The following is a 115,010-nucleotide window of genomic DNA, read 5'->3' on the forward strand; positions in this document are numbered from 1 at the left end:
TGGGCTGATTGACCAGGGTGATCGCGGGCGAGAGGTTGTCGCCGAACTGGACACCGCCGCACTGACCTGGACGACCATGGGTGACCTGCCCAGTGTGTTTGCCCCCCTGGCATCGCAGACCCAGGTGCGTGGCGACAATCTCTGGTTGGGCCAGAACACCCTTCTGATCAACACGACCAGCGACCACCATCCACCGCGCTGGCTCTACTGGTGGTCGGACGCAAACATCTCCGCCGATGGGGTGTTCTATTCCAAGGATTGGGGGCGCTCCTGGCAGCACCTCGCCATCGACGGTTACCTGGGCATTCTTGGTTTCCAACCGGCGCAGGACCGGGTGTTCTGGGCCAATGGCAACTGGTACGACAACAATGACGGCCGTATCTATTCCTATGGGTTGCGCTGAGCACTGTGGGAACGATCGGGGTGCGGCGACGGTGGAAGATCGTTCTCACGCTCCGCGTGGGAATGCCGCCAGGGACGCTCCGCGTTCCGCTTCTGGAAGGTGACGCAGAGCGTCACGGGATGCATCCCACGCGGAGCGTGGGAACGATCAACACCTTTGGGGCAAGGCTTAAGTTTTTCCCAAGTTGATTTCAATCAAGGGCCGAAGAAGGGGCCGGCCCCTACCATGATCGCCAAGATCCTGTCTTTAAGCCCTGGCGTCCATGACCCCTCACTTTGTGATGCTGCACCTATCCCGCTTCTGGCTCCACGGGCTGTTCGTTCTCCTGCTGTTGTTCACGGGCCTGGCCCAGGCCAAGGACTACGGTGACGTCCCGCAACAGCGCATCCACCATGTCCTGAATCAGACCGACTCGATCTCCGAGCCCGAAGGGCGGTTCAAGGTGCGCAAGCTGTCCGCTGCCGGCAAGGTTGTGGGCTATGTGTTCCAGAGCCTGGACGTGGTGGACATTCCCGCCTATTCCGGCAAGCCGATCAACGTCCAGGTCATTCTCGATCCGGCCGGTGTGATTCTCGATGCCTATGTGCTCGAACACCATGAGCCGATCCTGCTGATCGGCATCGCCGAAGAAAAACTCCACGCGTTCAGCGCGCGCTACAGCGGCATCAAGGTCAACCAACGGGTGGTGGTGGGGCATTCCAGCGATCCGAATGCCGTGACCGTGGATGCCATCGCCGGGGCTACTGTGACGGCGATGGTGGTCAACGAAGTCATCATGCGTGCCGCCCACGATGTCGCGGTGTCCCTGGGCCTGGTCAAGGGTGATGCGGGGTTGGCCGTGGCGCCGGCGCGTGTGCGTGAGGACATCTACGAGCCCGCCGACTGGAAGACCCTGACCGGTAACGGCGCTATCCGCCGTCTGCTCCTGACCCGTGGCCAGGTTGACGCTTCCTTCAAAGGCACTGAGGCCGAACAGGTCGAAACCGCCAGCGGCGAGCAGGTGAACGACACCTTCATCGACCTCTATGCCACCCACCTCAACCCGCCCACCATCGGTCGCAACCTGCTGGGTGAGGCGCAATACCGCACACTGATGGCCGAGCTCAAGCCGGGCGAGCAGGCCATCGCGGTGATGGGCAGCGGTCGTTATTCCTTCAAGGGTTCGGGATACGTGCGTGGCGGCATCTTCGACCGGGTGCAACTGCGTCAGTCCGGCGACACCATCAGCTTTCGCGACTTGGATTTTCAGCGCCTGAATGATGTGGCCCTCGACGACATGCCGGACTTCGATGAAATGGCGATTTTCATCATCCGTGCCTCCCACCGTTTCGACCCTGGTTCACCCTGGACCCTGGAACTGCTGGTGCGCCGCCAGACCGGACCGGTCAGCGGCACCTTCAGCAGTTTCGAGTTGGCCTATCAACTGCCCGAACCTTACCTGGAACGGCCATTGCCTACCGCCGAGCAACTGGCGGCCGCCGAAGAAGCCAGCCGGCCGATGTGGCTGACGCTCTGGTATCAGAAAAGTGTCGAAATCAGCGTGCTTGGCGTAGCCCTGCTGGTGCTGACGGCGATCCTGTTTTTCCAGGACTCACTGGCCCGGCGGCCGACGCTGTTGCATTGGCTGCGCCGCGGTTATCTGGTCTTCACCGTGGTGTTTCTCGGCGGCTACGCCTTGGCCCAGTTGTCGGTGGTCAACGTGCTGACCTTCGTCCACGCCTTGTTCGAAGGCTTTCGCTGGGAGCTGTTCCTCACCGATCCGCTGATATTCATTCTCTGGGTGTTCACCGCCGGCAGCATTCTGCTGTGGGGGCGTGGGGTGTTCTGCGGCTGGCTGTGTCCGTTCGGCGCGTTGCAGGAGTTGATCAACGAACTGGCGCGCAAGCTCAAGGTTCCCCAATACGAGTTGCCGTTCGCCGTGCATGAGCGGCTCTGGGCGATCAAGTACATCATTTTGCTGGTGCTGTTCGGCGTTTCGCTGGAGTCGATGGCCACCGCCGAACGGCTGGCCGAAGTGGAACCCTTCAAGACCGCCATCACCCTCAGGTTCGACCGCCAGTGGTGGTTCGTGGCGTACGCAGTGGGCCTGCTGGTAATCAACCTGTTTACCCGCAAGGTCTATTGCCGCTACGTCTGCCCGCTGGGCGCGGCCCTGGCGATGCCGACCCGGCTGCGGCTGTTCGACTGGCTCAAGCGCCGCAAGGAGTGTGGGAACCCCTGCCAACTGTGCGCCAAGGAATGCGAGATCCAGGCGATTCATCCCGATGGCCGGATCAATGCCAACGAATGCCATTACTGCCTCGACTGCCAGATGACCTGGCACAACGAAAACAAATGCCCGCCGCTGATCAACAAGCGCAAGAAGCGCGGCAAGGCGACCGTGAGCGATCCGCAACTGATTCCCGTGGTGCAGGTGAACCCGGCGCCTTGAGGCACCCCAATGGCCTGTCCCTTGACCCTTTCATTCTTCATGGAGCACACAGCATGAGCGATAAAAAAAACCAAACCCCGGGCTCGGTGGAAGAACCCAGGGGTGTCAGCCGGCGCAGTTTTCTCGGCACTGGCGCGGTAACCGGTGCCGTACTGGCCGGCGCGACGGCGCTGGGGGCCGGGACGTTCACCCGTGAGTCCTGGGCTGCGGCGGCCAAGGAGGCCAAATCCAAGATCCACGTCGGGCCCGGGGAGCTGGACGAATACTACGGTTTCTGGAGCGGCGGCCACCAGGGCGAGGTGCGGGTGCTGGGCGTGCCGTCGATGCGTGAGCTGATGCGCATCCCGGTGTTCAACGTCGATTCGGCCACTGGCTGGGGCCTGACCAACGAAAGCAAGCGCATCCTGGGTGACAGCGCCAAGTACCAGAACGGCGATTGCCACCACCCGCACATCTCCATGACCGACGGCAAGTACGACGGCAAATACCTGTTCATCAACGACAAGGCCAACTCGCGGGTCGCGCGCATTCGCCTGGACATCATGAAGTGCGACAAGATCCTCACCGTGCCCAACGTGCAAGCCATCCACGGCCTGCGCCTGCAAAAGGTGCCGTACACCAAGTACGTGTTCGCCAACGCTGAGTTCGTGATCCCGCACCCCAACGACGGCCACACCTTCGACCTGCAGGACAAAAACAGCTTCACGATGTTCAACGCCATCGATGCCGAGAAAATGGAAATGGCCTTCCAGGTGATCGTCGATGGCAACCTGGACAACTCCGATGCCGACTACACCGGCAAATACGCCGCCAGCACCTGCTACAACTCCGAGAAGGCCTACGACCTGGGCGGCATGATGCGCAACGAGCGCGACTGGGTGGTGGTGTTCAACATCCCGCGTATCGAGGCGGCGATCAAGGCCGGCAAGTTCATCAACCTGGACGGCTCCAAGGTGCCGGTGGTCGATGGCCGCAAGACCGATGGCAAGGACTCCGAATTCACTCGCTACATTCCCGTGCCGAAGAACCCCCACGGGCTCAACACTTCGTCGGACGGCAAATACTTCATCGCCAACGGCAAGCTGTCGCCCACGGTTTCGATGATCGCCATCGACCGCCTGGACGATTTGTTCGCCGACCGCTTCAAGGACCCACGCGAAGTGATTGTCGCCGAGCCGGAACTGGGGCTTGGGCCGCTGCACACCACGTTCGACGGGCGCGGCAATGCCTATACGACCTTGTTCATCGACAGCCAGGTGGTGAAGTGGAACATGGACGAGGCCATCCGCGCCTACAAGGGCGAGAAGGTCAATTACATCAAGCAGAAACTCGACGTCCAGTACCAGCCCGGCCACAACCATGCGTCCCTCACCGAAACCAGCGAGGCGGACGGCAAGTGGCTGGTGGTGTTGTGCAAATTCTCCAAGGACCGCTTCCTGCCCACCGGCCCATTGCACCCGGAGAACGATCAGTTGATCGACATTTCCGGTGAAGAAATGAAGCTGGTCCACGACGGCCCGGCCTTCGCCGAACCCCATGACTGCATTCTAGCCCGGCGCGACCAGATCAAGACCCAGAAAATCTGGAACCGCAACGATCCGTTTTTCGCCGACACCGTGGCCCGGGCGAAGAAGGACGGCATCAACCTGGAAACCGACAACAAGGTCATCCGCGACGGCAACAAGGTGCGGGTGTACATGACGTCGATGGCGCCGGCCTATGGCCTGACGGAATTCACCGTCAAGCAAGGCAACGAGGTGACGGTGACTATCACCAACATCGACCAGATCGAAGACGTCACCCATGGTTTTGTCATGACCAACCACGGCGCGAGCATGGAGATCAGCCCGCAACAGACCTCATCGATCACTTTCACCGCCGACAAGGCCGGCTTGCATTGGTACTACTGCAGCTGGTTCTGCCACGCTCTGCACATGGAAATGGTCGGGCGCATGCTGGTTGAAAAGGCCTGAGACGGCTCGTCAAGGAGACAGCTTCAATGACCGGGAAAACGCCACAACCTGCGGGTTACGCTCGCCAACCGGTCATTGCGCTGGTGCTTTGCCTGTTATCGGGCGGCGCGCTCGGCGCGCCGCAGCCGATCACCAATTTGCCTTTGCAGGCCGAGGGCGACCAGCAATGGCGCCTGCCTGCGGGCCAGTACCGGGGCTCGTTCAGCATTGACCAGCCCATGACCCTCACCTGTGCGCCCGAGGCGGTATTCCAGGGCCAGGGCGAGGGCAATGGCGTGATCATTCGCGCCCCGAACGTGCGGATCCAGGGGTGTACGTTCCTGGACTGGGGCCACGACCTGACGGCCATGAACGCCGCCGTGTTCATCCAACCGGTCGCCCAAGGGGCCGTGGTGCGTCGCAACCGGATGCAGGGCCAGGGCTTCGGTATCTGGGTCGATGGCACGCGGGACGTCAGCCTGATCGACAACCGCATCCAGGGCGACCCCAGCCTGCGCTCCCAGGACCGTGGCAATGGCATCCATTTGTATGCCGTACACGGCGCCCGGGTCATCGGTAACCAGGTACACGAAACCCGCGACGGCATCTACATTGACACCTCCAGCGGCAACCTGCTCCAGGGCAATGTCCTGGAGGACCTGCGCTACGGCGTGCATTACATGTTCGCCAACGATAACCGCCTGCTGGATAACGTTACCCGGCGCACCCGCACCGGTTATGCCCTGATGCAAAGCCGCCAGCTGACGGTCACCGGCAATCGCTCCGAACAGGATCAGAACTACGGGATCCTGATGAACTACATCACCTATTCGACCCTGCGCGACAACTTCGTCACCGACGTGCGCGACGGGTCCACCGGCGACACCATGATCACCGGCGCCGAGGGCAAGGCCCTGTTCATCTACAACTCATTGTTCAACCGCATCGAAGGCAACCATTTCGAGCGCAGCGCCGTGGGCATCCACCTGACGGCCGGCTCGGAGGATAACCGCATCGCCGGCAATGCCTTCGTCCACAACCAGCGCCAGGTCAAGTACGTTGCCACCCGATTGCAGGAATGGTCGGCGGACGGTCGCGGCAATTACTGGAGCGACTACCTGGGCTGGGATCGCAACGGCGATGGCTTGGGCGATGTCGCCTATGAGCCCAACGACAACGTCGATCGCCTGCTGTGGCTGTATCCCCAGGTGCGCTTGTTGATGAACAGCCCGGGAATCGAACTGCTGCGTTGGGTGCAGCGAGCTTTCCCGGTGATGAAATCCCCCGGGGTGATGGACAGTCATCCGCTGATGGAAACGCCTGTCCAGCCCCCGCCACGCAACAGTGCCCAGGAGGACGCGTCTTGAACGTCGTCGAGATCGAAGGCGTCAGCCAGTACTATGGCGATGTCGCCGTGCTGCGCGGGTTGGACTTGAATCTGGCCCAGGGCGAAGTGCTCGGCCTGTTCGGGCATAACGGTGCGGGCAAGACCACCACCATGAAGCTGATCCTCGGTTTGCTGCGGGCCAGCGAGGGGCAGGTGCGTGTCTTCGGCCGAGCGCCCAGCGACCCGAGCGTGCGGCAGATGCTCGGTTATCTGCCCGAGAACGTGATGTTCTATCCGCAGTTGAGCGGGCTGGAAACCTTGCGCCATTTTGCCCGGCTCAAAGGTGCTGCACCGGAGCAAGTGCAGCGTTTGCTGGAAGAGGTCGGGCTGGCGGGTGCCGCGACACGGCGGGTGAAAACGTATTCCAAGGGCATGCGCCAGCGTCTTGGTCTGGCCCAGGCGCTGCTCGGCCAACCGCGCCTGTTATTGCTGGATGAACCGACCGTGGGCCTGGACCCTATTGCCACCCAGGACCTCTATCAGTTGCTCGACCGCCTGCGTTGGCAGGGCACCAGCATCATTCTCTGTTCTCACGTCCTGCCTGGCGTGGAAGCTCACATCAACCGCGCCGCGATTCTCACCAGAGGGCGCCTGTTGGCCTTGGGCAGCCTGGCCCGGCTGCGGGAGGACGCCGGGCTGCCGACGCTGATCCGCGCCTCGGGCCTGTCGCGGGCCGACTGGCTTCGCCAGCATTGGCGCAGCGAGGGGCACGCCACCCAAGGCTGGGGCGCAGAAGGGGTGCAAGTGTCCGCGCCGGATGGCAGCAAACTTAAATTGCTGCGCCAGTTACTGGCCCAGGATGACCCGTCGGATGTCGAGATCAAGCCGCCGTCGCTGGAGGACTTGTACCGTCATTACATGGTCCGTGCCGCAGCCGAGGAGACCAGCCTATGAATCCGGTCTGGAACATGGCCCGCAAGGAATTCAGCGATGGCCTGCGCAATCGCTGGTTGTTGGCGATCAGCCTGTTGTTCGCGGTGCTGGCGATCGGCATCGCCTGGCTCGGCGCGGCGGCGTCCGGTCAACTGGGGTTCACCTCGGTACCGGCCACGGTGGCGAGCCTGTCCAGCCTGGCGACCTTCCTGATGCCGCTGATTGCCTTGCTGCTGGCCTATGACGCGATTGTCGGCGAGGACGAGAGCGGCACCTTGCTGCTGTTGCTGACCTACCCGTTGGGCCGCGGCCAATTGCTGCTGGGCAAGTTTGTCGGCCATGGTTTGATCCTGGCCCTGGCCACTTTCATCGGTTTTGGCTGCGCGATGCTTGCCATCGCCCTGTTGGTGGACGATGTCCAGTTGAGCCTGCTGCTCTGGGCCTTCGGTCGGTTCATGGTGTCCAGCACGCTGCTGGGCTGGGTGTTCCTCGGGCTCGCCTATGTGCTGAGCAGCTTGTCGGCAGAAAAATCCACCGCGGCCGGATTGGCGCTGGGGGTGTGGTTTTTCTTCGTGCTGGTGTTCGACCTTGCCTTGCTGGCGTTGCTGGTGCTGAGCGAGGGGCGCTTCAGCCCGGAACTGTTGCCCTGGCTGCTGCTGTTCAACCCTACCGACGTGTATCGGCTGATCAACCTGTCCGGGTTCGATGCGGCGTCCAGCGGCGCCGCGGTGCTGACCTTGGGCAGCGACCTGCCGGTGTCGGCGCCTTTGCTCTGGCTGTGCCTGGGCTTGTGGATGGCGGTTCCGTTGTGGCTGGCCTATCGGTTGTTCAATCGCCGGTGCCCGTGAATTTCAATCTTGATAAGGGAGCATGCAACGATGAACAAGGTGTACCTCAAGGGGGGCCGCCTCTTGGCCGGGGTGTTGATGTGCCTGGCACTGGCGGCCTGCGGCAAGGCCGAGCCACCTGCGACCAGCGAGGCGGCGCTGGCGTTTCATCCCAGTGACGAGTGCCATGTGTGCGGCATGGTCATCACTGACTTCCCCGGGCCCAAGGGCGCGGCGGTCGGGGCAGGGGGCGTGAAGAAATTCTGCTCGCCGGCGGAGATGCTGGGCTGGTGGTTGCAGCCGGAAAACCATCGGGCCGACGTCAAGCTGTATGTCCACGACATGGGCCGCAGCCATTGGGATACACCGGATGACGCCCACCTGATCGACGCCCGGACCGCCTACTTCGTCATCGGCAGTGGGCTTAAAGGCGCCATGGGCGTTGTCCTGGCCTCGTTCTCCGACCCCCAGGCGGCACAAAAGCTCGCCAGCGACACCGGCGGCCGGGTGCTGCGGCTGGAAGACATCGACCAGAAACTGCTGGGGCAGGCGACTGCCATGGCGCCGATGAGTCATTGATATTGCTTGTTCGGCAAACCACGCTTGTGGCAGGGGCGCTTGTGGGAGCAAAGCTTGCTCGCGAAACAGGCGCCTCGATTCTGCCAGACCGCATCGCCTCCATCGCGGGCAAGCCTTGCTCCCACATAAGGGAGCAATCTCATCCCATGGAAGCGTCCACCCGCTACCCAAGTAGCATTCGTCGACTCGACGCGGCTTCGTACACTCAGGGCTCCTATCACGCACCCGTCGGAGGCGAAGATGCAGCAGGCCCAGAGCGAAGGTGTGGTGAGCGCCATGTCCCAGGCGACGGATGTCCAGCAGGTGGCCCAGGAGCTGGCGCGGCAGTTGTTGCACCCGCACCTGGGCTTCGTGCTGTTTTTCTGTTCCGCCGAATACGACCTGCCGGCCCTGGGCCAGGCGTTGTCCCAGAGTTTCGGCGGGATTCGCCTGGTGGGCTGTACCAGCGCCGGTGAAATCACCGCCCAAGGTTATGGTCGCAACTGCGTGACGGCGGTGGGGTTCGATCACCGGCACTTTTCCATCGCCGCCGAACTGATCGGTGAAATGGAGCGCTTCAGCCTGATCGACGCCCAGCAAATGGTCGAGCGCCTGGCGAGCGGCTGTCGCAGCAACGCCTTGGCCCCGATCAAGGGTCACAGTTTCGCCTTGACCCTGCTCGATGGCCTGTCCAGCCGCGAGGAAATGGTGCTGGCGGCCTTGAGTGCCGCGCTGGGGGACATCCCGCATTTCGGCGGGTCGGCTGGCGATGACAACTACCTGACCCACACCCATGTGTACTTCGAAGGCCAGTTCCACAGTGGCGCGGCCGTGGTGGTGTTGATCAATACCTGGCTGGAATTCGAAGTCTTCACCACCCATCACATCCTGCCTCGCCAAGAGAAGCTGGTGGTGACCGGTGCCGACAGCGCCTCGCGGCGGGTCTATGAGCTCAACGCCGAACCCGCCGCAGAAGAATACGCCCGGCACATCGGCGTGCCGGTGAGCGCCCTCGACTATCGGGTCTTCGCCGCCCATCCACTGGCGGTGCGCATCAACGATCAGTACTACGTGCGGGCGATCCAGCAGGTGCACCCGGACCTGAGCCTGAGTTTCTACTGCGCGGTGGAGAACGGCATCGTTCTCACCGCCATGACCCCCGGTCCCTTGCTGCAAAACCTGCAAACGCTGTTCGACGGTTTGCAGGCCCGTCTCGGTGATCTGCTGCTGACCATCGGCTGCGATTGCTTTCTCCGGCGCCTGGAGCTGGAAGATCGCGGCGGCCTGGAGCAGATCGGCCAGTTCCTGCGCGAACAACGGGTGATGGGGTTCAACACCTATGGAGAACAGTTCAATGGCATGCATATCAACCAGACGTTCACCGGAGTTGCCATTGCCCGACATCGCGTCCCCGGCCATCGTTGAGCTGCAGGCCCAGCTCGCTGCCCTGCAGCACGAAAACCGCAAGTTGCGGCGCATCAACGAGGCGCTGATCGAACGGGTGGAGTCTGGCGTAACCCGGGGCAACGATCCGTATGCAGCGTTCCAGCACTCGGTGGTGCTGGCCGAGCAGGTGCGCGAGCGCACCGATGCGCTGAACCAGGCCATGGCTGAACTCAAGGCCGGCAATCACTTGCTGGGCGAGGCGCGGCTGCGGGCGGAAACCGCCCACCGGCACCTGATCGACGCCATCGAAAGCATCTCCGATGCGTTTGTGCTGTTCGATGAGCAGCAACGCATTGTCCTGTTCAACAGCCGCTTCAAGGCCTTCTGGGCCAACAGCCGGGTGCGCATCATCGCCGGAATGCGTCTCTCCGAGGTCAAGCGCTTGATGACCGCCAACGGACTGTTCAGCGAAGAGCCCCGGGGCCAGGCCGACGAGCACGTGCTGTACCGGCTGCAGAACGGACGTTGGCTGCAAGTCAGCGAGCGACCGACCCAGGAGGGCGGCCGGGTAATCCTGTTCACCGATATCACCGACGTCAAGCTCAGCGAAACGGTGCGCCGCGAGCAGGCTATCGCGCAGAAATCCCACCTGTTGCAGCGGGCGGTGGACAACCTGTCCCAGGGCGTGGCGATGGTCAATGCCCAAGGCGTGCTGGAGCTGTGGAACCGGCGTTTCCTCGAACTCAGCGGCCTGGCACCGGTAGCGGCGCACCGGCCATTCAATGAAGTGATTGCCGACAGTGAGCTGCAACTGCTGACCCCGGCCAGTCGCGACAGCAACGGCCGGCTGATCCACGAATCCGAGCAGCGCCTGTCCGATGGCCGGGTCCTGGAGATCCGTACGCATCCCTTGCCCACTGGCGGCTACGTCAACACCTTCACCGACATCACCGAACGCTACCAGCACGCCGAGGCGCTGAGCGAAAGCGAACGCTGGATTCGCCTGATCACCGACCATGTGCCGGCGCTGATCGCCTACCTCAACGCCGACCTGGTCTACGAATTCACCAACAAGGTCTACGAGCAGTGGTATTGCTGGCCCCGTGGCGTGATGCTCGGCCAGAGCCTGCGCGAAGCCCATAGCGAGCAGCATTACCAGCGCCTGGAGGCCTACGTGGCGCGGGCGTTGGCGGGTGAGAGCGTGACGTTCGAGTTCGCCGAGACCAATATCAACAACCAGGAGCGCTACATGCTGCGCTCCTATGTACCCAACCGCCTGGCCAACGGCGAAGTGGTGGGGATTTTCGTGCTGATCCGCGACATCACCGAACGCCGGCGCACTGCTGAAGCGCTGCACCAGGCCTACCAGAACCTGGAACAGCGGGTCCAGGAGCGCACGGCCGAACTGACCACCCTCAACGAGCAGTTGCTGCGCGAAATCGATGAGCGCAGCCGGGTGGAATTGCGCCTGCGGGAGGCCAAGCGCGAGGCCGAGCAGGCCAACCTGTCGAAGACCAAATTTCTCGCAGCGGTCAGCCATGATCTGCTGCAACCGCTCAACGCCGCCCGGCTGTTCACCAGCGCCTTGCTGGAGCGCCGCGAGCCGGTTGCCAACGCGCAACTGGTGCGTAACGTCAGCAATTCACTGCAGGACGTGGAGAACCTGTTGGGCACCCTGGTGGATATATCCAAACTGGACGCCGGGGTGATCAAGGCCGATGTCGCGCCGTTCGGCCTCAGCGAGCTGCTCGACAACCTGGCCGCCGAATACGCCCAGATCGCCCGCAGCGAAGGGCTGGAGTTGCACTTTGTCGGCTGTTCGGTGCTGGTGCGCAGCGACATGCAATTGCTCGCGCGAATCCTGCGCAATCTGCTGAGCAACGCTATTCGCTACACCCCCAGCGGCCGGGTGGTGCTGGGTTGTCGGCGCCACCGCCAGCGCGTGTCGATCCAGGTCTGGGACAGCGGCATCGGCATTGCCGAGAACCGCCTGGAGGAAATATTCCAGGAGTTCAAGCGCGGCGACGTGCAGCGCCCGAATCAGGACCGTGGGTTGGGCCTGGGCCTGGCGATTGTCGAGAAAATCGCCGGGATCCTCGGGCACCGGATCCAGGTGCGCTCCTGGCCGGGCAAGGGCTCGATGTTCTCTATCGACGTGCCGCTGAGCGCCACCGCGCCCAAGCCGCTGCCGTGCCTGGACATGAGCGAGCCGATGCTCGAACGACTGCGTGGGGCGCGGGTCTGGGTACTGGATAACGATGCGGCGATCTGTGCCGGCATGCGTACGTTGCTGGAGGGCTGGGGTTGCCAGGTAGTGACCGCGTTGTCAGAACAGGACCTGGCCCGCCAGGTGGACAACTACCATGCCGAGGCTGACCTGTTGATCGCCGATTATCACCTGGACAACGATCAGAACGGCGTCGATGCGGTGGCCCGGATCAACGCCCGCCGGGCCTCACCGATCCCGGCCATGATGATCACCGCCAACTACAGCAACGAACTCAAGCAGCAGATCCGCGAACGCGGGCACACCCTGATGCACAAGCCGGTGCGGCCGATGAAGCTCAAGATTGCGATGAGTCATCTGTTGGGCCAGGCCCTGAGCCATTAAGTCGAACGCTGTTGTGGCGGGGGAGCAAGCTTCCTCGCCACAGGGGTATCCACCCTATCTCAGCAGTGTCCAGCGGTTCAACGCCGCAGATAAGCCCCGAAATCAATATCCCCGGCACTGAGGATCGCCTGCACCCGGTTGTGCACGTTGAGTTTGCGCAGGATCGCCGAGACGTGAGCCTTGACTGTGGTTTCGGCGATGTCCAGGGTGTAGGCGATCTGTTTGTTCGACTCGCCCTTGGTCATGCGTTCGAGCACCAGCAATTGCTTGCGGGTCAAGGCCTGGAGCAGTTCCGGCGGGAAGCTCGGGTTTTCGTTCAGGCGCCGCCCCATCGGGCTTTTTTGCGTACGAATGATGTCCGGCGGCAGGTACACGTTGCCGTTGAGGATCTGCTCGATGGCGTCGGTCATCTGCGAGCGTGGCGAGGATTTGGTGATGAAACCCACCGCGCCATAGGTGATGGCCTGCAGCACCACCTGTTTGTCCTGCTCGGCGGAGACAATCACCACGGGGATGGTCGGTGCCTCGTTGCGCAGGTTGATCAGGCCATTGAGCCCGTGCATGCCGGGCATGTTCAAGTCCAGCAGGATCAGGTCCAGGTCGTCGTGCTCGGCAGTCAAGGCCAGGGCACTGTCCAGGTCGGCGGTCTCCATGACCTCGCTGCCAGGAAAACCGTCGCTGATGACGTTGTGGATGGCTTCGCGAAACAGTGGGTGATCGTCGGCTATCAGGATTTTATACATGGCCATTCACCTCGTTATTGTCGTGTGGGGCAGAGCAGTTGCACGCACTTCTTGCAAGATCAGGGAAAGGGTTCGGGCCGGGCCGCTTGCAGGGGCAGGTTGGCCGCCTCCCAGGCATCGAGGCCATCGCGATACCAGTACAGATGGTTATAGCCCATGGCAGCGGCGCGTTTTACCGCGTTCCAGCTCAGCCAGCAATCTGCGCGGCAATAAAAGACCAATGGCGAATCCAACCGCCCGCCGGTGGCCGCGCGCAGGTGATGGCTGAAGTAGTCCTGCCAGGTCGGGTCGAGGTCGCCGTCACCGGTATTGGCCAGCCACAGGCTGCCGGGGAGATTGGCGTGGGGTTCGTTGTCGATGAAACGCCCTTGGACCCACGGCCTACGATAGACGTCGATCAGCACTGGGGGCGAGGCTTGGCCGAGCAGCTGTTGCAGGGCCTGGGTGTCGAGGGTCTGGGCGCCGTCGACAGTGGCGGGCGTCGGGCTGCGGTATTGGCCGATGCGATAACCCTGCGCTGAAAACAGCGCGGTATCGGCCTGCGCAACATTCAGCGCCAGGCCCAGCAGGAGGATCGCCAGCAAACGGGGCATAGGATTTATCCTTTTTGTTATGCGCCCATTACATGCCAGGGTCGAGGTCTTGTGAATGCGACCATGGACAGGAAAACCAGTACTAAAGTAGTAATTTGAGTGTTAAAGACCCGCGCGACATGGAGAACATGCACCGAACCCTGTGGGAGCAAAGCTTGCTCGCGATAACGGTGTGCCAGTCAGCATCAATTCTGGATGAGCCGCCGCCATCGCGAGCAAGCTTTGCTCCCACAGATTTTGTCTGTGCAATTAAGGGTTAGCTGCCGGCCTTGCGCAACGCCGCATGCTGCGGATTGAACGTCCACACCGCCAACAGCGCGAACACCAGGGTCAACCCCACGCACACCGCCATCGCCAGCAGGTTGAACTGCTCGTACAGCGCAAAACGCACCAACTCCACGCCGTGGGTGAACGGGCTGACCGAGCAGAGCCAGTACAGCCAAGGGCTGGCTTCCTGCATTTTCCATAGCGGGTACAGTGCCGAAGACAGGAAGAACATCGGGAAAATCACGAAATTCATCACCCCGGCGAAGTTTTCCAGTTGCCGGATGGCATTGGACAGCAACAAGCCCAGGGCGCTGAGCATCAGGGCCACCAGCAACAGGGCCGGCAGGGCCAGCAGCAGGCCCATGGTCGGTGGCTGGATACCGTACAACCAGGCGATGGCGAGAAAGGCGTAGACCTGCAATAGCGAGATCAGCGACGTCGCCAACAACTTGCTCGCCAGCAGGAAAGCCCGGGGCAGGGGACTGGTCAGCAGCACGCGCATGCTGCCCATTTCCCGGTCGTAGACCATCGACAGCGAGCCCTGCATGCCGTTGAACAACAGGATCATGCAGGCCAGCCCGGGCACGATGTACACCTCGTAGGGGATGTAGGTGTCGTAGGGCGCGATGATGGCGATGCCCAGTGCCGCGCGAAAACCGGCGGCGAACACCAGCAGCCACAGCAGGGGCCGGACCAGGGCGCTGAGCAGCCGGGTGCGTTGCAGTACGAAGCGCAGCCATTCGCGCGTCACGATGCCGCTGAAACATTGCCAGTACGCATTCATGGCCGGACTCCCGAGGCGGTCAAGCGAGTGAAGGCCGAGCCGAGGGTGCCGCCGTGTTCCAGGCTCACCGCGTCGGCCTGCCCGCTGGCGACCAGGCGGCCCTGATGCACGATCAACAGATCGTCGCTGGGCTGCACTTCGTCGAGCAAGTGAGTGGTCCAGAGCACGCTGATACCTTGCTCGCTGCACAGTTGCCGGATGTGCAGGCCCAGGGCTAGGCGGCTGGCCGGATCAAGGCCGACGCTGGGTTCGTCGAGCAGCAACAGGCGCGGTTCGTGGAGCAGGGCGCGGGCGATCTCGACCCGGCGACGATGGCCACCGTTGAGGTCGCGTACCCGCTCGTGGCGGCGCTCCGTCAGGTGCTGGCGGGTCAGTTCAGCGTCGATGCGGGCGCTGCCCTGGCGCCGCGAAAACCCGTGCAGCGCCAGGTGATAGCGCAGGTTCTGTTCGATGCTCAGGTCCAGGTCCAGGGTGCTCTGTTGGAACACCACGCCCAACTGGCGCAGGGCCGATCTTGGTGATTTTTGCAGGGAATGACCGCCGATGCGGATCTCGCCACGTTGCAGGTCGTACAAACGCGTGAGCAGGGCGATCAGCGTCGACTTGCCGGCACCGTTGGGCCCCAGCAGCGCAGCGAAACGCCCGGCGGGAAGGCTGAAATTCATCTGCTTGAGGGCTTCGCGCGTGCCATAGGCAAAGCTCAGGTCGCTGACCTCCAGGGCGTTCATGGCGTGACCACCACGCCCCAAGGGTAGCGCCCGACTTTCACCGACTTCAGGACCTTGCGGCTCTCAACATCGATCACCGAGACATCGCCGCTGACGCCGTTGGTCGCCAGCAGCTGCTTCTGGTCCGGGGTGAACGCCAGTTGCCAGACCCGTCGGCCCACCAGCAGATAATCCAGCACTTCGAAGGTCTTGGCGTCGATCACTGCCACATGGTTCGCCGGGCCCAAGGCGACGAACGCCAGCTTGCCGTCGGCGCTGAGCTTGATGCCCACCGGTTGGACCTTGTCCGGGTGCACACCCTTGATCTGGAACGTCAGGGTCTTGAGGATCTTGCGCGTCGCCACGTCAAGCACGGTCAACGTGCCGCCGATCTCCGCCGAGGCCCAGAGCTGCGTGCCGTCGCGATTGAACTCGACGAAACGTGGCCGCTGATCCACCAGGGTGTTGTCGGCCAGGGTCTGGGTGCTGGTATCGATCCAGTGCAGCATGTTCGTGGTTTCGCTGGTGTTGACCGCCCACTTGCCGTCAGGGCTGACGGCCATGCCTTCGGGTTCGACACCCACGCCGATCTGGCCGAGCACTTCGGAGGTCTGGGTGTCGATCACCGTGACCAGGGCATCGTCTTCGTTGGAGACATACAGCCAGCGGTCGTTGGGGTGCAGGGCGAACTGCTCCGGGTCCTTGCCGGAGGGCAGTTCCTTGATGATCTTGCGGGTGGCGACGTCCATCACCTGGACCCGGTCCGAGTCGCTGGCGCAGATGTACAGCAGGCGATTGTCGTGGGACAGCAGCAGGCCCCGGGGGCGCTGGCCGACCGGCAGGGTCTCGATGACTTCCAGGCTCTGCATGTCGATCAGGCTCAGGCTGTTGTCTTTCTCGTTGGAAACCCAGGCGATGCTGGCGGCGGCGGGACCGGCGGCGAGCAACGCGGCGCCCAGGGCGAGGGCTTTGCATAGCCGGGTCGGGCAGAGCCGGGCCGGGTGAATCAGGGAGCGGCGCATGGCGGTTTTCCTTATTGTTGTTATCGATCAGGGGTAACGGCAGCTCACTTCGGGCTGGTCATAGCCCAGGCTGTCCATTTCATTGGAAGGGTGGAGAAAACCGTCCTGGGGCGAGGTGCTGACCAGTGCCCGAGGCTGGACCAGCGCAATTGGTTGGCGCAACTGGCCGTTCCAGGGCCGGTAGCTGAGCTTGCGACCCTTGAAGCCGTCCAGGGGCAACTGGTCGCTGAGGGCCAGATGGCGGATGGCGAGCGGGTCGTCCTGGCGCAGTTTGCTCACGGCGCTGGCGATGCTGCGCACGGCAATCCAGGCGGCGAAATCACGGTCGTTCATCCAGCGTCCGGCCAGGGCTTCGAAGCGTTTTTGCAACTGCGCTGCGCCGTAGGTTTCCACGGTCTTGTGCCAACCGGTGGGCGTCAGCCCTTGGGTGCCGGCCACCGGGCGTGGGTACCAGGTCTGGTAGGGCAGGTATTCGCCGAAGTCGCCGCGCTCGTCGGCCACCAGTACCACGTCGTACTCGGCGGTCTGGGTGAACAGTGGCATGTCGGCCTGGGCGCTGCGACGCTGGTCGTTGTCGAACTGCCAGGCCTTCTCGGCGACGATCTTCATGCCGAAGCGTTTCATGGCCCGGCGCAATGCGGCGGCATAGGCCTGGTCCTCGGGCGTCTGGCCGACGATCAGCAAGGCCCGCTGCCATTTACGCACGACGCTGAACTGCACCAGGGCATCGGCGAGCATGGCGCGGTCGGGCAGGCTGTGCAGCACGTTACCGAGGCAGTCGGTGGTGCGCAGGCTGTCGTCGGGGCTACCGGCGTTGAACAGCAGGCTGTCGGGCAGGGCGGCGCTGAGTTGGCGCAGGCTGGCGGCCGGTGCGTTGACCACGAACAGCCGCAGACCCTGGTCGTGTTGGGCCCGGGCGGCCTGGAGCAGCGCTTCGGGAGTGTCGACGCTGGCGCTTTCCAGGCGGTAGTCGTGCTTGAGAAAACGTCCGGTGCTGTTGCTGTCGACGATCGCCAGTTCAGCGCCGCGCAACCCGGCATCGGCCGGTTCGGCAATGACGTTGGACAGCAACGGGCCCGGATCGGGACGATAACCCAGGTAGCCGATGCGCACTTGCAGCGGCGTGATATCGCCCGCGTGAGCGGTTGCCGCTGCCAGCAGAGAAACCAGGGCGTAACTGACGAGCCGGCGCATGACATCCTCCATTGCAGGTAGCGCCAGCATAGGAAGCCCAGGGTCATGGGGAAATATGCAGAAAGTACCGCCGGTGCAGTACCAAGGTAGTAACTCACCTTGGAGGCCGGGGTTTTAGCATGCTAGGCATCGTCATTGACCAGGAGGGGACAGACCATGCGGATTCTCAAAGCGTTGCTGCTGCCGTTTCTGCTGATCCTGAGTTTGATCGGGGTTGATCGTCCCAGAACCTGGAAACCTCCAAGCCCCTCTGTGGGAGCGAGCTTGCTCGCGATAGCGGTGGTTCAGTCGACTTCAGTACCGGATGTGCCGCCGTCATCGCGAGCAAGCTCGCTCCCACAGGGGGTGGGCGTCAATGTCAATTCAAGGTTGGAGCGCTAACCATGTCAGCCCTCTGGCGCATCAACCTCTGGGTTTGTGCCTTTTTCGCCCTGGTCACCCTGGCCTGTGCAGTCCTGTTGTTGCACCAGGCCACGGCCGATGTGAAACGCGAGCTGCAATCGGCCGAGTCGGTGGTGCATTACCTGCGCGAAACCGCCGAGCGCGATCCGGCCAGTCTCCAGCCGCGGTTGACCGGCAGCCTGCGGCATGTGCGGGTCCGTTGGCTGGCCCCTGGGGAACTGTTCCCGGCGGATGAAGACGGGATGAAGGCCTGGCTTGGCCGCCGGTTACTGGATGACGGCCCTGCGGCCCAGGTGGTGGATTTGCCGGACGGTCGGCGGGCCTGGATTGCCGTCGACCCGCGCGATGAAATCGACGAGATTCTCGATTCCTTGGTGCAACTGTTGTACGTCTGCGCCCTGGCGCTGTCGCTCAGCCTGTTGGTGATTCGCTGGGGGGTACGCCGGGGCATGCGTTTGCTCGATGAGTTGCTGCATGCGTTGCGTCAGGTGTCAGCGGGGAACCTGCAGGTGCGCCTGGGCACTGAGGGTATCCCGGAGGCGCAGCATCTGGCGGGGCATTTCAATCGCATGACCGCCGCCCTGGCCGAGGCCCAGGCCGATAACGCCCGGCTTACCCAGGCTTTGCTGGCCGTGCAGGAGCAGGAGCGCACCCAGCTGGCCCAGACCCTGCACGACGACCTGGGCCAATACGTGGCCGGTATTCGGGCCCGCGCCTGCCTGCTGCGGCTGGTGATGGATCAACCCCTGGCGCTGGAGCAGACCGTCAGCCAGCTCGAAGAGCATTGCGAGCATTTGCAATTGGGTTTCCGGGCGCTGGTGCATGACTTGTACCCCGTGGTGTTGCAGCACCTGCCGTTGTGCGAGGCCATCAGGCTATTGGCCGGGCAATGGCAGGCCAACCAGGGTATCGCCTGTCAGGTGTGGATCGACAAAACGCTGCCGCCCTTGTCCGGGCCGGACAAGACCCATTTGTATCGTTTGTTGCAGGAAGCGTTGACCAACATTGCCCGGCATGCCGGCGCCACGCAGGTGCGGATTCGCCTGCAACACCGCGCCGGGCGCCTGCGGTTGCTGGTGCGCGACAACGGTTGCGGAGCGACGCAACCATCGCGCGCCGGTGTTGGCTTGCACTCGATGTCCGAGCGGGCGCGCAGCCTGGGCGGTGAGCTGCGCATCGTCAGCCAGCCTGGCGCCGGTTGGGCGCTGGCCTTGAATATTGCCTTGGAGGCGTGATGAACATTTTGTTGGTGGACGACCATGCGGTGGTTCGGCAGGGCTATGCCAGCCTTTTGCGGGTGTTGATGCCGGACCTGCAGGTCCGCGAAGCAGCCACCGGCGAGGAGGCGTTGAGCCAGGTCCAGGAGCAGGTGCCGCATCTGGTGATCATGGACTTCGGCCTGCCCGGTATCAGTGGCTTGGAAACCACCCGCCGGCTACGCCAGCGCTTGCCACAACTGCGGGTGTTGTTCTTCAGCATGCACGATGAATTGCCCTTGGTGCGCCAGGCATTGGACGCCGGTGCCGCGGGCTACCTGACCAAGAATTCGGCACCCCAGGTGCTGGTGGAAGCGGTACGCCGGGTGCTGGCCGGGCATGTCTACATCGAGCAATCCCTGGCCACGCAACTGGCCTGCACCAGCTCGCGCCAGGATGTCGACCCGCGCCTGCAATGCATGACCCAACGTGAGTTGGAGATTTTCGTCATGCTCGCCAAGGGCACCCCCGCCCGCACCATTGCCGAACAGCTGTGCATCAGCGCCAAGACCGTGTCCAACCACCTGACGCTGCTCAAGAGCAAGTTGCAGGTCAGTTCCCATGCCGAGTTGGTGCACCTGGGGATCGATATGGGGGTGGTGCGGGTGGCTGGCTGAAATGATCAGAGCCGAACGCGGAGCGTCCGTTGAGGCATTCCCACACGGAGCGTAGGAGCGATCAGGTCTTCACTGATCCCAAGACGTCGGGCACCCGGTACAGCCTTGCATATTGGCATCCTGGAAATTCCCGTAATGCTGGCGAGAACCGCTCAGGTTGGCCTGTTCCAGGTTGCTTTCACCGAGCTTGGCTTCCTGCAGGTTGGCGTCGCGCAGGTCGGCGCCCTTGAGGTCGGCCTTGCTCAGCCAGGCCATTTCCAGGTCCGCCGCCTGCAGGTTCGCCTCGTGCAAGCGGGCGCCGGACAAGCGGGCGAATTGCAGGTAGGCCGCCGTCAGGTCGGCACGCTGGAATTGCGCGCCCTGGGCGAACAGGCCCCAACCCTGGATCGCCTTGAGTGTGGCGCCGCTGAAGTCCGCCAGGCGCAGGTTGCTTTGTTGCAGGCTGGCACGGGTCAGGTTGGCGCCCTGCAGCTGGGCTTTCTCAAGATTGGCCAGGTCCAGTCGCGCGTGCCGCAGATCGGCGTCGCGCAGATCGGCACCGCTGAGGTTCATCTTGCGCAGGTCCTGGTTCGCCAGTTTTGCACCGCGAAGGTTGGCGCCGGGGCATTGGCTGGATTCGGCGATGAGGCAGCCGTTGATCGTCAGGGGGGTGTCAGGGTCGTCGGCATGGGCAAGGGCGCCGATGAACAGAAGCAGCAATGGCAATGATTTCATGGCAGGAACTCGGGCAAGTGTGGGAGCGGGCTTGCTCGCGAAGACGTAGGCACAGTCAAAATCCCTATCAACTGAACCACCGCTTTCGCGAGCAAGCCCGCTCCCACAGGGGATTGTGGTGAGGGTCAGGTTATTTCTGCGCCGTCGCCTTATCCCAGCTCGGAATCTTGAACACCCAGAACGACCCACCCTGGGCCACCGGCTTGGTCAGTTCGGCCATGTCGCCGCCCCACAACGGTACGGCGCCACCGTAGCCGACGGTCACGCCGATGAATTGCTCGCCGTCCTGCTCCCACGTGATGGGCGGGGAGACGATGCCGCTGCCGGTCTGGAATTTCCACAGTTCCTGGCCGGTCTTGGCGTTGAAGGCCTTGAAGAAGCCGTCGCCGGTGCCGGTGAACACCAGGTTGCCCTTGGTCGCCAGCACACCAGCCCATAGTGGCAGAGGTTCCTTGTGTTCCCAGACCACCTTGCCGGTGGTGGGGTTCATCGCCCGCAGGCTGCCGACGTGATCGTCGTACATGCGCTTGATGCGAAAGCCCATGCCCAGGTAGGCCGAGCCTTTCTTGTAGTTCACTTCCTCGGTCCAGTATTCCTCTTTCCACTGGTTGCCGGGGACGTAGAACAGGCCGGTGTCCTGGCTGTAGGCCATGGGGTTCCAGTTCTTGCCACCGAGGAAGGGCGGCGAGACTTCCACCGGCTTGCCCTTGGTTTCACCCGGTAATGGCTTGGCCGGACGCTGGCCGGGATTCTCCACTGGGCGACCGGTCTTGAGGTCGATGTGGCTGGCCCAGGTGATGTTGTCGACGAACGGGAAGGCGTTCTGCAGCTTGCCGTTGTTGCGGTCCACCACGTAGAAGAAACCGTTGCGGTCGGCGTGGGCGGTGGCCTTGACCACCTTGCCGTCCTTATCCTTGTAGTCGAACAGCACCAGCTCGTTGTTGCCGGAGAAGTCCCAGGCGTCGTTGGGCGTGTGTTGGTAGAACCACTTCACTTCGCCAGTGCTTGGGTCGACCCCGACCTGGCCGGAGGTATAGAGGCTGTCGAAGTCGTGAGGGTTGCCGTCCTTGGCCGTGCGCGCCCAGGTGTTCCACGGGCCGGGGTTGCCCGCGCCGACGATGATGGTGTTGGTCTCGGCGTCGAAACTGGCACTCTGCCAAGGTGCGCCGCCGCCGTGGCTCCAGGCTTCGACCTTGCCGGTTTCAGTGGTCTTGTCGTCGGGCCAGGAGGGCGCCTTGACGTCGCCGGTCGGCGTGCTGTCCTTGCCGTTGAGGCGGCCCATGTGGCCTTCGACAAACGGGCGCATCCAGACTTCGTCGCCGGTGTCCGGGTCGCGGGCGAACAGTTGCCCGACCACACCGAACTCGTCGCCGGAACTGCCATGGATCAGCAGGACCTTGCCACTGGTCTTGTCCTTGATCAGCACCGGGGCGCCGGTCATGGTGTAGCCGCCGGCGTGGTCGCCGAACTTCTTGTTCCACACCACTTTGCCGGTGTTTTTATCCAGGGCGACGACTCGCGCGTCCAGGGTGCCGAAGTAGATCTTGTCGCCGTAGATGGCCGCGCCGCGGTTGACCACGTCGCAGCACGGGCGAATGTTGTCCGGCAGCCGGTGGTTGTAGGTCCACAGGCGCTTGCCGGTCTTGGCGTCGAGGGCGAATACCCGCGAGTACGAGCCGGTGACGTACACCACGCCGTCGCTGACGATGGCCTGGGACTCCTGGCCGCGCTGCTTCTCGTCGCCGAATGAGTAGGACCAGGCCGGGGTCAGCTTGAACACGTTCTTGTCGTTGACCTGGGCCAGCGGGCTCCAGCGCTGGGCGTTGGTGCCCATGCCGTATTGCAGCACGTCCTTGGTGGTCAGGTGGTCGTTGGCGATGTCTTCCCAGGTGACGGCAGCGTGCGCCGAGGGACTCGACGACAGACTGCCGGCCAGCAGCAAGGCAACGGTCAGGGAGGAGAGGGCGGGTAGCGTTTTTATTCTCATGGTGGCAGTTCCCAGTGAAAGGTTTTGGCCTGACTAGGGTGAGTCGCGCCACGACGTTGCCGATACGGAAAAAGTCCCGCCCTTGCCGGGAAGACTTCCCGAACCGCCTGTCTTTACGACCTGCGTCGGATGGCTTGCTACCAAGGAACTAGACCCCGGCCACCAAAGCAGCATTCGGCTGGGGCAAGGGGGTTCCTAAGATGACGGCACGGCTTCTTCACAGAGGTCTTGCGTGCAATCCAGAGGGCATAACAATGACAACAAAACGCAACGCCATCATCGCTACCGCATTACTGATGGGGCTGACCGGCGCAGGCTCCGCATGGGCCCATGGCAACGTAGTGCCCCAGGCAGTGGAAACCAAGGGTCTGACCCCGATCAAGGACACCGGTGTCGCACTGGACGGTGACGGCTGGGCCACGGTGAACCCTTATCGCGCCTCACCTGAACACGACCGGGCACTGGAAATCGGCTCATCTGCCTACAACCAGAACTGCGCGGCCTGCCATGGCCTGGAAGCCAAATCGGGCGGCATCGCCCCGGACCTGCGCATGCTCGACGCCGCCGACGCCGGTGATGAGTGGTTTGTCGAGCGCGTACGTCACGGTGCGGTGCGCGACGGCCGGGTCTACATGCCAAAAATGGCCGACTACCTGAGCCAGGAAGCCTTGTGGGCGGTGCGCACCTATCTCGACAGCGTGCACGTCGAGGAGTGATCACCATGCGCCTGTTCGCGTGGGTAATGTGCAGCCTGCTCCTGTGGGGCCAGGCGGTGCAGGCGCAGGTGCGCAGCTACGACCAGATGATCGCGGCCGGTGAGTTGAAGGTCGCGGTCTACAAGGACTTCGCGCCCTACAGTTTCGAAGACCACGGCCAACCCAGGGGCGTGGACGTGGAACTGGCCCAGGCCCTGGCCAAGGCGCTTGGCGTGCGCCTGCAACTGATGTGGGCACCGCCGGGCGAAAAACTCGATGACGATCTGCGCGATTACATCTGGCGCAGCAGTCCGCTGCACGATCGACAACTCGCCGACCTGATGATGCGTGTCCCGTACGATCATGACTACGTGCAAAGGCGCAACGACATCGGCGAACTGGCAAACGCCCAGGTGGTGATGTTCGGCCCTTATCAGCAGGAATGCTGGCAGGTGGCATTTGACCGCCGCCGACTGGATTCGGTGGGCAGTGTCGCGGTGTTCCAGCAGCACCCCATTGGCGTTGAAGTCGACAGCGTGCCGTCGTTCTACCTGACGTCGGTGTTCAACGGCATGCTCAGCGCCAAGACCCACCATTACCCCGGTGTCAGCCAGGCCTTCAAGGCCATGCAGGCCGGGGAGGTGGACGCTGTCATGGCCATGCGCGGTGAGGTCGATTGGCAAGTGCACGAGGCGGCCGATCCGCAACTGGCGCTGGCGGAGAATGCCTACCCGAACATGGGCAAGCAACGTTGGGAAATCGGCATGGCGGTGCATGAAAGCAACCGTCAGCTGGCCTATGCGGTGGAAGAGGCGCTGGAAGGCTTGATCCGCGACGGCAGCGTCAAGACCGTCTATGCCCATTACGGCCTGCGTTACGAAGTGCCGGAGATGTATCAATAGGAGCGCCGGGATGAAATGGGTCATGTGGTGCCTGCTGTGGTGCGGCCTGCCAATGACCGCCTGGGCGGCGGTCGAGCCAGGGAAGGACCCGGTGCCATCGGTGATGTGGGCCTTTTATCACAAGCAATTGCTGGGGGACGCGCCGTTCGTGTTCGATGACCGGGTGCGCCTGCTGGCGCCACCCTTTGCCGAAGACGCCCGCCAGGTGCCACTGGAAATAGATGCCCGGGCCTTCACCGGCGACGTCGTGCGGGTGCTGGCCTGGGCCGAACTGAACCCGTTGCCGAAAATCGTCGACTTCCAACCGGGGGAGCGAGTGCTGCCCTGGCTGTCGATCCGCATTCGCATCGAGCAAGCCACGCCGTTGCGCGCCGCCGTGCAGACCCGCGATGGCTTGTGGCACGTCGGCTCGACGCTGATCGACGCGGCCGGTGGCGGCTGCACCGCGCCCAGCGTGGTGCGCACCCAGCCAGGTTGGGAGGAACACTTGGGCGAGGTACTGGGCGCCCGCTATCCCCGGGGCGATTCGAGCCGCCTGCGCCTGCAGGTGGCTCATCCGATGGATAACGGCCTGGTGAGCGGCATCCCGGAATTTTTCCTCAACCAGGCGCAACTGCTGGACGCCGACGGCCAGGTGCTGGCGCGCCTGGAGCTGTTCCCGGCGGTAAGCGAAAACCCCAACCTGGGCTTCGACATCCGAGGCCCGGGCCAGACCCGCCTGCTGCTGCGCGACAACAGCGGCAATACGTTCGAGGCGGCGATCCCCTGACCACAAGGAGCGCGCCATGCGCTGGTTGTTGCTGATGTTCCTGAGCCTGTGCTGGCCGACGTGGGCCGGGACGGGCTACGCACTCAAGCCCCGGCAGATCGCCGAAGGCACCTGGCTGCTGGAAGGCAGCACCGAGAATTTTGCCAAGGCCAACGGCGGCAACATCGTCAACACCGCGTTCATCGTTACCGATGCCGGCGTGGTGGTGATCGATACCGGGCCGTCGAAGCGCTACGGCGAGGCGCTGCGCCAGGCCATTGCCGCGACCACCGACAAACCGGTGATCCAGGTCCTGCTGACCCATCACCACCCCGACCATGTATTGGGCAACCAAGCCTTCAGCGACGTGCCCATTGGCGCCTTGGCGGGCACCACCGACCTGCTGCGGCAACAGGGTGATGCGCTGGCCGAAAACATGTACCGGCTGGTGGGCGACTGGATGCGCGGCACCGAGGTGGTGCTGCCGACTCGAGAGCTGGCTGCGGGGTCGCTGAGGGTGGGTGACCATTCGTTGCGCTTGCTGCAACTGGCCGGGCACACCGGGGCCGACCTGGCGATCCTCGACGAAACCACCGGCGTGCTGTTTGCCGGCGACCTGGTGTTTTACGAGCGCGCCCTGACCACCCCCAACAGCCCGGGACTCGAGGTCTGGCTCCGGGACCTGGACACCTTGCAGGCCCTGCCCTGGAAGCAGATCGTGCCCGGCCACGGCCCGGTCGCGACCGACGCCCGGCCCTTTGCACAGATGCGCGACTACCTGGGCTGGCTCGACCAACTGATGCGCGATGGCGCGGCGCGGGGCGACGACATGGCCGAGATGATCCGCAGCCCCATCCCCGAGCGCTTTGCCGGGATCAGCCTGAGTCGCTATGAGTTGATTCGCAGCGTCAGTCATCTCTATCCGCGCTATGAGCGGGCGGGGATGAAGCGGGTGGATGCCCACGACCCTGACTGAACGCACTCCTCCATGTGTACCAAGGAACTAGAAAACTCAACACAGCGGGCAATTGTTGGCAACGGCTCCGAGCCCAAGAATCTGTGGCAGACCGGGAAAAATTCCCGGGTATAACAATAACCGCAGAGGTAGCCGTCATGAGTCATCCCGCACGTCGCCAACCCTTCGCCGTGAGCCTGCTGCTCAGTGCCATGCTGCTGTCCGGTTCGGCCCTTGCAGCCGTGACCGATCAGGAAATTCTCCAGGACCCGAAAAACCCGCAACAGATCGTGACCAACGGCCTGGGTGTCCAGGGCCAGCGCTACAGCCCGCTCGATACCCTCAATGTCGATAACGTCAAGGACCTGCGACCGGTCTGGGCGTTCTCCTTCGGCGGTGAAAAGCAGCGTGGCCAGCAAGCCCAGCCGATGATCAAGGACGGGGTGATGTACCTCACCGGTTCCTACTCTCGGGTATTCGCAGTGGATGCGCGCACCGGCAAGAAGCTGTGGCAATACGATGCGCGCCTGCCCGATGACATCCGTCCTTGCTGCGACGTGATCAACCGTGGCGTAGCGTTGTACGGCGACCTGGTGTTCTTCGGCACCCTCGACGCCAAGCTGGTGGCCTTGAACAAGGACACCGGCAAAGTGGTGTGGAGCAAGAAGGTGGCCGACCACAAGGAAGGCTACTCCATCAGCGCCGCGCCGCTGGTCATCAACGGCAAGCTGATCACCGGCGTGGCCGGGGGCGAGTTCGGCGTGGTGGGCCAGATCAGCGCCTACGACCCGAAGAACGGTGACCTGCTGTGGACCCGCCCAACCGTGGAAGGCCACATGGGCTACGTCTACAAGGACGGCAAAGCCATCGAGAATGGTATTTCCGGCGGCGAGGCGGGCAAGACCTGGCCGGGTGATCTCTGGAAAACCGGCGGTGCCGCGCCTTGGCTGGGCGGCTACTACGACCCGGAAACCAACCTGTTGCTGTTCGGCACCGGCAACCCGGCGCCCTGGAACTCCCACCTGCGTCCTGGCGACAACCTCTATTCGTCGTCGCGCCTGGCCCTGAACCCGGACGATGGCAGCATCAAATGGCACTTCCAGAGCACGCCTCACGACGGCTGGGATTATGACGGCGTCAATGAACTGATCTCGTTCAACTACAAGGAAGGCGGCAAGGACATCAAGGCGGCGGCGACCGCGGACCGTAACGGCTTCTTCTACGTGCTCGACCGCACCAACGGCAAGTTCATCCGCGGCTTCCCGTTTGTCGACAAGATCACCTGGGCCACTGGCCTGGACAAGGATGGGCGGCCGATCTACAACGAGGCCAGCCGTCCGGGCGCGCCGGGCAGCGAAGCCAAAGGCAGTTCGGTGTTTGTCGCACCGGCCTTCCTCGGCGCAAAAAACTGGATGCCGATGGCGTATAACCAGGACACCGGGCTGTTCTACGTGCCGTCCAACGAGTGGGGCATGGACATCTGGAACGAAGGCATCGCCTACAAGAAAGGCGCGGCGTTCCTCGGAGCCGGTTTCACCATCAAGCCGCTGAACGAGGATTACATCGGCGTGCTGCGGGCCATCGACCCCAAGACCGGCAAGGAAGTCTGGCGCCACAAGAACTACGCGCCGCTGTGGGGCGGGGTCCTGACCACCAAGGGCAACCTGGTGTTCACCGGTACGCCTGAAGGGTTCCTGCAGGCATTCAACGCCAAGACCGGGGAAAAGGTCTGGGAATTCCAGACCGGCTCCGGCGTGCTCGGCTCGCCCATCACCTGGGAAATGGACGGCGAGCAATACGTCTCCGTGGTCTCCGGCTGGGGCGGCGCGGTGCCGCTGTGGGGCGGCGAGGTGGCCAAGCGCGTGAAGGACTTCAACCAGGGCGGCATGCTCTGGACCTTCAAGTTGCCGAAGGACTTGGTGGTCAAGCGCTGAGCCAACTCTGGCAAATGCAGAACCTGTGGAAAATGTAGCACCTGTGGGAGCGAGCTTGCTCGCGATAGCGGTCGATCAGTCACCCTCCATGCTGGATGTGCCGACCTCATCGCGAGCAAGCTCGCTCCCACAAAAAAGCCCGGGTCAACCTCAGATCGCGGCAAAACCTACGACCAAATAACGAGAGTCCCCCCTGCCAACGACGCATTCGTCCGGCAGGCGGGGCTCTCTACCATCGGCCTATCGCCTGTCCTGTGACAGGCATCGACCAGGCAGAGGCCCCATCATGATCTATGCACAACCCGGAACCCCAGGCGCCGTCGTTTCCTTCAAGCCGCGCTATGGCAACTTCATCGGCGGCGAATTCGTCGCGCCGGTCAACGGCGAATACTTCACGAACACGTCCCCGGTCAATGGCGAAGTCATTGCCGAATTCCCACGCTCCAGCGCCGCCGACATCGACAAGGCCCTGGATGCCGCCCATGCCGCAGCCGATGCCTGGGGCAAGACCTCGGTGCAGGACCGTTCCCTGGTGCTGTTGAAAATCGCCGACCGTATCGAGCAGAACCTGGAAATCCTCGCCGTCAGCGAAACCTGGGACAACGGCAAGGCCGTGCGCGAAACCCTCAATGCCGACGTGCCGCTGGCGGCCGACCATTTCCGTTATTTCGCCGGCTGCATCCGCGCCCAAGAGGGTGGGGCGGCCGAGATCAACGAACTGACCACGGCCTATCATTTCCACGAGCCGCTGGGCGTGGTCGGGCAGATCATCCCGTGGAACTTCCCGCTGCTGATGGCCGCCTGGAAACTCGCCCCGGCCCTGGCTGCCGGTAACTGCGTCGTGCTCAAGCCGGCTGAACAGACGCCGCTGTCGATCATGGTCTTCATCGAGCTGGTCGCTGACCTGCTGCCGCCAGGGGTGTTGAACATCGTCCATGGTTTCGGTCGCGAAGCCGGTGAAGCCCTGGCCACCAGCAAGCGCATCGCCAAGATCGCCTTCACCGGTTCCACCCCGGTGGGCTCGCACATCATGAAATGCGCCGCCGAGAACATCATCCCGTCCACCGTGGAACTGGGTGGCAAGTCGCCGAACATCTTCTTCGAAGACATCATGCAGGCCGAGCCGGCCTTCATCGAGAAAGCCGCCGAAGGCCTGGTGCTGGCGTTCTTCAACCAGGGCGAAGTCTGCACCTGCCCGTCCCGGGCGCTGGTGCAGGAGTCGATCTACGAATCGTTCATGGCCGTAGTCATGAAGAAGATCGCCAAGATCAAGCGCGGCGACCCGCTGGACACCGAGACCATGGTTGGCGCCCAGGCCTCCGAGCAGCAGTACGACAAGATCCTCTCGTACCTTGAAATTGCCCAGCAAGAGGGCGCCGAGCTGCTCACCGGCGGTGCTGCCGAGCGACTCGAGGGGGATCTGTCGAGCGGCTATTACATCCAGCCGACCCTGCTCAAGGGCCACAACAAAATGCGTGTGTTCCAGGAAGAAATCTTCGGCCCGGTAGTGGGTGTGACCACCTTCAAGGACGAAGCCGAAGCCCTGGCCATTGCCAACGACACCGAGTTCGGCCTCGGCGCCGGCCTGTGGACTCGCGACATCAACCGCGCCTACCGCATGGGCCGGGCGATCAAGGCCGGTCGCGTGTGGACCAACTGCTACCACCTGTACCCGGCGCACGCCGCGTTCGGTGGCTACAAGAAGTCCGGCGTGGGGCGTGAAACCCACAAAATGATGCTCGACCACTACCAGCAGACCAAGAACCTGCTGGTGAGCTACGACATCAATCCGTTGGGGTTCTTCTAACCCGATAACACAGCACGACACCCTGTGGGAGCGAGCTTGCTGTGGGAGCAAGGCTTGCCCGCGATACAGGCGACTCGGTCTCCGGTCAGGCCGAGGCGACTAATCGCGAGCAAGCTTTGCTCCCACAGTAAGCCTTGCTCTCACAATGGGTTTTGTCGCTCTCCTGAATTGCTACCAACGCACCCCACCTACCGCTTCGAAAGTAGCATTCGAGCCTCGGGCGCGGCGTGCATTAATGACCTTGCCGGAATCGCCCGGTACAAGAAGAGGAAAGACCCATGTGGACTAAACCCGCGTACACCGACCTGCGTATTGGCTTTGAAGTGACGATGTACTTCGCCAACCGATGAGTGCCGGCCCGGCCTGACGCGTTCAGGCCGGGCTCACCATTTGGTCTGATTGCAATCACGGTGGGATGCTTTAGGCTCAGGGTATCCCAATACAATAAGAACAGGCTTACCGATGAGCCACGTACCTGAAAAGATGAGTCTCAGCCCGCTGCGCAAGTTCGTTTCACCTGAAATCATGTTCGGCGCCGGTTGTCGGCACAATGTTGGCAACTATGCCAAGACGTTCGGCGCACGCAAGGTGCTGATCGTCACCGATCCCGGCGTGATCGCTGCCGGGTGGGTGGCCGATGTCGAAGCCAGCCTCCAGGCCCAGGCCATTGATTACTGTCTCTACAGCGCCGTCTCACCCAACCCCCGGGTCGAGGAAGTGATGCTCGGTGCCGATGTGTACCGGGAAAACCATTGCGACGTCATCGTTGCGATTGGCGGCGGCAGCCCGATGGACTGCGGCAAGGCCATCGGCATTGTCGTCGCCCATGGTCGCAGCATCCTCGAATTCGAGGGTGTCGACATGCTGAACATGCCCAGCCCGCCCTTGATCTTGATTCCCACCACTGCCGGCACCTCGGCCGATGTGTCGCAGTTCGTGATCATTTCCAACCAGCAAGAACGCATGAAGTTTTCCATCGTCAGCAAGGCGGCGGTACCGGACGTGTCGCTGATCGACCCGGAAACCACCCTGAGCATGGACCCGTTCCTGTCGGCCTGTACCGGCATCGACGCCCTGGTTCACGCCATCGAGGCGTTTGTGTCCACCGGTCATGGCCCGTTGACCGACCCCCATGCGCTGGAAGCGATGCGCCTGATCAACGGCAACCTGGTGCAGATGATCGCCAACCCGGCGGACATCGCCCTGCGGGAAAAAATCATGCTGGGCAGCATGCAGGCCGGGCTGGCATTCTCCAACGCAATCCTCGGCGCGGTGCACGCGATGTCCCACAGCCTGGGCGGCTTCCTCGATTTGCCCCATGGCTTGTGCAACGCGGTGCTGGTGGAGCACGTGGTGGCGTTCAACTACAACTCGGCGCCGGACCGTTTCAAGGTGATTGCCGAGACGCTGGGCATCGACTGCCGGGGGCTCAACCACCGCCAGATCCGCACTCGGCTGGTGGAACACCTGATTGCCCTCAAGCACACCATCGGTTTCCACGAGACCCTGGGCCTGCACGGTGTGAGCACCTCGGACATTCCGTTCCTGTCGCAGCATGCGATGCACGACCCGTGCATCCTCACCAATCCTCGGGAGTCGAGCCAACGGGATGTCGAGGTCGTTTATGGCGAAGCCCTCTGACGAGCAGCAGAAAGCCCTGGAAGGGCTTCTGGGGCTGGGCAATCACTCGACGCGCAAGAGCCACTACCCAGAACTGGCGGCGCGTCTGGATGAGCTGGAGTTGGCCCGGCAATACTTGCAACAGCTCAACAACCAGTTGGAGCAGCGGGTGTCCGAGCGCACCGATGCGCTGCTGGAGGCCAACCGTAACCTGCAACAACAGATCGCCCAGCGAGAGCTGATTGAGCAGCAGTTGCGCGACGCGCGCGACGCCGCACAGGCGGCCAACCGCAGCAAAGATAAATACCTGGCAGCGGCCAGTCACGACTTGTTGCAACCGCTCAACGCCGCCCGCCTGTTGATTTCCACGTTGCGCGAACGCCAACTGCCCACCGCCGAACATGTGCTGGTTGAGCGTACCCACCAGGCCCTGGAAGGCGCGGAAGATCTGCTCACAGACCTGCTGGACATTTCCCGTTTGGACCAGGCGGAGGTCAGGCCCGACCTGGCTCCGTATCGACTGGATGAGTTACTGGCGCCGCTGGTGTCGGAATTCCAATCGGTGGCAGGCGCTGTCGGGCTGGAGCTGCGGGTGCGGTTTGGCGATGAAGCCGTGCTGACTGACCTGCGATTGATGACCCGCATTCTGCGCAACCTGCTCAGCAACGCCTGCCGCTACACCGACAAGGGCGGTGTTCTCTTGGCTGCACGGCGTCGGGGCGAGCGGTTGAGCCTGGAAGTCTGGGACACCGGTCGCGGCATTGCCGCCGACTGCTTGGAGTCGATATTCCTGGAGTTCAATCAACTGGACGTCGGGCGGGCGGCGGACCGCAAAGGCGTGGGCCTGGGGCTGGCGATTGTCGAACGTATCGCCCGTATCCTTGGCTACCGGGTCCAAGTGCGTTCCCGTCCGGGGCGTGGCTCGGTGTTCAGCATCGAGGTGCCACTGTCAGCCGAAAAACCGCTGCCCATTGCTCAAATGCCCATACAGGCGGTCGCCGGCAACCCGCTGCCGGGGCGGCGTTTGTTGGTGATCGACAATGAACTGAGCATCTTGCAAAGCATGGCGGCGTTGTTGGGGCAGTGGGGCTGCGAAGTCCTGACCGCCACCGACGAAGCGGGCGCCCTTGATGTGCTGCAAGGGCGTGCGCCGGAGCTGATCCTGGCGGATTTCCACCTGGATCACGGGGTCGTGGGGTGTGAAGTGGTCAAGCACCTGCGCGAGCATTTCCACCAGGCGATCCCGGCGGTGATCATCACCGCCGACCGCAGCGACCAGTGCCGCCGCGCCTTGCGCAAGCTGGATGCGCCGCTGCTCAACAAGCCGGTCAAGCCTGGCAAGTTGCGGGCGGTGTTGAGTCAGATGCTTGGATAGGTCAATCGGTCCCGAGAGCCAGCAAAATGCCGTCATTTGGTCGGCGTTTTTGCCAGGAATGTAAAAAGACGCTTCGGTCTGTTTATTTCCTTATGTAAACTCCCCCCCGCTGCGACAATCGGGCACGGCCACGTCTGGCCCGATGAACACCGTTTGCAGCGTCCCTCACCCCAGCTGAAGCCAAGACCTACAAGAAGTCAGCGCCGGAGAGACATAAACGAGAGGCCGACGTATTGCTCGGCCCTGTAGGTCCATCCTCCGGTCCTTCTCGATAGCCGCCCTGCTGGCGTTGCCGGCCATGGACGTGGTCTATCCTTGATCAGGACAGGTGGACGGAATGGCGTTCATCCTAGGGATACACACATGTTGAAGAAAACACACACGGCGCTACTGGGCCTGGCGATGGCGATGGGTCTTGCGACCACGCACGCCGCCGAGCCAAAAAAAGTGGATGTCTTGCTCATTGGTGGGGGCATCATGAGCTCGACACTCGGCGTCTGGCTCAATGAGCTGGAGCCGGGCTGGACCATGGAAATGGTCGAGCGCCTGGACGGTGTTGCCGAAGAGAGCTCCAACGGCTGGAACAATGCCGGTACCGGTCACTCTGCGCTGGCCGAGCTGAACTACACGCCGGAAGACAAGAACGGCAAGGTCGATATCTCCAAGGCCATCGAAATCAACGAAGCCTTCCAGATTTCCCGTCAGTTCTGGTCCTGGCAGGTCAAGAACGGCGTGTTGAAGAACCCGCGTTCGTTCATCAACTCCACGCCGCACATGAGCTTTTTGTGGGGCGACGAGAACATCGCGTTCCTGAAGAAGCGCTACGAAGCCCTCCAGGCCAGCCCGTTGTTCGCCGGCATGCAGTATTCCGAAGATCGCGAGCAGATCAGCAAGTGGGTGCCGCTGATGATGCAAGGGCGTGACCCGAGCCAGAAAGTCGCGGCCACCTGGAGTCCACTGGGCACCGACGTGAATTTCGGCGAAATCACACGCCAATTCGCGGCTTATCTGCAAACCAAGCCGAACTTCTCCCTCAAGCTGTCCAGCGAAGTGGAAGACATCACCCGCAACGAAGACGGCACCTGGCGCGTTTCGTACAAGAACCTGAAAGACGGTACCGAAACCGAGACCGACGCCAAGTTCGTGTTCATCGGCGCAGGCGGTGGTGCCCTGCACCTGCTGCAGAAGTCCGACATCCCGGAAGCGCGTGAATACGCAGGTTTCCCGGTGGGTGGTTCGTTCCTGGTCACCGAAAACCCGACCGTCGCCCAACTGCACCTGGCCAAGGCCTACGGCAAGGCTTCGGTGGGCGCACCGCCGATGTCGGTTCCGCATCTGGACACCCGCGTGCTTGATGGCAAGCGCGTGATCCTGTTTGGCCCGTTCGCAACCTTCTCCACCAAGTTCCTGAAGAACGGTTCGTACTTCGACCTGCTGACCAGCACCACCACTCACAACGTGTGGCCGATGACCAAGGTTGGTATCGAACAGTACCCACTGGTCGAGTACCTGGCCGGTCAACTGATGCTGTCGGATGAAGATCGCTTCAACGCCCTGAAAGAGTACTTCCCGGAGGCCAAGCAGGAAGACTGGCGCCTGTGGCAGGCTGGCCAGCGCGTGCAGATCATCAAGCGTGACGAAGAGAAGGGCGGCGTGCTGAAACTCGGCACCGAAGTGGTCGCGTCCCAGGACGGCAGCATCGCCGGCCTGCTGGGTGCCTCGCCAGGCGCCTCGACTGCCGCACCGATCATGCTGACCGTGCTTGAGAAGGTCTTCAAGGACAAGGTCGCCAGCCCGGCCTGGCAGGAAAAACTGCACCAGATCGTGCCGAGCTACGGCACCAAGCTCAACGATAGCCCTGAGCGTGTAGCCCAGGAATGGGCTTACACCAGCGACGTCCTGCAACTGGACCCGCCACCGGCAATCGGCAAGCCAGGCGCCACCGCGGCACCGGCCAAGCCGGCGGCTCCCCGTGAGGCCAACCCAGCGGCTGACATGGCGCTGTAAGCCGGACGCTGTCTGGTGAGGTACAAGAACGCTGCGCATTGAGCGTAATGCTGTTCACTTAAGGATACGGCGCTTTTTCCGAGGTAGGGGAAGGCGCCGTTTTCTTTTGGATTGGATTGGGTACATATCCGTTGCTGCGGTAACGGCGGCTTAGGGTTCCGCCCTTACGGCGGGTCACTTTTGAGAAGCCCGGAAGCCGGCCCAGTCAAAAGTAACCAAAACGCTTCAGCCCCACCACTTGGCACCTCGCCTAGGCTCGGTGTGCCCTCACTCCGGCATTGCTCCGTGGGCCCGCCGCGAAGGGCCATCCATGGCCCAGCGCGGCTATCCCGGCATCCATGCCGGGATGCCCACTCCACAATGCCTGCGTTCGGCCATCGTGGTTAACGGGGCGCCCGAGATCAACGTCCTCCCCGAGGCGGCCTAACAGCCGACCTGGTTCTGGGTGATCGCATTTCTCCTGTGGGAACTTCTCCTGTGGGAGCGAGCTTGCTCGCGATTGCAATTCATCATTCAATTCAAATATTGACTGACACACTGCTATCGCGAGCAAGATCGCTCCCACAATAAGATCGGGTACGGCCGGAGAGATAGGCCGGCTGCCAGGCCGCCTCGCGAGCAAGCTTTGCTCCCACGGAGCAATGCCGGAGTGAGGGCACACCGAGCCTAGGCGAGGTGCCAAGTGGTGGGGCTGAAGCGTTTTGGTTACTTTTGACTGGGCCGGCTTCCGGGCTTTTCGAAAGTGACCCGCCGTCAGGGCGGAACCCTAAGCCGCCACGACCGCAACAACGGATATACACACCGCCCCAAGGACAATCGCCTCCAAACGCTTGAGGCAGCAGTGCCTGGCCCTCATCAAACGCATCCGTCAGCACCGCATTCACCGCCTGCTCAAACCTGTACCGCTCCAGTCATCACGGCGAAGCCGAGCATCACCAGGCTGACGCCCCAGGCCCAGAAGAACGTATAGGCGATGTGCTTGCGAAGCTCTACGCCGGACAACGCCAGCGCGAGGTACACGCTGGGCACCACCGGGCTGATGGAGAATCCAGTGTTCTCACCGATCAGCATGGCCCGGGCCACGGCCTCGAGGGGGACACCCGCGGCAGCGGCCACGTCCCTGATCACCGGCAGCAGGGCGAAATAGTAGGCGTCCGGTGAGAAGATCATCCCCAGGGGGACGCCGAAGAAACCGACGATCACATGCAGGTATTGGGCAGAACCGGCTGGCATGATATCGATCAGTGCCAATGCCATGCCGTCGGACATCTTCGCGCCGGAGAGCACGCCCAACAGGACGGCGGCGGCCATCATCACCAGGACCATTTGCAGCGCATCGGCCGCATGGGCCTTGAGGCGTTCGGCCTGGGCGTCCAGGGACGGGAAGTTCAAGGGCAGGGCGATGCCCAATCCCACCATGAAACACGCATACAAGGGAAAAATGCCGGTGAACAGGCACGCCAGGATCCCACCGGTCAGCGCCACGTTCAGCCAGTAACGCAGCTCCCGGGGGAGAGGGCGAATTCACGGTCCTGGGGTTGCAGGCTGTCCATGTCACAGGTTGCAGCCGCTCCCAGCGACATCGGTTGGCGACGCTGGGCGCGCAAGCCCAACACTGTCGCGACAACGAGCATGCACGTCAGGCCCACCATCTGCACCGGCAGCAAGCCTAGCCACAGTTGGGTGGCATCCAGCCCCGACACTGCGGCAGCGCGTGCGGTCGTTCCGCCCCAAGGGACCATATTGATCACGCCGGCCGTGGTGCCAACCAGGCACAGCAACATCGCCGGGCTCATGTTCAGGCGCTTATACAAGGGCAGCAGGGCCGGGATGGTCAGCAAGAACGTGGCGGCGCCGACGCCGTCGAGATGGACCACTGACGTCACCAAAACCGTCACCAGTGCCACGGCCAGCGGCTTGCCGCCTGTGCTGCGGATCAGCAGGTTGACCAATGGATCGAACAAGCCCCGGTCACGCATGATGCCGAAAAACAGGATGGCAAACAGAAACAGTGCTGCGGTCGGGGCCACCGTGATCAGGCCGGCCTTGATGAATTCGCCGATCTGGCCGAGATTGAAGCCGGCCAGCAGGCAAACGATCACGGGAAGGGTAGTGAACGCCACCACCGGACTGATCCTGCGCAGCAATATCAATCCGATGATGGCGAGCATCATCAGGAAACCCAGGGTTGTAATCATGTTGCAGCCTCTCTTTTTTATTGTTGTCGAAGGTTCGCGGGCGGTGAGTCGATCAGCCTTGCGGTCCGGGCAGGCGCAAGGCCAGAAGCAGGTAACTCAGGCTCTTGCCATGGCGATCCAGACCGCAACTGCGATTCACACCGCCCTCCAGGGCGTCCTCGAGCACGAAATTCAGTGCATTCAGGTTCGGCAGTTCATAGCGATGCACCTTGGAGGGTTGTCGCGTCGCGAATTGCTCGGCCACTCGGGCGCAGGTCAATTCCCGTAGCAGCCACGGATAGTGGGCCGGATCGTGGGGAAACAGGGCGATGCTGAGAATGTTGCCCTTGTCGCCAGCACGGGCATGGGCATAGTCGGCGAGGGTGACCAGGTTCATCAGTACCACTCCAGGGTTGTATGGATTTCATCTCGCGGCAGCAGGAAACTGCGGGTGGTAACGGTCTCGGCGAGGTGTCGCCGGACGCCACCGCCGCCCGCCGGCCCGTTGGTGTAGAGCGACTCGACCTCTGCCAGCAGGGCCTCCACCAGCCGTCGGTCGGTGTGAGTCAGGCCGATGCGCACGCGCACATCCTCCAGGGCGGGCGCCTGGGTCAGTTGCTGTTGCAGATATCGACCGCCCTGGTCGTTGAAGAGGCTGGCGACCCCGGACAGGTCGATCCAGGGCTGGACCCCGGGTGCCAATTGGTCGAAGCGCTGCAGCAGGATTTCCCGCGCCAGCGCGGCACGCGCCACGGCGCCGGGGCCCGCGTAGGATATTTCCGCCTCGCCGAACCAGAGGCCGCGCACACCCGCCAGACCCTTGAGCGTGTCGGGACGCGGGTGACCCAGCAGGCCACTGATTTCAACACGGTCATCACCCAAGTCCTGTACACGGGCCTGGCCCAGGTCCAGCACCACGTCCGGCGTCAGATAGCGTCGAGGGTCGTGTACTTCGTAAAGGAGTTGTTCCTTGACGGTCTGTTCGCTGACCCGTCCGCCGCAGTTGCGGGTTTTGCCGATGATCAGGCGGCCATCCTGATGGATCTCAGCAATGGGGCAGCCGAGATTGGCCGGGTCCGGAACGTCTTTCATCCCAGGATGAGCAAAATAGCCGCCGGTGACCTGGGTGCAGCACTCCAGCAGATGGCCTGCGGTGGTGGCGACGGCCATTTTCTGCCAATCGTCAGCCGACCAACCCAACCCATGGCGGATCGCCCCCACGGCCAGCGACGGATCCGCGACCCGGCCACACAGCACGATGCCAGCGCCCTCGGCCAACGCCTGGGCGATACCGTCGGCTCCGGTATAGACGTTCACCGACACGGGGTGCTCCAAGGGCTCCGAGGACAGCCACCGTTCGTAACGGGGCGGTGTTTCTTCCAACAGGTCATCACCCAGCACACAGGCGATTTTCAGTGCAGGGAAGCGGCCCGCCAGCGTCTGGCGCAACCGTTGCGCGGCCGCCCTGGGATTGGCGGCGCCGCCATTGGTGATGATCGGGATGCCGGCCTCGATGCACACGTCCAGCATGGGCTCGAGGAAATCGAACAGACGCGCGGAGTATCCCGCCTGCGGGTCCAGGCGCTTGCGTAGCTGCGCCTCGGCCAGGGTCCGTTCAGCCAGCAGTTCCAGCATGATGTAGCGCTTGCCGCTGCGTTGTGCCAGGTCCTGTGCCAGGCGCAGGGCGGCGTCGGGTCGATCATTGGCGAAACCGGCACCGCAGCCGACGAGAATTGTTTTTGTCATGTCGCTTTCCACTGAGGGGTGGCCCCATAGTGGAGAGACTGGATTATTCTGTGAATTTTAAAGATAGAATCAATTGATTCATTAATTTTATGAGTGGGTCATGAACGTTTCTTTTCGTCAGCTTCGTGCCTTCATCCTTATTGCCGAGACTTCGAGCTTTACCCGCACGGCCGAACAGTTGCACCTGTCCCAGCCGGCGCTGAGCTATAGCATCCGCAAATTGGAAGAGAGCATGGGGCTGCAGTTGCTCGCGCGTAATACCCGCAGCGTCGAGCTGACTCCGGCCGGTGAGCATTTTCTACCCCAGGCCCGGCGCATGCTCCGGGACATGAACGACGCCGTGCGCGATGCTCGTGACACTCTGAGCCTGAGCCGTGGCACGCTCCGGCTGGCGGCCTTGCCCACCGCTGCGGCGTCATTCCTGCCCATTGCCATTGCTTCTTTCCAGCATGAAAACCCCGGCGTGACGGTGAGTTTGTTAGACGGCCGCGCCGGGGAAGTCATGGGCTGGGTGCAGCGAGGAGAGGTGGACGCCGGCATCAGTTCGTTGCCTGACGATCTGTCCGGACTGAGCTTTGTGCGCCTGTTGGATGACAACCTGGTGTTGCTGAGCCAAAAGGACCCGCAGCGTGACGGCCAGGACGACTGGAAGCGGCAACCCTATATTGCCCTCACGCCTGACACCAGCATCCGGCCCCTGGCTGACGCTGCGTTGCGCTATTTGAACGTTGACCCTGTGCCGGCCTGGGAAGTGGCGCACATGAGCACGGCCACGGCCCTGGTGCGCGAAGGATTGGGATTTTCTCTGTTGCCGGCCAGTTGCACGGCGGTGTTCAACATCGGTGAGCAGTGTGCTGTCACCGCCATCGACCAGCCGGCGAAGCGCTCGATCGGCCTGTTGCAGCGCAAGCCGGTGGCCCAATCACCTTCATTGAGCCAGTTCATGCAGCATTTGCGACAGGTGCTGCTCAGCCACGGACACTGAGGTTGATCGAGCAATGGCTATCGCGAGCAAGCTCGCTCCCACATTGGCTGGTGGTGGAACTTGATTGCACGGCCACCACAACGCCCCCTGTGGGCGCGAGCTTGCTCGCGATGGTGTCAGTACTACTGGGTACCAAACATCGCCGTCCAATAGATCCCTGCATCGCTTTTCGGATCGGTCGCATACCCGGCGCCCAATTCGCGGAACTGTGGGTTCATCAGGTTGGCGCAGTGCCCTGGGCTGGCCAGCCAGCCGTCCACCACCTTGAGCGCGGTGTCTTGTCCGGCGGCGATGTTTTCGCCGATCAACTGGCCCAGATAACCAGCCAGTTCGGCGCGGTCGCCCGGCATGCGGTTGTCGCGGTCCTTGTGGTCGAAGAAATTGTTGTTGGCCATGGCCCGGGTGTGGGTCACAGCGGCCAGGGCCAAGGTGGCGTTCCAGGCCAGCGGTGTGGTGGCGGCGAAGGTTTCGGTGCCACAGCGACGCGGCTGGGTGCGGGCACTGTTGATCAGTTTCAGCAGCTTCTGGCCCTCGGCTTGCCAGTCACCCAGGCGCGCCGACAACAGTGGGCGCGCCAGCACAATGCGCCATTCGCGGTCCAGGCGGCTGACGCCGATGTCGACGAACTGCGGGTCGAGTACTACCTGGCAGAAGCTTTCCTGGACGGCTTTCATGGCCGATTGCGCATCGCGCGGCCCGGACAGGCTGATGGCCTGCACGTTGACCATTGGATAGGCCGCCCGCGCCAGCGCCTGCTGCAGGTCGCCGATGCCATTGGCCGACAGGATCAGCCGGGAATCCATCGCCAGCGGTGGCAACTCCAGCGAGGCCTGGCCGGCACAGCTTTGGGACTGGCTGCGGTAAAGGTTGATGGACTCGACCAGTTGCGTCTCTTCGGTGGCCGTGGCACTGGCGGCGAAAACCAGGCCCAGCGACAGCACGACAAGACCCATGACGGATGAAATGGCACGCATGTAAATCTCCCTTGAGCGGACGGCGCCTATGATGCGCAATTTTTGCCCCGCTGGGGCAACGGTATTCACGCTCTTTTGAAATCCCTTGGAACGGCACAGTTGGGTAGCGTTCGGGATAATCCTCAAATAGTGGGATCAACTTTCAGGCGAATAAGTCCATTTCCGTCGTTTCAAGGCCATAAAATCGCAGATTATCAGCTCATCCAGTTCCCCCCATCGACGTTATAGGTCTGCGCCACCACGTACTCGCTTTCCGCCGAGGCGAGGAAAATCGCCATCCCGGTGAGGTCCTCCGCAGTCCCCATCCGGCCATAGGGCACCTGTTGCCCGACCTGGCGCTTCTTTTCCCCCAGGGGCAGGTTTTCGTGGCGGGCGAACAGCGCATCCACGCCATCCCAATGCTCGCCATCCACCACGCCGGGGGCGATGGCGTTGACGTTGATCCGATGCTTGATCAGATCCAGTCCGGCGGACTGGGTCAGGCTGATCACCGCTGCCTTGGTGGCGCAATAGACACCGACCAGCGCTTCGCCACGCCGACCGGCCTGGCTGGCCATGTTGATGATCCGGCCGCCATGGCCCTGGCGGATCATCTGCCGCGCCGCCGCCTGCAGGGTGAACAGCGTGCCGGCGACGTTGATGGAAAACAGCCGCTCGTAGCTCTGGCGGGTGATTTCCACGATGGGTGCCAGGTCGAACAGCGCGGCGTTGTTGATCAGGATATCCAGCTTGCCCACCTGGGCCACCACGGCCTCGATGGCCTGATCGATCGAAGCCTGGTCCGTCACGTCCATTTTGACCGCGTAGGCACTATCACCCAGTTCGGCGGCGGTAGCCTGGGCCCGCTCCAGGTCGATATCGGCGATCGCCACTGTGGCGCCCTCGTAGATATAGGCCTGGGCGAACGTCCTGCCGATGCCACGGGCGGCACCGGTCACCAGGGCACTTTTTCCTTCCAGTCGTTTCATGGGGTTGTCCTTTTCGAAGTACAAAAAAAAACTGTGGGAGCAAGGCTTGCCCGCGATGAAGCAAATGCGGTCTCTCAGAAATCGAGGTGCCTGTATCGCGAGCAAGCTTTGCTCCCACAGCGGGGCAAACCTTCTAGCCTCGGGGCGGGTACCAATCGTTATTTCTTGGGATACCCGGCCCGCTTCATCTCCCGCTCGGTACTCGATTGCGCCGAGGCCAATGCCTGTTCCACCGTGATCTGCCCGGTGAGGGCGGCGGTAAACAGCTTGCCGACGGAAGTGCCGATGGCCTGGAACTCTGGAATCGTCACGTACTGGATGCCCACGTACGGCACCGGTTCGGCGGTGGGGTGGGCCGGGTCGGCGTTCTGCATCATTTTCAAGGTGATCCGGGCGAACGGAGCGGCGTTCAGGTAGGCGTCGCTGTAGGTGGACATGCGCGTGCCGGGCGGAACATTGCTGATGCCGTCCTGCCTGGCGACCAACTGGATGTAGTCCTTGGACGTGGCCCAGGCCACGAACGCCTTGGCGGCGTCCTTGTGCCGGGAGCTGGTGGGAATCGCCAGTGACCAGGCATACAACCAGGAAGCACCTTTATGGGTCACTTCGATGGGGGCGGCAGCGAAACCCACACGGTCGGCGACCTTGCTTTGGCTGGTGTCGGTGATGAAGGAGCCCGCGACGCTGGCATCGACCCAGATCGCACATTTACCGCTGTTGAACAGCGCCAGGGTTTCGTTGAACCCGTTGCTGGTCAGGCCCGGCGGGCCGTACTTCTTCAGCGTATCGACGTAGAACTGCGCGGCGGCCTTCCATTGCGGGCTGTCGAACTGCGGTTTCCATTGTTCATCGAACCAACGGGCGCCGAAGGTGTTGGCCAGGGTGCTGAGCAGCGCCATGTTCTCGCCCCAACCGGCCTTGCCCCGCAGACACAGGCCGTACTGGCCCTGGTCAGGTTGGTGCAACTTGGCAGCGAATTCACCGAGCTGGCTCCAGGTCGGTTGCTCGGGCATGCTCAGGCCGGCCTGTTTGAACAGGTCCGTGCGGTAATAGGTGACGGTGCTTTCGCCGTAAAAGGGCAGGGCGTAAAGCGTGTCATTGACCGAGAGGCCTTGGCGAACGGCAGGAAAAATGTCCTCCAGGTCATACTCTGCGGGCAGGTTGGTCATCGGTTCGAGCCAGTGCTTGGCCCCCACAGCGGGGTTTCGTAGGTGCCGATGGTCAGCACGTCGAACTGCCCGCCCTGGGTTGCGATGTCAGTGGTCAGGCGCTGGCGCAGGACATTCTCTTCGAGTACCACCCAGTTCAACTTGATGTCCGGGTGCTCGCTCTCGAAGGTTTTCGAGAGTTTTTGCATGCGGATCATGTCGGCGTTGTTCACCGTGGCGATGGTGAGGGTCTCGGCGGCCTGTCCGGCCAGGGCAAAAGACAATCCCGCGAACATGACAAGCACCTTGGGCACTGTTTTCATGAGCTTCTCCAGAGCTGCGCCTGGGCGCAGAATTATTATTGTTGTGGGGGCCGTGGCGTCGGGCTGAGCGGTTCGTCGCCAATGGCAAGCCGATTACAGCAGCGCCTGTGGAGGCCGACAAACGCAGGGAGGATCGTGCGCTGATACTTTTTTAACGCCCTTGAGCGCGACAGGGCCGGGTTAAAAAAGTATCAGTGGGCGGTCAGACCGAGGCTGGCGAACCGCTGCGCACTCGGCGTAAGGTGCCCGCTATAACGATAAAAGAGGCGCGACATGCCTGATCACCGAACGCCGCTGTTCGAGCAGCGACCAGCCGAACTGGAAGTCATCCTGCCTGAGCCCGAACACAGTTTTCGCTGGTACGAGCATGACTACCCGTACCCGATGGCGCGTTGGAACCATCACCCTGAATTTGAAATCCACCTGATCCGCCAGGGCAGCGGCAAACTGCTGGCGGGCGACTACATCGGCCCGTTTGGCCCAGGCCATGTGGCGATGATTGGCCCGGACTTGCCCCACGACTGGATGGGCGATCTGGCGCCGGGCGAGCACCTGCCTGGGCGTGACGTGGTCTTGCAATTCGACGGTGCCACGCTGCTGACCTTGCGCCGAACCCTGCCCGAACTGGGCGATCTGCAGGGCCTGTTCGAACGCGCCCGCCGTGGCCTGACCTTCGACGGCAACACCGCGCGGCGGGCCGCGCACCTGCTGGAAGCCATCGGCCCGGCCCAGGGACTGGCGCGGTTGGCGCTGTTCCTGGAACTGCTGCACACCCTCAACCAAGCCCCTGGCGACGAGGCCTTGAGCCTGGCGAGCCCTTGCTACGCGCCGACCCTCGATGCGCGCAGCTCCGAGCGCATCCATAGAGCCTTCGAATACCTGCAAGCCGAACTCACTGGCGACCTGCGCCTGTCGGTGATCGCTCGTCAATTGGACATGAGCGAGCCGGGCTTCTCACGGTTCTTCAAGCGCATCACCGGGCACGGCTTCATTGACCTGATGCGCAAGCTGCGGGTCCAGCGCGCCTGTCGCTTGCTGTTGCAGAGCGAAATGCCCGTGACCGATATCTGTTTTGAAGTGGGCTACAACAACTTGTCCAACTTCAACCGGCACTTTCGGATAGAGATGAACCAGACCCCCAGCGAGTACCGGCGGGGCGCTTTTCCCCTCGCTTGATGGAGACTGTCATGTTGCGCATCGTGGAACAGCAAGCCAGCGCATCCCTGCGCCAGCGGATGGAAAAGGCCGGTTGTGCCTTCGATTTCCTGGTGCTTGTGCCCGAGGCGAGTGATGCCGCTGATGAGGTGCTTCATCGTCAGGCTGTGGACCTGTTGTTCCAGCACCTCAAGGCTCAATGGCTGGAGCGTCATCGCCAACTGACTCTGGACCCGCGCTATACCGAGGCTGCGCCCCCCACCATGGATTGGGATTTGAGCAAGGCCGTCGCCAAGCCGCTGAACCGGGACGAACGGGCTCGACTCATGCGGATCGACCAAGATGATCAGCACACTTATGCCTTGTACGCGGCCTTCTGCGACCCGCCCTATGGCACCCGTTTCAGCGACGACACCCCGCAGGCGCTGTTCAGCGAATGGCTCGACCTGCTTGGGCTCGAGGACGGTACCGATGGGGTGGTGTTGAGCTGGGTCGATAACTTCAACCTCAACTGGACGGCCAGCGACGAGTACGATCCGGCACGGGCCCCCTGGAGCGATTATTTCGACGATGGCCTGGAGTGGTGGGGCGTCTGGTGCCTGAGCATCTGGAACCCCAAGCGCCGAACGCTTGCCGTACTGGCGGCGAGCACGACGGATTGAGTTGCAGAGCTTGCAGCTCCGCAGAAACCAATGTGGGAGCGAGCTTGCTCGCGATGGCGTCAGCCCAGCCAGCATCAATGTCAGCTGACCCACCGCCATCGCGAGCAAGCTCGCTCCCACAGGGGAATTATGGTGATCCCAGGTTCGGGGTTTAGTCCGGGACTCCTCGTTGATGCTTCTTCAACCGATAGGCGAACTGTGCCCGGCTCAGTCCCAATGAGCGTGCGGCCGCTGCCAGGTTGCCGCTGCTCAGTTGCAGGGCTTCGTTGATCAGCCGTGATTCCAGGCCGTCAATGGAGAAGTCCGAGTCCAGTTGGCTGAGGGACTGGAGCAGGGCCGGTTTTTCCGCGGCGTCGTTGGCGGCCAGGCCCATCGGTGAGAGACCGCCGTGCAGGTCCACGGAATACGCATCCACCGGCAGTTGTTCATTGCGAAACAGATGGACCAGGTCAATCGCCTGGCCTTCTTCGCTGGCGATCAGGCCGCGCTCGATGAGGTTCTGCAATTCCCGCACGTTGCCCGGGAAGTCATAGCGCAACAGCACCTTCAAGGCACGCATGGTCAGGCCCATCGGGGTGCGGCCGTACTCCTGGCAAAAGCGCTTGAGGAAAGCATTGATCAGCAACGGGATGTCATCGCGACGCTCGCGCAAGGGAGGCAGGGCGATGGGGTAGACGTTGAGCCGGTAGAATAGGTCTTCACGGAACGCGCCTTCCGCCACGGCCTTGCGCAGGTCGATGTTGGTGGCCGCCACGACCCGCACATCGACCTTGATGCCGTGGCCACCACCGATCCGTTCGATCTCCCGCTCCTGCAAGGCGCGTAGCAACTTGCTTTGCCCGGCCAGGCTCAGGCAGGTGATCTCATCCAGAAACAACGTGCCGCCATGGGCTCGCTCGAAACGACCGGGGCGTGAATGAGTGGCCCCGGTATAGGCACCGCGTTCGACGCCAAACAGTTCGGCCTCGATCAGGTTGTCGGGGATGGCCGCGCAGTTGAGGGCGATGAACGGACCATCGCGTCGACGACTAAGTTGGTGCAACTGGCGGGCGAACATCTCCTTGCCGACGCCGGATTCGCCGCTGACCAGCACGGTGGCGGGGGTCAAGGCCACCCGTTGCAAGGCTTGGGTCGCGGCGTTGAAGGCGGCGCTGGCACCGATCAGCGGCTGTTCGCTGTCCGGCAGCGGGGCGGTGCCGGCAACACTGTCGGACTGGCTGTCGGTGCGCGCGACGACCGCTGGCGGTGAGGCGTTGAGGTAATTGAGGTCCTGCTCGACATCGCCCCATTGCTCGGCGGTCTTGCCGACGACTCGGCAGCGTTCGTGCCCCATGCCTCGGCATTCCACTTCGCGGAAGATCACCAGTTGCCCGAACAGCCCGCTGACGAAACCGATGGCGTAGCCCAGTTCGGTCCAGCACACCGGATCCTGCCCGGTGCCATAGGCGGCGACATGCTCGTCGGCCTCACAGGAGTGATGCCAGAGAAATTCCCCTTCATAGAACCCCGAATCGGCATCGAACTTGAAATGCAGCGGCTCGACCTTGGTCATGCCTTCAAGGGTGTGCAGATGCGTGCCTGCACGAAACACCGCCGCGGCATCGGCGTGGGGCCAGCGTTCGCGAATCAGCCGGGCGTCCCGGGCGCCGGAGGAATAGCCGGTGCGGGTGAGCATGCCACGGGCCTGTTCCAGCCCCTGGCGTTCGATGATTTCCCGGCGCAACGCACCGAAGGATGAACTGTGCAGCAGCAACATGCGCTGGTCGTTGAGCCAGATACGGCCATCGTCGGGGGAGAAAAACAGACACGCGGTGAGTTCTGCCGTCGTAGGCGAACTGCTGTCGGTCAGCTCGTTGCTGTCACCCCGTGGACGGAAGTGCTCGGTGGCGATCCGGTGATCCGGCAACTGGCAGTGGGGATTATTCATTGTTATGCCCCTGATGGCGGGTGATCGAAATGATCATCTGGCGAGATAGTTATTAAGCATAACTTTATCAAATGAACAAGCGGCAGCTGGCCAACGGCCACGTCGGCAGGTGCGTCATCAGTCCTGCACTCGATGCAGACCATTGATCCAGAGCCCTGCGCCAGGTTTATCAAGGTCTGCGGGCAAAACCGGCACAGCGCTTGCTCAAGCACTAGCACGGCGTTTGCGTCGATACCTTCCAGGTGCGGCAAACGATGACAACAACAAAGAGCCGGGAGTGTTAAATGTCTGCATCCAAAAGCCACCTGTTGTCCCAGGTGATCGAGTCGGAATGTGTCTTCAACGGTGACTGGGTGCCTGCGTCGGGTCTGCTGCAATGGATCATTGAACCGGCCACCGGTGAGCGGTTGATGCGCTGTGCCACGGCCGACTCCGCCGACATCGCCAAGGCCAGTCGCGACGCAGCCCTGGCGCAGCCGGGGTGGGCGGCGCTGGGCCCGCGGCAACGCGCGGCGATCTTCCGCAAGGCCGCCGACGTGGCCGAGCAGTCCTTCGAAGAACTGGCGCTGTACGTGGCTCGGGAGACCGGCGCCGCGCTGTTCAAGGGCCAACACGAAGTACGCGAAGCCATCGTGCTGTTGCATCAGGCCGCCGGCCTGCTGTCCCAGGCCCATGGGGTGGTCCTGCCCAGCGAGGCGGGGCGCCTGTCCTATGCGCGACGCCAGCCCCATGGCGTGGTCGGGGTGATTTCGCCCTTCAACTTTCCCCTGGTGTTGTCCATGCGCTCCGTTGCGCCTGCCCTGGCGGCGGGCAATGCGGTGGTGCTCAAGCCGGATCCACAGACCCCGGTGAGCGGCGGTTTCCTTATCGCCCGGTTGTTCGAGGTAGCGGGGCTGCCCAAGGGCTTGCTGCAAGTGTTGCCCGGTGCGGCGGATGCCGGTGAGGCGCTGTGCCGCGACCCTAACGTGCGCATGATCGCGTTTACCGGTTCCACCGGCGCCGGTCGCAAGGTCGCGGAAGTGGCCGGGCGCAACCTGAAGAAGGTTGCGCTGGAGTTGGGTGGCAAGAACCCGCTGATCATTCTTGAAGACGCCGATCTCGACCTCGCCGCTCGCAACGCGGCCTGGGGCGCCTGGCTGCATCAAGGGCAGATTTGCATGGCCACCGGGTTGATCCTCGCCCATGAATCCATCGCCGAAGAACTGACCCGCAAACTGGTGGAAAAGGCCCGGGCCTTGACCGTCGGTAACGCCGCCCAGGGCGAAGCCGCGTTGGGGCCGCTGATCAATCAGCGCCAACTGAAACGGGTGCACGACATCGTCAGCGACTCCGTGCGTGCCGGCGCCCGGCTGGAGGCAGGCGGCGAGCACGATCGACTGTTTTACCAGGCCACCGTGCTCAGCGGCGTGAAACCGGGCATGCGGGCCTTCGACGAGGAGGTCTTCGGGCCCGTGGCAACGGTGGTCAGCTTCGCCACCGATGATGAAGCCGTCGAGTTGGCCAACCGCACCGAGTACGGTTTGGCGGCGGCGATCATTTCTCCGTCGGTAGGCCGGGCCATGGCCATCGGTGAGCGGTTGCAGTGCGGCATGTTGCACATCAATGACCAGACCGTCGCCGATGAGTGCATCAACCCGTTCGGCGGGCGCGGCGCCTCGGGCAATGGCGGCAGCGTCGGCGGCCCGGCGGACTGGGACGAATACACGCAATGGCAGTGGGTGACGGTCAAGGACCAGGCGCCGGTCTACCCCTTCTGACAGGCAGGTTTACAGGGCCCGATGAGCTGAGGGCCCTGCGAGTACACAAAAATAATAAGAGGACTCAACATGAAACTCGACAACAAGATTGTGCTGGTCACCGGTGTCTCGTCAGGCATTGGTGCTGCCACGGCAAGCCTGCTGCGCACTCATGGCGCCCAAGTGATTGGCGTCGACCTCAAGGCGCCGCACATGACCCTGGACGGTTTTGTGCAGGGCGACTTGAGTAGCGCCGAAAACATCGAACGGCTGCTGCCGCAGCTGCCCGCACGGCTCGACAGCCTGTGCAACATCGCCGGGGTGCCGGGCACCGCCAACCCGCAACTGCTGGCGCGGGTCAACTACCTCGGGTTGCGCCACTTGAGCCGTGCGCTGTTGCCGCGCATCAACGCTGGCGGCAGCATCGTCAATATCGCCTCGATCCTCGGCGCCGAATGGCCGTTGCGCCTGGAACAGCACAAGGCGCTGGCGCGCATCGAAGATTTTACCGCCGCGCAAGCCTGGCTGGCCGACCACCGGGTGCCGGACCAGACCTGCTACCAGTACTTCAAGGAAGCCTTGATCGTCTGGACCTACCTGCAGGCCCAACCCTGGTTTCTTGAGCATTCGGTGCGCATGAACAGTGTTGCACCGGGCCCGGTGTTCACGCCCATCCTCGACGACTTCGTGAGCATGCTCGGCGAGGCCCGGACCCAGGCCGATGCCCATCGCATGAAACGTCCCGCTTACGCCGATGAGGTGGCGGCGGTGATCGCTTTCCTGTGTGCCGATGAGTCGCGCTGGATCAACGGCGTCAACCTGCCGGTCGATGGTGGATTGGCCTCCACCTACATCTGAATGCGCATCCGTACAACGCGGTGCAAGCCGCTACCCGAGCGTGTTGGCTGCAAAGCCATGCCAAAAAATAACAATAATGAGAAGCGTCCATGGATAACCTCAAAGATTGCTTTGGTTTCAAGTATTGCGCCCTGTTCCTGGCGTTGTGCAGCACCGGTGTGATGGTCGAAAGGGTCCAGGCCATGCAAATGGACATGGGTGACTCCGACTGGAAACTGCGCTGGGACAACACCATCAAGTACAGCCAAGCCTGGCGCCTGCATGGACAGGACAGCCGCTTGGTCAACGCGCCAACCGCCAACGGCCTGTATCCCTCGATCCAGAGCCAGGGCGACAAGAATTTCAGCAGTGGCCTGGTCTCCAACCGCCTGGACCTGTTTTCCGAAATGGACCTGAGCCGGCAAAACTATGGGCTGCGCGTGAGCGGCGCAGCCTGGTACGACGATATCTACAATCAGGACACCGACAGCAGCGAGCAAAAGCATTTCCTCAGTGAAACCCGCAAGCTCCATGGTCGCGACGCGGAAATCCTCGACGCCTTCGTGTTCTTGCGCGGGGATCTGGGTGAAGACTCCCAGGGCGTGGCGCGCCTGGGCCGACACAGCCTGATCTATGGGGAAAGCCTGTTCTACGGTGGCAACGGCATTGCCAATGCCCAGGGCCCGACCGATGTCGTCAAGTTGCTCAGCGTGCCGGGGACTCAGTTCAAGGAGATCCTGCGCCCGGTCAATCAGATCTCCGGGCAGTTGCAGATCAACCCGCAACTGTCGGTGGGCGCTTACTATCAGTTTGAGTGGGAACGTTCCAATCTGCCCGGCGCCGGCAGCTACCTGAGCGATGTCGATGCCATCGGCTACGGCAGTGGCCCTCTGCGCGAAGTGTTCGGCAACGACACGGTCAATGGCGGCGATTTGAAACCGCGCAATTCGGGGCAGGGCGGCATGCAGATCCGCTTCAAGCCGACCGGCACCGAGCTGGAGCTGGGTTTCTACGCGGCCCAGTATCACGACAAAGCGCCAATCGGGTTGTACGCGTACCTGGACGGTGCGGCGTCTGCGGCCACTGGGTTGCCCATCCTGGGTTCCTATCGCCAGGTCTACGCCGAAGACATCAAGACCGCTGGCGTCAGCTTCTCCACTGCCTACGGTCCGTTCAACTTTGCCGGTGAAACGTCGGTGCGCTGGAACGCGCCGCTAGTGAGTAATCTGCAAGTAGTGACCCCCGGCATGGCGGCCGATGGTGGCGACAATGAGTTGTTCGCCAGGGGCAAGACCGCCCACGCCAACCTGTCGGCGATCTACCTGTTATCGCCCACCGCGTTCTGGGATGGCGGATCGGCCCTGGCCGAACTGGCCTGGAACCGCACCCTGAGCGTGACCAAGAACGCTGCCGCGCTGGACTCCAACACCACCCGCGATGCCACCGCGCTGCGGGTATTGATCGAGCCGGCGTACTTCCAGATCGTCGACGGAATCGACCTGACCGTGCCGATCGGCATGGGTGTGGTACTCGATGGGCGCTCATCGGCGGTCAACAAATCCGGCTTCGGCAACACCCACTCCGGCGACTGGAGTGTCGGGCTCAAAGCCACCTACCTGCAACGCTGGGATGTCGGCCTCAACTACGTGAACTTCTTCGGCGCACCGAAAGCCGGGCTGCGCGAGGACGGCAATTTCAGTTACGGACAGTCGTTGGCCGATCGCGACTTCGTCTCGCTCTACGTGAAAACCTCATTCTAATAAGGTGGATTCGCCATGCAGAACACAGCATTCCTGAACACATGCGTCCTGACCCTGGCCCTTGCTGGCATGGGGCTGGCGCAGGCGGCGGTGTCGCCTGAACAGGCCGCGCGCCTGAAAACCGATCTGACTCCCTTGGGTGGCGAGCGTGCCGGCAACGCCGATGGCAGTATCCCGGCTTGGCAGGGCGGCTATACCCAGGCCACGCCTGGCTACAAACCGGGTGACAAACGCCCCGATCCATTCGCCGGCGAGAAGCCGCTGTATTCGATCAAAGCCTCGAACATGGAGCAGTACGCCAGCGAATTGGCCGAAGGGACCAAGCTGCTGCTGAAGAAATACCCGGGCTATCGCCTGGACGTGTACCCGACCCATCGCTCGGCCGCCGCTCCGCAATGGGTGTATGACAACACCAGCAAGAACGCCACACGCGCCACGCTGGACGTGGACAGCGAGAAGGTCGCCAACGCCTACGGTGGCATTCCGTTCCCGATCCCGGAAAACGGTGCCCAAGTGCTGTGGAATTATCGGTTGTCCTGGCAGGGCGGCGACACCATCAGCGCGCCTTTCGATACCTGGCTGATGACCGCCGGTGGCAAGAAAGTCCAGGCGACCCGGGCCCAATTCTCCTATCAGTTTCCCTACTACTTCGAAGGCGGCAGCCTGGAAAACTATGCGGGCAAGTACCAGGTGGGCAAGCTGTTGACTGAGTTGCCGTCATCCAAGGCCGGCGAAGGCCTGATGACCCATTGGGACATGGACCCGGCCAATCGGGCGGCCTGGCAATATCTGGTCGGCCAGCGCCGGGTTCGCCGGGCGCCAAACATTGCCTATGACACGCCGGACTTCGTGACCTCCGGCGTCGGCCTGTTCGACGAAGCGTTCATGCTGTTCGGGCCTACCGATCGCTATGACCTCAAGCTGGTGGGCAAGAAAGAGCTGATCGTCGGCTACAACAATAACCGCGCCGCGCTGGCCAAGAGTGACGACCTGGTCAAGGAAAACTTCCTCAATCCTGATCTGGTGCGTTGGGAGAAGCACCGGGTCTGGGTGGTCGAGGCCACGCTCAAATCCGGCAAGCGCCATGTCGTGCCGCGTCGGACCTACTACGTCGACGAAGACTCCTGGCAGATCCTGATGGCCGACGGTTATGACGCCCAGGGCAAGCTCGGTCGGCAGATGTATTCGCTGACGCTGCTGGCGCCGGACATGCCGGTCCTCACCGCACAGGTCATGTGGGGCAGCTACAACCTCGACACCGGAGCCTACTTCCTCAACGCATCGAGCAATGACCTGGCGGTTCAGTACCAGAAGATCGCGAGACCTTCGGCGTCCTATTTCACGCCGGATGCCATGGCCAACGAAAACATGCGTTGAACCTGTGGCGGCCGTGGCGAGGAGGAGGTTCGCCGCGGTCGCTTACGATTTTCCAGGGGGAATAACGATATGAACGTTGAAAAATTTTTTGCGAGTCGCGGTCCGCTATGGGGCGTTTGCGCCTTGGTGGGGAGCCTGTTGGTGAGCGTGCCCTTGGTTGCACAGGCCACGACATTGGCCGTGCTGCAACAGCCGGCATTGCCGACCGCCAAGGCCCAGCGCTCGGTGTTGCTCGGGCTGGCCCGGGCCGGCGAGCGTCTGGTGGCGGTCGGTGAGCGCGGGATCGTGCTGCTCTGCGATGACGCTGGAGTCAATTGGCGCCAGGCCAAGGTGCCGGTCAGTGTCAGCCTGACGGCGGTGCAATTCGTCGATGCCGAGCAGGGCTGGGCGGTCGGTCATCTGGGCGTGGTGCTGCACACCCAGGACGGCGGAGAAACCTGGCAAAAGCAACTCGACGGTCAGCGTGCCATCGCCTTGGCGGTACAGTTCGCTGAGCGCGATGTCAATCAACCCGACGGTGCCAGCCACTTGGCGCAGGCACGGCGAATGCTCGATGACGGACCGGATAAACCGTTTCTCGACCTGTACTTCAGTGACCGCCTGCACGGCTACGTCGTGGGCGCCTACAACCAGATCTACCGTACCGACGATGGCGGGCGAAGCTGGCAGCCGTGGATGCGGCATGTGGACAATCCGCAGGGCTTGAACCTGTATGGCATCCGCGCCTTGGGCAACGATCTGTGGTTGGTGGGGGAGCGCGGTTTGCTGTTGCGTTCCACCGATGCTGGGCAGTCATTCCAGGCCTTGAAGTCACCGTATGAGGGCAGCTTCTTCGGTCTGCTCGGCACCCGCGACGGGGCCTTGGTGGTCTATGGCTTGCGCGGAAACGCCTGGTGGTCCGGGGATCGTGGCAACAGTTGGCGCCGCCTTGACACCGGTATCGAATCGACACTGGCGAGCGCTCTCCAACTGCGCGACGGCGGCCTGTTGTTGGCCAGCCAGAGTGGTGAACTTCTATTCAGTCATGACCAGGGGCGAAGCTTTGACAAGCGTCAGAGCCGCAGCGGCGGGACGCTCGCTGCCGTGCAACAGGCGGTCGACGGCAGCCTGGCCAGCGTCGGCTTGACCGGCGTGGCCGCTGACCAGGATCCGCGGGCCGCAGGTCAACCTTGAAACTTCACGGTGTAGCGCTATCGGGCCACGGCTCGTGCAACAGGAGTCAAACTTGAAAGACGACAGAACCCAAACCGTGATCGGCCGCCAGGAAGACTTTGACCGGGCGTCGGGCAACTTCGCTGAGCGGGCGATCTTCAACCATCGACCGCTGGTGGTCCTGCTGTGTCTGTTGGTGACGTTGGTGCTCGGTTGGCAAGCCACGCACATCGGCATCAATGCCAGCTACGAAAAGACCATCCCCACGGGGCATCCCTACGTCGCCAATTTCCTGGAGAATCGCAAGGAACTGAGCGGCCTGGGCAACTCGCTGCGCATCGCCGTGGAGGTCAAGCAGGGGAGCATTTTCACCAAGGACTACCTCGACACCCTGGCCAGGCTCAACGACGAGCTCTATCTGCTGCCGGGCGTCGACCGCCCCTACATGAAATCGTTATGGACCCCGACCACGCGCTGGACTGCCGTGACCGAAGACGGGCTCGACGGCGGCACGGTGATCCCCGACGATTACGATGGCTCGGCCACCAGCCTCGAGCAGGTGCGGACCAACGTGGCCCGCTCCGGGGAAGTCGGGCAATTGGTCGCCGGCAACTTCAAATCCAGCGTGATCTTCGTGCCGTTGCTGGAAATCAATCCGCAGACGGGCAAGGCGCTGGACTATGGCGAGTTCTCCCGGCAACTGGAGGCGCTGCGAGACAAGTACCAGACCGATGACCTGCGGATTCATATCACCGGCTTTACCAAGATCGTCGGCGACCTGATCGAGGGCATGACCCAGGTATTGCTGTTCTTCGTGGTGGCGGTACTGGTGACGGTCTTGGTGCTGTTTGGCTACACCCGTTGCGCGCGAAGCACCTTGGTGGTGGTGATCTGTTCACTGGCGGCGGTGCTTTGGCAACTGGGGCTGCTAGCGCTGCTCGGCTATGAGCTGGACCCTTACTCGGCCTTGGTGCCGTTCCTGGTGTTCGCCATTGGCATGAGCCATGGCGCGCAGAAGATGAACGGCATCATGCAGGACATCGGCCGCGGTACTCACCGGGTGGTTGCCGCGCGCTATACCTTCCGTCGACTGTTCGCCGCCGGCATCACCGCTTTGCTCTGTGATGCGGTGGGCTTCGCGGTGCTGCTGCTGATCAACATTCGGGTGATCCAGGACCTGGCGATCACCGCCAGCCTCGGGGTGGCAGTGCTGATTTTCACCAACCTGATCCTGCTGCCGATCCTGCTCAGCTATATCGGCGTCAGCCCGGCGGCGGCGCAACGCAGCCTGAGTGCGGAAACCACAGAGCAACAGGCGCAGATCAAGCATCCCCTGTGGCGTGTGCTCGATTTGTTCACCCAACGGCGCTGGGCCACGGGCGCCATGTTGGCTGGCTTGCTGTTGGCCGCGTTTGGTTTTGCCGTGAGCCTGCACCTGAAAATCGGCGATCTGGACCCCGGCGCTCCAGAGTTGCGTGCCGACTCGCGCTACAACCGCGATGCGTTGTTCATGACCCAGAACTATGCGGCCAGCTCGGATATTTTCGTGGTCATGATCAAGACCCCCGAGGATCAATGCACCCGTTACGCCAGCCTGTCTGCGGTAGACGCGCTGGCCTGGCAACTGGAGCAATTGCCCGGCGTGGAATCGACCACCTCGATGGCAGCGCTGAGCAAGATCGCCACGGCCGGGTATAACGAAGGCAACTTCAAATGGTATGAACTGATCCCCAATGACGGCGCACTGGGTGCCGTGCAAACCCGCGCCCCGCGAGAGCTGTTCAATCAGGGCTGCTCGATGCTGTCGCTGTACGTCTACCTGGCCGATCACAAGGCTGATACCTTGAACCGGGTGGTGGAGGCCAGTGAGCAGTTTATCGCCGGGCATCAGATGCCAGAGGTCAAGTTCATGCTCGCGGCCGGCAGTGCGGGGATCGAAGCGGCGACCAATATCGTGGTGAAGAAGTCCATGCGCGAGATGCTGTTCTGGGTCTATGGCGCAGTCAGTCTGCTGTGTCTGGTGACCTTCCGCAGCTGGCGCGCAACCCTGTGCGCGATGCTGCCGCTGATGCTCACCTCGATCCTGTGCGAGGCGCTGATGGTGGGGCTGGGCATGGGGGTGAAAGTCGCGACACTGCCGGTAATCGCACTGGGCGTGGGCATCGGGGTCGATTATGCGCTCTATGTGTTGAGCGTGATCCTGGCGCGGATGCGGGCCGGTGACACCTTGGCCCAGGCGTATTACCAGGCGCTGCTGTTCACCGGCAAAGTGGTGTTGTTGACGGGCATGACATTGGCTGTGGCGGTGTCGACCTGGGCGTTCTCGCCGATCAAGTTTCAGGCTGATATGGGGATTTTGCTGGCCTTCATGTTTTTGGTGAACATGCTGGGGGCCTTGATCTTGCTGCCGGCGTTGGCTTGGTTGCTGTTGCCGCAGAGGGTGTTTTTAAAAAAGCCTGAGTTGAGTCGGCAGGGGGGGTGGGTTCGGGGCTGACGGCTTTTGGGGGGTATATCCGTTATTTAGGTAACGGCGGCTTATGGTTCCGCCCTTACGGCGGGTCACTTTCGAAAAGCGCGAAAGTAACCAAAGCGCTTTTGCCCCACCACTCGGTGCCTCGCCTAGGCTCGGCATGCCTGAACGAAGGCATTGCTCCGAGGGCCGCCGCGAAGGGCCATCCATGGCCCAGCGCGGCTAACCCGGCATCCATGCCGGGTTGCCCACTGCGCAATACCTTCGTTCAGCCAGCGTGGTTAACGGGGCGCCGAGATCAACATCCACCGCGAGGCGGCCTTATAGCCGACCTAGTTCTTGGTGGGACCGCGTTTCCCCTGTGGGAGCGAGCTTGCTCGCGATGGCGGTATGTCATTCTTTGGTGATGTTGAATGTGCCGGCCTCATCGCGAGCAAGCTCGCACTTACAGGGTGTTGTGAGCACATCACCATCCCCAGAACTGCAGCCACCAGCCATAACCCACCAGGCTGCTGGCCATGACCAGGCATGCCATGGCTGGCGATCGTTGGATCGCTGGAGTCTGCGTCTGCTGCAGGCGTTTCCAGCCCAGCCATAAACTCCAGGCTATCGCCGCTACCAGCAACCCGGCCCGTGCCGGTTGTACCCATTCCAGCAGCAGTCCTTCATAGCGCAGCAGTTTGACCGTGGTGGCCGACAAGCCGAGGAACAACCCAGCACCGCCGAGGGGCGTCAGGGTGATGGCTAAGGGCGGATATTGTGTGTTGTCACCCGAGAGGCGTGCCGCCAGGCGCATCAGCAGCATCAGTGAAGTGCCTATCAGCAGTGCACTCATGCCCAGGTACGCGACGATGCAAAAACCGTCGAGCCAACTGAAACTGTCATTGAGTTGCGGATAGTGCGTCAACAGCCACCACGGCGCGTTGTCCTGGAGTGCCCAGAGCCAATCATGACTGACCAGCCATTGGGCCAGGCTTTGCTTGAGGTCGATGAACCATGGGCTGACAGTCCACTGGAAGGCGCCCGTGGCCAGGCCGATGACACCGAACAACAGCAAGCGAACATCCCATGGCGAGAGGGTGTTAGCCGTCGAGTGCAGGATTTCTTCGCTGCTGGAGCGGGCAATCAGGCGCACCGCATCGCGCTGGCCGCTGCAGCGACCACAGGCGTGGCAATCGGCGGCGCCACGCATGCGGCGGATGTCCAGCAAGGGCGCGCAGTTGGGAGGAGGGCGACGCGGTGCGGGGTTTTCCAGCCAGCGTTGTTCGTCCACCTGAAAGTGCACCGGCGCCAAGCGAGCAAGCAGGGAAAAGACGCCGCTGACCGGGCACAGGTAACGGCACCACACCCGCTTGCCCCGGGCGAACAACAGGCCGACGATCACCGCGGCGACGGTCGAGCCGCCCAGGATCAGCAATGCAGCCTGGGCGTAGTCGTAGACGCTGATCAATTGACCGTAGAGTGTGGTCAGGCAGAACGCCAAGGTGGGCCAGCCAGCCCAGCGCAATCCGCGCGGCACCCCGAAGCCCTTGCCGTACTGGCTGGCCCATTCACTCAGGGCGCCTTCCGGGCACAGCACGCCACACCAGAGCCGCCCGAACAACACGATCGACAGCAACACGAACGGCCACCACAGGCCCCAGAACAGAAACTGTGCCAGCAGTGTGAGATTGTCGAACAGGTGTGCCTGGCTGTTGGGCAATGGCAGCAGGGTCGGCACCACCAGCAGCACCGCGTAGAACAGCACCACCGCCCATTGCACGGTACGAATGGTTGCACCGTGGCGCCGCATGCCGTCGCCCAGGCGTTGGAGCCAGGGGTTCAGGTCGGGCATGGCAGGTTTTCCGCCTTGCGCGGCCGCAGCCAGCCCGCGACGACGCCCCAATAGCCCAGCCACACCAGCAGCGTCATCGCACTCGGGCTGGCCCGATACCCGGTGAAGTCCGCCAGGAACCCGCCGAAGCCATGGCCGTCGTCGAGTATCGCGCTACTGTCCCACAGCGCGTCGCCAATGCCGCGATACACCGCCTCAGGCCAATCCATCGCGAGCAGTTGCCCGCCGACCCGCTCGATACCGCTGACCAGCAACGCTGCCCCCAACAGCAGCAGGATCGCTTCGCTGATGGCAAAGAAACGCGGCCATGAGATGAACCGGCGACTGCTGTGCAGCAAGGAGACGGTCAGCAGCGACAGCACCAGCCCGGCCAGCGCACCGACGGCGAACAAGCCCAGTTGCGGCCCTTGCAGGCGCGCACCGGCGCCATACAGGAACACCACGGTTTCACTGCCTTCGCGGCTGACCGCCAGCAGCGCCAGCACCAACAGCCCCAGGCCGCCCTGACGGCTCAGGCGCTGGTCGGCGTGGCGCGTCAGGTCATGCTTGAGCGTCCTCGCGTTTCGGTGCATCCAGCCGACCATCTGCACGATCAGCAGGCTGGCGACCAGAGCCAGCGACGCCTGGAACCATTCATTGGCCGTCCCGCTCATGGCCTCGCCGGCCAGCAGGATCAGGCCGGCCAGCACGCCCGAAAGCAACAGGCCCAGCGCGACGCCGGTCCATACATAGCGCAACAGCTGGCTGGCCTGGTGTTGTCGGCTGACCCAGGCCTGGAGAATCCCGATCACTAACAACGCCTCGACGCTTTCGCGCCAGACAATAAACATCGATTGAGTCATGCAAACGCCTCCTGCTGACCGATTACTCGGCGAGAATCCCGCCCTCGGGCAGTTGCGGATTGAATTCGTCGAAAAACGGATAGTGCCCGGGGCGCAGCGGGTGGATGACCACGAAGGTCGTGACGCCGGGCGAGAGCACTTTCTCGACGCGCAAAGGCGTGCTTTCGAACTCCGCCGGGCCCTGGCCGATGTTCTTCAGCACGATCTTGAAGCGTTGCCCGGCCGGCACTTCCAGTTGCGACGGCGTGAAATGCCCGTCGCGTATGCTCAGCTCATAGGTCGGCAGTTCGGCTTGGGCGATCGAGGGCAGCAGCACACCGGCCAGCGTCAACCAGGCCAGGCGTCGATGAGTCGTGACGTGCCGTGGGCAGGATGAGCGGCTCATGCTCAGTACCCGCCTTTTTTACCGATCCCGGCGTAGACGAATTCATAATGCAGTTCGCAGCGTTCGAACCATGGCGCCACGCCGGTTTCCTTGTCGGTATGACGACCGAGGGAGCCATGGCCGCCAGGCGGCAGGACAGTGAATGTCAGTTGATATTTGCCAGGGCCGAGCAGCTTGACGTTGTCGCCATAGTGCGGCCCGTCGTTGGCGACCATGGCGTGGAAATCACCCTTGAGTTCGGTGTCGTTGCCTTGTTTCTTCAGTTGGAATGACACATTGAGGTAGGGCACGAAACTGCCTTCCTGGAAGCCCTGCTTATTGTCCGCCGTGGCGCGGATGTCGGCTTCCAGGTGCACGTCGGAATCGGCCGTGGCCCGCATCATCCCGGCCGGGGCCATTTCAATCGGCTGCAAATACACCGCACCGACCTCCAGTCCTGGGCACAGTTGCGGTTCGCCGATGGGGTATTCCTTGGCCTGGGCCAGCGGTGCGAGAAACAGCAAGGCCAGAGGCAGAGTTGCAAGTGTGCGCATGATGACTTCCTGGTTGGCTAAACGATGGCGCCGAGTCTAGGAAGCTTTGCTGCGAATAATAATGATTCTTGTCAATTTTTAGCGCGAATTTTCCAACGACGAATGCCGACTGGTTCCTGCGCGGTTGTTCTTGATCGGGATCAAGGGGCACTGCGCCCCGACGCGGTAGGGTGCGGGTACACCCATCAGTTATACGGGGTCGTCATGGCAAAGCCCTTTCCCATCAGTCCCAAACATCCCGAGCGCATTTGCTGGGGTTGTGATCGTTACTGTCCGACCAGTGCGCTGGCCTGCGGCAACGGCGCCGATCGAACGATGCACCCGGCCGAGATGATCGGGGAGGATTGGTACCTGCACGGGGATTGGGGGCTGGAGCTGGTCGACATTACCGCCAAGGTCATCGATCCAAGCGCCACTCACCCGAAGGAATGAATAAACCTGTGGCCAGGGATTGCTCCCGCTGGGCCGTAGGAGCTGGCGAAGCCTGCGATCTTTTGATCCTTTGATCTTTCGCTTGAGATTCAAGTGTCAGGGGAAAGATCGCAGCCTCGTTGCACTCGACAGCTCCTACACAGTTCCTACGCCCTAGCGGCAGCATTCTCAGGGCACGGTGTTTTACAACTTCGGCAACTGCCCGATCCGCCCCATCATCTCGGTCACGATCTGCAGGTCCAGCAGGAATTGCTCGACTGTCTTGAACTCGTTGTCGTTGTGACCGGTGTACTTGACGTCGGGCATGGCCAGGCCGAATTGCACGCCATTGGGCAAGTCATGAACCGAAGTGGCGCCGGCAGAGGTGCCGTATTTGTGTTCCATACCGAGGTTTTCACTTGCCACGGCCAGCAGCGCCTTGACCCATTCACCCTCAGGGTTGCGGTACATCGGCTCGTCAATGGAATAGTCGAAGGCCACCGCAATGTGGGATTTCTTGCTCCAGGCGGCCAGTTTGCCGGCGATTTCAGTCTTGAGGGCTTCCGTGGTCTTGCCCACCGGCACCCGCAGGTTGACCGCCAGCTTGAGGGTCTTCTCATCCATGCCAACGTAGGTCAGGGACGCGGTCAGCGGGCCCATGAAGGCATCGGAAAAACCGATTCCCAGTTTTTTACCCAGGTAGTCGAGCCCCCAGTTGTCAGCGGCATAGCGGGCGGCGTCGGTGATGTGGTTGTGTTTGAGCGTGACCTTGCCATCCAGGCCATTGATGAGCCCCAGCATCCTTGCCACCGGGTTGACGCCTGACTCGGGTTCGGAGGAGTGGGCGGAAACGCCGGTGAAGGTAAGTTGGACGTCCTTGCCGACGACCTGGGTGCTCACTTCGAAGTTGCCACCGTTGCGCTTGGCATAGTCGGTAGCGGCTTTGAGCAGGCTGGCAGCCAGTTCGGCGGGCTTGTCGCTGGCGAAGGTGGCAACGGACGTCGACGGAATCTGATTGGTCGCCAGGCCGCCCGTCAGCGCGGTAATTTCTGCCCCCTTGCCCTGTGCCGCGCGCCGGGTGAAGTTCGCCATGACGGTGCCATAGCCTTTCTCGGCAATCACTACGGGGTAGCCGCCATCCAGCGCCAGGTTGTAATTGGGCGTCGGGTTGCGTTCGAAATAATAGGGGATGGCGTCGCCAGTGGTTTCCTCGGTGGTGTCGACCAGCAGCTTGAAGTTGCGCGCCAGCGGCAGTTTCTCTTCCTTGATGATTTTCATGGCATAGAGCGCGACCACGATGCCGTTCTTGTCGTCCTCGGTACCGCGGCCATACATGCGGTCGCCCACCTGGGTGACCTTGAACGGGTCGAGGCGAGTGCCATCTTTCAACACCCAGTTATCCGGCGTTACCGGCACCACGTCGGCATGGGCGTGAATGCCCACGACTTCGTCGCCGCTGCCTTCGAGGGAAATCTCATAGACACGGTTGTCGATGTTGCGGAAGTTGAGGTTGAACGCCTCGGCCAGGCTTTTGATCTTGTCGGCGATCTTGAGAAACTCCGGGTTCTCGTGCTGGACAACGCCGTCCTTGCGAAAAGTCGGGATGGCGACCAGTTCCTTCAGTGTCTCGGTGGCCGCTTGGCCGTATTTCACTCGGGCATAGAGGCCCAGCAGGCGATGGATTTCATTCTGCTGTTCAGCCGAAAGGGTTGTGTTGCCTTGGAACGCGCTGATGGCCGGGCCGAGGTTGGCGGCTTTGCCCAGGTCGCTCTTGGCCACGTCGGCCAGGAACTGCCTGAAATCGGTAACTGAGGTGTTGGAGAAGGTTTTGACGATGGCTGCGCCCTGTTGGGCGCTGATGTTGGCGAATGCTGGTGTGGTGATCGAAGCGAGGCTGGACAACAGCAGGGTGGTCACGGCCAGGTGTTTGAGCGAGAAGTCCATTGCTGGGCATTCCTTGGCAGGCGGTAGGAGGGAAGTGTCTGATTTGATGACACAAACCGTTGCAACCTAACACCGCGAGGAAGTGGTGGGGGAGTCCTGCAGGAGAATCTGTCGCACCGCGAAGCAAAAACGGCGCAGAAATGAAAAATGGCGCAGGGCCATCAAACACCCGAAAAACCCTGTGGGAGCAAGTTTGCTCCCACATGGGCATGGCTGGGTATTGGTTTAATGCGGGGCGCGGGGGATCGTCTTGAGCAGGTCTTCAGGGCTGATGTGACCGACCACGGGCTGCGCCGTGCTGCCGGGCAATGGCAGGTCCAGGATGTGTCCCTTGATCTTGCCGACCACATGCATTTCGCAGGGTTTGCAGTCGAACTTCAGCGTCAGCACTTCATCACCGTGTATCAGTTGCATCGGTGCCACCTTGGTGCGTACGCCAGTGACGCCCTTGGCCTGCTTGGGGCAGAGGTTGAACGAGAAGCGCAGGCAGTGCTTGGTGATCATCACCGGCACTTCACCCGTTTCCTCGTGGGCCTCGAACGCCGCGTCGATCAGCTTGACGCCGTGACGATGATAGAAGTCCCGGGCCTTCTGGTTGTAGACGTTGGCCAGGAACGACAGGTGCGACTCCGGGTACACCGGCGGCGGGTTGGTCTCGGCCTTGCGGCCACCGCGTGGATGGGCTTTGATGCGGGCGGCGGTCAGGGCTTCGATGGCTTCGCGGCGCAACGCCTTGAGCTGCGAGTTGGGGATGAAGAACGCCTGGGGCGCATCCAGCTCGATCGCGGTGGCGTGGTATTCGGTGGTGCCCAATTGGCCGAGCAGGTCGTGCAATTGCTCCAGGGCCTGTTCCGGCTTGTTGGCCACGCCGAACGGCCCATCCAGGGCGACGCTGGCGCTGATGCCTTCTTCGCTGGTGGCGGTCAGTTCCAGGCGTTCTTCACGCAGGCACGCACCCCAGGCCAGGCCGACACGGCGTTCGGAGGATGTCTTGAGCAACGCCTGCTGCCAGTTGTGGTCCAGGTTGCGGCTCAACGGGTGGTTGGGGCGCAACTGGTACATGCCGGCCGGCATCTCGTTGGGTTCGACGCGGTAGCGGTAACGCTTCTGGCCGTCCTCTTCGAACTCACCCTTGGGCTCGGCGATGTTGGCGCGGAAACCGACGACTTCGCGCTTGACCAGCACATTGAGGCCGTCGCCGTTGGACAGCGGATCGAAGGTCACCACTTGCAGGTCGCGCTTGCCGACTTTTTCCACCACGCCCACCGGCACGCCGGTAAAGGTCGGCGAATCGAAGGCACCAATGTCGATCTTGCGTTCGCTGACGAAATAGTCGGTGCTGCCACGGTGGAAGGTCTTGTCCGGGTCGGGGACGAAGAAGTGCGCGGTGCGGCCGCTGGACGCGCGGGCCAGGTCCGGACGGTCTTCGAGGACATCGTCCAGGCGCTGGCGGTAATAGGCGGTGATGTTCTTCACATAACCCATGTCCTTGTAGCGGCCTTCGATCTTGAATGAGCGCACGCCGGCTTCGACCAGGGCGCGGATGTTGGCGCTCTGGTTGTTGTCTTTCATCGACAGCAGGTGTTTTTCGTAGGCGACCACCCGGCCCTGGTCGTCCTTGAGGGTGTAGGGCAGGCGACAGGCCTGGGAGCAGTCGCCACGGTTGGCGCTGCGGCCGTTCTGGGCATGGGAGATGTTGCACTGGCCGGAAAACGCCACGCACAGCGCGCCGTGGATGAAGAACTCGATGGCCGCGTCGGTCTCATCGGCAATGGCGCGGATTTCCTGCAGGTTCAGCTCACGGGCCAATACCAGTTGCGAGAAACCGGCCTGGTCGAGGAACTTTGCCCGGGCCAGGGTGCGGATGTCGGTCTGGGTGCTGGCATGCAGCTCGATGGGTGGAATATCCAGCTCCATTACCCCAAGGTCCTGGACGATCAGCGCATCGACGCCGGCATCGTACAACTGGTGGATCAGTTGGCGGGCCGGTTCCAGCTCGTTGTCATGCAAGATGGTGTTGATGGTCGTGAACACACGGGCGTGGTAGCGATGGGCGAACTCCACCAGCCGGGCAATATCGCCCACTTCGTTGCAAGCGTTGTGACGCGCGCCGAAACTCGGGCCACCGATGTACACGGCGTCGGCGCCATGCAGGATGGCCTCGCGGGCGATGGTCACGTCGCGGGCGGGGCTGAGCAATTCCAGATGATGTTTGGGCAAGGACATTTGTTTTTAGTCAGGCTGGTCACGGTCGAAGCGAGCATTGTAGCCGCCAGGCGCCTTGCAGGCACCTGTGGACTTGGGTTTGCTCGATCTTGACCGATGCGCGGCGGTCCCGCGGAGTTCACCCAGGCGTCGAGTCGGCGCTGCACCAACGGTTGCGCCCGGTGTTCTTGGCCAGGTACAGGAAGGCGTCCGCCGCCTTGATCAGCATGGCCGGGGTTACGTCCTCGCCGCTCGGCTGGCTGGTGGTGATGCCCGCGCTGATGGTCACGATGCCCAAGGGATGATCGCCATGTTCAATGTTCATGGCCCTGACAGCTTCGAGGATTTGCTGCGCGACCTTGGCGGCACCCGTGCTGTCGGTGTTGGGCAGTAACACGGTGAACTCTTCACCGCCATACCGGACCGCCAGGTCGCCCGGCCTTTTGATGGTCTGCCTGACCGCGGTGGCAATCGCGCGCAGGCAGTCGTCGCCGGCAGCATGGCCGTATCTGTCGTTGAAACGCTTGAAGTAGTCGACGTCGAGCATGATCAACGCCAGGGAAGAACCCTGGCGCTTGGCCAGGCGAATCTCGTCGGCCAACGCGATGTCCAGCCGCCTGCGGTTGCCCAGCCCGGTCAGGCTGTCGGTCAGCGCCATGTCGCGCATGGTCTGGTGGGCGCTGCGGATCTGCTTTTCCATGGTCATCCGGTGGCGCAGCTGGCTCAGCACGATGAGCCCGAAGCCGACGAGGATCATGATCAGGAAAATCAGCACGAAGCTGGTCTTGAACAGGTCGCGCCGCCACGGAGCGATGATGGACTCGCGCGACAACCCGGCTTCCACCACCAACGGGTAGGTGGTCAGGGCTCGAAAGCCATACAGCCGCTCGGTATCGTCGACCACGGCCCTGGCCTCCGCGGTGCCCTGGTTCGACGTGGGCAGGTAGTTCTTGAAGATCACGCTGTTGACCAGGCTCTTGCCGATCACCGATTCGACGAAGGGACGCCGTACCAGGATGGTCCCGCTGCGTGTGGCCAGGACCAGCGCGCCCTTGTCGTCGATCTTGAAGTCGCCGTAGTAGTCGACGAAATAGCTGACCTTGACCGTTCCGAGCAGCACGCCGGCGAACGAGCCGTCGGGATTGTTCAAGCGACGGGACACCGGAATGATCAGGTCGTTGGTGGACCGGCTCTTGATCACTTCGCCGATGCGCACGCCCCGGTCCTCGTGGGTACGGTGATATTGGAAGTAGTCGCGGTCGGCGTTGTTCGCCGTTTCCGGAATGACTTCCTTGTCCGTTACCAGCCATTGGCCGTCCGGGCCATAGATAAACAGCCCATGCAGTTGCGGCATGATGGCGGCCTGTTGCACCAATAGCTTATGGATGCGCGCAACGTCCATGTTCTGCAGGCCATCGCCTTCCACCCGTTCACTGAGGGCGGCGGTGACCACATCCACTTGTCGGATGGTGTCTTCGGCGTGCTGGGCCGTCGCCCGTGCCAGGTTCGTCACCGAATCCTGGGCGGACGAAAAGGCCGCGCGATAATCCCGCCAGGTGCGCCAGCCTTCGACGGCCAGAAACGCGATGATGACCACCAGCATGAAACTCACGGTCAGGCGCAATGCCGCTCCAGCCCGTGCGCTCTGGGGAGAAAAGTCCTCATCAGTGTTTTCAATCTTTGGCTCTGGCCGTTTGCGTCCGAGCATCAACATTTCCTTTTACGACGGGTCTGCGCATTATTGATGCGCAGCCTATCTTATTCGATTTCAGCACGTTAGCTCGCTACGACGAAGCAGGTACAACCGGCGATACACGATTGGGGAGAAAGATTTCATGAAAGTTGGCGTCATTTCCGACACCCACGGTCTGCTCCGCCCGCAAGCGCTGACAGCATTGCAAGGGTGTGAGCGGATCATCCATGCCGGTGACATAGGTGGCCCCGAGATTCTGGATCAATTGGCGTCGATTGCGCCATTGCACGTGGTGCGCGGCAATAATGACCTGGGGGCCGATTGGGCTGGGCCGCTTGCTGACCGCCTGCAATTCGACCTGTGTGGATGGCAGGTGTTGCTGGTTCACGACATCGCCGATGTACAGGACTCGCTGGACCCGGGCGTGAAGTGGGTGATCAGCGGCCATTCCCACAAACCGGGCATCGAATGGCGTGGCGACCGGCTGTACCTGAACCCTGGCAGCGCCGGCCGGCGGCGGTTCACGCTGCCGGTGACGCTGGCGTTGGTCGAGGTGAGCGCTAGTGCGATCGAGCCGCAGCTGGTCCGGTTGTTGGAATAATGAACACGCTTACTTGAGGTATTTGTCGACGTAGGACTGGATTTCCTTGCGCATGAAGCGCCCGGACTCATCCGCCCGTTCTTCCCAGCCGAACACGCAAGCGGTGACGATGCCGTCGAAGCCGGTCTTGGCCAGTTCACTGAAGAACAGGTCCCAGTCGATCTCGCCCTGGTGCATGTCCATGTGCTGGTGGACGGTGACCTTGGCGCCGGGCGGGTTGACGATGTAGCGCAGGCCGGACGAGGCTTTGTGGTTGTAGGTGTCGGCGATGTGGACATGGGCGATCATCGACCCGGCCTCGGCGATCATGGCTTTCATGTCATCGCCGAAATAGAAGGTGTGCGGCGTGCAATAGAGGAACTTGACGTTGTCCGAGCCGAGGGTCTTGAGCATGTCGAGGGCCGGGTGCAGGGTCTCGCACCAGTCCTCCGGGTGAGGCTCGACGTTCAGCGTGACGCCTTCCGCTTCCAGGATCGGCACCAGTTCTTCCATCGAACGCCACCAGGCCGCTTCGCTTGACTCGTGGCTGTGCACGCCACCGCAGCAACTGACTTTATGCCCGCGATCAGGCGACGGCCCACGGCCAAACTCCGAGTTCATGGTGGTGCAACCCATTTCCACGGCGATCTGGATGGCTTCCTTCCAATAGTTCACCGCCGCCCGGCGTTCGTCTTCGTGGGGGCTGGCCCAGCGATACATCGGCAGTAGCGAGGCCAGTTGCAGATCGTGGTCGCGCAGGGCTTTCTTGAATTCGGCGATGCGTTCCTTGTGGGCGCGGGGGCGTACCCACCAGGGCAGGAAATCTTCCCGTGGCGACAGTTCGAGGTATTCGAAACCGAGCTCGGCGGTCTTGCGGCACAAGTCCGGCAGACTCAAGTGGCGGTGCATGTAGGGGTCGAGGGCGATTTTCATTGTTGTTCTCCGTTAAGTAATGCTCATTACCGTGGCGAGGGGTCAATAGGCGACCCAGGTTGAATCCAGGTTGGCTGATTCCACACAGCGTTCGACCCAGCGCACGCCTTCCACGCCGGCATCGATGTCGGGGTAGCGCAGGGCCGCCAGTGCCTCGCTGTCGCCACGGTTCGCCGCATCCATGGCCAGGGCGAAGCGGCGATAGAGATTGGACCAGGCTTCGAACAGCCCTTCGGGGTGGCCGCCACCGATGCGGTCGTCCTGCAGCGCGTCGGCGTGCAGGTAGCCCATGCCGCGCTCCAGGATCTGCGCGGGCTGGCCCTGGATCTCGAAGCTCAGTTGGTTGGGCCGCTCGTCCCACCATTCAAGGCTGGCCCGGGAGCCGATCACGCGGATTTTCTGCCCGTGCATGGAACCGGCATTCACGGCGCTGGACCAGACCATGCCCATGGCGCCGCCTTCGTATTCCATCAAGGTGTAGGCGTTGTCTTCCAACGGGGCGCGGCTGGCGACGAAGCTTTGTCGGCTGCACATCAAGCGTTTGATCTTGAGATCGGGCAGCATCACCTTGGACAAATACAACGGGTGCGTGCCGACATCCCCCAGCACGTAGCTGGGCCCGGCCTGGCGCGGATCGACGCGCCACTGGGTGGCCTGGTTCTGCGCCTCCACCGGTGCGCTGTGAAAACCATGGGCAAACTGCATGTGCACCATGCGGATCTCGCCCAGTGCCTGCGCCGCGATCATCGCCCGGGCCTGTTCGATCAACTGGTGCCCGGCATAGCCGTAGGTCAAGCCAACGATGCGTCCCTTGGCTTGCGCCAGGGTGCGCAGCGCCTCGGCCTGCTCGAGGGTAAAGCACAGCGGTTTCTCGCAGACCACATGCAGCCCGGCTTCCAGGGCGGCCCGGGTGATGGCGTAGTGGGTGCCATTGGGCGTGGCGATCGACACCGCTTCAATCCCATCGGGACGTTGTGCTTCCAGCTCGAACAGGCTGAGGTAGTCCGAATAGCAGCGCTGGGGCTCGATACCCAGTTGCTCACCAAAGGCTTGGCCGCGTGCAGGGTCGATATCCAGCGCCGCGGCGACCAACTCGAAATTCCGGTCGCGCAGGGCGGCCGAGCGGTGGATGTAGCCGATCTGGCTGTGCTCGCCGCCACCGACCATGGCCCAACGGATGGGCCGCGTGATTGTTTTGCTGCCGTTGATCATGACGTTGTCCTTGTGTGATCAGAAACCGATGCGGGCCAGGTAGGCGCGGCTGGCGGCCACGTCGTCGAGGCTACTCCCGGCGTTGCGCGGGTCACGCTCCTGTTCGACGGTGATGCAGCCCACATAACCCAGTTCATGCACCAGGCTGTGCAGCGCCGGGTAATCGATGACGCCGCGCCCTATGGGGCACATCACGCCCCGGGCGCAGGCGGCGAAGAAGCGAATGTGTTCGTTCAGCACCTGGTCGAACACCACCGGGTCGATGTCCTTGAAGTGCAGGTAGTCCAGGCGATGGGCGTAGGTGCGCAGCGACGCGACCGGGTCCATGCCCGCGTAATAGAGATGCCCGGTGTCCAGGCACAGCCCGGCGACCTCATCGGGAATGTCGTCCACCAGGCGCGCCAACTCGTCGGCGAACTCGATGTAGCCACCGGCGTGGGGATGGATGACGGCGCGGATGCCGTATTGATGCCAGGCGATGTCGGCGATGGCGCGGATGTGCGCCATCATTGTGTTCCAGCGTGCATCGTCCAGGCGCGGGGCGCGGTCCGAGTGACCGGCTGCGTAGTCGCGTGCCTCGTGGCCCCAGTCGATGATCACCAGGTAGGGCCCGGCGAAGCGTTGGCCGAGCTGTTTTTCCATGGGGGGCAACTGCTTGAGCAGCGTGCAGATGTCGTGGGCCTGGCGCAGCAGTTCAGGCAGGTTGGCGGGGTTGACCAAGTCGTCGAAAATCGTCCCGGCAACCACGTGCAGGCCATGTTCGGACAAGGCCGGGCCTACGCCTTCGGCGTCCAGGGGCAAGTAACCATAGGGCCCCAGTTCAATGCCGCGGTAACCGGCCTCGGCCGCTTCTCTGAGCACGCGAGGCCAGGGTGGCAGAAAAGGATTCTTGACGTCGTCGACGCCCCAACAGCAGGGCGCTGTACAGATGTGAATGGCCATGGAAGCACTCCGGCTGTGTTTATTGTTATGGGCTGGACCTGATGCTATTGCGTTGCCGGGGAGGGGGCCATGGGGGGTTGGCTTAATCTGTCAAAACCCCTCATGATGCCTGGCGGAGGTGTCAAAACATGTCAGAAAAGCCACGCCGAATGCTTCGCCCCACCATGGCTGATGTCGCCCGGGAAGCCGGGGTCAGCCTGTCGACCGTCGACCGGGTGCTGAACCTGCGCGCCGACGTGCGCGCCGACACGGCCCAACGCATTGCCGCGGCGGCCGCGCGGTTGGGGTTCCATGCCAAGGGCGTTATCGAACAGCGGGTGCTCAACGACCGCCCGACCTTGCGGCTTGGCTTCCTGTTGCAGAAAAGTGGTGTGCCTTTTTACCAAGGGCTTGCCCACGCGTTGTCGAACGCTGCCGCGACCTGCACGCGAGCACGGATCCGTGTGGTCATCGGCTATTTGGACGACCTCGACCCGGTCATCGTGGCGCAACGCATCCTGGCCCTGCGCGATCAAGTGGACGGGCTGGGCGTGGTGGCGGTGGATCATCCCCGGGTCCGGGAGGCGGTTGCGCAATTGCGCGAGACAGGTGTTTCGGTGGTGGCGCTGCTGTCGGAGCTGTCCAGCGCCAGCGGCACGGGGTATGTCGGGTTGGACAATCGACTCACGGGCCGCACGGCAGGCTGGTTCATCAGCCGTCTGGCGAGGCAGCCCGGGGCGGCGGCCGTCATGCTCAGCAGCCAGCGTTTCCAGTGCCAGGAATTGTGTGAGCTGAGCTTTCGCAGTTATCTGGCCGAGCACTCCAGCGAATGGGAGCTGCTCGCGTCGCGCTTGACGCTGGAGGACGATGAGTTCGCGTATGGCAACACGCTGGACTTGCTCACCGCAGAGCCTGACCTGGTAGGGCTTTATGTGGCCGGTGGTGGCATCGCCGGCGTGTTGCGGGCCTTGCGCAGCCTCCAGGAACAGCAGATTCGCTTACCCGTAGTGGTGTGCCACGACCTGACGCCGTTGACACGCGAAGCGTTGAAGACGGGGCTGGTCCAGGCGGTACTTTCTCATCCCGTCGTGACCATGGCCGAACAGGCAGTCGAAGCCCTGGTGGAAGCGGCGACTGCCACGTCGCCAGGCCCGGCGCCGAGGCGGGTGGTGTCGCTTCAGATTGATGTATCGGAAAGCGTATAGCGGAACATTCGATCCGGTTTATTCATTCTGCGAAATGAGCATCGTGACCACTAAGCGATGTCTTCTCGAAAAGCTGTACAAATCTATATTCCTGTACAACTATAAAGGCTCCCTTGATAAACGGGTAACGCCTTCATGGCCCGGTCGTTCGCGCTCAGGAAAAGCCTGGTCGCCATAGCGCTTTGCATGTTTACGCTTTATTGCCCCCAAGCCTTGTCGGACTGGCGCGGCGTATTGCCAGGCGCGCGCCTGGTCGGGCAAGCCGATTTCGACTGGTATGGGTTCGACCTCTATCAGGCCAGGCTCTGGAGTGCGGCCGCTGCGCCAAGCCTGGAAACGGCGTTTGCCCTGGAACTCAATTACCGACGCGCCATCGACAAAGAGTCTTTGGTCGAAACGAGCCTGAAGGAAATGCAGCGCCTCAACGGTGCGCCCCTGGACGCCAAGCGCCGGGACGAATGGGCCGCTCAAATGCGCCGTGCCTTTATTGATGTGAAGCCTGGAAGTCGTATCACCGGTCTGTACCTGCCGGGGCAGGGCTGTCGTTTCTATGTGGGTGAAAAACTGTCTCTGGCGGTCACGGACCCACTATTCGCCCGGGCATTTTTTGCCATCTGGCTCGATCCTCGAACTCAGGAGCCTATCCTTAGAAATCAATTACTTGGAATCAAAACCTCACGTGATGGGAGATAATCAGTGAGACATTTTCTGATGGCATTGCTGCTGATACTGGGCCTGACCAGTTGCGGGAATGTGAATGTCGAACGTTATGCCGACCAGCAACCCCGACTGGATCTGGAGCGCTTCTTCAGCCAACCCGTCAAGGCCTGGGGGATCTATCAAAAGCGCTCGGGCGAAGTGATCAAGCGCTTTGAGGTGGACATTTCCAGCCGTCACGAGGGAGAGCACCTGATCCTCGATGAGCGCTTTCTCTATAGCGACGGCAGCCGTCAGCGACGGGTCTGGACGCTGACTCCCGAGGGACCCGGCCTGTGGCGTGGTCGCGCTGACGATGTGATCGGCCTGGCGCGAGGAGAAGTGGCCGGCAATGCGCTGCGCTGGCGTTATCGGTTGAACCTGCCGGTCGATGGCTCGACCTACGAGGTGGAGTTTGATGACTGGATGTACCTGATGGATGAGGACACGCTGATCAATCGCTCCAGCATGAGCAAGCTGGGTGTCGAATTGGGGCAGGTGACCCTGTTTTTCCGTCGTCAGGCCGTGAGCTCGCCATGAACTTGCAGGCGCTTACCGAGTTGGCTGTCGACGGGCGGATCCATGAACTGGAGTTGTTGTCGCTGGAGGGTGGCATCTACGTGTTGCGCGCCCGACTGGACGGTGGCCTGCGTACGTTGCTCGATGAGTCGGGAAAGACGTTGCATATACGTTCCACCACTCATTTGCGTGAGCTGCTGCGTTTCGTCCCGCGGCTGCCTTGCACGCTGGTGCAACAGGTTGTCCATGATGAGATGTGCGGCCAGCGCGAGGGGCCGATCGAGCCCTTGCGCATGCCGCTTTTCCTCGACGAGCCCTGGTAGCGACGGCGTTCCGGGGCCCGCTCAGTTCGGCTCGGCCAGGCGCAGCGCCAGGGGAAGCCATAACGCCCAGAGCGGTGCCAGGAACAGGGCGGTGCCAACGACTCCCAGTGGCAAGGCGACGCCCGCCAGTGGCGCCCCCACGCAATAAGCCAGCGGGCCACCGACCAAGCCCAGCAATACACCACGCCATACCGGCCGCATGGCCCAGGCTAGGCTATGACGCAGGCCTGTGGCAAACACCAGCCAGAGCAGTGCCAGCCAGAGCGGCAGCGGGGTTTGCTTGAATATGAACAAGCCCTGCGTACCCAGGCTCCAGTCCAGCAGCATGCCACTGAGCCCGACACGCATCACCGCAAACATCTCTGCCCGGGGAGCAGGACACAGCCACAGGTGGGCCAGCAATCCGATGACCACCGGCAACAGCCACCACGGATCCTGTGCCCCGAGCACACAGCCCCACCAACCCAGTTGCAACCAGAGGGCATTGACGATCAGGCCGCTGCGGCTCATCACGTATCCTGGTACTCCAGCAGGGCGGGTCGACGGGCGCCGGGCCCGGCGAAGAGCAGTTGGGCCACGCCGATGGCACGCTCGATGAATCCACCTTCGCAGTAACACAGGTAGAACTCCCACAGGCGCTGGAAGGTTTCGTCGTAGCCCAGCTGCGCCAATGCCTGGTGCGATTGGCGAAAGTTGTCGTGCCAGTGCCGTAGTGTGCGGGCGTAGTGCGCCCCGAAATCCTCGAGATGCAGGAGGTTGAGCGGCGTCTGGGTGCTGGCAGTCTTCAGCAGGATCGACAGTGACGGTAACGCGCCACCGGGAAAAACATGGCGCTGGATAAAGTCCACCGAGCGTCGGGCCTGCTCATAACGCTGGTCGCGGATCGTGATCGATTGCAGCAGCATCAGCCCGTCGTCCTTGAGCAGCGCGGCGCAGCGCCGGAAGTACTCGGGCAGATAGCGATGCCCGACGGCTTCGATCATTTCAATGGACACCAGCTTGTCGTAGCGCCCTTGCAAGTCTCGGTAGTCCTTGCGCAACACTTGAACCTGCTGTTGCAAGCCCAATTCTTCGACACGTCGACAAGTGTGGGTGTATTGCTCCAGGGACAGTGTGGTGGTGGTCACCTTGCAGCCATAATGGCTGGCTGCGTAGATGGCGAGACTGCCCCAGCCCGTGCCGATTTCCAGCAAATGGTCGCCGGGGCGCAGGTCGAGTTTTCGGCAGATACGGGCGAGCTTGTTGAGCTGGGCCTCTTCCAGGCTCTGTTCCGGGCTTTCGAACAGGGCGGCTGAATACATCATGGTGGGATCGAGCAGGCGCTCGAACAGAGCATTGCCCAAGTCGTAATGGGCAATGATATTGCGCCGCGAGCCCCGTCGACTGTTGCGGTTGAGCCAGTGCAGCCAGCGCAACAACGGGCGACCGACGCGCGCCAGGCCGCTGTCCATGGCGTCGAGCACATCCAGGTTGGCAACGAACAGGCGCGTCACAGCCGTCAGGTCGCCGCTGCGCCAATAGCCGTGGACATAAGCCTCGCCAGCGCCGATGGAGCCGTTGCAGGCAACCATGCCCCAGACCGCGTCGTCGAGGATCTCGACCTCGGCCATCAAGGGGCTGGCCAGGTCACCGAAGCTCAATGGCTCGCCATTGAGTAGCAGCCGCAGGTGGCCATGACGCAGGCGGCGCAACTGACCCAGCACGGCTTGCTTGAATAAGCCTCCGTTAAAGAGGTCGCAACTACCTGCCTTGGTAGCGCTCAGGGTCGGTTCGGGCATGATTGGGATCCTTGTGAGCGGTTTGACCCAGACTCAGGCCGTCTTCGCTGGCCTGATGGGCGTAGAGGGGCGTGCGTTTGAAAAGCAGGCGCAGGGCCTGCCAGTAAATGGCGCTTACGGTGCGCAGGCTCATCCAGGGGAAGGCCAGGACATGTCGGCGCAGCGAGGAGGCGTCGAGGGGGTGGCGCTTGAGCGCCAGGTCGGCCTCGAACACCTTGTGGCCTTCGCGCCAGTTCTCCATGCGTATGCGGATGTGCGTGTCCTGGACCAGGAACCCCATGTGATAGTCCATATCCCGAGGCAGGAATGGCGATACGTGAAACGCCTTGGCCACCCTGAAGGCACAGGGTTCGCCAGCAGGCACCGGCAATACATAGTGATAGCGCTCGCGCCATGGGGTGTTGCGCACTTCACATAGGATCGCCGCCAGGCGCCCGTTGGCTTCATGGCAGAAATAGAAACTAACCGGGTTGAACGACAGGCCCCAACTGCGCGGTTGAGTCAGCAGGTGAATCGCCCCTTGGGGAGCGGCACCCAGGGCTTCATCGAGGATCTGGCGCACGGCATCGACCAGAGAAACCCCAAGGCGGGTGTGCGATGGCAGGTAGTCGCGCTCGCGCCAGCACAGGGGGGCCCAGGACCAGGGCCGCAGCAGGCGCGACAACCCCAGCATGTGTTCCTGTTCGGCGAGGTCCACGTAAAGCATGCCGATCCGATAGCGGAAGGCATGGATTCGCGGCGTATGGCGCCGATGATCAATCCAGCCGCGACACACACTGCTGTTCAAAGCTGTTCTCCGAAATGCTTCGCCACGTCGAGCGCACTGACCACGCCATCCTCATGGAAGCCGTTGGCCCAGTAGGCGCCGCAGAAATAGCTGTGCTGATGCCCTTGCAGATCACCTTGTCGGCCCTGGGCGGCAATGGCGGCGAGGCTGTACTGAGGGTGCGCATAATCGAAGCGCGCAAGCACCTTGACCGGGTCGACCGCGTCGCCCTGGTTGAGGCTTACGCAGAAGGTCACCGGGGCGTCCAGGCCCTGGAGCAGGTTCATGTTGTAGGTCACCGCGGCAGGTGCCTGCGCAGGGCCACCGAGGCGATAGTTCCAGCTCGCCCAGGCCTGGGGGCGTTGGGGAAGCAGGCGGGTGTCGGTGTGCAGCAGCACTTCATTGCTGGCGTAGGTCAGCGCGCCGAGTACTTCACGCTCTGCCATGCTTGGCGCCTCGAGCAGGGCGAGGGCCTGGTCGCTGTGGCAGGCGAACACCACCTTATCGAAATGCTCGGTGCCGGCGCTGCTGGTCACGCTTACCCCGGCAACGTTGCGACTGACACACTGCACTGGGCAATTGAGCCGGATATGTTCGCGAAAGGCTGCACACAAAGGCTCTATGTAGCCACGTGAGCCGCCCGCGATCACGCGCCATTGAGGGCGCTGATTGACCGACATGAGGCCGTGGTTGTGGCAAAAGCGCACAAAGAACTCGAGCGGGAACTCCAGCATCCCGGCGGGCGACATCGACCAGATTGCTGCGCCCATGGGGACGATGTAGTGATCGATGAAACGTTGGCTATACCCTTGGCTGTGCAGGTAGTCGCCGAGCCGGGCGCTGCTATCGATGCGCTGCGCCTGCAGGTCGGCGGTGGCCTGCCGATTGAACCTGAGTATGTCCCACAGCATGCCCCAGAACCCGGGTGAAAACAGATTGCCACGGCGGGCGAACAGGCTGCGCAGGGTGTGGCCCTTATACTCCTGGCCGGTGGCCGGATCATGCACGGAGAAGCTCATTTCAGTAGGGCGAGACGCGACGCCCAACTGGTCCAGCAGACGGATGAAATTCGGGTAGGTCCAGTCGTTGTACACAATGAAGCCTGTGTCTACGCCATAGCGCTGCCCCTGCCAATCGACATCCACGGTGTGGGTGTGGCCACCTATCCTGTCGTCGGCCTCGAACAGGGTAATCTGGTGCCTGCGGGCCAACAGGTAAGCACATGTCAGCCCGGAAATGCCGCTGCCGATGATCGCGATGCGCATGCTTCATGACTCCTTGGAAGGGCGTGCCAGGCGTTGGCCAAGGGCCAGACGCCAGCGGGCAGGCAAATGCCCGAGCAGGCGCAGGACCAGCGTGAAGGACCACGGAAACGCAATGTCTAGCGGGCGCGCCGGCAGGCGTCGCGCGATATGGCGGGCCGCTCGTTGCGCCGACCAGCGCATGGGCATGGGGAAGTCGTTGCGTCGGGTCAGTGGCGTGTCGACGAAGCCGGGACTGACCAGGGTGACATCGATACCCTCGGCGGCCAGGTCGATGCGCAAGGATTCGATCAGATAACGCAACGCGGCTTTGGACGCACCGTAGGCGCCGGCGCGAGGCAGGGCCAGCCAGGTGACCGCACTGCTCACCGCCACCAGATGTGGACGCTGGCCCCGGCGCAGCAAGGGCAGGGCGGCCTCCAGGCAATGGCAAGTACCCAGCAGGTTGGTGTTGATGAGTCGTTCGACCAGGCGGGTGTCGAAGTGGTCCGGCTCCAGGTATTCGCAGGTGCCGGCATTGAGGATTACCAGGTCGAGCGCCCCCCAATGAAGGTCAATCTGCTGGCAGATCGTGGCGACCTGGTGCGGGTCGGTCAGGTCGCCCGGTAGCACCAATATCTGGTCTTGATAGCGTGTGGCCAACGTCTCCAGGGGGTGGGTCCGGCGCGCACTCACAGCCAGGTGATGCCCCTGTTCCAGAAGGACTGCCGCCAATGCCGCGCCAATGCCGCTGCTGGCGCCGGTCAGCCAGACACGGCTCATGCCAACCTCCGCTTGAGCCAGCGAATCACCGATCCAAACAGCGGCAGATGTTCGTAGAGCAGGGCGCCTGCGTCGAAAAAGTCTTGGTGCAGGTAGACTCGATCATTCCAACGCAGATAGCTGCAGCCTTGCAGCGCGATGGGTGCTCCTTGCGCCAGGCGAGGATGACTGAAATGCAGGGTCCAGCGCAGATAGCCCTCTCCGGCACCGACTTCATCGAAGGCGTGGAAGTCATAGCGCAGGTTGCTGACGTTGGCGTACAACTGGGCAAAGTAAGTGCGCAGGGCCGACAGGCCTTCGATCCGGTGCAGAGGGTCTTGGAACTGTATGTCGGCGCTGTAGAGCTCATCGAGCTCAGCCAGGCGACTGGCGTCCAGCTCGGCGAAAGCGTGGGCGAAACGCTGGAGGTAGACGGACATGCATAGGCTCCGATTGTTGTACAGGAAATAATTCCTGTACAAGTTTTCAGAAGCCTACTGCACGCCTTGTACAAATTAAAGTGTTTTGTACAAGTAATTTCGCTGTTTTGTATAATGCATAGCGAGACGCGCGCTGGACGCTGGGCCTCAGGCCTCGGTCAGGGTCGGATAGTCGGTATAACCGCGCTCGTCGCCCTGGTAGAACGTCGATGCATCAGGGGTGTTCAGCGCCTGGCCTCGTTTGAAACGTTCCACCAGGTCCGGGTTTGCCAAAAACGGCGTGCCGAATGCCACCAGGTCAGCTTCTCCACGGCTGATAGCAGTGGCGGCGCGTTCGGCGCTGTAGCCGCCATTGGCAATGTACGTCCCACCGAAGCGACGCTTGAGTTCCAGGAAGTCGAACGGGCCTTCGCCCAATTCCACGATGTGCAGGTAAGCCAGGCCGTAGCGGCTGAGCATTCTGGCCGTGTAGTCGAAAGTCGCCTGCGGGTTGCTGTCGCTCATCGAGAAGTAGCTGAAGATCGGCGACAGGCGAACGCCGACACGGCTGGCGCCGAAGACTTCGATCACCGACTCGACCACTTCCTTGAGGAAGCGCGCGCGGTTCTCGATCGAGCCGCCGTAGGCATCGGTACGTTGGTTGGTGCCGTCACGCAGGAACTGGTCGATCAAGTAGCCGTTGGCGCCATGAATCTCCACACCGTCAAAGCCGGCCAGCTTCGCGTTGGCCGCGGCCTGGCGGAAGTCGGTGACCACGCCGGGGATTTCATCGAGCGCCAGGGCCCGTGGCAGTTCATAGGGCTTGAGCCCTTCGGGGGTGTAGATCTCGCCATCGGCCTTGATTGCCGAGGGGGCTACGGGTTGGGCGCCGTTGACCTGCACCAATGGATGGGAAAGACGGCCCACGTGCCAGAGCTGCAAGAAGATCTGCCCGCCCTCGGCATGGACCGCGTCGGTCACCTGTTTCCAGCCGGTGATCTGCTCAGGAGTAAAGATCCCTGGCGTTCTCAGGTAACCCTTGCCCTGGGCCGACACCTGGGAGCCTTCGCTGATGATCAGGCCGGCGCTGGCCCGTTGGCTGTAGTACTCGGCCATCAGGGGCGTGGCTGCATCGCCAGCGCCCGCGCGGCTGCGGGTCATCGGTGCCATTATCATGCGGTTGTTCAGGGACAGCTTGCCGACTTGAGTGCGGGACAACAGAAGATCGAGACCGATGTCAGTCATGATTCACCTCTAAGGGATCGGGTAGGAATTAGGGGTTGAGTCGAGGGTCGGTCAGGCCAACCGACCCTCTTGTTGCAAAAGGGCGCCGATGCGCTGGATTTCTTTCTCGCCTTTTTCCAGGGCGGCCTCGCTGGTGTGCACCGAGTAGTAGCCCATCACCAGGTCGTGGGGATGCTTGACCGCCGAACCGAGTACGAAGGAGGTCGCGCCTCGGGCAACGATGTCGATGGCCTCTCCGGACGCTTCGAATACCACCATTTCTCCAGCATTGACGTGGCCGCCAGCATCGAGACTGCCGTCGTTGACCGCCAGCCAGGCGACGGTGTGCCCGGCCGGTGGCGTGTAGCGCCAGTGCTCGTTGTCCTGCAACTGCACGGCGAGGTAATTCATGCCCGCTGGCGCCGCGACGCTGCTGCGGGCCGCGCCGTATTGGCCGAGCAATACCAGCGCCGGACCTTCACGGGGGATCTCGGAGGGGGCCAGGTAGACGCTGCTGGCCGGGGCATTTTCTTCCGCCGCCGGCAGCGCAACCCAGAGCTGGAAGCCTTGGATTGGCGAACCTGCGACCGGCCAGGCGGTGTGCCACACGCCGTTACCGGCTTGCATCCACTCCATGCCGCCGCTGGGCAGCGTGCCTGACTGGCCCGTGGTGTCTTCGTAGATCACTTGTCCCTCGATCATGTAGGTCAGCGTGGCGATCCCGGAATGAGGGTGCATGCCGAAACCTCTTTGCATGGCATCGGCGTTGAAGGCGAAGTGATCGAGAAACACGAATGGCTTGCAGAGCTGGCCCAGGTCGCCGGGGCTCATGAGCCGGGTGATCGGCCCATGGCTGCTGCCGGAGGTGCGGTGGACGATGGCGCGCGGCGGTGCTGCGACGGTGCTGTTCATGGGTTGCCTCCAAGTCTTGGGCGTTGGGCCTCGATGCGAGAAGGATAAGTGCCTGCCAATGGATTGATTAGCCGATACAATCGGATTGAACTCATCCATGAAACGAAGGAATGTGCGCGCCATGCTCGATCTCAACGATGTTGCGCTGTTCGTCCAGGTGGTCCGCAGCGGCAGCTTCGCCGAAGCTGCCAGGCGCCTGGGGATGCCTTCCAATACCGTCAGCCGACGGGTCCAGCAGTTGGAGGCGCAACTGGAATCGCGTCTTTTGCAGCGCTCGACCCGCAAACTCACGCTGACCCATGCGGGCCAGGGATTTTATGAACGCTGCGTGGATGCGGTGGACGGCCTGATGGATGCCGGACAGGAACTGATGATGGGCAGCGAGGAGCCCAGCGGCCTGGTGCGCATCGCGGCGATGGCGGATTTTTTCGATTTCTTCCCGATGGAATGGGTGGCCGACTTTTTAGCCGCACATCCGCGAGTGCAACTTGATTTCGTGCTCAGCGATGCCCGGGTCGATCTGATTGCCGACCGCATCGACGTTGCCTTTCGCGGCGGTCCCTTGCAGGACTCGGGGTATGTCGGTCGTCAATTGCTCAAGAACGACGGCGACGGCATGGTTGCCAGTCCCGCGTACATTGCCGCGCGCGGCACGCCGCTTTCGTTGCAGGACCTGGCTCACCACGTCGGCGTGAGTTTCGGCCAACCCGGCGGCATGGCCCATTGGCGATTCGTTGGCCCGGACGGCATCGAGGAACAGGTGCAGATCGCCAGCCGATTCCACGCCAACACCGCCCAGGCGTTGCGCAGGGCGACCGTCGCGGGCCTGGGCATCGCCGTGTTGCCGGGGGCGCTGAGCAGCCTCGATCTGGAAGCCGGAAGGCTGGTGCGTGTGCTGCCGCAATACCGGCGCATCGGCTTCGGCCTGAATGTGCTCTATCCGAGCCGGCGGCAGTTGCCGCTGGCGGTTTCGGCGTTCATCGGGTTGGTGATGGAGAAACTGGAACTCAAAGCGTTTCCGGCGCGGATGCAGTGAACTAGTTAACGCGATCGATCGTTCTCACGCAGAACCAATGTGGGAACGATCATCACGCAATAGCCCATTTTTTTCCTTCCCAGCAACGATAAAAACCCTCGTTTCGCAAATCTCCCCCCGCCAACACAATCGCCTCGACATCTGATCTCGATAGCTGCAAGCGCAGAACAAAAAAATCAGAACCCGAGGCGGCGCTATGCCGGCCTGAACCAAACCTACTGCCGGAAGTGCACAGACATGCCCGTTGAAACCCTACGCATCGATACGCTTGTTATAGGCGCCGGCCAGGCCGGCATAGCCATGAGTGAGCACTTGAGCCGGCAAGGCGTGCCGCATCTGGTGGTGGAGCGAAGCCGCATTGCCGAAGCCTGGCGCACATCACGCTGGGATTCGCTGGTGGCCAACGGGCCGGCCTGGCATGACCGCTTTCCGGGGTTGGAATTCGACGGGCTCGGTCCAGATGACTTCGCGACAAAGGACCAGGTGGCCGATTATTTCGAAGCCTATGCCAGCAAGTTCAACGCGCCGATCCGTACCGGCGTGGACGTCAGGAAAGTCGAGCGCAATGTCGGTCGCCCAGGCTTCACCATTGAAACCTCCGAAGGCTTGATCGAGGCGATCCATGTCGTCGTCGCCACTGGGCCCTTTCAGCAGCCGGTGATTCCACCAATTGCGCCGGATATGGCGACGGTTACCCAGCTGCACTCGGCCCAGTACCGCAATCCCCGGCAATTGCCCGAGGGGGCGGTGTTGGTGGTGGGCGCCGGGTCGTCGGGGGTGCAGATCGCCGATGAGCTGCAGCGCGCCGGCAAGCAGGTCTATCTCTCGGTGGGTGCCCACGATCGTCCGCCGAGGGCCTATCGCAACCGCGATTTCTGCTGGTGGCTAGGTGTGTTGGGCGAGTGGGATGCGGAAGCGGTCAAGCCCGGCAAGGAGCACGTCACCATTGCGGTGAGCGGTGCCCGTGGCGGTCATACCGTGGATTTTCGCCGGCTGGCCCACGAGGGCATCACCCTGGTGGGGCTGACGAAATCGTTCAACGGCAGCGTGGTGTGCTTTGAGCCGAATCTTGCCGAAAACATCGCCCGTGGCGACGAGAACTATCTGGCGCTGCTGGATGCCGCTGACGCCTACATTGCCCGCAATGGCTTGGACCTGCCGCTCGAACCTCAAGCCCGCGACCAGTTGCCCGACCCGCAATGCCTGACCCAGCCGATCCTGGAGCTGGACCTGGTCGCCGCCGGGGTGGCCAGCGTCATCTGGGCCACCGGCTATTCGGTGGACTACAGCTGGCTGAAGGTCGACGCCCTCGGGGCCAACGGCAAGCCTCGGCATCAGCGCGGCGTTTCCAGCGAACCGGGCCTGTATTTCGTCGGCTTGCCCTGGTTGTCGCGACGAGGCTCGGCGTTCATCTGGGGCGTCTGGCATGACGCCCGGCACATTGCCGATCACATCGTGAAGCAACGCATTTACCTCGCCTATCAAGATGCTGCCCAGCGCCAGGCCCCTGCGCGCGACAGCGATTCGTATCGTTCGAAAACCAGTCTCACGGGAGTCCGTTGATGCCTACTCATACACGTATTCGCATGTTCAACACCAAGGACACCTACCCGAACCAGACGCTGGACAACGACCTGTGCCAGGCCGTGCGCGCCGGCAACACCGTCTATGTGCGCGGCCAGGTTGGCACTGATTTCAACGGTCAACTGGTGGGCCTGGGCGATCCTCGCGCCCAGGCCGAGCAGGCCATGCGCAACGTCAAGCAACTGTTGGAAGAGGCCGGCAGCGACCTGAGCCACATCGTCAAGACCACCACTTACCTGATCGACCCGCGTTACCGCGAGCCGGTGTACCAAGAGGTCGGCAAGTGGCTCAAGGGCGTGTTTCCGATCTCCACCGGGTTGGTGGTCAGTGCCCTGGGCCAGCCGCAGTGGCTGATGGAAATCGACGTGATCGCGGTGATCCCTGAATAAGGAGCGGAGCATGACTTTTTCCATCGCTGGACGCTGTGCCGAAACCGGCCAGTTGGGCATCGCCATCAGTTCCTCAAGCATTGCCGTCGGCGCCCGTTGCCCCTGGTTGCGCGCGGGCGTCGGCGCGGTGTCGAGCCAGAACATTACCCTGCCGGCCCTGGGGCCGCAGATTCTTGACGAACTGGCCGGCGGCCTGGTGGCCCAAGCGGCGCTGGAGCGGACCCTGGCACGCAATGGCTACAGCCAGTATCGCCAGGTGGCGGTGATCGATGCCGAGGGGCGCACGGCGATTTTCAGTGGCGAGCATACCTTGGGCACCCACAACGCCGTGGCCGGTGAGCAATGCGTGGCGGCTGGGAATCTGTTGGCCAACGGTGCGGTGATCGAGGCCATGGTCGCGGCCTTCGAGCATAGCGCCGGCTGTCTTGCAGCACGTTTGGTGAGCGCGTTGCAGGCTGGACAGGCGGCAGGCGGGGAGGCCGGGGCGGTGCATTCGGCGGCGCTGTCGGTGGTCGATGACCTGACCTGGCCCATCGTCGATCTGCGGGTGGACTGGGCTGAGGAAAACCCCATCGGCGAACTGGAAAAGCTTTGGCTCGCCTATCAGCCGCAATTGCAGGATTACCTGACCCGCGCGCTCAACCCGACGCTGGCGCCCAGTTATGGAGTGCCGGGCGATGAGTGAGCTGCGCAGTCGCGCCCTGCTTGCCGAACTGGTGGGCTTTGCCACGGTCAGTCGCGAGTCGAACCTGGCCTTGATCGAGTTCGTGCGCGATTACTTGCAAGGGCTGGGCGTGGATAGCGAGCTGATCTACAACGCCGAGCGAACCAAGGCCAACTTGCTGGCGAGCATTGGCCCAGCGGTGCCCGGTGGCGTGGTGTTGTCCGGGCATACCGACGTGGTGCCGGTGGATGGGCAGGCCTGGACGGTCGATCCGTTCTGCCTGACCGAGCGGGACGGCAAATGGTTCGGGCGTGGTACGGCGGACATGAAGGGGTATCTGGCATCGGTGCTGGCAGCGGTGCCGATGTTCCTCGCCAGCGCGCTTCGTCGACCGCTGCACCTGGCGTTTTCCTATGACGAAGAGGTGGGTTGCCTGGGCGTTCACAGCCTGTTGGACGTGTTGGTTCGGCGAATTCCCCAACCAGCGCTGTGCCTGATTGGCGAACCCACCCGACTGCAACCGGTGCTGGGGCACAAAGGCAAGCTGGCGATGCGTTGTCATGTCCGAGGGGCGGCCTGTCATTCGGCCTATGCACCTTACGGGGTCAACGCCATCGAGCAGGCGGCGCGCCTGATGGGGCGCTTGGGCGAGATCGGTGCACAGCTGGCCGAACCATCACGGCATGACCCGCGCTTCGATCCACCGTTTTCCACGGTGCAGGTCGGGGTGATCCACGGCGGCACGGCGCTGAACATTGTCCCGGCCGATTGCCGTTTCGATTTCGAAGTGCGCGCCTTGCCGGATTTCAATCCCCAGGTGGTGGCCGAGCAATTGCAGGACTTTGCCGAACAGGAACTGCTGCCAGCGATGCAGGCGGTGGCGGGCGATACGGCGATTGGTTTTGAACCACTGTCCGCCTATCCGGGCCTGGCGACCTCGCCTGACAGCGCTGCTGCACAACTGGTTGCGCGACTGTGCGGCAGCGACGCTTTCAGCACCGTTGCTTTCGGCACCGAAGGCGGCCTGTTTCACCAGGCTGGCGTGCCAACGGTGGTCTGTGGCCCCGGCAGCATGGACCAGGGGCACAAGCCCGACGAATACGTGAGCGTTGAACAAATGGCCGCCTGCGATCGCTTGATGGATCGGTTGGCGAGCTATCTCGCTGAACCCAATGGTCCGTGACCACGAGGCGGCCAAAGTGAACGATTTCAACATCAGGAAAATCCTGGCGGCCAGTTGTGCCGACCTCAACGAATGGGCCGACAAGAGCCTTATTGCTGTAGATCACTCCGCCCGCGCTTACGGCCACCCTTGAGTCCCGTCGCCGGCTCGTGCGGGCGAGCCGGCATTTTCGAGGAACCGCTTCATGTCCAGATCCTTGCGTTGCAATATTGCGTGTGCGTTGGCGTTGTTGAGTTCCAGCGTCATGGCCGCGCCCCAGAGCTTGACCGTGATTTCCTTTGGCGGCGCCACCAAGCAGGCCCAGGACAAGGCCTACTTCCAACCCTTCAACGCCAGCGGTGCAGGAAGCATCGTGGCCGGCGAATACAACGGTGAGCTGTCGAAGATCAAAGCCATGGTCGCGGCCGGTCACACCAGTTGGGACGTGGTCGAAGTGGAAAGCCCCGAGTTGCTGCGAGGCTGTGAGGAAGGCTTGTTCGAGAAGCTTGACCTGGCCGGCCTGGGCGACCCGGCCAACTATGTGCCCGGCGCACTCAATGAGTGTGGCGTCGCCACCTACGTCTGGTCGATGGTCCTGGCCTATGATCAGAGCAAGCTCGCCAAGGCGCCCAGCTCCTGGGCGGACTTCTGGAACGTTGCCCAGTACCCGGGCAAGCGCGGGCTGCGCAAAGGGGCCAAGTACACCTTGGAGATCGCCTTGCTGGCCGATGGGGTCAAGTCGCAGGACTTGTACAAGGTGTTGAACACGCCGGAGGGCGTGTCCCGGGCCTTCGCCAAGCTGGATCAGATCAAGCCGAATATCCAATGGTGGGAAGCCGGCGCCCAACCGGCGCAATGGTTGGTGGCGGGAGACGTGGCGATGAGCGCCGCCTATAACGGGCGCATCGCGTCGGCGCAAAAGGAAGGCATGAAACTGAGCATTGTCTGGCCGCAGAGCCTGTACGACCCGGAGTATTGGGCGGTGGTCAAGGGCACGCCGAACAAGGCCCTGGCCGAGCAGTTCATTGCCTTTGCCAGCCAGCCGCAGACCCAGAAGGTGTTTTCGGAGAACATCCCTTATGGGCCGGTGCACCGCAAGACGCTGGCGCTGTTGCCGACGGCGGTACAGGAGCAGTTGCCAACCGCCGAGGCCAACCTGGCTGAAGCGCAAGCCGTGGATGCGGAGTTCTGGGTCGACCACGGCGAGGAGCTGGAACAACGCTTCAACGCCTGGGCGGCTCGCTAGGCACCGAACCGCCTCCTCACCATGGACCGATCGTTCCCACGCTCCTGCGTGGGAACGTCGCCAGGGACGCTCCGCGTTCCGCTTCTGGAGGGTGACGCAGAGCGTCACGGGATGCATTCCCACGCAGAGCATGGGGACGATCAACGCTTCCTCGCCACAGGGTTCAGGCCAGCCATTGCCTGAACTGTTCCTTGCAGTAATCCACGAACAACTGGGCCGGTTTGGTCAGGTGGGTGCGTTTGAGCCAACCCGCCACCAAGGCCGAACCGGTCACGTCCTCGGCGATGTCGACGCACACCAGGTGTTGCCCATCGTAGGTGCAGGTGGAGTGCGGGCGGGTCACCAGCACGGCAAAACCGAAAGACTGGCCGACCATGCCACGGACCATCTCGATGGACGGCGAGCTGAAGACAATGTTGGGCGTCAGGCCCAGCTCCTCGAAGATGCTCACGAAATAGGTCCGGCTGGGCTGTACGTCCAGCAGGATCATCGGTTCCAGCGCCAGGTCACGCAGCGAGACCTGGGCCTGATCGGCGAAGCGATGCCCAGCCGGCAATAACGCATAGGGCCGTTGCGGTGCCGTCAACGCCTCGGTCTCGATGGTGCTGTCGAGGTCGTGCTCATAGAAAATCGCCAGGTCGAAACGTCCCCCGTCAAACCTTGCACCAGTTCCTGTTGCTCGCCGTCCTGCACGCGGATCTCCACCCCGGGAAGCGCTGGCGAAAGCCCGCGATCAGGCGCGGCAGGTAGAGCGGGGCGACGGTTTCGAAGCAGCCGATGTCGATTTGCCCGCTGACCACATCGTTATCGGCCAGGGCGTTCTGCTCGAACTCCCGGGCCATGCGCAACAGTTCCTGGGCCTTGCGATAGAAGCGCGCGCCGCCGGGCGTCAACGATACGCCCTGGGCGTGATGACGGATGAGCAATTGCACGCCGAAGCTGTCCTCCAGCCCCTTGATGGCGGTGGCAATCGATGGCTGGGCGATGTACAGCTTGCGGGATGCCTCAGCGACGCTGCCACATTCAACGGTGGTGACAAAGTACTTCAGCTGACGCAAGGAATAGGACGCCACGGCACACCTCGATCCGGATGGTTTCTGCCTACCTTACCTTGTGCTCAGTGGGCCGGGGGTGGGCATTGATACGGATTTTGCTGGGCAGTGACGATATTCAGACTGGCTTGGGGAGAAGCCAGCCCAAAAAAACGCCCGCCGAAGAATCATTGGCAGGCGTCTGGGAAAGACCGGCGCAGAAAGGAGAGACTGGCCGGGATAGGGCGCAAGGGTCAGGCCACCGGAATCAACGGGTCAGCCGCCGCCAGGGCCGCCGCGCGGTCGGCGGCGGGCGGGTAGATCCACACACTGTTGATCTGGGCCTTGAGATCCTTGGCTTCCTGCCCGACCAGCTTGAGTTGGCGATCCCAACCTTCGGTATACACCGCACCCCAGGCGCCCAGGTCCAGGCAGGTCACGTACTTGGGTTGGCTGTAGGGCATCGGCGCCACACCCAGCAGGTCGGCCGCGACGTTGTTGCCGGCGTAGCGCCCCAGGGATATGGCGTGCTGGCAAGACATCGCCGCGTAATTGCCCAGTGTGTCGGTGGCGGCATAGGCCACGTCACCGGTGGCGAATATGTCGTTTTGTCCCAACACTTTCAGATGGCCGTCGACGTGCAGGCGGCCTTGGTGATCGCGGGTGCCTGGCACTTGCTGGGTCAGCGGGTGGGCGCGGAAACCCACGGTCCAGATCACGGTATTGGACTCGATACGCTGGCCGTTCGACAGGGTGACACCGCCGGCATCCACCGAATCGACCGAAGCATTGAGGATCCACTCGATGCCCAGGTGATCGGACGCTTCGATCACGGAGGGGCGAATGCCGTCGCCCAACGACGCGCCGATCTGCGGCGCGCGATCCACCACGATGACCCGGATGTTCGCGTCCTCACCCAGGACGGCCCGCAGGCGGGTCGGCATTTCGGTGGCGGTTTCGATGCCGGTGAAGCCGCCGCCGGCCACCACCACGGTGTTGCGGGCTGGACTGTCCGGCAGGTTTTTGAGGGACTTGATGTGGGCTTCGAGGCGCGTTGCCTGTTCGATCTCATCGACGTCGAAGGCATGTTCGAGCATGCCTTTGAGATCGGGGCGAAACAGCTTGCTGCCCGCCGCCAGGACCAATCGGTCGTAACCCAGGCTGCCCTGGGTACCGAACACGTCCACGTAGCCGACCCGTTTGCCCTCGACATCGATACTGCTCGCCGAGCCCTGTACGAACTTCACGCCCACTGCATCGAACAGTCCGTCCAGCGGAGCCATCATGGTGTGGACGTCCGGCTCATAGAAACGAGGCCGGATGCGCAATTCCGCCTGGGGCGCCAGGACAGTAATCTGCACGTCATTTCGATCATGCTGGTCCAGCAGGCGGGCCGCGCTCAGTGCGCTCCATACTCCGCCGAAACCAGCACCAATAACCAGAATTTGCTGTTTCATGATTTGCTCCCGAAGACAAAATCGATACGTTGAATGAATTAAACTGTTCAGCGTGACCGTGGCGCGAAGTACCCAAAAGTGTGTGGCTCAATGATTGAACATCAAGCACGTTCAACTTTGGTTCGCTGTAGAAGATCGTATGCGTCAGCGCAATATTCGACACTTCTACGTAAGGTCAGTGGTGATATGTCTGGGTATGACGGATCTATACGAAGGTATTAAGGCCAGGAGATCGGCATTGAGGCATCACGTCGGCCGATTGAGGACCGATTCAAGACAAGCGATCAGTTCGGCACAGTTGAACGGCTTTGGAAAAAACGCCACCGGCTCCACCGCGTACGCCCTTGTTTTTGGCGGCGCGCTGGGGTGGCCGGTAATAAAAATGACCGGGATATGAATGCCCCGGGCAGACAGTTCATCGTACATCTGAATGCCGGTCATTCCCGGCATCTGGATATCCGATATCAGGCAGGCTGTGTTTTCAGATCCGGGTGACGCCAGAAAGTCGATGGCACTGGCATAAGTTTTAACGTGATGGCCGTGGGAACGTAACAAACCATCCAATGCAACTCGAACCGATTCATCATCATCAATAATTGAAATAATCGCAGTGTGGGACATTTCGATACCTGGTGGTGATAGCAGGTTGCCGTAAAGGCGCCGCTATCACTGTAAGATACGCCGTCCAATAACCCCGCCAAGTATACCTGGGTATGAACTTTTACCGAGGGCCGCAGACGATTCTGCAGGATCGTCCGGCATACCGAAGTATCAGTGAGCCTGCCTAAGGCATGAGTCGGGTGTCCCTACGTACGACAGACATCGGCCTGTCACGGGAATAGTCTTTCAACCATCCCATCGCTGCTGCGCCTTGATGAGGGCTCAAGCGATGATCCTGTCCTCTCCTGATTCAATGGCCTGGCGCCTGGGACGGCTATCATGATGAACAGAAATGACCTGCGTCGTGCTGACATCAATCTGCTGGTTGTCTTCGAAACCATGATGCACGAGCGAAATGTCACTCGCGTGAGCGAAAAACTTTTTCTCGGTCAGCCAACGATCAGCAGTGCCCTGGCGCGCTTGCGGCTGATGTTCGATGACCCGTTGTTCATTCGTGCAGGCCGGTTGATGGAACCGACCTCCCGGGCGCAGGAGATATTTTCCAATCTGTCTCCAGCGCTGGACGGCATTGCCGCGGCCTTGAGTCGCTGTCAGGCATTCGACCCGGGCACCAGCGAGGCGACCTTTCATATCGGGCTCTCTGACGACGTCGAGTACGCATTGTTGCCGGATCTGTTGCGGCGCCTGCGAGTCGAGGCACCGGGCACGACCTTGGTGGTGCGTCGGGTCGATCAATGGCAGATGTCCCAGTTGCTGGCCTGTGGGGACATTTCACTGGGGATCAGCCACACCTTGGAGTTGCCGGCCAATGCCCGACGCAAGGCCCTGCGTTCGATTCGACCGATGCTGTTGCGGGCCGATGCGCAGCCCGGCGAATTGACCTTGGACGAATTCTGCCGCCGACCCCATGCGGTGGTCTCATCCATGGGCAATGTCATCGATGACTCGGACCGCGCCTTATGCCTGATGAACCGGCAACGCCGGGTGGTGCTGACAGTGCCTCAGTTCAGCGCCTTGCCCGTGTTGCTGGCCCAGAGCGACATGATCGCCATCGTGCCGGATTACGTGGCGCGGGCGATGGCGGTAGGGACAGGTTTGCGGGCCGAGCCGGCGCCGATATGCTTGCCCGAGCAGGAACTGTCCATGGTCTGGCGTGGCGCCTCGCACAATGACCCGGGAGAACGCTGGTTGCGCGACCGTTGCAGCACGTTCGTGGCCGAGCAGGCCGACTCGCAGATAGAGCTCAGGAAGGCTCCGCTGCACACCAATGCGGTGCGCCAGGCCTTGACGGCGGCCTCACGCAACCCTTCCAACAGATCGACACGATCGATCAGCGCCTGACGGATGTTCGGCGCGCCACTGGAAGGACTATTTCTTTGAAGAGACCCATGCCGGCGCAGGCAGCTGAACCCTGGTCGATTATCCGTTTTCGGCACAATTGCCCGACCGGCCCACGTGGCGGAATGGAACTTGCCTGACCTTTGACCTGTAAGCCCTGGAATCCTCAAAGGTCGGGTCAATGAACAACTCCAACATGGCGCAGCCAGCGATCTCGTCGGACCTGTTGCCGCCGCTGCCGATCAATCGGTTCCGTACCGCAGACATCGATGAGCACGCCCGTAACATGGGCGGCTGGCAGGTTTGCTATGACCAGTTGACCCCCGGACGCTTCGAAGGCGAGTTGGTCGAGTTCCGCTCGGACTGGATGCAACTGGTGCGCGACCGCTCTAATCAGGCACTGGCCAAGCAAGGCATGGCCTGGGAGGGGGCCATCACCTTCAGCGTGCCACTGAGTGCCGATGGACCGGTCTTTTGCTCCGGGCACCCGATCATCGAGCCCAGCCTGATGGTCGCCCGTGGCCAGAACCTGCCCGAGCTGCGCACGCCCCAGCATCTCGATCTGCTCAGTGTCGCCATCGAAGAGCAGGCGTTGGAGCATGTGCTGGAACGACAGGGCAGTCGCTTTCGAATTACTGATCTTCCCAAGTGTTACCGTCTCGGCAACTCGACGCTGCCCGCCGAGCTTGCGGCGTTGTTCGATGAACTTGAAGGCGGCGGGCAGGGGCGTGATTCATTGCTGGGTTACGAATCGATTCGCCGTGGCCTGCGTGACACGGTGATGCTGCACATACTGGAACTGGTGGCACCGGATGAGGCACCGCCGCTCACCCCCACGGCACGCAAGCGCATGGTCGACCGCGCCCGGGAGTACGCCTTGACCCATGTCGATGAGCCGCTGTCGATCCTCGACCTGTGCAACCACATTGGTGCCAGCCGACGAAAACTGCAGTATTGCTTCCAGGAGACGCTGGGTATCAACCCCGTGGCCTATTTGCGGGCGTTGCGCCTCAATGCCGTGCGTCGTGAATTGCGCAGCGGCGGCCATGCCCGGGGTGTACAGGAGGTGGCGGCACGCTGGGGCTTCTGGCATTTGAGCCGGTTTTCCAGCGACTATCGGGTGCTGTTCGGCGAGACCCCTTCACAAACCCTGCGTCGCACGCATCTGTGCTGAAAACGGATAACGGCTGACCGGCCGGCTCCCTAGGATGACCCCAACACCACTTGGTTGGAGGGGCATTCGATGTATCAGAAAAATTATAAAACCAACGTCTTGCGCGGTATCTGGTTAAGCCTGGGGTTGATTGCTGTTTGTGGCGCTGCCCATGGCACCGAAAACGGCGCGCCGACCACGGCGGTCGGGGTCTACGATTTCGGTGCGGGCATGATGCCGCCGGCCACGCCCTTTGGCACCGTCGGCCTGCGCACCGCGTTCTATTCGGCCAACGTGCAGAAAGATCGCCACGGCAAGTCCGTGGACAACAATTTATCCCTGGATGTGTTGTCCATCGCCGTCGCCTACATGCGCATGACCGATTACACCGTGCTGGGCGCCAAGTATGGCTTCGGCGCCGTCGTGCCGTTTTTCCAGATGGATGCCTCGGTACAGGTGCAGACGCCTGTCGGCCCGCTGGACCTTGCGGCCGATCCGTTTCGCCTGGCTGATATCCAGGTGTTGCCGGTGATCCTGCAATGGACCCTGTCGCCGAACCTGTTCGTCAACGCCCAGCTCCAGATCCAGACCCCCACAGGCGACTACGACAAGAATCGCTTGATCTCGCCGGGCGTCAACCACTGGACCTTCTCGCCGATCCTCAACGCTACCTACATCTCCGACAGCGGTTTCGAGGTGTCTTCCAGTTTCGAAGCCGACATCAACACCCGCAACCACGCCACCGACTACAAGAATGGCGTCGAGTACCGCCACGAATTCGCCGTGGGCCAACACGTTGGCCCGTGGACCGTGGGTGTGGGCGGCTATTACTACCGGCAATTCACCGATGACGATGCGCCGGGCCTGGAAGCGGGCAATCGCGCCCGGGTGTTGGCGGTCGGGCCGGCAGTGAGCTACTTCAAGCCCGGCATACCTCCGGTGTGGCTGCACGTCTACAAGGAGCTCGATGCGCGGAACCGCGCCGAGGGCTACACCGCGGCGCTGCGTATTTCTCAAAGTTTCTAAAAGGGGCTCGCCATGAACCAATCAAGTTCCGTTTCAACGGCGGCCAGCCCGTCCCGCCAGGCCAGTTGGCGTGAAGGGCTGGTGCTGATGCTGGGCAGCAGCCTGACGATCATGGGGGCGGTGATGGTCACGCCCATCCTGCCCAGGTTGGGCGCCGAATTTGGGCCCATGGAACCGCGCGCCGATCTATTGGTGCCGTTGGCGATTACCGGCCCGGCCTTGGCGATTGCCGTGTGCGCACCGTTGGCTGGCTGGTTGGCCGACCGCGTCGGGCGCAAGGCCTTGCTGGTGATTGCCACGGTGCTCTATGCCTTGCTCGGCGCGCTGCCGGCGCTGCTCGATAGCCTGCCGTCGATTGTCGGTGCGCGGCTGTTGTTCGGTTGCACGGAGGCGGCGGTGATGACCTGCTGCGCAACCTTGATCGCGGACTATTGGCAGGGCGAGGAGCGGTTGCGCTACGTCAACCGGCAGGTGGTGACCATCGGCCTGGTGGGGGCACTGTTTTTCGTGGTGGGCGGGGTGCTCGGCGAGCATTCGTGGCGCACGCCGTTCCTCCTGTATTTGCTGCCATTGCTGCTGGTGCCAGCGATGATGAAAGTGCTCTGGGAACCGCCGGTGGCGAAGCTACAGAGGGTCGAGCAGCGCATCGATGAGCCGGGACCGGCCAAGGTCGCCGTGCTGCAGCTGTTGGTTGGCTACCTGATGATCCTGGGCGGCATGGTCCTGACGTTCATCATGCCGATCCAGGCGCCGATGCTATTGGTCAGCCTGGGTATCACCTCCAGCACGATGATCGGCCTGGCTGCGGGATTGAGCCTGTTGGCGACCTTGGGCGGTTCGCTGATGTGGCCGTTGCTGCGTCGTCGCTTCGGCATCGCTGGTTGCAACGCGCTGTTGCTCGGCCTGATGGGCCTGGGACTGTGGCTGCTGATGCGCGGGCAGAGCTACAACGCCGTGCTGGTGGCGGTGTTCATCCAGGGCCTGGGGGCCGGGCTACTGGTACCCAATGTGATGGCGCCAGTGATGAATGCCTTGACCGCAAGCACCCGTGGCCGCGGTTTGGGCGGGTTTACCTCGTGCCTGTATATCGGCCAGTTCGTCAGTCCGCTGGTGGTGGCCTCGGTGGTTGTCTTCGCCGGTGACCTGCGTCACGCCATCCAGTGGCTGGCCCTGGCCAGTCTCGCCTTGGCGCTGCTCTGGGTCGTTGCCGGCCTGCGAGCACGGGGCCAGGGGCAGGCAAGCACTCTCGGATCACATCAATCGTCATGACATAAGGAACCTGAGACATGGGTATGCAAGACATCCACCACTTGATGGACACTGAAGACGCCACGGCGCTGGCCGAGTGGGTCAGGCGTGGCGAGGTTCAGCCCGGCGAACTGCTGGAGACGGCCATCGAGCGCCTGGAGCGGGTCGAGCCGCAGCTCAATGCGGTGGCCGAGCGCTTGTACGATTCGGCCCGGGAGGCGGCGCGCAAGCCTCAAGCCGGACAAGGCCTGCTGGCCGGCGTGCCGACCTTGATCAAAGACCTGTTTTCACCGGTCGATGGCGCGGCGATGACTAACGGTTCGCGGGCGCTGGGCGACTGTCGTGCGGATTTTGAATCGGAAGTCGTGGCGCGGTTGCGGCGTGCCGGGTGCCAGGTGATGGGCACCAGTACTTCTCCGGAGTTCGGCACCTCGTACACCACCGAATCCGTGCGCTTCGGCGCCACCCGCAACCCCTGGAGCACCGACCACAGCGCCGGTGGCTCCAGCGGTGGTGCGGCGGCACTGGTGGCGGCCCGCGTCGTGCCGTTTGCCCACGGCAACGACGGTGGCGGTTCATTGCGCGTGCCGGCGTCTTGCTGTGGCGTGTTCGGGTTCAAGCCCAGCCGTGGCCTGATGCCGTCGGGGCCGATAATGGGCGAGGGCTGGGCCGGGATGGGTACGCCTCATGCGATCACCTTGTCGGTGCGCGACAGTGCGGCGCTGCTGGATGCCACCGCCGGAATGGACCTGGGCGCGCCGTACGCCGCGCCGATCCAGGCGTTGCCGTATGTGATGGCGGTGCAGGCTGATCCCAAGCCGCTGCGCATTGCCCTGGTCGAGCAACTCGAGCCCTGGCCTACGTCACCCCAGAGCCTTCAGGCGGTGGGCGAGGCCGCGCGGCTGTGCGAGTCCTTGGGGCACCGTGTCGAACCGGTGAGCCTGCCGGTGGGGTTGCTGGAGTTTCTCGACCACGTGTTCAGTATTATTGGTGCAAGCACCCGTCGCTATGTCGATTTGCTGGGCCAGATGCGTGGGTCCGCCGTGCAGGCCGAAGAACTGGAGGTGCGTACCCGGATCATCTTGCGGGACAAGGGCAACGTCAGCGGCGCCCAATATGTCGCGGCGGTGGAATGGATTCATGCCCTCGGCCGGCAGTTGGCGGTGTTCATGCAGGATTACGACGTGATCCTGACCCCGGTCCTGACCCGTGAACCGGTGCCGATTGGCGAACTGGATCTGCAGGATGTGTGCATGAGCCTGGATCAACTGCTTGAGCGCTACCACAGCTATGCGCCGTTCACTGCGTTGTTCAATGCCAGCGGTCAGCCGGCGATGTCGGTGCCGTTGTCCTGGAGCGCCAATGGCCTGCCGATGGGGGCGCATTTTGCCGGTCGCTTTGGCGAGGAAAGCACCTTGCTGGCCTTGGCCGCTCAACTTGAACGCGCCCAACCCTGGCGCGGCCGAGTCCCACCGGTCAACGCCTGCCGGCGGTGAAACCGTGGGAGCGAGCTTGCTCGCGATGGCGGTGCCAGCTCCAGCATCATGGTTGGCTGATAGTCCGTTATCGCGAGCAAGCTCGCTCCCACAAGGGGATTTTTTGCTGGATAGGGCTCTGGGGTTGTCCCTGAGCCCTTGAAGGTCAGTAGCGGATCATCACCGATTTCAGCTCGGTGTAGTCATCAATGAATGCACTGCCGAATTCACGGCCTATCCCTGAAGATTTGCTGCCGCCAAAAGGCACCGCCGGGTCGAGCAGGGTGTGCATGTTCACCCAGACCGTGCCTGCTTCGATGGCGGGGACCATGCGCAGGGCTTTGCCCAGGTCGTTGGTCCAGAGGCTGGCGCTCAGGCCGTAGGGGGTGTCGTTCATCAGCTCCAGCAGTTCCTCTTCACTGTCGTAAGGAAAGAACGTGGCGATCGGGCCGAAGGTTTCTTCGTTGAGCAGGCTGTCGTCGCGGCGATTGGCGAGGATGATGGTCGGCTCCACATAGCAACCCGGTCCATCGATCAGCTTGCCGCCGTGGACGATGGTGTTGTTCTGTGCGCGGGCCTTGGCGAAGAATTCTGCGAGTTTGTGCTGGTGCTGGCGGTTGGTCACGGGGCCGAACTCGGTGCGTTCGTCCAGAGGCGAGCCGATGCTGAGTTTGCTCAGGCGCTGGGCCAGTTTGTCCATGATCGTCTCGATCTGCGAGCGATGGACAAAGAACCGTTCCGCTGCAGCGCAGATCTGTCCCGAATGCAGAAAGCCCGCCTCGATGATGCCGTTGACCGCTACCTCGGGATCGATATCACGCAGGAACCCCGCCGCATTCTTCCCGCCCAGTTCCAAGGTTGCACGGGTCAACCCGGCGCCCATGGCCGCTTGGCCCACCGCCAGGCCGGTGGGCACGGAACCTGTGAACGAGACCTTGTTAGTGCCCGGATGTTCGATCAGCCCTTTGCCCACCTGTCCGCCGCCGGTCAACACATTCAGGGCACCGGCTGGAAGGCCGGCCTCGATGGCCAGTTCAGCGATGCGCAGGATGGTCAGCGGGGTGAACTCGCTGGGCTTGATGATGATGCTGCAACCGGTCACCAGGGCTGAGGCCAGTTTCCAGATGGCGATCATGGTGGAAAAATTCCACGGCACGATACCGACCACTACTCCGACCGGTTCGCGCAAGGTGAATGCGGTGTAGCGTTCGCCAGCGAAGGAGGGCAGTGATGGGGTGATCGTCTCGCCGTTGATCTTGGTCGCCCAGCCAGCGTAGTAACGCAGGAAATGGGCGGCCTGGTCGACTTCGAAGGCCCGGGAGATGTGGATGATCTTCCCCGACTGGCAGGTCTCGATCTGCGCCAGCTCTTCGCGGTTGCGTTCCAGCAGGTCTGCCAACTTGAGCAGCACATGGCCGCGGACTGCGGGTGCCGTTTGGGACCACTGCTTGAAGCCGCGGCGGGACGACTCCACCGCCGCATCAATGTCGCCGGGAGTGGCGTCGCTGACCTGGGCGATGACTTGGCCGGTGGCGGGGTTGACGACGTCCAGTGTCTGGTTGCTCTGGCTTTCGACGTAGCCACCGTCGATGAACAGGGCGTGATGTCTACCGAGGAAGGCTTGGACCTGAGGCAGCAGGGCAATATCGCTCATGAGGGTTTCCTGATCACGAATAGGGAAAGCCCCGAGGGTAATCCCGGCAGGACCGTCCAGCTTGACTGTGCCTGCCGCGCCGTATGTCTGTGGCTGCCAGCCTGGGTGGTTGGCAGCCAGGAGCAAGGCCCCGTGCAGGCAGGGACAAGCCAGCCTGGCCGGTTTGCGATCAGATCCGGGTTTCGACTTGATGGCATAGGGGCGGGCGATGTTTCTCCAGACCAACAAACAGAAACTGGCGTTGACTGCACAAGTGCAACGCGTGCTGACCGGCGAAACGGAGGACACGCCGCAGCTCGACGCGTATCCGCAACTGCGCACCGTCCTTGATCAGCATGCACGACAGATGGCGAGCGCGACTGCACATCTGCATCAGGTCGATGCACAAGTACAGGCGCAAACCCTGCAATGGCAGCACAGCGAGCGTGAGTTGCACAGGGTTCGCCAGCAATTGGAGCAAACCCTTGAGCGCGAGCAGGTGCTTGAAATTCGCTTGGATGAACTGAGCCAGCAGCTGCAGCAACAACGCCAGGATGCGCAGATCTGGGAGTTGCTGCAGTCGACCCTGACAGAAGGCTGCTGGGATATCACGGTCGTCAACGGTGACCTCCAGCACCCGGCCAGTGGCATGCGCTTTTCCAGTCAGTTCCGTTCGCTGCTGGGGTATGGGCCGGATGATTTGCCCGACGGCTGGGATGCCCAGGTCGGCATCACCCACCCGGACGACTTACCCAAGATCATGGCCATTTTCGACCGGGAAATCCTTGGCTCCCAGGGCAGCGGTGAATACGTCTTCGAATACCGGATGCGCCACAAGACCCGGGATTACATCTGGTGCCGCGAACGCGGTCGGGCGGTACGTGACTCGCATGGGCAACTGGTGCGGGTCATTGGTGCGGTGCGGGATATCAGCGATGAGCGCTCGGCCCAGTCCACCCATCAGCGCATGCTCGAACAGAACCAGGTGACCTACGCCCAGATTGCCACGGTGGTGGGGGTGATCAAGGGCATTGCCGACCAGACCAATCTGCTCGCCTTGAACGCCGCGATTGAGGCGGCCAGGGCCGGAGATGTCGGGCGCGGTTTCTCGGTGGTGGCCGATGAAGTGCGCAAGCTGGCACAGAGCACCCGGCAGGCGACTCATCAGATCCAGACCATGTTGCATCAGCACAAATAAGCAAGGCAATCGCAATCCCGTAGAGCTGCGTAGGAGCTGTCGAGTGCAACGAGGCTGCGATCTTTCCCCGGACACTTGAGTCCCAAGCGAAAGATCGTCCGAACGCGGCCCGAGCCTTCGGCAGCACCTACGGTCGGTCGTCTAGAACGGAACCGCCACCACCAACTGGCTGTAGACGTTGGTGCCGTTGCCGCCGACCTGATTGCCGCCGCTGTCCGCATCCTTCTCGGGCTTGTACAGGCCCACCAGCGGCGTGACGATCAGGTGTTCATTCACCGCCCATTCCACGTACAGGTCCAGCTCCTGCGCATCGAGGTTCAGCGCTTCACGGGTATGCAGGGTCTGGTAGTCGAAGAACAGTGCACCAATGGTCACGGTCTCTGCCGGCTTGAGCTTGAGGCCTACGTGCTGGATGGCGGTATTGCTGTTGAACGGGCCGGCATAGTTGCCCGCCACTTCACCCTGGAACCAGGTGCCATAGCCGCGGTTCTGCCCGTTGAACATCGAGTCCCAGTCTTTGGAATAGCGGCTGTAGCGATAGGTCAGGTCCGGCGTCCAGGGCAGGTCGGTGAAGGTGTAGCCGGCTTCGGTGTACCAGGCTTTCTCCGGGCCCGCGTCCTTGTCCTGCCAGGCATACTCGAAGGAGAAGTGGGCATTCTCGATGCCAGCATTCCCGGCGCCGCGCAGGCTGTAGATATCCATGCCTTCGCGCTGTTTCTGGAAGTCGCTGGCGTAGCGGTCATCGACATTGATGCCGTGGATGTAGGTCAGCCCCAGGGTGCCAGGCGCGGCGGTGTATTCCAGGGTGCTGGCGGCCATCTCGGTGTTGGCCTGGGCGCGGTTGTCGGACTTGATCCACATCAGGCTGCCATGCACGCCTTCCTTGCCGCCCAGGCGAACTACAGCGGTTTTGTCGAAGGCATGCCGGGCCGCCAGGTAATAGGCGCCGCCACGGTTGAGCTCGCCATCGGCCACGCCTTTGCCCAGGTTCAGGCCATCGTCGTTGATGATGAAACCGTCGCCCAGGGTGATCACCTGGCGGCCGTAGGACAGGTCGACACCGTCCTTGCCCAATGCCGGGAACAGATCCCCCGAACGCCAGCCGGCAAAGGCTTCATCGAACTTGGTGGTGCGTTCGGAGCCGTCGCTCAAGCCGGCTGCGTCGCCATCGCCCCAAGTGCCGGAGCTGACCAGGTTGGCCGTCCCGTAGACACTGCCCAGGCCGCCGAGTGTCTGGTCGATACTCAGGCCATACTTGATGAAACCTTCGCGCCAGCTCGAACCGCCGGCGGTGCCGTCGTAGTTCTTGCGGCTGTTGAACAGCCCGTAGACCGCCAGGAAGTTGCCGGTGACGGTGGTGTCTTCGTCGGTGTAAAGCTCATAGGCCTGGGCCGATGAATCGGCAACCAGCAGGGCAATGCCCAGGCCGATGGCGTTGCGCAGCAAAGGTGTACGGCGTGTGTGCTCCATGGTGGATTCCCCAGTGTTATAGGACAGTAGAGCGCGCATTAAGGGGAGTGGTACCCGGGGAAGTCTTTCACCTGCCTGCCATGGAGTTGACTCAGGCCGCCAGCGCGGCGGTGTTGGCAGGCAGCAACAAAACCGGCGGCAGACATGGGCAAGACGCCTGGGGCGGGGCGGCGCAGAGTAATGCTGCACGCAACGCCGTTTCGATCAGGGATTGGTTGGGGAAGGCATGATCGCCGGTTCCTGGACGGCTGTGGCATCCATACTAAAAATACGCTTTCGAGGACCTTGCACCATGTCGATCAATGACAGGCTCACCGAGCACTTGAACCGGGGTTCGGTGGGCTTTCCCACCGCGTTGGCCAGCACCATTGGCCTGATCATGGCAAGCCCGGTGATTCTCACCGCGACCATGGGCTTTGGCATTGGCGGCAGCGCCTTTGCCGTGGCGATGCTGATCGCCGTGGTAATGATGCTGGCCCAGGCGACGACGTTTGCCGAGGCGGCGTCAATTCTCCCGACCACCGGCTCGGTCTATGACTACATCAACTGTGGCATGGGCCGTTTCTTCGCCATTACCGGGACGTTGTCGGCCTATCTGATTGTCCATGTGTTCGCCGGCACCGCCGAGACAATCCTGGCCGGGGTCATGGCCCTGGTGAACTTCGAACACCTCAACACCCTGGCCGAATCGGCAGGCGGCTCCTGGTTGCTGGGCGTGGGGTTCGTAGTGGTGTTTGGTGTACTCAATGCGTTCGGTGTCAGTGCCTTTGGCCGGGCCGAAATCATCCTGACGTTTGGCATGTGGACCACCCTGATGGTGTTCGGCGTGCGGGGCCTGATCGCCGCACCGGCGGTGGAGCTGGAGGGCTGGTTTGGCGCGTCCGTGGTGGGCACCGATATGGTCACGGTGCTGTCGCTGGTGGGCATGGCCATGTTCATGTTTGTCGGCTGCGAATTCGTCACGCCGCTGGCACCGGACCTGCGCCAGTCCGCCCGGACCATGCCCCGGGCCATGATGCTGGGCTTGTTCAGCGTCGCCACCTGCATGTTCATCTACGGTGCCGCGATGAAGCGCCAGGTGGAAAACGTGCTGCTCGATGCCGCCAGCGGGGTGCATCTGCTGGACACCCCCATGGCGATTCCACGCTTCGCCGAACAGGTCATGGGTGATATCGGCCCGATGTGGCTGGGCATCGGCTTTCTGTTTGCCGGTGCGGCGACCATCAACACCCTGATGGCCGGCGTGCCGCGGATTCTCTACGGCATGGCGGTGGACGGTGCGTTGCCGAAAGTCTTCACCTATCTGCATCCGCGCTTCAAGACGCCGTTGCTGTGCATCCTGGTGGCGATGCTGATTCCGTGCCTGCATGCGTTGTGGCTGGGCGGCAATACCGACAACATCATGCACCTGGTGCTGGCGGCGGTGTGCGCCTGGAGTTTTGCCTACCTGCTGGTGACCGTGTCGGTGGTCAGCCTGCGGATTCGTCGCCCCGATCTGCCGCGGGCCTATCGCTCGCCGTGGTTCCCGTTGCCCCAGATCCTGTCCAGTGTCGGCATTGTGCTGGGCATGTGGTTCATCACACCGCCCGGCATGAATCCGGCAGACATCTACGTGCCCTTCGCGGTGATGCTCGGTTGCACCGCGGCGTATGCCTTGTTCTGGACCCTGGTGGTACAGAAGGTCAATCCATTCAAGCCAGCGTCGGTAGAAGACGTGTTGGCCAAGGAGTTCTCCCATGAGCCAGGGCAACCTGCGGGCGAGTTTATCGACCCTGCTGCAAAAACTGTCTGAATTGTTCAGCGCCCAGCGCGCCCCGGCCGGTTATCGGCCTGGGGTGACCCTGGAACACCTGCGGCGCAACCTGGCGTTGGCGCGATTCGAGATGGCGGGCCCGGCTACGGCGACGGCAGCCACCGAAGACGGCAGCTTGCAGTTGGAGATTGTCGAACGCACCGAGTCGCAGCTGTTGATGCACATGGTGATGACCGAGTTCGTCCTGCGCGTGCCTGCCTCCCGAGAGGGCACGGCGCGCCTGGAACTGCACCACGGAGGGGCCGTTCGGCGTAGCGGCATTCGTTGCCGGCAGCGGGACGGGCACAGTGACCTGGCGGCCCGGTTGCAGGCGGCCGTTGAGCAGGATCCTGTGCTGTACCAGGCGCTCATGCCGCTGGATTTCAAACGGCTGCGCATCGATCTGCAGGGACGCCAGTGGTGCGTGCGCCTGGAGCACATGGGCGGTAGCGAAGTGGTGAATCGCATGCCGGCCTTTCGTCGCTATATCCCGTTGATCCGGGAGCAGCGCACCGTCTTGCTGGCGACCTTGAGCGGCCTGCAGCGGGTGTTGGCAACGCTCTGATTCCTTTGTTCCACCCTGGCATCATTCCTGCTACTGCTCTGGCGATAAGGTACTTGTTGCGCGCATATAGATAACATGTTAACTATTGCCGTACAAAAACAATAAGCCACTGCGGAGAATGCCATGAGCATGCAACAGGTTGGGCAGGACGGTCTGGACACCTGGAACCGGGATCTGCGGGCGACTTGCGGTCATTTCGATACCGAGCTGGCCTTCAATCGTTCGCTGTTTATCGGTGAAGTGTCGAACTTCCATCGTGGTGGCCTTGCCCTCGCGAACCTGCGCACCAACGCCGGTAACATCAAACGTCACTCGCCCAACGCCGATCACGATGATGACCAGGATTGCCTTCTGGTCAGCCAGCGCAGTGGCTACTGCCGCATTACCCAGAACGGTCGGAGCATCCAGTTGGCGCCCGGTGAATTGTTGTTGATGGATTCCGTTGGGGCGCTTGAAATCACCCCGTTCGGCCTGATCGAGCACGCGGTGCTGTCCTTGTCTCGTCAGGATGTGTCGCGGCAACTGGGCGGGGAAACCAAGACCTTCGGCAAGGTGTCGTCCAGCAAGGCGTGTGGGCGGATGCTGCATGTGTTGATGGACCAGCTATGCAGGGACACACCGGACGGCGAGGGCGCGACGGGAGAGGGTGAAGCCTTGCAGAGTGCCTTCGTTTCGCTGTTGGGCTCGGCACTGGAACAGGGTAGCGATGGCCGTGACGAAGGGGTGGCGTTGCAGGGTAGTCACTTGCGCAGCTACGTGCAGAAAGTCATCGACGAATCACTGACCCAGCCTGGCCTTAGCCCGGTGGGCCTGGCCAATCGGCTGAATATTTCGGTGCGGCATCTGTATCGGTTGTTCGAAGAGCAGGATGACAGCGTTTGCCGCTACATCCAGCGGGCCCGGCTCAAGCGCAGCGCTGATGACCTGACCAATCCGTTCCTGCGGGACGAGTCCATCACCTCGATTGCCTACAAATGGGGCTTTACCGATTCGGCGCATTTCAGCCGTTCATTCAAGAAGCAGTTCGAGCTGTCGCCCAAGGAGTTTCGTTCCAGCCGTTTGCAGGTGGGGCAGGGGGTGGCTTGAACAAGGTCGTCTCTGGCGGGACGACCGCTATCGCGAGCAAGCTCGCTCCCACAGGGGATCTGTGGTGGTCGCGGATGCCTTGAACGACTCGGAAAAACTGTGGGAGCGAGCTTGCTCGCGATGACGGTGGTACATCCACCCTCACCGCAAGCTGACTCACCCCCACACAGGTTCAAACCTCCGGCAAAGTCGAACCCCCATCGACCACCAAGGTCTGCCCGGTCACATAACTGGCCAGGCTCGACGCCAGGAACAGCATGGCGCCAGCGATGTCGCTCGGTTGGCCCAATCGACCCAGCGGTACCCGGCGGGCGATGTCCTGGTTGACCTCCTCGTCGCCAAGATTCGCCATGGCCGGTGTTGCAATCATGCCCGGCTCGACGCCATTGACGCGGATATTTTCGGCCGCCAGTTCCAGCGCGGCGTTGCGAATGAAACCATTGACCCCGGCCTTGGAGGCCGCGTAGTGGCTGAGCCCCGGATACGCCACCCGCGGGCCGGTGACCGAGGAGGTCACCAGCACGCAGCCATGGCCCTGGCGCCGGAACATCGGCAACGCCGCCTGGGTCAGCCAGAACAGCGCCGACAGGTTCACCGCCAGCGTTCGTTCAAGTATCGCCGGGGTGATCTCGGCGAACGGTGTCAGCGGAAAATAGCCGGCGTTGTGCACCAGGATATCCAGCCTTCCCAAGCGCTGTTCCAGCTCGACCATGATCCCGAAGACCGCCGTTGCGTCGGCCAGGTCAACCCCCACCGCTTGCACCTGACAGCCTCCGGCGGTCAATTCTTTGGCCACCGCCTCGGCGCGCGCCAGGCCCAGGTCGGCGATGACCACGTGGGCCCCGCGCAGGGCAAACGCTTCAACGATGGCCCGGCCAATGCCCTGGGCGCCGCCCGTGACCAGCACGGTCTGGCCGCTGAAATCCAGATCCTCAGGCATCGCTGGCCTCCATCCGGCTGAAGGCCAGTGTCGGTACGTCGACAATGCTGGAGCCGCCATCGGCCACCAGCGTCGCCCCGGTGATGATCGACGCCTCGGGCGAGGCCAGGAAACGGCAGACGTTAGCGATTTCCTCGGCGCTGGCAGCCCTGCGCAACGGCACGTCGGCGCAGACCCGGTCATACGCCTGCTGCAACGTTTCGCCATGGAACTGCAACAATGCCTGCATTTCTTCATCGGCCATGGGCGTGCGGACCCAGCCAGGGCAGATCGCGTTGACCCGTACGCCGTGAGGCCCGTAATCCCTTGCCAGGGAGCGGTTGAGGCCCAGCAGCGCATGTTTGGCGGTGGTGTAGCCGCACACGTGCGGGCCTGCCGCCAAGGAAGCAATGGAGGCGATCAGCACAATGTTGCCGGCACTTTCCTGCAGCATGGGCAGGCACGCCCGGGCGCTGTAGAAGGCGCTGTCGAGATTGCTGCGCAGGGCCGCTTCCCAGGCCGATGGCGGGGTCTCGGTGGCGCTGCCCATGCCCAAGCCGCCGGCACAGGCCAGCAGCACGTCGAGTCGGCCATAGCGCGTGCGAATCTGCTCGACGAAGCCGTCCCAGGTGTTCGGACAGGCCGCGTCGCCCACCAGCACCAGGCCGCCGATGTCCTCGGCGAGTGCTTCCAGGGGCTCGCGGCGTCGACCGATCAGCACCAGGTTGGCGCCTTCGGCGGCATACAGGCGGGCGCAGGCTGCGCCAATACCGGTGCCGGCACCCGTGATCACGACGGTGCGTAATTCAGGCATCGGGATACTCCGTCTGGTTGAGCACCTGGCAGTACGAACTGACCGGGAAATTGGAGAACTCATCGAACGAAGCCCCGGCGTAGCCGAAGATCTTGCCGTCGCTGCGGTGCTGTTGCAGGTCGATCAGCACCAGCCCGAGGGTCGGGATGATCTTTTCTCGCCAGACGAACAGGTACAGCTGATCGGCGATCTTGTAGGTGTCGCAGCGGTCGGTGTCGCACAGGCCTTGTTCAACGCCCTTGAGGCACTGCCACGAGTAGAACTGGTCGTTGAGGTAAATGTGTTCGTAGACTTCGCTCGGGCTGTAGCGATACAGGTTGCGCAGCCCCACCAGTTCGGTGGTCGGTGCATGCGGGCACAGGCCAGGCTGCCAGGGACGATCGAGGCTGCCGTGCATGAACTGGGCTTGTACCGAGGTCAGGGGCTTGCCGGCCAGCGCCCGGCTGTAGAGGCCTTCGCCGGTTTCTTGCTGGCTTGGCATGCGGCCGATCACGGCGGTGAAGGACGCGCTGGCGGTATCGAGCACCAGGCTTATCGACGACGTCAGTTCGCCTTCGCGCTTGATGAAGTCCACCAGGTACAGGCCCGGGCGTACGGATGTGGCCCGGTAGGTCGCCGTGCCGCTGGAGTGACCATCGGCGGCGTTCCAGGTCAGGGTGTCCTGCTCGAAGCGATGCTCGATCTGCCAGCCATTGGCGAAATGCAGGGTGAAGGTCTTGCCGTCCAGGTCGGCCAGGTTTGGCAGGATGAAGGCTTCGGGGGCAAAGCCATCGGCCAGGGCGCCGACGGTGATCCAGTCTGAAGATGTGCTCATTGCAAGGCTCCGGTGGTTGAATTAGCCACTCGGATCATGCGGTGCCAGGCAACGGCGGCCTATCAACCAAATGGTTGATCAGAGGAACAGTGCGCTGACCAACTCGGTACGGCTGCTCACGCCAACCTTGCGAAACAGGTGGATCAGGTGAGTCTTGATGGTCGGCAAGCCCACTTCCAGCTCCCGGGCCAATTGCTTGTTGCTGACGCCTTGGCGCAGTAGCCAGGCAATCTGGCGCTCCTTGGGCGTCAAGTCGCCCAGCGGGTCCCCATGGGCTGGTAAATGGGCCACGGCCAGTTGCAGCAAGGCCTGCAACGCGCTGAGTTGACTCAACTGCTGGCTGGTGAAGACACCTTGCTCGGCAGTGCGCAGCAACGATATCGCGGCTTGGGGCTGACCGTCCCGATGGGCGAAGACTTCCACCACGTCGACCACGCCGTAGCGCTGCAGGAAGTCGTGATAACGATGGTTGTCACGTCGCGGTTGGCGGGCCATCGCCAAGCCCAACGGCACCACGGCCAACTCGCTGGACATGCAGTGTCGCGGGTGCAGCGGGTCGAACTGACGGTAGTTGTCCAGGTAGTCGCGGTGCATCTCGCCGCTCATCTTATGCAGGCTGAAGTCATGGACCTGCAGTTGCCGATCAACGCAGTAGAACGCCGCCCGGCTGACGGGAACCAGCTGGGTAAAGGCGTGCAGGCACTGGCCGGCGATGTCCTGGGTGGGGATGACGTTCATGGTCGCACCTTCGCCGAGAGGGCTGCCGGTGGGGCCGGCAGCCAAGTCCGATCAGGCTACCGCGAAGTAGTGTTTGACGAAACTCTCGCTGACCACTTCCCACAGCACTGGCGTGCCCTTGGTCACGAACCAGCCGTCGCCGGCCTTGTAGCGGGTGCTCTGGCCGGTGGCCTCGTCGGTGAGCACTACTTCACCGGTGACCACGGTGGCTTGTTCGGCGAAGGGGTAGACCATCCGGAACTTGCCTTGGGTGGTACCGAAGTAGGCGCTGCTGATGGGGTCGGTGGGGGCGCCGAAGGTCATCTTGCCGAAGGCTTTGACTTCGCCTTCGAGAATCTGCGAACCAAGATCGGCGACGGTCCCCCAGGCGTCCAGGTCGGACAGCTGGATGTCTTTTTCGAGGGTGATAAGGGGCATGGCAGTGACTCCTGATGAGTGAAAAAAACAAAGGTGGGGTGTGTCCAGTGCCAGTCAGTTAAACCTCGCTCCCACAGGGTTTTGCTTAACTGATTGGCATCGTGATCGTCAGCGACGGCCATTCCAGTAGCCCGACAGCTGATGCCAGGACTTGCCGGCGGTCAGCAGCAATGGGCGAATGGCGTCTTTGCCGATGATGGTCGGGCGATGGATCGAGCTGACCAGGTCGTAGCGCGCCGAGCCTTCGCTCATGCCTTCGGCCAGCACCTTGCAGATGATGTGGCTCGGCGTGACGCCAAAGCCTGAGTAACCCTGGACGAAAAACGCATTGCTGCGGCCGGGCAGGGTGCCGATCTGCGGGAACAGGTTCGGGCTGCACGCCATCGGGCCACCCCAGGCCAGGTCGATCTTCACGTCCTTGAGGTACGGGAAGATCTTCAGCATCAGGCGCCGGTTCCAGGCCTTCAGATCCTGGGGGATGTGCTCCACCAACGGCGTCGCGGCGCCGAACAGCAGGCGGTTTTCGTTGGTGACGCGGTAGTAGTCGATCACCGGGCGAATGTCACTGTAGGCACCGCGAATCGGGCTGATGCGCTGGATCAGTTCGTCCGACAACGGCTCGGTCATCATCTGGAAGGCGTAGGTGTTGATGGTCGAGCGGTGCAGTTCCGGCTCCAGCTTGTTGAGGAAACTGTCACAGGCCCAGAGCAGCTTGCTGGCTCTGACCGAACCGCGTCCGGTACGCACGGTGATGCGTTCGCCATAGCTGACTTCCAGGGCCGGGCTGTTCTCGAAAATCCGCACGCCGTGGCTGACGAGGGCCTTGGCCTCACCCAGTAACAGGTTCAGTGAGTGCACATGCCCGCCGCCCATGTGCAGCAAGGCGCTGCCGTAGGCCTTGGAACCGATGATCTGCTGCACGTCGGAGCCGCCGAGAAAGCGGATCTCATGTTTGCTGTTGACTGACTTGAAGTCTTTTTCCCAGGCCCGCAGGGTTTTCTCCTGGCGCGCGTTGAAGCCCATGTAGCCGTAGCCGTGGCAGAAGTCGGCATCGATTGCGTACTTGGCGATACGGTCCTTGATGATGTCGGCGCCCAGGTCGCTGATCTCGAAGATCTGGCGCAGGCCGTCTTCACCCACGTCCTTCTTGATCTTTTCCAGGTCATGACCGATGCCGGCCATGATCTGCCCGCCATTGCGCCCAGTGCCGCCGAACCCCAGGTAACGCGCCTCGAGCACCACGATGTTGGTGATGCCTTTTTCGGCGAGCTCCAGCGCGGTATTGATGCCGGAGAAACCGCCGCCAATGACCACAACATCGGCTTCCACGTCCTGTTCCAGCGTGGGGAAGCTGAGGTTGTATTTCTTGGTGGCCGTGTAATAGGTGGGCGTTTCGATATTGATCATGACGCAGCCTGACAAAGTGAAAGGAAACTCCGTTGCAACGCCTACGCAAGGCATTGCAGGGGACGGCCCTATTAAGAGCCCGGATGGGGGCGCCTGTCTTGATCATCCGTGCCGGGGTATTTGACCGAGCGCGCCATGGAGCCGAAACCTGCCCATGAAAAGTACAATCTTGGATCTGGAAGGTGCATTTTTCACCTGCCTGTGATTGCCCATACTGGACCGGCCTTAATCACTGATCCCGCTGTCTGTGCAACCTCAGGTTGCCGGGCAAAGGCGGGATTGGCAGATGCCAATAATAAAAGAGCCTGTCCATGAAAAAGCCAAACCCGCTGCTCGAAGACCTCAAGCCGATCCTGCCGGTCATTGCCGCCAATGCCTTCCAGGCGGAGAAAGACCGTAGCGTGCCTGCCGAGAATATAGCCTTGCTCAAAAGCATCGGCATGCACCGGGCCTTCCAACCGAAACCGTACGGTGGCATGGAGATTTCCCTGCCGCAGTTCGCCGATTGCATCGCGCTGCTGGCCGGTGCCTGTGCCAGCACGGCCTGGGCCATGAGCCTGTTGTGCACCCACAGCCATCAGTTGGCAATGTTCCCGGCCAAGGCCCAGCAGGAAATCTGGGGCGATGATCCCGATGCCACCGCCAGCAGCAGCATCGCGCCGTTTGGCCGCACCGAGGAAGTCGAGGGCGGTGTGATGTTCAGCGGTGAAATGGGCTGGAGCAGCGGCTGCGATCATGCCGAATGGGCGATCGTGGGGTTTCGCCGTAAAAACGCCGAAGGCGCCCAGGACTATTGCTTTGCGGTGCTGCCACGCAGCGACTATGAGATTCGCGATGACTGGTTCGCGGTGGGCATGCGCGGCAGTGGCAGCAAGACGTTGATCATTGACAACGCTTTCGTGCCGGAACACCGGATCCAGAAAGCCAGGGACATGATGGAGGGCAGGTCCGGCGGATTCGGCCTGTACCCCGACAGCAAGATTTTCTACTCGCCATACCGACCCTACTTCGCCAGTGGTTTCTCCACGGTCAGCCTGGGCGTGGCTGAACGCATGCTGGAGGTCTTTCGCGAGAAAACCCGCAACCGCGTGCGGGCCTACACCGGTGCGGCAGTCGGTGCCGCTACCCCGGCGTTGATGCGCCTGGCCGAGTCGACCCATCAGGTGGCCGCGGCCCGTGCCTTTCTGGAGAAAACCTGGCAGGAACACGCCGAATACGGCGAGCGCCACGAATACCCCAGCCGGGAAACCCTGGCGTTCTGGCGGACCAACCAGGGCTACGCCACCAAGATGTGCATCCAGGCCGTCGATCGCTTGATGGAGGCGGCCGGCGGTGGCGCCTGGTTCGAAAGCAATGAGTTGCAACGGCTGTTCCGCGACGCCCACCTGACCGGCGCCCATGCCTATACCGACTATGACGTCTGCGCGCAGATTCTCGGTCGTGAGCTGATGGGCCTTGAGCCTGATCCTTCCATGGTTTGACCGCCTGTTCGCTGAAACCTAGAACAATAATCGAGGCCGCCGCTCGAGGCGGCCGGGAGTCTTGCATGTCCAGTCTTTGTGATACCGCTTTCGATACCCGTGCGTTCCGCCGGGCCCTGGGTAACTTCGCCACCGGCGTGACCGTGGTCACCGCTGCCACTGAAGATGGCCGCAAGGTCGGTGTGACGGCCAACAGTTTCAACTCGGTGTCCCTGGACCCGCCATTGATCCTGTGGAGCATCGACAAGCGTTCGAGCAGCCATGGCGTGTTCGAAGCCGCCAGCCACTTTGCGGTGAATGTGCTGGCCGCCGACCAGATCGATCTGTCGAACAACTTCGCACGACCCAAGGAGGACCGCTTCGCTGAAATCGAATTCGAGGCCGGCGAAGGCGGCGCCCCGGTGTTTGTCGATTGCTCGGCGCGTTTTCACTGTGAAAAATTCCAGCAGGTCGATGGCGGCGATCACTGGATCATGATCGGCAAGGTCGTGGCGTTTGATGATTTCGGCCGCTCTCCATTGCTCTATCACCAGGGCGCCTACTCGATGGTGCTGCCCCACACTCGCATGACCAAACGGGAAGAGGGTCAGTCCCCGAGCAGTCACTTCCAGGGGCGCTTGAGCCACAACCTGTATTACCTGATGACCCAGGCACTGCGGGCCTATCAGGCCAGCTATCAGCCGCGTCAGTTGTCCACCGGCTTGCGCACCAGTGAGGCGCGGATGTTGATGGTGCTGGAGAACGACGCCGGGCTGAACCTGTGCGACCTGCAGCGGGAAGTGGCGATGCCGGCGCGCGAGATCGAAGAAGCCGTGGCCAACCTCAAGCGCAAGGGCCTGGTGAGCGATGAAGGCGAGCGGGTACGCCTGACTGCCAAGGGTATCGATGAGACCGAAGGGCTCTGGACGATTGCCAAGGAGCAGCAGGACAAGGTGTTCGACCAGTTCAGCGAGGAACAGGTCGAGCACTTCAAGCAGGTGCTCAAGGGCGTGATCAAGGGCGCTTGAGCGCCCTGTGGGAGCGAGCTTGCTCGCGATGGCGGTGGACCCGCCGATATTGATGTCGACTGGATGGGCCCTATCGCGAGCAAGCTCGCTCCCACAGGGTTATGTGTGTGGCCCAGCTACAGATTCTGTGAACGGATAGTCCGGCATGGGTTGGAAGCTGTTAAGATTTAGTTAACTCATTAACTAAATCTTTCTCGCGAACATACTCATGCCCAAGTTGCGCCAATCCTTGACCCTGACCCTGCTCCAGGCCCGTGAATCGGCCATGGGGTTTTTCCGGCCTTCCCTCAATCAACATGGCTTGACCGAGCAGCAATGGCGAGTCATCCGTATTCTCAGCCAGCACGATGAGCTGGAGATCAATCGCCTGGCCGAACTGGCCTGCATCCTCAAGCCCAGCATGACCGGCGTGTTGGTGCGCATGGAAGCGGCGGGCATGGTGGTGCGGCGCAAGGCCGAACAGGATCAGCGACGAGTGCTGGTGCGCCTGGCGCCGCAAGGGCAGGCGAGTTTTGATTCGATGAGCCAGAGCATGGAAGAGAATTACCAGCGTCTGCAGGACAAGTTGGGGGAGGAAAAATTGCAGACGTTGCTGGGCTTGCTCAATGACCTGAAGGCGATCAGGCGCTGAGACCCCGGGCTGGTTGTTTTCTGTGGGAGCAAGGCTTGCCCGCGATGAAGACGCTGCGGTCTTTCAGAGACCGAGGTGCCTGTTTCGCGAGCAAGCTTTGCTCCCACAGATCCCCTTGCCACAAGGTATTTGATACCGATCAGTACACGCCGCCAGCCGCAGGTTTTGGCGTGTCTTTGAACGTCGCCGCCAGCGTCTGCAAGCCCCGCATCAACACCGTCGTATCCACGCCCACCGCGACAAACGCCGCGCCGAGTTCGATATAGCGCCGGGCCAGTTTTTCATCGGCGCTGAGAATCCCGGCTGCCTTGCCGGCCTGGCGGATGCGGGCGATGGCGTCTTCGATGGCCGCTTGCACCTCCGGGTGACCGGGGTTGCCGCGAAAACCCATGGACGCGCTCAGGTCCGCCGGGCCGATAAAGACCCCATCCACACCTTCCACTGCCGCAATGGCATCCAGGTTGGCCAGGCCTTCGCGGCTCTCGATCTGGACCAACAGGCACATCTGTTCATCGGCCTTGTCGAGGTAACCGGGGATGCTGTTCCAGCGTGACGCCCGGGCCAGTGCGCTGCCGACGCCGCGTACGCCATGGGGCGGGTAGTGGATGGCGCGCACCAGTTCGCGCGCCTGGTCGGCGCTTTCCACCATCGGCACCAGCAGGGTCTGCACGCCAATATCGAGCACTTGCTTGATCAGCGCCGTGTCACCGATCACCGGGCGTATCACCGGCTGGCTGGGGTAGGGGGCCACGGCCTGGAGCTGGCCGAGCAAGGTGCGCAAGTCGTTGGGCGCGTGTTCACCGTCGATCAGCAGCCAGTCGAAGCCGGCGTTGGCCGCCAGTTCCGCACAGTAGGCATCGGCCAACCCCAGCCACAGGCCGATCTGCGCCTCGCCGCTGCGCAGGCGTTGCTTGAAGGTATTGATGGGCATGTCCATGAAACGGTCTCCGATCAGACGAAACGGCAGGCGATGGAACCGAGCATGTCGTAGTCGACATGGAAGGTGTCGCCGGGGTTGGCTGCCACGGGGCGGGTGAAGGAACCACCGAGGATGATCTGTCCCGGTTGCAGTGTGACGTCATAGGCCGCCAGTTTGTTCGCCAGCCAGGCCACGCCTTTGGCCGGGTGATTGAGCACCGCCGCCGAGACGCCGGACTCTTCGATCACGCCGTTGCGGTAGAGCACCGCCGGCACCTTGCGCAGGTCGATCTCGGTCGGGCGTACGGCGCGACCGCCCATGACCACGCCGGCATTGGCGGCGTTGTCGGAGATGGTGTCGAACACTTTGCGGGTCGCCTTGGTCTGCGGGTCGATCTGCTGGATGCGCGCATCGATGATTTCCAGCGCCGGGATCACCCATTCGGTGGCGTCGAGCACGTCGAACACCGTCACGTTCGGGCCCTTCAACGGCTTGCCGAGAATGAACGCCAGCTCCACTTCCACCCGCGGCACGATGAAACGCTCGAACGGGATGTCGGTGCCTTCGTCAAAGAACATGTCGTCCAGCAGCGCGCCGTAGTCCGGCTCAGTGATGTTCGACGACACCTGCATGGCCCGGGAGGTCAGGCCGATCTTGTGGCCGACCAGCTTGCGGCCGTCCTTGATTTTCTGCGCAACCCAGGCTCGCTGGATGGCGTAGGCATCCTCGATCGTGATGTCCGGGTGATCGAGGGAAAACTGCCGCACCTGCTCGCGGGAGCGTTCGGCATGGTCGAGGCGGGCGGCGGCTTGTTGGATGAGGTTCTGGTCAAGCATGGCAAGGGTCTCTTATTGAGGGTTGACGATGGCGGCCCGGGTGCGCAGCACCAGCAAGCCGCCAAGGGCGATGAGCAGGGCCAGCACATACAAGGCGAGGCTGGCGCTCTGGGTGGTGTCGCGCATCCAGCCGATCAGGTAGGGCGCGAAGAATGAGGCGATGCTGCCGAAGGAGCTGATCAGCGCGATGCCGGCGGCCTGGGTGCCGTTGGACAGGAAGGCTGACGGTAGCTGCCAGAACATCGGCAACGCCGCACTGGCGCCCATGCCGGCGACAATCAGGCCGCTGAGCACCAGGATCGGATTGCCGGGTGAGAGCCCGGTGACCGCAATGCCCAGCGCGGCCATCAACAGCGGCACGCACAGGTGCCAGCGGCGTTCGCGATGGCGGTCGGAGGAGCGCCCGCAGCCGATCATGAAGAAACAGCCGGCCAGGTAGGGCACCGCGCTGAGCAGCCCGACCTTGCCGTCGCTGCCGATGCCGGCGCCATGGATCAGGGTGGGCATCCAGAAGGCCAGGGTGTTCACCGCCAGCATCACGGCGAAGTACACCGCCACCAACAACCAGACCTGCGGATTGTTGAGGATCGCCGAAAACGAGGTGATGGATTTGCGCTGTTCTTCAAGGCTCAGTTGTTCGCGCAACTGCTGCTTGGCGTGCGGCGTGAGCCAACTGACCGTCTCGAAATTGTCCGGCAGGCACTTGAGCACAACAAGGCCGAGCAGGATCACCGGCAGCCCTTCGATGACGAACATCCACTGCCAGCCGCGCAAACTGCCAACATCATGGAAGTGCTCGAGAATACCGCCGGACAAAGGCCCGCCAATCACCCCGGCCATCGGTACGGCGATGGCAAACAACGCGGTTACCTGGGCCCGACGCCGGGCTGGATACCAGCGGTTGAGAAAGACCAGGATGCCAGGAAAGAAACCGGCCTCGGCCACGCCCAGCAGAAAGCGCAACACGTAGAAACCGGCGGCGCTGTCGATAAGGAACATGCCGGTGGACAAGGCGCCCCAAACCACCATCAGCGTGGCGATCCAGCGCCGCGGACCGACCCGGTCCAGGGCCATGTTGCTGGGCACCCCAAACAGCGCGTAGGCGATGAAGAACAGCCCTGCGCCGAAGCCGTAGACCGTGTCGCTGAACTGCAGGTCGGCGCTCATCTGCATCTTCGCGAAGCCGATATTGATGCGATCCAGGTGGGCAAAGAGGTAACAGACCAGCAGCAGCGGCATCAGCCGCCAGGTGATGGTGGCATGGGTGCGGTCGTGCGCGACGGTGCCGGCAGTGTCGGCGGTATTGGCTGTGCTCATGATCTTGTACTTTTTGTCAGAGGGGCCGATGGGGAACGCCAGGCAGATGGATTCAGGTGGCCTGGCCCTTGAGGAAGGCGTGGACGTTGTTGGCCTTGAAGTTGAGCTGTTCGTGCAGCTCGATCATCTCGAATGACAGGGCCAGCAGGCGTTGGGCCTGGAGCTCGGCGAAGTGCGCGGTGATCACCTCGAAGAGTTTTTCCGCGACTTTCTGGCGGGTGGCCAGGTCACGGCCGTGGCCGACTTTCAAGGTCATGTGCACGAAGGCGTAGTCGTGCTTGCCGTCGGCCATGCGCCAGGTGTCCAGGCGCAGGCCGCGGCTGCGGATGCCGCCCAGGGGGAACACGCCGCTGTCGCCCAGCAAGGCGTGGACCTTTTCAAACAGGCCGGGCAGGTCGGCTTGTTGTTCGATGTTGTCGGTGTATTCAGCGATGAAATGCGGCATGACGGCTCCTTCAGGCCGCACGGGGATGCCGTACGGCCGCAGTGTCAAACAGGGAAGACAGCGTTGATCTGGCCGGTGCCGGAGCTGCCGAAAGGCTCGGTGATGATTTCGGCAGGCTTGTCGTAGTCCGGCCCGCCGAGCAACCCCAGCAGCATCGCCGTGTCATGCATCTTGCCTTCGCCGAAGCAGTGTTCGGCGTAGTCCGGGAGCATGGCGCAGAACTCTTTCCAGCGGCCTTGGCGCCACATTTCGACGACGTGCAGGTCGACCTGCTTGTCGAACTCCCGCGTCCAGTTGTGGATGTTGGCTTCAGCGTTGCGATCGTCGGAGAAACGGTGCGACAGCGAGCCGGACGCGAGCACCAGCACCTTGCGGTCGCTTTTTTCGATGGCCCGGCGCACGGCGGCGCCGAAGGTGAAGCTGTCTTGCAGGCGGTGCCAGGCGCACCAGGCGGCAATCGACACGACGTTGAATTTCTGTTCCTGAGGGACGTCCATGTGCATGTAGCGCATGGGCACCAGGGTGCCGTATTCCAGCTCAAGACTCGGGATGTTGTGGGCCAGGGTGCGCACGTCGGCGGCATTGGCCTCGGCGGCAAT

Annotated in this window: 100 protein-coding genes and 3 pseudogenes (2 of these 103 cut by a window edge); 54 read left to right on the forward strand and 49 right to left on the reverse strand. The window is 62.4% G+C overall.

All coding sequences use genetic code 11. The annotated features are described in order from the left end of the window. The 9 genes from KI235_RS14310 to nahK form a co-directional block, all read left to right on the forward strand. Positions 1-403: the final stretch of a hypothetical protein gene (locus tag KI235_RS14310; protein ID WP_003201408.1), read on the forward strand. The gene continues 1,076 nt to the left of window position 1, outside the view; 403 of the gene's 1,479 nt are visible here — the last part of the coding sequence; its start codon lies off the left edge, out of view; the stop codon is at positions 401-403. 262 nt (positions 404-665) lie between these two features. Beyond that, positions 666-2,834, forward strand: coding sequence for a NosR/NirI family protein (locus KI235_RS14315; RefSeq protein WP_028237024.1), 2,169 nt, complete (start codon positions 666-668; stop codon positions 2,832-2,834). Between the two features lie 53 nt (positions 2,835-2,887). Then, positions 2,888-4,807: a TAT-dependent nitrous-oxide reductase gene (gene nosZ, locus KI235_RS14320; RefSeq protein WP_003201412.1), complete on the forward strand. Its 1,920-nt coding sequence runs from the start codon at positions 2,888-2,890 to the stop codon at positions 4,805-4,807. Positions 4,808-4,833: 26 nt separating this feature from the next. Next, entirely contained in the window at positions 4,834-6,153 is a 1,320-nt protein-coding gene (locus tag KI235_RS14325) for a nitrous oxide reductase family maturation protein NosD (RefSeq protein ID WP_212795835.1), read from the forward strand. Then, the gene (locus KI235_RS14330) at positions 6,150-7,067 is read left to right on the forward strand and encodes an ABC transporter ATP-binding protein (RefSeq protein WP_013693248.1); all 918 of its coding nucleotides are present in this window, start codon (positions 6,150-6,152) and stop codon (positions 7,065-7,067) included. Before KI235_RS14325 ends, KI235_RS14330 begins: the two co-directional genes overlap by 4 nt. Further along, complete coding sequence (locus KI235_RS14335; protein ID WP_003201419.1) at positions 7,064-7,894, forward strand: ABC transporter permease subunit; 831 nt, start codon at positions 7,064-7,066, stop codon at positions 7,892-7,894. The genes KI235_RS14330 and KI235_RS14335 overlap by 4 nt, the downstream gene beginning before the upstream one ends. A gap of 30 nt (positions 7,895-7,924) precedes the next feature. Then, complete coding sequence (locus KI235_RS14340) at positions 7,925-8,452, forward strand: nitrous oxide reductase accessory protein NosL (protein WP_003201421.1); 528 nt, start codon at positions 7,925-7,927, stop codon at positions 8,450-8,452. A 240-nt stretch (positions 8,453-8,692) separates the two neighbouring features. Continuing rightward, positions 8,693-9,856: a nitric oxide-sensing protein NosP gene (nosP, locus tag KI235_RS14345; protein ID WP_003201423.1), complete on the forward strand. Its 1,164-nt coding sequence runs from the start codon at positions 8,693-8,695 to the stop codon at positions 9,854-9,856. Continuing rightward, a complete protein-coding gene (nahK, locus tag KI235_RS14350) occupies positions 9,825-12,428 on the forward strand; it encodes a hybrid sensor histidine kinase/response regulator NahK/ErcS' (RefSeq protein ID WP_027911736.1) in 2,604 nt (867 codons plus the stop codon). The genes nosP and nahK overlap by 32 nt, the downstream gene beginning before the upstream one ends. 77 nt (positions 12,429-12,505) lie before the next feature. Here the strand turns inward: nahK and KI235_RS14355 are convergent, their stop codons facing one another. The 6 genes from KI235_RS14355 to KI235_RS14380 form a co-directional block, all read right to left on the reverse strand. Next, positions 12,506-13,171: a response regulator transcription factor gene (locus tag KI235_RS14355; protein ID WP_014338437.1), complete on the reverse strand. Its 666-nt coding sequence runs from the start codon at positions 13,169-13,171 to the stop codon at positions 12,506-12,508. 59 nt (positions 13,172-13,230) lie between these two features. Beyond that, positions 13,231-13,764, reverse strand: coding sequence for a PQQ-dependent catabolism-associated CXXCW motif protein (locus KI235_RS14360; protein WP_003201429.1), 534 nt, complete (start codon positions 13,762-13,764; stop codon positions 13,231-13,233). A gap of 256 nt (positions 13,765-14,020) precedes the next feature. Continuing rightward, positions 14,021-14,815, reverse strand: coding sequence for an ABC transporter permease (locus KI235_RS14365; protein ID WP_027911735.1), 795 nt, complete (start codon positions 14,813-14,815; stop codon positions 14,021-14,023). After that, complete coding sequence (locus tag KI235_RS14370; RefSeq protein ID WP_212795836.1) at positions 14,812-15,543, reverse strand: ABC transporter ATP-binding protein; 732 nt, start codon at positions 15,541-15,543, stop codon at positions 14,812-14,814. Before KI235_RS14370 ends, KI235_RS14365 begins: the two co-directional genes overlap by 4 nt. Beyond that, on the reverse strand, positions 15,540-16,544 hold the full coding sequence (locus KI235_RS14375) for a YVTN family beta-propeller repeat protein (protein ID WP_003201434.1): 1,005 nt from the start codon (positions 16,542-16,544) through the stop codon (positions 15,540-15,542). The genes KI235_RS14370 and KI235_RS14375 overlap by 4 nt, the downstream gene beginning before the upstream one ends. Positions 16,545-16,571: 27 nt before the next feature. After that, positions 16,572-17,738 (reverse strand): ABC transporter substrate-binding protein, encoded by a 1,167-nt coding sequence (locus KI235_RS14380; RefSeq protein ID WP_028237022.1) that lies wholly within the window; start codon positions 17,736-17,738, stop codon positions 16,572-16,574. A gap of 383 nt (positions 17,739-18,121) precedes the next feature. Here KI235_RS14380 and KI235_RS14385 point away from each other — a divergent pair, with 383 nt between their 5' ends. Continuing rightward, entirely contained in the window at positions 18,122-19,375 is a 1,254-nt protein-coding gene (locus tag KI235_RS14385; protein ID WP_013693253.1) for an ATP-binding protein, read from the forward strand. After that, positions 19,375-20,013, forward strand: coding sequence for a response regulator transcription factor (locus KI235_RS14390; protein WP_013693254.1), 639 nt, complete (start codon positions 19,375-19,377; stop codon positions 20,011-20,013). The genes KI235_RS14385 and KI235_RS14390 overlap by 1 nt, the downstream gene beginning before the upstream one ends. 69 nt (positions 20,014-20,082) lie before the next feature. On the opposite strand, the gene KI235_RS14395 is transcribed toward KI235_RS14390, so the two are convergent. Continuing rightward, a complete protein-coding gene (locus KI235_RS14395; protein WP_003201442.1) occupies positions 20,083-20,727 on the reverse strand; it encodes a pentapeptide repeat-containing protein in 645 nt (214 codons plus the stop codon). Between the two features lie 130 nt (positions 20,728-20,857). Further along, on the reverse strand, positions 20,858-22,714 hold the full coding sequence (gene exaA / locus KI235_RS14400) for a quinoprotein ethanol dehydrogenase (protein WP_028237021.1): 1,857 nt from the start codon (positions 22,712-22,714) through the stop codon (positions 20,858-20,860). 254 nt (positions 22,715-22,968) lie between these two features. On the opposite strand from exaA, the gene pedF reads away from it, so the two are divergent. The 10 genes from pedF to mqo all read left to right on the forward strand — a co-directional run bounded on the left by pedF (position 22,969) and on the right by mqo (position 34,757). After that, complete coding sequence (pedF, locus tag KI235_RS14405; RefSeq protein ID WP_003201446.1) at positions 22,969-23,430, forward strand: cytochrome c-550 PedF; 462 nt, start codon at positions 22,969-22,971, stop codon at positions 23,428-23,430. Positions 23,431-23,435: 5 nt separating this feature from the next. Next, on the forward strand, positions 23,436-24,311 hold the full coding sequence (locus KI235_RS14410; RefSeq protein WP_003201448.1) for a transporter substrate-binding domain-containing protein: 876 nt from the start codon (positions 23,436-23,438) through the stop codon (positions 24,309-24,311). Between the two features lie 10 nt (positions 24,312-24,321). Beyond that, positions 24,322-25,080 (forward strand): quinoprotein dehydrogenase-associated SoxYZ-like carrier, encoded by a 759-nt coding sequence (locus KI235_RS14415; protein WP_003201450.1) that lies wholly within the window; start codon positions 24,322-24,324, stop codon positions 25,078-25,080. A 16-nt stretch (positions 25,081-25,096) separates the two neighbouring features. Beyond that, a complete protein-coding gene (locus KI235_RS14420) occupies positions 25,097-26,035 on the forward strand; it encodes a quinoprotein relay system zinc metallohydrolase 1 (protein WP_003201452.1) in 939 nt (312 codons plus the stop codon). A 137-nt stretch (positions 26,036-26,172) separates the two neighbouring features. Next, positions 26,173-27,948: a PQQ-dependent methanol/ethanol family dehydrogenase gene (locus KI235_RS14425; RefSeq protein ID WP_003201454.1), complete on the forward strand. Its 1,776-nt coding sequence runs from the start codon at positions 26,173-26,175 to the stop codon at positions 27,946-27,948. 286 nt (positions 27,949-28,234) lie between these two features. Further along, complete coding sequence (locus KI235_RS14430; RefSeq protein ID WP_003201456.1) at positions 28,235-29,755, forward strand: aldehyde dehydrogenase family protein; 1,521 nt, start codon at positions 28,235-28,237, stop codon at positions 29,753-29,755. Positions 29,756-30,033: 278 nt separating this feature from the next. Further along, positions 30,034-30,105, forward strand: coding sequence for a pyrroloquinoline quinone precursor peptide PqqA (pqqA, locus tag KI235_RS14435; RefSeq protein ID WP_003243383.1), 72 nt, complete (start codon positions 30,034-30,036; stop codon positions 30,103-30,105). A 133-nt stretch (positions 30,106-30,238) separates the two neighbouring features. After that, entirely contained in the window at positions 30,239-31,396 is a 1,158-nt protein-coding gene (gene ercA, locus KI235_RS14440) for an alcohol dehydrogenase-like regulatory protein ErcA (RefSeq protein WP_087945363.1), read from the forward strand. Further along, positions 31,380-32,750, forward strand: coding sequence for a hybrid sensor histidine kinase/response regulator (locus tag KI235_RS14445; RefSeq protein ID WP_003201459.1), 1,371 nt, complete (start codon positions 31,380-31,382; stop codon positions 32,748-32,750). Before ercA ends, KI235_RS14445 begins: the two co-directional genes overlap by 17 nt. A 363-nt stretch (positions 32,751-33,113) precedes the next feature. Beyond that, positions 33,114-34,757 carry a malate dehydrogenase (quinone) gene (gene mqo, locus KI235_RS14450; protein WP_003201461.1) on the forward strand — a complete coding sequence of 548 codons (1,644 nt, stop codon included), beginning with the start codon at positions 33,114-33,116 and terminating at the stop codon, positions 34,755-34,757. 891 nt (positions 34,758-35,648) lie between these two features. Here mqo and KI235_RS30685 read toward each other — a convergent pair. The 3 genes and pseudogenes from KI235_RS30685 to KI235_RS14465 all read right to left on the reverse strand — a co-directional run bounded on the left by KI235_RS30685 (position 35,649) and on the right by KI235_RS14465 (position 38,680). Further along, positions 35,649-36,955, reverse strand: a pseudogene (locus tag KI235_RS30685) (citrate:proton symporter). A gap of 52 nt (positions 36,956-37,007) precedes the next feature. Next, positions 37,008-37,331: a hypothetical protein gene (locus KI235_RS14460; protein WP_003201468.1), complete on the reverse strand. Its 324-nt coding sequence runs from the start codon at positions 37,329-37,331 to the stop codon at positions 37,008-37,010. Beyond that, the gene (locus KI235_RS14465; RefSeq protein ID WP_013693257.1) at positions 37,331-38,680 is read right to left on the reverse strand and encodes an acyclic terpene utilization AtuA family protein; all 1,350 of its coding nucleotides are present in this window, start codon (positions 38,678-38,680) and stop codon (positions 37,331-37,333) included. The genes KI235_RS14460 and KI235_RS14465 overlap by 1 nt, the downstream gene beginning before the upstream one ends. 100 nt (positions 38,681-38,780) lie before the next feature. Between KI235_RS14465 and KI235_RS14470 the strand changes: the two genes are divergently transcribed. Next, complete coding sequence (locus KI235_RS14470; RefSeq protein ID WP_003201473.1) at positions 38,781-39,665, forward strand: LysR family transcriptional regulator; 885 nt, start codon at positions 38,781-38,783, stop codon at positions 39,663-39,665. A 122-nt stretch (positions 39,666-39,787) separates the two neighbouring features. On the opposite strand, the gene KI235_RS14475 is transcribed toward KI235_RS14470, so the two are convergent. The 3 genes and pseudogenes from KI235_RS14475 to KI235_RS14485 form a co-directional block, all read right to left on the reverse strand. After that, positions 39,788-40,639 carry a CAP domain-containing protein gene (locus tag KI235_RS14475; RefSeq protein ID WP_013693258.1) on the reverse strand — a complete coding sequence of 284 codons (852 nt, stop codon included), beginning with the start codon at positions 40,637-40,639 and terminating at the stop codon, positions 39,788-39,790. 194 nt (positions 40,640-40,833) lie between these two features. Then, entirely contained in the window at positions 40,834-41,607 is a 774-nt protein-coding gene (locus KI235_RS14480) for an L-iditol 2-dehydrogenase (RefSeq protein ID WP_033028109.1), read from the reverse strand. A 158-nt stretch (positions 41,608-41,765) separates the two neighbouring features. Beyond that, positions 41,766-43,078 (reverse strand): annotated as a pseudogene (locus KI235_RS14485) (sugar ABC transporter substrate-binding protein). 273 nt (positions 43,079-43,351) lie between these two features. Here KI235_RS14485 and KI235_RS14490 point away from each other — a divergent pair. Further along, on the forward strand, positions 43,352-44,254 hold the full coding sequence (locus tag KI235_RS14490; protein ID WP_003201480.1) for an AraC family transcriptional regulator: 903 nt from the start codon (positions 43,352-43,354) through the stop codon (positions 44,252-44,254). Between the two features lie 11 nt (positions 44,255-44,265). Beyond that, positions 44,266-44,895 (forward strand): hypothetical protein, encoded by a 630-nt coding sequence (locus KI235_RS14495; protein WP_038859610.1) that lies wholly within the window; start codon positions 44,266-44,268, stop codon positions 44,893-44,895. Between the two features lie 151 nt (positions 44,896-45,046). Here KI235_RS14495 and KI235_RS14500 read toward each other — a convergent pair whose 3' ends face one another. Continuing rightward, entirely contained in the window at positions 45,047-46,822 is a 1,776-nt protein-coding gene (locus tag KI235_RS14500) for a sigma-54-dependent Fis family transcriptional regulator (protein WP_027911730.1), read from the reverse strand. Positions 46,823-47,106: 284 nt separating this feature from the next. Here KI235_RS14500 and KI235_RS14505 point away from each other — a divergent pair, with 284 nt between their 5' ends. The 6 genes from KI235_RS14505 to KI235_RS14530 all read left to right on the forward strand — a co-directional run bounded on the left by KI235_RS14505 (position 47,107) and on the right by KI235_RS14530 (position 56,178). After that, positions 47,107-48,579 carry a benzaldehyde dehydrogenase gene (locus KI235_RS14505; protein WP_003201487.1) on the forward strand — a complete coding sequence of 491 codons (1,473 nt, stop codon included), beginning with the start codon at positions 47,107-47,109 and terminating at the stop codon, positions 48,577-48,579. A 69-nt stretch (positions 48,580-48,648) separates the two neighbouring features. Further along, positions 48,649-49,416, forward strand: a complete 768-nt coding sequence (locus tag KI235_RS14510; RefSeq protein ID WP_013693262.1) for a coniferyl-alcohol dehydrogenase — start codon at positions 48,649-48,651, stop codon at positions 49,414-49,416. Positions 49,417-49,505: 89 nt separating this feature from the next. Continuing rightward, entirely contained in the window at positions 49,506-51,155 is a 1,650-nt protein-coding gene (locus KI235_RS14515) for a DUF1302 domain-containing protein (RefSeq protein ID WP_013693263.1), read from the forward strand. 15 nt (positions 51,156-51,170) lie between these two features. Next, positions 51,171-52,532, forward strand: a complete 1,362-nt coding sequence (locus tag KI235_RS14520; protein WP_003201493.1) for a DUF1329 domain-containing protein — start codon at positions 51,171-51,173, stop codon at positions 52,530-52,532. Between the two features lie 69 nt (positions 52,533-52,601). Further along, entirely contained in the window at positions 52,602-53,705 is a 1,104-nt protein-coding gene (locus KI235_RS14525; RefSeq protein ID WP_003201495.1) for a YCF48-related protein, read from the forward strand. 52 nt (positions 53,706-53,757) lie between these two features. After that, the gene (locus KI235_RS14530) at positions 53,758-56,178 is read left to right on the forward strand and encodes an MMPL family transporter (RefSeq protein ID WP_003201497.1); all 2,421 of its coding nucleotides are present in this window, start codon (positions 53,758-53,760) and stop codon (positions 56,176-56,178) included. A 442-nt stretch (positions 56,179-56,620) separates the two neighbouring features. Here the strand turns inward: KI235_RS14530 and KI235_RS14535 are convergent, their stop codons facing one another. Genes KI235_RS14535 through KI235_RS14550 form a run of 4 tightly spaced genes read right to left on the reverse strand, consistent with a single transcriptional unit; the run spans position 56,621 to position 59,748 of the window. Next, on the reverse strand, positions 56,621-57,988 hold the full coding sequence (locus KI235_RS14535) for a 4Fe-4S binding protein (protein WP_013693265.1): 1,368 nt from the start codon (positions 57,986-57,988) through the stop codon (positions 56,621-56,623). Next, positions 57,976-58,830 (reverse strand): FTR1 family protein, encoded by an 855-nt coding sequence (locus KI235_RS14540; RefSeq protein ID WP_013693266.1) that lies wholly within the window; start codon positions 58,828-58,830, stop codon positions 57,976-57,978. Before KI235_RS14540 ends, KI235_RS14535 begins: the two co-directional genes overlap by 13 nt. Positions 58,831-58,852: 22 nt before the next feature. After that, complete coding sequence (locus KI235_RS14545; protein WP_043042253.1) at positions 58,853-59,215, reverse strand: cupredoxin domain-containing protein; 363 nt, start codon at positions 59,213-59,215, stop codon at positions 58,853-58,855. A 2-nt stretch (positions 59,216-59,217) separates the two neighbouring features. Further along, positions 59,218-59,748, reverse strand: coding sequence for an iron transporter (locus KI235_RS14550; protein WP_003201507.1), 531 nt, complete (start codon positions 59,746-59,748; stop codon positions 59,218-59,220). A 204-nt stretch (positions 59,749-59,952) separates the two neighbouring features. Here KI235_RS14550 and KI235_RS14555 point away from each other — a divergent pair, with 204 nt between their 5' ends. Continuing rightward, the gene (locus KI235_RS14555) at positions 59,953-60,180 is read left to right on the forward strand and encodes a DUF3079 domain-containing protein (protein ID WP_027911723.1); all 228 of its coding nucleotides are present in this window, start codon (positions 59,953-59,955) and stop codon (positions 60,178-60,180) included. A gap of 183 nt (positions 60,181-60,363) precedes the next feature. Here the strand turns inward: KI235_RS14555 and KI235_RS14560 are convergent, their stop codons facing one another. From KI235_RS14560 to KI235_RS14570, 3 genes are all read right to left on the reverse strand, one after another. Then, positions 60,364-62,103, reverse strand: a complete 1,740-nt coding sequence (locus KI235_RS14560) for a dipeptidase (RefSeq protein WP_212795837.1) — start codon at positions 62,101-62,103, stop codon at positions 60,364-60,366. Positions 62,104-62,328: 225 nt separating this feature from the next. Then, positions 62,329-64,329, reverse strand: coding sequence for a U32 family peptidase (locus KI235_RS14565; RefSeq protein ID WP_028237014.1), 2,001 nt, complete (start codon positions 64,327-64,329; stop codon positions 62,329-62,331). A 118-nt stretch (positions 64,330-64,447) separates the two neighbouring features. Continuing rightward, entirely contained in the window at positions 64,448-66,016 is a 1,569-nt protein-coding gene (locus tag KI235_RS14570; protein WP_013693271.1) for a sensor domain-containing diguanylate cyclase, read from the reverse strand. Between the two features lie 127 nt (positions 66,017-66,143). On the opposite strand from KI235_RS14570, the gene KI235_RS14575 reads away from it, so the two are divergent. Then, positions 66,144-66,602 carry a metallophosphoesterase family protein gene (locus KI235_RS14575; protein ID WP_003201516.1) on the forward strand — a complete coding sequence of 153 codons (459 nt, stop codon included), beginning with the start codon at positions 66,144-66,146 and terminating at the stop codon, positions 66,600-66,602. A gap of 9 nt (positions 66,603-66,611) precedes the next feature. Here KI235_RS14575 and KI235_RS14580 read toward each other — a convergent pair whose 3' ends face one another. From KI235_RS14580 to KI235_RS14590, 3 genes are read right to left on the reverse strand one after another with little or no spacing between them, the layout of a single operon-like run. After that, on the reverse strand, positions 66,612-67,514 hold the full coding sequence (locus KI235_RS14580) for a sugar phosphate isomerase/epimerase (RefSeq protein ID WP_212795838.1): 903 nt from the start codon (positions 67,512-67,514) through the stop codon (positions 66,612-66,614). A gap of 42 nt (positions 67,515-67,556) precedes the next feature. Then, a complete protein-coding gene (locus KI235_RS14585; RefSeq protein WP_003201520.1) occupies positions 67,557-68,726 on the reverse strand; it encodes a Gfo/Idh/MocA family oxidoreductase in 1,170 nt (389 codons plus the stop codon). An 18-nt stretch (positions 68,727-68,744) separates the two neighbouring features. Continuing rightward, positions 68,745-69,668: a TIM barrel protein gene (locus KI235_RS14590; protein WP_003201521.1), complete on the reverse strand. Its 924-nt coding sequence runs from the start codon at positions 69,666-69,668 to the stop codon at positions 68,745-68,747. A 128-nt stretch (positions 69,669-69,796) separates the two neighbouring features. Here KI235_RS14590 and KI235_RS14595 point away from each other — a divergent pair, with 128 nt between their 5' ends. The 4 genes from KI235_RS14595 (at position 69,797) to KI235_RS14610 (ending at position 72,390) form a co-directional block, all read left to right on the forward strand. Then, positions 69,797-70,852, forward strand: a complete 1,056-nt coding sequence (locus KI235_RS14595; RefSeq protein WP_027911721.1) for a LacI family DNA-binding transcriptional regulator — start codon at positions 69,797-69,799, stop codon at positions 70,850-70,852. Positions 70,853-71,038: 186 nt separating this feature from the next. Continuing rightward, positions 71,039-71,545, forward strand: coding sequence for a chalcone isomerase family protein (locus tag KI235_RS14600; RefSeq protein WP_212795869.1), 507 nt, complete (start codon positions 71,039-71,041; stop codon positions 71,543-71,545). 3 nt (positions 71,546-71,548) lie between these two features. Beyond that, positions 71,549-72,088: a DUF3833 domain-containing protein gene (locus tag KI235_RS14605; protein ID WP_003201527.1), complete on the forward strand. Its 540-nt coding sequence runs from the start codon at positions 71,549-71,551 to the stop codon at positions 72,086-72,088. Then, positions 72,085-72,390 carry a DUF6482 family protein gene (locus tag KI235_RS14610; RefSeq protein WP_003201529.1) on the forward strand — a complete coding sequence of 102 codons (306 nt, stop codon included), beginning with the start codon at positions 72,085-72,087 and terminating at the stop codon, positions 72,388-72,390. Before KI235_RS14605 ends, KI235_RS14610 begins: the two co-directional genes overlap by 4 nt. A gap of 21 nt (positions 72,391-72,411) precedes the next feature. Here KI235_RS14610 and KI235_RS14615 read toward each other — a convergent pair whose 3' ends face one another. The 8 genes from KI235_RS14615 to KI235_RS14650 all read right to left on the reverse strand — a co-directional run bounded on the left by KI235_RS14615 (position 72,412) and on the right by KI235_RS14650 (position 79,492). After that, entirely contained in the window at positions 72,412-72,900 is a 489-nt protein-coding gene (locus KI235_RS14615; RefSeq protein WP_003201530.1) for a DUF2878 domain-containing protein, read from the reverse strand. Continuing rightward, positions 72,900-74,168, reverse strand: coding sequence for a cyclopropane-fatty-acyl-phospholipid synthase family protein (locus KI235_RS14620; protein WP_043042257.1), 1,269 nt, complete (start codon positions 74,166-74,168; stop codon positions 72,900-72,902). The genes KI235_RS14615 and KI235_RS14620 overlap by 1 nt, the downstream gene beginning before the upstream one ends. Continuing rightward, the gene (locus KI235_RS14625) at positions 74,131-74,955 is read right to left on the reverse strand and encodes a DUF1365 domain-containing protein (RefSeq protein WP_027911763.1); all 825 of its coding nucleotides are present in this window, start codon (positions 74,953-74,955) and stop codon (positions 74,131-74,133) included. The genes KI235_RS14620 and KI235_RS14625 overlap by 38 nt, the downstream gene beginning before the upstream one ends. Then, entirely contained in the window at positions 74,952-76,199 is a 1,248-nt protein-coding gene (locus KI235_RS14630) for an FAD-dependent oxidoreductase (protein ID WP_003201536.1), read from the reverse strand. The genes KI235_RS14625 and KI235_RS14630 overlap by 4 nt, the downstream gene beginning before the upstream one ends. 3 nt (positions 76,200-76,202) lie before the next feature. Further along, the gene (locus tag KI235_RS14635) at positions 76,203-76,958 is read right to left on the reverse strand and encodes an SDR family NAD(P)-dependent oxidoreductase (protein WP_003201538.1); all 756 of its coding nucleotides are present in this window, start codon (positions 76,956-76,958) and stop codon (positions 76,203-76,205) included. Further along, a complete protein-coding gene (locus tag KI235_RS14640) occupies positions 76,955-77,377 on the reverse strand; it encodes a nuclear transport factor 2 family protein (protein WP_003201541.1) in 423 nt (140 codons plus the stop codon). Before KI235_RS14640 ends, KI235_RS14635 begins: the two co-directional genes overlap by 4 nt. 147 nt (positions 77,378-77,524) lie before the next feature. Next, a complete protein-coding gene (locus KI235_RS14645) occupies positions 77,525-78,601 on the reverse strand; it encodes an alkene reductase (RefSeq protein WP_212795839.1) in 1,077 nt (358 codons plus the stop codon). Positions 78,602-78,652: 51 nt separating this feature from the next. Further along, positions 78,653-79,492 carry a pirin family protein gene (locus KI235_RS14650; RefSeq protein WP_039011885.1) on the reverse strand — a complete coding sequence of 280 codons (840 nt, stop codon included), beginning with the start codon at positions 79,490-79,492 and terminating at the stop codon, positions 78,653-78,655. Positions 79,493-79,613: 121 nt separating this feature from the next. On the opposite strand from KI235_RS14650, the gene KI235_RS14655 reads away from it, so the two are divergent. The 6 genes from KI235_RS14655 (at position 79,614) to KI235_RS14680 (ending at position 85,573) form a co-directional block, all read left to right on the forward strand. After that, positions 79,614-80,528, forward strand: a complete 915-nt coding sequence (locus tag KI235_RS14655; protein WP_212795870.1) for a LysR family transcriptional regulator — start codon at positions 79,614-79,616, stop codon at positions 80,526-80,528. A gap of 237 nt (positions 80,529-80,765) precedes the next feature. Continuing rightward, a complete protein-coding gene (locus tag KI235_RS14660) occupies positions 80,766-82,091 on the forward strand; it encodes an NAD(P)/FAD-dependent oxidoreductase (protein ID WP_003201549.1) in 1,326 nt (441 codons plus the stop codon). Continuing rightward, positions 82,091-82,501 (forward strand): RidA family protein, encoded by a 411-nt coding sequence (locus tag KI235_RS14665; RefSeq protein WP_003201555.1) that lies wholly within the window; start codon positions 82,091-82,093, stop codon positions 82,499-82,501. The genes KI235_RS14660 and KI235_RS14665 overlap by 1 nt, the downstream gene beginning before the upstream one ends. A 10-nt stretch (positions 82,502-82,511) precedes the next feature. After that, positions 82,512-83,186: a DUF1028 domain-containing protein gene (locus KI235_RS14670; RefSeq protein WP_003201557.1), complete on the forward strand. Its 675-nt coding sequence runs from the start codon at positions 82,512-82,514 to the stop codon at positions 83,184-83,186. Next, entirely contained in the window at positions 83,179-84,348 is a 1,170-nt protein-coding gene (gene argE, locus KI235_RS14675) for an acetylornithine deacetylase (protein WP_028237009.1), read from the forward strand. The genes KI235_RS14670 and argE overlap by 8 nt, the downstream gene beginning before the upstream one ends. A 184-nt stretch (positions 84,349-84,532) precedes the next feature. After that, positions 84,533-85,573 (forward strand): ABC transporter substrate-binding protein, encoded by a 1,041-nt coding sequence (locus KI235_RS14680; protein ID WP_003201560.1) that lies wholly within the window; start codon positions 84,533-84,535, stop codon positions 85,571-85,573. A 163-nt stretch (positions 85,574-85,736) separates the two neighbouring features. Here KI235_RS14680 and KI235_RS14685 read toward each other — a convergent pair. The 3 genes and pseudogenes from KI235_RS14685 to KI235_RS14695 form a co-directional block, all read right to left on the reverse strand. Continuing rightward, a pseudogene (locus tag KI235_RS14685) lies at positions 85,737-86,646 on the reverse strand (LysR substrate-binding domain-containing protein). A 212-nt stretch (positions 86,647-86,858) separates the two neighbouring features. Further along, positions 86,859-88,061 carry an NAD(P)/FAD-dependent oxidoreductase gene (locus KI235_RS14690; protein ID WP_013693284.1) on the reverse strand — a complete coding sequence of 401 codons (1,203 nt, stop codon included), beginning with the start codon at positions 88,059-88,061 and terminating at the stop codon, positions 86,859-86,861. Positions 88,062-88,307: 246 nt separating this feature from the next. Further along, a complete protein-coding gene (locus tag KI235_RS14695) occupies positions 88,308-88,682 on the reverse strand; it encodes a response regulator (protein ID WP_003201566.1) in 375 nt (124 codons plus the stop codon). 318 nt (positions 88,683-89,000) lie between these two features. Between KI235_RS14695 and KI235_RS14700 the strand changes: the two genes are divergently transcribed. The 5 genes from KI235_RS14700 (at position 89,001) to KI235_RS14720 (ending at position 94,943) form a co-directional block, all read left to right on the forward strand. Next, positions 89,001-90,023: a LysR family transcriptional regulator gene (locus KI235_RS14700; protein ID WP_280527342.1), complete on the forward strand. Its 1,023-nt coding sequence runs from the start codon at positions 89,001-89,003 to the stop codon at positions 90,021-90,023. 178 nt (positions 90,024-90,201) lie between these two features. Then, entirely contained in the window at positions 90,202-91,194 is a 993-nt protein-coding gene (locus KI235_RS14705; RefSeq protein WP_100264337.1) for a helix-turn-helix domain-containing protein, read from the forward strand. Positions 91,195-91,263: 69 nt separating this feature from the next. After that, positions 91,264-92,199, forward strand: coding sequence for a transporter (locus tag KI235_RS14710; protein WP_043042264.1), 936 nt, complete (start codon positions 91,264-91,266; stop codon positions 92,197-92,199). Positions 92,200-92,211: 12 nt separating this feature from the next. Further along, the gene (locus KI235_RS14715) at positions 92,212-93,468 is read left to right on the forward strand and encodes an MFS transporter (RefSeq protein ID WP_212795840.1); all 1,257 of its coding nucleotides are present in this window, start codon (positions 92,212-92,214) and stop codon (positions 93,466-93,468) included. Between the two features lie 17 nt (positions 93,469-93,485). Next, positions 93,486-94,943, forward strand: coding sequence for an amidase family protein (locus KI235_RS14720; RefSeq protein ID WP_003201576.1), 1,458 nt, complete (start codon positions 93,486-93,488; stop codon positions 94,941-94,943). Between the two features lie 145 nt (positions 94,944-95,088). Here KI235_RS14720 and KI235_RS14725 read toward each other — a convergent pair whose 3' ends face one another. Beyond that, on the reverse strand, positions 95,089-96,576 hold the full coding sequence (locus KI235_RS14725; RefSeq protein WP_212795841.1) for an aldehyde dehydrogenase family protein: 1,488 nt from the start codon (positions 96,574-96,576) through the stop codon (positions 95,089-95,091). 208 nt (positions 96,577-96,784) lie between these two features. On the opposite strand from KI235_RS14725, the gene KI235_RS30620 reads away from it, so the two are divergent. Further along, on the forward strand, positions 96,785-97,753 hold the full coding sequence (locus tag KI235_RS30620) for a methyl-accepting chemotaxis protein (RefSeq protein ID WP_028237005.1): 969 nt from the start codon (positions 96,785-96,787) through the stop codon (positions 97,751-97,753). A 141-nt stretch (positions 97,754-97,894) separates the two neighbouring features. Here KI235_RS30620 and KI235_RS14735 read toward each other — a convergent pair whose 3' ends face one another. Further along, positions 97,895-99,223 (reverse strand): alginate export family protein, encoded by a 1,329-nt coding sequence (locus KI235_RS14735; protein WP_013693292.1) that lies wholly within the window; start codon positions 99,221-99,223, stop codon positions 97,895-97,897. Positions 99,224-99,515: 292 nt separating this feature from the next. Here KI235_RS14735 and KI235_RS14740 point away from each other — a divergent pair, with 292 nt between their 5' ends. The 3 genes from KI235_RS14740 (at position 99,516) to feaR (ending at position 102,666) form a co-directional block, all read left to right on the forward strand. Continuing rightward, positions 99,516-101,015, forward strand: coding sequence for an APC family permease (locus KI235_RS14740; protein ID WP_212795842.1), 1,500 nt, complete (start codon positions 99,516-99,518; stop codon positions 101,013-101,015). Continuing rightward, positions 100,960-101,580, forward strand: coding sequence for a DUF3156 family protein (locus KI235_RS14745; RefSeq protein ID WP_049798026.1), 621 nt, complete (start codon positions 100,960-100,962; stop codon positions 101,578-101,580). The genes KI235_RS14740 and KI235_RS14745 overlap by 56 nt, the downstream gene beginning before the upstream one ends. Before the next feature lie 123 nt (positions 101,581-101,703). Then, the gene (gene feaR, locus KI235_RS14750) at positions 101,704-102,666 is read left to right on the forward strand and encodes a transcriptional regulator FeaR (protein WP_003201588.1); all 963 of its coding nucleotides are present in this window, start codon (positions 101,704-101,706) and stop codon (positions 102,664-102,666) included. 172 nt (positions 102,667-102,838) lie between these two features. On the opposite strand, the gene KI235_RS14755 is transcribed toward feaR, so the two are convergent. The 6 genes from KI235_RS14755 to KI235_RS14780 all read right to left on the reverse strand — a co-directional run bounded on the left by KI235_RS14755 (position 102,839) and on the right by KI235_RS14780 (position 107,775). Beyond that, positions 102,839-103,606 (reverse strand): SDR family oxidoreductase, encoded by a 768-nt coding sequence (locus KI235_RS14755; RefSeq protein ID WP_038859353.1) that lies wholly within the window; start codon positions 103,604-103,606, stop codon positions 102,839-102,841. Further along, a complete protein-coding gene (locus KI235_RS14760) occupies positions 103,599-104,399 on the reverse strand; it encodes an SDR family oxidoreductase (RefSeq protein ID WP_039011904.1) in 801 nt (266 codons plus the stop codon). Before KI235_RS14760 ends, KI235_RS14755 begins: the two co-directional genes overlap by 8 nt. After that, the gene (locus KI235_RS14765; RefSeq protein WP_013693296.1) at positions 104,392-105,213 is read right to left on the reverse strand and encodes a molybdenum cofactor biosynthesis F family protein; all 822 of its coding nucleotides are present in this window, start codon (positions 105,211-105,213) and stop codon (positions 104,392-104,394) included. Before KI235_RS14765 ends, KI235_RS14760 begins: the two co-directional genes overlap by 8 nt. A gap of 78 nt (positions 105,214-105,291) precedes the next feature. Then, positions 105,292-105,951 carry a helix-turn-helix transcriptional regulator gene (locus KI235_RS14770; RefSeq protein WP_003201594.1) on the reverse strand — a complete coding sequence of 220 codons (660 nt, stop codon included), beginning with the start codon at positions 105,949-105,951 and terminating at the stop codon, positions 105,292-105,294. Positions 105,952-106,002: 51 nt separating this feature from the next. Then, on the reverse strand, positions 106,003-106,368 hold the full coding sequence (locus KI235_RS14775) for a cupin domain-containing protein (protein ID WP_003201596.1): 366 nt from the start codon (positions 106,366-106,368) through the stop codon (positions 106,003-106,005). A gap of 108 nt (positions 106,369-106,476) precedes the next feature. Then, positions 106,477-107,775 (reverse strand): FAD-binding oxidoreductase, encoded by a 1,299-nt coding sequence (locus tag KI235_RS14780; RefSeq protein WP_003201598.1) that lies wholly within the window; start codon positions 107,773-107,775, stop codon positions 106,477-106,479. A gap of 311 nt (positions 107,776-108,086) precedes the next feature. Between KI235_RS14780 and KI235_RS14785 the strand changes: the two genes are divergently transcribed. The 3 genes from KI235_RS14785 (at position 108,087) to hpaR (ending at position 110,894) form a co-directional block, all read left to right on the forward strand. Continuing rightward, positions 108,087-109,256, forward strand: coding sequence for a p-hydroxyphenylacetate 3-hydroxylase oxygenase component (locus KI235_RS14785; RefSeq protein ID WP_003201600.1), 1,170 nt, complete (start codon positions 108,087-108,089; stop codon positions 109,254-109,256). Between the two features lie 65 nt (positions 109,257-109,321). After that, positions 109,322-110,263, forward strand: coding sequence for a p-hydroxyphenylacetate 3-hydroxylase reductase component (locus tag KI235_RS14790; RefSeq protein ID WP_003201603.1), 942 nt, complete (start codon positions 109,322-109,324; stop codon positions 110,261-110,263). Between the two features lie 208 nt (positions 110,264-110,471). Next, positions 110,472-110,894: a homoprotocatechuate degradation operon regulator HpaR gene (gene hpaR, locus KI235_RS14795; RefSeq protein ID WP_003201605.1), complete on the forward strand. Its 423-nt coding sequence runs from the start codon at positions 110,472-110,474 to the stop codon at positions 110,892-110,894. Positions 110,895-111,033: 139 nt separating this feature from the next. Here hpaR and hpaI read toward each other — a convergent pair whose 3' ends face one another. The 5 genes in view from hpaI to hpaD are tightly spaced (at most 52 nt apart) and all read right to left on the reverse strand, a layout consistent with a single transcriptional unit that may run on beyond the window. Continuing rightward, positions 111,034-111,831, reverse strand: coding sequence for a 4-hydroxy-2-oxoheptanedioate aldolase (hpaI, locus tag KI235_RS14800; RefSeq protein ID WP_013693297.1), 798 nt, complete (start codon positions 111,829-111,831; stop codon positions 111,034-111,036). A gap of 14 nt (positions 111,832-111,845) precedes the next feature. After that, on the reverse strand, positions 111,846-112,649 hold the full coding sequence (gene hpaH / locus KI235_RS14805) for a 2-oxo-hept-4-ene-1,7-dioate hydratase (protein WP_003201609.1): 804 nt from the start codon (positions 112,647-112,649) through the stop codon (positions 111,846-111,848). A 12-nt stretch (positions 112,650-112,661) separates the two neighbouring features. Then, on the reverse strand, positions 112,662-113,966 hold the full coding sequence (locus KI235_RS14810) for an MFS transporter (protein WP_027911703.1): 1,305 nt from the start codon (positions 113,964-113,966) through the stop codon (positions 112,662-112,664). 52 nt (positions 113,967-114,018) lie between these two features. Further along, positions 114,019-114,411, reverse strand: coding sequence for a 5-carboxymethyl-2-hydroxymuconate Delta-isomerase (locus KI235_RS14815; protein ID WP_003201613.1), 393 nt, complete (start codon positions 114,409-114,411; stop codon positions 114,019-114,021). A gap of 44 nt (positions 114,412-114,455) precedes the next feature. Then, positions 114,456-115,010 carry the 3' portion of a 3,4-dihydroxyphenylacetate 2,3-dioxygenase gene (gene hpaD, locus KI235_RS14820; RefSeq protein WP_027911702.1) on the reverse strand. It continues 303 nt past the right edge of the window, so only the last 555 of its 858 coding nucleotides appear in the window; its start codon lies off the right edge, out of view; it ends in the stop codon at positions 114,456-114,458.

The sequence above is a fragment of the Pseudomonas sp. St386 genome (assembly GCF_018325865.1).
Taxonomy (GTDB): Bacteria; Pseudomonadota; Gammaproteobacteria; order Pseudomonadales; family Pseudomonadaceae; genus Aquipseudomonas; species Aquipseudomonas brassicacearum.

Coding starts and splice junctions, on each gene's coding strand:
- KI235_RS14465 (WP_013693257.1), bottom strand. CDS start 38,680: ATGACAAAAACAATTCTCGTCGGCTGCGGTGCCGGTTTCGCCAATGAT.
- KI235_RS14340 (WP_003201421.1), top strand. CDS start 7,925: ATGAACAAGGTGTACCTCAAGGGGGGCCGCCTCTTGGCCGGGGTGTTG.
- KI235_RS14365 (WP_027911735.1), bottom strand. CDS start 14,815: ATGAATGCGTACTGGCAATGTTTCAGCGGCATCGTGACGCGCGAATGG.
- KI235_RS14785 (WP_003201600.1), top strand. CDS start 108,087: ATGAAAAAGCCAAACCCGCTGCTCGAAGACCTCAAGCCGATCCTGCCG.
- KI235_RS14430 (WP_003201456.1), top strand. CDS start 28,235: ATGATCTATGCACAACCCGGAACCCCAGGCGCCGTCGTTTCCTTCAAG.
- KI235_RS14580 (WP_212795838.1), bottom strand. CDS start 67,514: ATGAAAATCGCCCTCGACCCCTACATGCACCGCCACTTGAGTCTGCCG.
- KI235_RS14670 (WP_003201557.1), top strand. CDS start 82,512: ATGACTTTTTCCATCGCTGGACGCTGTGCCGAAACCGGCCAGTTGGGC.
- KI235_RS14420 (WP_003201452.1), top strand. CDS start 25,097: ATGCGCTGGTTGTTGCTGATGTTCCTGAGCCTGTGCTGGCCGACGTGG.
- KI235_RS14600 (WP_212795869.1), top strand. CDS start 71,039: ATGTTTACGCTTTATTGCCCCCAAGCCTTGTCGGACTGGCGCGGCGTA.
- pedF (WP_003201446.1), top strand. CDS start 22,969: ATGACAACAAAACGCAACGCCATCATCGCTACCGCATTACTGATGGGG.
- KI235_RS14650 (WP_039011885.1), bottom strand. CDS start 79,492: ATGAACAGCACCGTCGCAGCACCGCCGCGCGCCATCGTCCACCGCACC.
- KI235_RS14515 (WP_013693263.1), top strand. CDS start 49,506: ATGGATAACCTCAAAGATTGCTTTGGTTTCAAGTATTGCGCCCTGTTC.
- hpaH (WP_003201609.1), bottom strand. CDS start 112,649: ATGCTTGACCAGAACCTCATCCAACAAGCCGCCGCCCGCCTCGACCAT.
- KI235_RS14545 (WP_043042253.1), bottom strand. CDS start 59,215: ATGAGCCGCTCATCCTGCCCACGGCACGTCACGACTCATCGACGCCTG.
- KI235_RS14680 (WP_003201560.1), top strand. CDS start 84,533: ATGTCCAGATCCTTGCGTTGCAATATTGCGTGTGCGTTGGCGTTGTTG.
- KI235_RS14380 (WP_028237022.1), bottom strand. CDS start 17,738: ATGCGCCGGCTCGTCAGTTACGCCCTGGTTTCTCTGCTGGCAGCGGCA.
- KI235_RS14520 (WP_003201493.1), top strand. CDS start 51,171: ATGCAGAACACAGCATTCCTGAACACATGCGTCCTGACCCTGGCCCTT.
- mqo (WP_003201461.1), top strand. CDS start 33,114: ATGTTGAAGAAAACACACACGGCGCTACTGGGCCTGGCGATGGCGATG.
- KI235_RS14695 (WP_003201566.1), bottom strand. CDS start 88,682: ATGTCCCACACTGCGATTATTTCAATTATTGATGATGATGAATCGGTT.
- KI235_RS14575 (WP_003201516.1), top strand. CDS start 66,144: ATGAAAGTTGGCGTCATTTCCGACACCCACGGTCTGCTCCGCCCGCAA.
- KI235_RS14370 (WP_212795836.1), bottom strand. CDS start 15,543: ATGAACGCCCTGGAGGTCAGCGACCTGAGCTTTGCCTATGGCACGCGC.
- KI235_RS14590 (WP_003201521.1), bottom strand. CDS start 69,668: ATGGCCATTCACATCTGTACAGCGCCCTGCTGTTGGGGCGTCGACGAC.
- KI235_RS14765 (WP_013693296.1), bottom strand. CDS start 105,213: ATGAGCACATCTTCAGACTGGATCACCGTCGGCGCCCTGGCCGATGGC.
- KI235_RS14565 (WP_028237014.1), bottom strand. CDS start 64,329: ATGTCCTTGCCCAAACATCATCTGGAATTGCTCAGCCCCGCCCGCGAC.
- KI235_RS14315 (WP_028237024.1), top strand. CDS start 666: ATGACCCCTCACTTTGTGATGCTGCACCTATCCCGCTTCTGGCTCCAC.
- KI235_RS14630 (WP_003201536.1), bottom strand. CDS start 76,199: ATGCGCATCGCGATCATCGGCAGCGGCATTTCCGGGCTGACATGTGCT.
- KI235_RS14645 (WP_212795839.1), bottom strand. CDS start 78,601: ATGACTGACATCGGTCTCGATCTTCTGTTGTCCCGCACTCAAGTCGGC.
- KI235_RS14335 (WP_003201419.1), top strand. CDS start 7,064: ATGAATCCGGTCTGGAACATGGCCCGCAAGGAATTCAGCGATGGCCTG.
- KI235_RS14755 (WP_038859353.1), bottom strand. CDS start 103,606: ATGCCTGAGGATCTGGATTTCAGCGGCCAGACCGTGCTGGTCACGGGC.
- KI235_RS14660 (WP_003201549.1), top strand. CDS start 80,766: ATGCCCGTTGAAACCCTACGCATCGATACGCTTGTTATAGGCGCCGGC.
- KI235_RS14595 (WP_027911721.1), top strand. CDS start 69,797: ATGTCAGAAAAGCCACGCCGAATGCTTCGCCCCACCATGGCTGATGTC.
- KI235_RS14615 (WP_003201530.1), bottom strand. CDS start 72,900: ATGAGCCGCAGCGGCCTGATCGTCAATGCCCTCTGGTTGCAACTGGGT.
- KI235_RS14570 (WP_013693271.1), bottom strand. CDS start 66,016: ATGCTCGGACGCAAACGGCCAGAGCCAAAGATTGAAAACACTGATGAG.
- nosP (WP_003201423.1), top strand. CDS start 8,693: ATGCAGCAGGCCCAGAGCGAAGGTGTGGTGAGCGCCATGTCCCAGGCG.
- KI235_RS14655 (WP_212795870.1), top strand. CDS start 79,614: ATGCTCGATCTCAACGATGTTGCGCTGTTCGTCCAGGTGGTCCGCAGC.
- KI235_RS14690 (WP_013693284.1), bottom strand. CDS start 88,061: ATGAAACAGCAAATTCTGGTTATTGGTGCTGGTTTCGGCGGAGTATGG.
- KI235_RS30620 (WP_028237005.1), top strand. CDS start 96,785: ATGTTTCTCCAGACCAACAAACAGAAACTGGCGTTGACTGCACAAGTG.
- KI235_RS14390 (WP_013693254.1), top strand. CDS start 19,375: ATGAACATTTTGTTGGTGGACGACCATGCGGTGGTTCGGCAGGGCTAT.
- hpaR (WP_003201605.1), top strand. CDS start 110,472: ATGCCCAAGTTGCGCCAATCCTTGACCCTGACCCTGCTCCAGGCCCGT.
- KI235_RS14375 (WP_003201434.1), bottom strand. CDS start 16,544: ATGCGCCGCTCCCTGATTCACCCGGCCCGGCTCTGCCCGACCCGGCTA.
- KI235_RS14770 (WP_003201594.1), bottom strand. CDS start 105,951: ATGAACGTCATCCCCACCCAGGACATCGCCGGCCAGTGCCTGCACGCC.
- KI235_RS14355 (WP_014338437.1), bottom strand. CDS start 13,171: ATGTATAAAATCCTGATAGCCGACGATCACCCACTGTTTCGCGAAGCC.
- KI235_RS14415 (WP_003201450.1), top strand. CDS start 24,322: ATGAAATGGGTCATGTGGTGCCTGCTGTGGTGCGGCCTGCCAATGACC.
- KI235_RS14535 (WP_013693265.1), bottom strand. CDS start 57,988: ATGCCCGACCTGAACCCCTGGCTCCAACGCCTGGGCGACGGCATGCGG.
- KI235_RS14555 (WP_027911723.1), top strand. CDS start 59,953: ATGGCAAAGCCCTTTCCCATCAGTCCCAAACATCCCGAGCGCATTTGC.
- KI235_RS14790 (WP_003201603.1), top strand. CDS start 109,322: ATGTCCAGTCTTTGTGATACCGCTTTCGATACCCGTGCGTTCCGCCGG.
- KI235_RS14490 (WP_003201480.1), top strand. CDS start 43,352: ATGCCTGATCACCGAACGCCGCTGTTCGAGCAGCGACCAGCCGAACTG.
- KI235_RS14740 (WP_212795842.1), top strand. CDS start 99,516: ATGTCGATCAATGACAGGCTCACCGAGCACTTGAACCGGGGTTCGGTG.
- KI235_RS14780 (WP_003201598.1), bottom strand. CDS start 107,775: ATGATCAATATCGAAACGCCCACCTATTACACGGCCACCAAGAAATAC.
- exaA (WP_028237021.1), bottom strand. CDS start 22,714: ATGAGAATAAAAACGCTACCCGCCCTCTCCTCCCTGACCGTTGCCTTG.
- KI235_RS14705 (WP_100264337.1), top strand. CDS start 90,202: ATGAACAACTCCAACATGGCGCAGCCAGCGATCTCGTCGGACCTGTTG.
- nosZ (WP_003201412.1), top strand. CDS start 2,888: ATGAGCGATAAAAAAAACCAAACCCCGGGCTCGGTGGAAGAACCCAGG.
- ercA (WP_087945363.1), top strand. CDS start 30,239: ATGAGTCTCAGCCCGCTGCGCAAGTTCGTTTCACCTGAAATCATGTTC.
- KI235_RS14710 (WP_043042264.1), top strand. CDS start 91,264: ATGTATCAGAAAAATTATAAAACCAACGTCTTGCGCGGTATCTGGTTA.
- KI235_RS14425 (WP_003201454.1), top strand. CDS start 26,173: ATGAGTCATCCCGCACGTCGCCAACCCTTCGCCGTGAGCCTGCTGCTC.
- KI235_RS14495 (WP_038859610.1), top strand. CDS start 44,266: ATGTTGCGCATCGTGGAACAGCAAGCCAGCGCATCCCTGCGCCAGCGG.
- KI235_RS14410 (WP_003201448.1), top strand. CDS start 23,436: ATGCGCCTGTTCGCGTGGGTAATGTGCAGCCTGCTCCTGTGGGGCCAG.
- KI235_RS14505 (WP_003201487.1), top strand. CDS start 47,107: ATGTCTGCATCCAAAAGCCACCTGTTGTCCCAGGTGATCGAGTCGGAA.
- KI235_RS14325 (WP_212795835.1), top strand. CDS start 4,834: ATGACCGGGAAAACGCCACAACCTGCGGGTTACGCTCGCCAACCGGTC.
- KI235_RS14500 (WP_027911730.1), bottom strand. CDS start 46,822: ATGAATAATCCCCACTGCCAGTTGCCGGATCACCGGATCGCCACCGAG.
- KI235_RS14585 (WP_003201520.1), bottom strand. CDS start 68,726: ATGATCAACGGCAGCAAAACAATCACGCGGCCCATCCGTTGGGCCATG.
- KI235_RS14525 (WP_003201495.1), top strand. CDS start 52,602: ATGAACGTTGAAAAATTTTTTGCGAGTCGCGGTCCGCTATGGGGCGTT.
- KI235_RS14665 (WP_003201555.1), top strand. CDS start 82,091: ATGCCTACTCATACACGTATTCGCATGTTCAACACCAAGGACACCTAC.
- KI235_RS14640 (WP_003201541.1), bottom strand. CDS start 77,377: ATGTCCGTCTACCTCCAGCGTTTCGCCCACGCTTTCGCCGAGCTGGAC.
- KI235_RS14460 (WP_003201468.1), bottom strand. CDS start 37,331: ATGAACCTGGTCACCCTCGCCGACTATGCCCATGCCCGTGCTGGCGAC.
- KI235_RS14720 (WP_003201576.1), top strand. CDS start 93,486: ATGGGTATGCAAGACATCCACCACTTGATGGACACTGAAGACGCCACG.
- KI235_RS14810 (WP_027911703.1), bottom strand. CDS start 113,966: ATGAGCACAGCCAATACCGCCGACACTGCCGGCACCGTCGCGCACGAC.
- KI235_RS14560 (WP_212795837.1), bottom strand. CDS start 62,103: ATGGACTTCTCGCTCAAACACCTGGCCGTGACCACCCTGCTGTTGTCC.
- KI235_RS14725 (WP_212795841.1), bottom strand. CDS start 96,576: ATGAGCGATATTGCCCTGCTGCCTCAGGTCCAAGCCTTCCTCGGTAGA.
- KI235_RS14745 (WP_049798026.1), top strand. CDS start 100,960: ATGAGCCAGGGCAACCTGCGGGCGAGTTTATCGACCCTGCTGCAAAAA.
- KI235_RS14610 (WP_003201529.1), top strand. CDS start 72,085: ATGAACTTGCAGGCGCTTACCGAGTTGGCTGTCGACGGGCGGATCCAT.
- KI235_RS14735 (WP_013693292.1), bottom strand. CDS start 99,223: ATGGAGCACACACGCCGTACACCTTTGCTGCGCAACGCCATCGGCCTG.
- KI235_RS14775 (WP_003201596.1), bottom strand. CDS start 106,368: ATGCCCCTTATCACCCTCGAAAAAGACATCCAGCTGTCCGACCTGGAC.
- KI235_RS14760 (WP_039011904.1), bottom strand. CDS start 104,399: ATGCCTGAATTACGCACCGTCGTGATCACGGGTGCCGGCACCGGTATT.
- KI235_RS14815 (WP_003201613.1), bottom strand. CDS start 114,411: ATGCCGCATTTCATCGCTGAATACACCGACAACATCGAACAACAAGCC.
- KI235_RS14385 (WP_013693253.1), top strand. CDS start 18,122: ATGTCAGCCCTCTGGCGCATCAACCTCTGGGTTTGTGCCTTTTTCGCC.
- hpaI (WP_013693297.1), bottom strand. CDS start 111,831: ATGGACATGCCCATCAATACCTTCAAGCAACGCCTGCGCAGCGGCGAG.
- feaR (WP_003201588.1), top strand. CDS start 101,704: ATGAGCATGCAACAGGTTGGGCAGGACGGTCTGGACACCTGGAACCGG.
- KI235_RS14470 (WP_003201473.1), top strand. CDS start 38,781: ATGAACGTTTCTTTTCGTCAGCTTCGTGCCTTCATCCTTATTGCCGAG.
- KI235_RS14510 (WP_013693262.1), top strand. CDS start 48,649: ATGAAACTCGACAACAAGATTGTGCTGGTCACCGGTGTCTCGTCAGGC.
- KI235_RS14700 (WP_280527342.1), top strand. CDS start 89,001: ATGATGAACAGAAATGACCTGCGTCGTGCTGACATCAATCTGCTGGTT.
- KI235_RS14635 (WP_003201538.1), bottom strand. CDS start 76,958: ATGAGCCGTGTCTGGCTGACCGGCGCCAGCAGCGGCATTGGCGCGGCA.
- KI235_RS14360 (WP_003201429.1), bottom strand. CDS start 13,764: ATGCCCCGTTTGCTGGCGATCCTCCTGCTGGGCCTGGCGCTGAATGTT.
- KI235_RS14395 (WP_003201442.1), bottom strand. CDS start 20,727: ATGAAATCATTGCCATTGCTGCTTCTGTTCATCGGCGCCCTTGCCCAT.
- KI235_RS14540 (WP_013693266.1), bottom strand. CDS start 58,830: ATGACTCAATCGATGTTTATTGTCTGGCGCGAAAGCGTCGAGGCGTTG.
- KI235_RS14480 (WP_033028109.1), bottom strand. CDS start 41,607: ATGAAACGACTGGAAGGAAAAAGTGCCCTGGTGACCGGTGCCGCCCGT.
- argE (WP_028237009.1), top strand. CDS start 83,179: ATGAGTGAGCTGCGCAGTCGCGCCCTGCTTGCCGAACTGGTGGGCTTT.
- KI235_RS14715 (WP_212795840.1), top strand. CDS start 92,212: ATGAACCAATCAAGTTCCGTTTCAACGGCGGCCAGCCCGTCCCGCCAG.
- KI235_RS14475 (WP_013693258.1), bottom strand. CDS start 40,639: ATGCGTGCCATTTCATCCGTCATGGGTCTTGTCGTGCTGTCGCTGGGC.
- KI235_RS14620 (WP_043042257.1), bottom strand. CDS start 74,168: ATGCCCGAACCGACCCTGAGCGCTACCAAGGCAGGTAGTTGCGACCTC.
- KI235_RS14550 (WP_003201507.1), bottom strand. CDS start 59,748: ATGCGCACACTTGCAACTCTGCCTCTGGCCTTGCTGTTTCTCGCACCG.
- KI235_RS14445 (WP_003201459.1), top strand. CDS start 31,380: ATGGCGAAGCCCTCTGACGAGCAGCAGAAAGCCCTGGAAGGGCTTCTG.